At 72.9% G+C, this 110,941-nt stretch carries 107 protein-coding genes, 1 pseudogene and 1 riboswitch (1 of these 109 cut by a window edge); of the genes and pseudogenes, 52 read left to right on the top strand and 56 right to left on the bottom strand.

All coding sequences use genetic code 11. The features are described from left to right. Window positions 1-1,346, top strand: partial view of a hypothetical protein gene (locus tag ACIDOF_RS03475; RefSeq protein WP_409004131.1) — the 3' portion only. It extends 109 nt beyond the left edge of the window; the window shows 1,346 of its 1,455 coding nt (coding positions 110-1,455); the start codon falls outside the window, past its left edge; its stop codon occupies window positions 1,344-1,346. 149 nt (window positions 1,347-1,495) lie between these two features. On the opposite strand, the gene ACIDOF_RS03470 is transcribed toward ACIDOF_RS03475, so the two are convergent. Further along, window positions 1,496-2,263 carry an SDR family NAD(P)-dependent oxidoreductase gene (locus tag ACIDOF_RS03470; protein WP_409004130.1) on the bottom strand — a complete coding sequence of 256 codons (768 nt, stop codon included), beginning with the start codon at window positions 2,261-2,263 and terminating at the stop codon, window positions 1,496-1,498. Between the two features lie 132 nt (window positions 2,264-2,395). On the opposite strand from ACIDOF_RS03470, the gene ACIDOF_RS03465 reads away from it, so the two are divergent. Continuing rightward, a complete protein-coding gene (locus ACIDOF_RS03465) occupies window positions 2,396-3,829 on the top strand; it encodes an alkaline phosphatase PhoX (protein WP_409004129.1) in 1,434 nt (477 codons plus the stop codon). 361 nt (window positions 3,830-4,190) lie between these two features. Next, window positions 4,191-5,771, top strand: a complete 1,581-nt coding sequence (locus tag ACIDOF_RS03460) for a TROVE domain-containing protein (protein WP_409004128.1) — start codon at window positions 4,191-4,193, stop codon at window positions 5,769-5,771. Between the two features lie 62 nt (window positions 5,772-5,833). Here ACIDOF_RS03460 and ACIDOF_RS03455 read toward each other — a convergent pair whose 3' ends face one another. Further along, complete coding sequence (locus tag ACIDOF_RS03455; RefSeq protein ID WP_409004127.1) at window positions 5,834-6,790, bottom strand: DUF4073 domain-containing protein; 957 nt, start codon at window positions 6,788-6,790, stop codon at window positions 5,834-5,836. Between the two features lie 219 nt (window positions 6,791-7,009). Here ACIDOF_RS03455 and ACIDOF_RS03450 point away from each other — a divergent pair, with 219 nt between their 5' ends. Further along, window positions 7,010-7,372 carry a cupin domain-containing protein gene (locus ACIDOF_RS03450; protein WP_409004126.1) on the top strand — a complete coding sequence of 121 codons (363 nt, stop codon included), beginning with the start codon at window positions 7,010-7,012 and terminating at the stop codon, window positions 7,370-7,372. Window positions 7,373-7,512: 140 nt separating this feature from the next. Here ACIDOF_RS03450 and ACIDOF_RS03445 read toward each other — a convergent pair whose 3' ends face one another. From ACIDOF_RS03445 to ACIDOF_RS03415, 7 genes are all read right to left on the bottom strand, one after another. After that, entirely contained in the window at window positions 7,513-8,757 is a 1,245-nt protein-coding gene (locus ACIDOF_RS03445) for a TerD family protein (RefSeq protein WP_409004476.1), read from the bottom strand. 77 nt (window positions 8,758-8,834) lie between these two features. Beyond that, window positions 8,835-9,827, bottom strand: coding sequence for a zinc-dependent alcohol dehydrogenase family protein (locus tag ACIDOF_RS03440; protein WP_409004125.1), 993 nt, complete (start codon window positions 9,825-9,827; stop codon window positions 8,835-8,837). After that, complete coding sequence (locus ACIDOF_RS03435) at window positions 9,824-10,657, bottom strand: carbohydrate ABC transporter permease (RefSeq protein WP_409004124.1); 834 nt, start codon at window positions 10,655-10,657, stop codon at window positions 9,824-9,826. The genes ACIDOF_RS03440 and ACIDOF_RS03435 overlap by 4 nt, the downstream gene beginning before the upstream one ends. Next, window positions 10,654-11,592 (bottom strand): carbohydrate ABC transporter permease, encoded by a 939-nt coding sequence (locus ACIDOF_RS03430; protein WP_409004123.1) that lies wholly within the window; start codon window positions 11,590-11,592, stop codon window positions 10,654-10,656. The genes ACIDOF_RS03435 and ACIDOF_RS03430 overlap by 4 nt, the downstream gene beginning before the upstream one ends. Beyond that, window positions 11,589-12,959 (bottom strand): ABC transporter substrate-binding protein, encoded by a 1,371-nt coding sequence (locus ACIDOF_RS03425; RefSeq protein ID WP_409004122.1) that lies wholly within the window; start codon window positions 12,957-12,959, stop codon window positions 11,589-11,591. The genes ACIDOF_RS03430 and ACIDOF_RS03425 overlap by 4 nt, the downstream gene beginning before the upstream one ends. Window positions 12,960-13,054: 95 nt before the next feature. Further along, window positions 13,055-13,819 (bottom strand): DeoR/GlpR family DNA-binding transcription regulator, encoded by a 765-nt coding sequence (locus ACIDOF_RS03420; RefSeq protein WP_409004121.1) that lies wholly within the window; start codon window positions 13,817-13,819, stop codon window positions 13,055-13,057. A gap of 559 nt (window positions 13,820-14,378) precedes the next feature. Beyond that, the gene (locus ACIDOF_RS03415) at window positions 14,379-15,191 is read right to left on the bottom strand and encodes an NAD-dependent epimerase/dehydratase family protein (RefSeq protein ID WP_409004120.1); all 813 of its coding nucleotides are present in this window, start codon (window positions 15,189-15,191) and stop codon (window positions 14,379-14,381) included. Window positions 15,192-15,402: 211 nt separating this feature from the next. Here ACIDOF_RS03415 and ACIDOF_RS03410 point away from each other — a divergent pair, with 211 nt between their 5' ends. From ACIDOF_RS03410 to ACIDOF_RS03400, 3 genes are all read left to right on the top strand, one after another. Beyond that, on the top strand, window positions 15,403-16,356 hold the full coding sequence (locus tag ACIDOF_RS03410) for a 5-dehydro-4-deoxyglucarate dehydratase (RefSeq protein WP_409004119.1): 954 nt from the start codon (window positions 15,403-15,405) through the stop codon (window positions 16,354-16,356). After that, a complete protein-coding gene (locus tag ACIDOF_RS03405) occupies window positions 16,353-17,525 on the top strand; it encodes a hypothetical protein (RefSeq protein WP_409004118.1) in 1,173 nt (390 codons plus the stop codon). Before ACIDOF_RS03410 ends, ACIDOF_RS03405 begins: the two co-directional genes overlap by 4 nt. A 73-nt stretch (window positions 17,526-17,598) precedes the next feature. Then, window positions 17,599-18,183 carry a TIGR03086 family metal-binding protein gene (locus ACIDOF_RS03400; protein WP_409004117.1) on the top strand — a complete coding sequence of 195 codons (585 nt, stop codon included), beginning with the start codon at window positions 17,599-17,601 and terminating at the stop codon, window positions 18,181-18,183. Window positions 18,184-18,451: 268 nt separating this feature from the next. On the opposite strand, the gene ACIDOF_RS03395 is transcribed toward ACIDOF_RS03400, so the two are convergent. The 6 genes from ACIDOF_RS03395 to ACIDOF_RS03370 all read right to left on the bottom strand — a co-directional run bounded on the left by ACIDOF_RS03395 (window position 18,452) and on the right by ACIDOF_RS03370 (window position 24,389). Beyond that, window positions 18,452-19,897, bottom strand: a complete 1,446-nt coding sequence (locus ACIDOF_RS03395; RefSeq protein ID WP_409004116.1) for a peptidoglycan D,D-transpeptidase FtsI family protein — start codon at window positions 19,895-19,897, stop codon at window positions 18,452-18,454. Between the two features lie 142 nt (window positions 19,898-20,039). After that, complete coding sequence (locus ACIDOF_RS03390; RefSeq protein ID WP_409004115.1) at window positions 20,040-20,717, bottom strand: response regulator; 678 nt, start codon at window positions 20,715-20,717, stop codon at window positions 20,040-20,042. Further along, complete coding sequence (locus ACIDOF_RS03385) at window positions 20,714-21,976, bottom strand: sensor histidine kinase (RefSeq protein WP_409004474.1); 1,263 nt, start codon at window positions 21,974-21,976, stop codon at window positions 20,714-20,716. Before ACIDOF_RS03385 ends, ACIDOF_RS03390 begins: the two co-directional genes overlap by 4 nt. 41 nt (window positions 21,977-22,017) lie before the next feature. After that, complete coding sequence (locus tag ACIDOF_RS03380) at window positions 22,018-23,025, bottom strand: hypothetical protein (RefSeq protein WP_409004114.1); 1,008 nt, start codon at window positions 23,023-23,025, stop codon at window positions 22,018-22,020. Between the two features lie 93 nt (window positions 23,026-23,118). Next, complete coding sequence (locus ACIDOF_RS03375) at window positions 23,119-23,616, bottom strand: GNAT family N-acetyltransferase (protein WP_409004113.1); 498 nt, start codon at window positions 23,614-23,616, stop codon at window positions 23,119-23,121. Further along, on the bottom strand, window positions 23,616-24,389 hold the full coding sequence (locus tag ACIDOF_RS03370) for an IclR family transcriptional regulator (RefSeq protein WP_409004112.1): 774 nt from the start codon (window positions 24,387-24,389) through the stop codon (window positions 23,616-23,618). The genes ACIDOF_RS03375 and ACIDOF_RS03370 overlap by 1 nt, the downstream gene beginning before the upstream one ends. Window positions 24,390-24,608: 219 nt before the next feature. On the opposite strand from ACIDOF_RS03370, the gene ACIDOF_RS03365 reads away from it, so the two are divergent. Beyond that, window positions 24,609-26,141, top strand: a complete 1,533-nt coding sequence (locus tag ACIDOF_RS03365) for an aldehyde dehydrogenase (NADP(+)) (protein WP_409004111.1) — start codon at window positions 24,609-24,611, stop codon at window positions 26,139-26,141. 167 nt (window positions 26,142-26,308) lie between these two features. On the opposite strand, the gene ACIDOF_RS03360 is transcribed toward ACIDOF_RS03365, so the two are convergent. Next, window positions 26,309-27,694, bottom strand: coding sequence for an MFS transporter (locus ACIDOF_RS03360; protein ID WP_409004110.1), 1,386 nt, complete (start codon window positions 27,692-27,694; stop codon window positions 26,309-26,311). Window positions 27,695-27,765: 71 nt separating this feature from the next. Here ACIDOF_RS03360 and ACIDOF_RS03355 point away from each other — a divergent pair, with 71 nt between their 5' ends. The 4 genes from ACIDOF_RS03355 to ACIDOF_RS03340 all read left to right on the top strand — a co-directional run bounded on the left by ACIDOF_RS03355 (window position 27,766) and on the right by ACIDOF_RS03340 (window position 31,307). Next, window positions 27,766-28,752: a GlxA family transcriptional regulator gene (locus ACIDOF_RS03355; protein WP_409004109.1), complete on the top strand. Its 987-nt coding sequence runs from the start codon at window positions 27,766-27,768 to the stop codon at window positions 28,750-28,752. Between the two features lie 111 nt (window positions 28,753-28,863). Further along, a complete protein-coding gene (locus ACIDOF_RS03350; protein ID WP_409004473.1) occupies window positions 28,864-29,352 on the top strand; it encodes a GNAT family N-acetyltransferase in 489 nt (162 codons plus the stop codon). A 124-nt stretch (window positions 29,353-29,476) separates the two neighbouring features. Then, window positions 29,477-30,196: a DsbA family oxidoreductase gene (locus ACIDOF_RS03345; protein ID WP_409004108.1), complete on the top strand. Its 720-nt coding sequence runs from the start codon at window positions 29,477-29,479 to the stop codon at window positions 30,194-30,196. 70 nt (window positions 30,197-30,266) lie between these two features. Further along, window positions 30,267-31,307: an aminotransferase class V-fold PLP-dependent enzyme gene (locus ACIDOF_RS03340; RefSeq protein ID WP_409004107.1), complete on the top strand. Its 1,041-nt coding sequence runs from the start codon at window positions 30,267-30,269 to the stop codon at window positions 31,305-31,307. A gap of 86 nt (window positions 31,308-31,393) precedes the next feature. Here ACIDOF_RS03340 and thpD read toward each other — a convergent pair whose 3' ends face one another. The 5 genes from thpD to ACIDOF_RS03315 all read right to left on the bottom strand — a co-directional run bounded on the left by thpD (window position 31,394) and on the right by ACIDOF_RS03315 (window position 36,434). Continuing rightward, window positions 31,394-32,293 carry an ectoine hydroxylase gene (thpD, locus tag ACIDOF_RS03335; RefSeq protein ID WP_409004106.1) on the bottom strand — a complete coding sequence of 300 codons (900 nt, stop codon included), beginning with the start codon at window positions 32,291-32,293 and terminating at the stop codon, window positions 31,394-31,396. Between the two features lie 147 nt (window positions 32,294-32,440). Further along, complete coding sequence (locus ACIDOF_RS03330; protein ID WP_409004105.1) at window positions 32,441-32,845, bottom strand: ectoine synthase; 405 nt, start codon at window positions 32,843-32,845, stop codon at window positions 32,441-32,443. A 53-nt stretch (window positions 32,846-32,898) separates the two neighbouring features. Further along, window positions 32,899-34,167 (bottom strand): diaminobutyrate--2-oxoglutarate transaminase, encoded by a 1,269-nt coding sequence (gene ectB / locus ACIDOF_RS03325; RefSeq protein ID WP_409004104.1) that lies wholly within the window; start codon window positions 34,165-34,167, stop codon window positions 32,899-32,901. 103 nt (window positions 34,168-34,270) lie between these two features. Beyond that, window positions 34,271-34,825 (bottom strand): diaminobutyrate acetyltransferase, encoded by a 555-nt coding sequence (gene ectA, locus ACIDOF_RS03320; protein ID WP_409004103.1) that lies wholly within the window; start codon window positions 34,823-34,825, stop codon window positions 34,271-34,273. A gap of 511 nt (window positions 34,826-35,336) precedes the next feature. Continuing rightward, complete coding sequence (locus ACIDOF_RS03315) at window positions 35,337-36,434, bottom strand: pyridoxal-phosphate-dependent aminotransferase family protein (RefSeq protein WP_409004102.1); 1,098 nt, start codon at window positions 36,432-36,434, stop codon at window positions 35,337-35,339. Between the two features lie 137 nt (window positions 36,435-36,571). Here ACIDOF_RS03315 and ACIDOF_RS03310 point away from each other — a divergent pair, with 137 nt between their 5' ends. Both ACIDOF_RS03310 and ACIDOF_RS03305 read left to right on the top strand, forming a co-directional pair. Further along, on the top strand, window positions 36,572-37,663 hold the full coding sequence (locus ACIDOF_RS03310; protein ID WP_409004101.1) for an amidohydrolase family protein: 1,092 nt from the start codon (window positions 36,572-36,574) through the stop codon (window positions 37,661-37,663). 392 nt (window positions 37,664-38,055) lie between these two features. Next, on the top strand, window positions 38,056-38,973 hold the full coding sequence (locus ACIDOF_RS03305) for an SCO1860 family LAETG-anchored protein (protein ID WP_409004100.1): 918 nt from the start codon (window positions 38,056-38,058) through the stop codon (window positions 38,971-38,973). A gap of 61 nt (window positions 38,974-39,034) precedes the next feature. Here the strand turns inward: ACIDOF_RS03305 and cobC are convergent, their stop codons facing one another. The 3 genes from cobC to ACIDOF_RS03290 are packed head-to-tail and all read right to left on the bottom strand — an operon-like array spanning window position 39,035 to window position 41,806. After that, window positions 39,035-40,129 (bottom strand): Rv2231c family pyridoxal phosphate-dependent protein CobC, encoded by a 1,095-nt coding sequence (gene cobC / locus ACIDOF_RS03300; RefSeq protein ID WP_409004099.1) that lies wholly within the window; start codon window positions 40,127-40,129, stop codon window positions 39,035-39,037. After that, window positions 40,113-40,958 (bottom strand): sirohydrochlorin chelatase, encoded by an 846-nt coding sequence (locus tag ACIDOF_RS03295; RefSeq protein WP_409004471.1) that lies wholly within the window; start codon window positions 40,956-40,958, stop codon window positions 40,113-40,115. The genes cobC and ACIDOF_RS03295 overlap by 17 nt, the downstream gene beginning before the upstream one ends. Before the next feature lie 35 nt (window positions 40,959-40,993). Further along, the gene (locus tag ACIDOF_RS03290; RefSeq protein ID WP_409004098.1) at window positions 40,994-41,806 is read right to left on the bottom strand and encodes a cobalamin biosynthesis protein; all 813 of its coding nucleotides are present in this window, start codon (window positions 41,804-41,806) and stop codon (window positions 40,994-40,996) included. A 126-nt stretch (window positions 41,807-41,932) separates the two neighbouring features. Between ACIDOF_RS03290 and ACIDOF_RS03285 the strand changes: the two genes are divergently transcribed. Next, window positions 41,933-42,652, top strand: coding sequence for a ZIP family metal transporter (locus tag ACIDOF_RS03285; RefSeq protein ID WP_409004097.1), 720 nt, complete (start codon window positions 41,933-41,935; stop codon window positions 42,650-42,652). A gap of 77 nt (window positions 42,653-42,729) precedes the next feature. Here ACIDOF_RS03285 and ACIDOF_RS03280 read toward each other — a convergent pair whose 3' ends face one another. The 8 genes from ACIDOF_RS03280 to ACIDOF_RS03245 form a co-directional block, all read right to left on the bottom strand. Continuing rightward, window positions 42,730-43,422 carry a VOC family protein gene (locus ACIDOF_RS03280; RefSeq protein ID WP_409004096.1) on the bottom strand — a complete coding sequence of 231 codons (693 nt, stop codon included), beginning with the start codon at window positions 43,420-43,422 and terminating at the stop codon, window positions 42,730-42,732. Beyond that, complete coding sequence (locus ACIDOF_RS03275) at window positions 43,419-44,828, bottom strand: cobyrinate a,c-diamide synthase (protein ID WP_409004095.1); 1,410 nt, start codon at window positions 44,826-44,828, stop codon at window positions 43,419-43,421. Before ACIDOF_RS03275 ends, ACIDOF_RS03280 begins: the two co-directional genes overlap by 4 nt. After that, window positions 44,825-45,424 carry a cob(I)yrinic acid a,c-diamide adenosyltransferase gene (cobO, locus tag ACIDOF_RS03270; RefSeq protein ID WP_409004094.1) on the bottom strand — a complete coding sequence of 200 codons (600 nt, stop codon included), beginning with the start codon at window positions 45,422-45,424 and terminating at the stop codon, window positions 44,825-44,827. Before cobO ends, ACIDOF_RS03275 begins: the two co-directional genes overlap by 4 nt. Next, the gene (locus tag ACIDOF_RS03265; protein WP_409004093.1) at window positions 45,424-47,517 is read right to left on the bottom strand and encodes a putative cobaltochelatase; all 2,094 of its coding nucleotides are present in this window, start codon (window positions 47,515-47,517) and stop codon (window positions 45,424-45,426) included. The genes cobO and ACIDOF_RS03265 overlap by 1 nt, the downstream gene beginning before the upstream one ends. Window positions 47,518-47,590: 73 nt before the next feature. Next, window positions 47,591-49,099, bottom strand: coding sequence for a cobyric acid synthase (locus ACIDOF_RS03260; RefSeq protein ID WP_409004092.1), 1,509 nt, complete (start codon window positions 49,097-49,099; stop codon window positions 47,591-47,593). Then, window positions 49,096-50,160, bottom strand: a complete 1,065-nt coding sequence (locus ACIDOF_RS03255) for a cobalamin biosynthesis protein (protein ID WP_409004091.1) — start codon at window positions 50,158-50,160, stop codon at window positions 49,096-49,098. The genes ACIDOF_RS03260 and ACIDOF_RS03255 overlap by 4 nt, the downstream gene beginning before the upstream one ends. Window positions 50,161-50,291: 131 nt before the next feature. After that, a riboswitch (cobalamin riboswitch) is annotated at window positions 50,292-50,411 on the bottom strand. 158 nt (window positions 50,412-50,569) lie between these two features. Further along, window positions 50,570-50,791, bottom strand: coding sequence for a hypothetical protein (locus ACIDOF_RS03250; protein ID WP_409004470.1), 222 nt, complete (start codon window positions 50,789-50,791; stop codon window positions 50,570-50,572). Between the two features lie 37 nt (window positions 50,792-50,828). Continuing rightward, on the bottom strand, window positions 50,829-52,124 hold the full coding sequence (locus tag ACIDOF_RS03245; protein WP_409004090.1) for an anion permease: 1,296 nt from the start codon (window positions 52,122-52,124) through the stop codon (window positions 50,829-50,831). Window positions 52,125-52,462: 338 nt separating this feature from the next. Between ACIDOF_RS03245 and ACIDOF_RS03240 the strand changes: the two genes are divergently transcribed. The 3 genes from ACIDOF_RS03240 to ACIDOF_RS03230 all read left to right on the top strand — a co-directional run bounded on the left by ACIDOF_RS03240 (window position 52,463) and on the right by ACIDOF_RS03230 (window position 55,922). Beyond that, entirely contained in the window at window positions 52,463-53,155 is a 693-nt protein-coding gene (locus ACIDOF_RS03240) for a class II aldolase/adducin family protein (protein WP_409004089.1), read from the top strand. Between the two features lie 77 nt (window positions 53,156-53,232). Continuing rightward, window positions 53,233-54,360, top strand: coding sequence for an alpha/beta hydrolase (locus ACIDOF_RS03235; RefSeq protein ID WP_409004088.1), 1,128 nt, complete (start codon window positions 53,233-53,235; stop codon window positions 54,358-54,360). 173 nt (window positions 54,361-54,533) lie between these two features. Next, window positions 54,534-55,922, top strand: coding sequence for a hypothetical protein (locus ACIDOF_RS03230; protein WP_409004087.1), 1,389 nt, complete (start codon window positions 54,534-54,536; stop codon window positions 55,920-55,922). Window positions 55,923-55,958: 36 nt separating this feature from the next. Here the strand turns inward: ACIDOF_RS03230 and ACIDOF_RS03225 are convergent, their stop codons facing one another. Beyond that, the gene (locus ACIDOF_RS03225) at window positions 55,959-56,849 is read right to left on the bottom strand and encodes a neutral zinc metallopeptidase (protein ID WP_409004086.1); all 891 of its coding nucleotides are present in this window, start codon (window positions 56,847-56,849) and stop codon (window positions 55,959-55,961) included. Between the two features lie 245 nt (window positions 56,850-57,094). Between ACIDOF_RS03225 and ACIDOF_RS03220 the strand changes: the two genes are divergently transcribed. The 4 genes from ACIDOF_RS03220 to ACIDOF_RS03205 all read left to right on the top strand — a co-directional run bounded on the left by ACIDOF_RS03220 (window position 57,095) and on the right by ACIDOF_RS03205 (window position 61,252). Then, window positions 57,095-57,970 carry a hypothetical protein gene (locus tag ACIDOF_RS03220; RefSeq protein ID WP_409004085.1) on the top strand — a complete coding sequence of 292 codons (876 nt, stop codon included), beginning with the start codon at window positions 57,095-57,097 and terminating at the stop codon, window positions 57,968-57,970. Window positions 57,971-58,067: 97 nt separating this feature from the next. After that, a complete protein-coding gene (gene abc-f / locus ACIDOF_RS03215) occupies window positions 58,068-59,666 on the top strand; it encodes a ribosomal protection-like ABC-F family protein (RefSeq protein WP_409004084.1) in 1,599 nt (532 codons plus the stop codon). 406 nt (window positions 59,667-60,072) lie between these two features. After that, entirely contained in the window at window positions 60,073-60,294 is a 222-nt protein-coding gene (locus ACIDOF_RS03210; protein ID WP_055550175.1) for a helix-turn-helix domain-containing protein, read from the top strand. A gap of 145 nt (window positions 60,295-60,439) precedes the next feature. Beyond that, window positions 60,440-61,252 (top strand): enoyl-CoA hydratase/isomerase family protein, encoded by an 813-nt coding sequence (locus tag ACIDOF_RS03205; protein WP_409004083.1) that lies wholly within the window; start codon window positions 60,440-60,442, stop codon window positions 61,250-61,252. Between the two features lie 120 nt (window positions 61,253-61,372). Here ACIDOF_RS03205 and ACIDOF_RS03200 read toward each other — a convergent pair whose 3' ends face one another. Continuing rightward, complete coding sequence (locus tag ACIDOF_RS03200) at window positions 61,373-62,077, bottom strand: nucleopolyhedrovirus P10 family protein (protein ID WP_409004082.1); 705 nt, start codon at window positions 62,075-62,077, stop codon at window positions 61,373-61,375. Between the two features lie 95 nt (window positions 62,078-62,172). Here ACIDOF_RS03200 and ACIDOF_RS03195 point away from each other — a divergent pair, with 95 nt between their 5' ends. The 5 genes from ACIDOF_RS03195 to amaP all read left to right on the top strand — a co-directional run bounded on the left by ACIDOF_RS03195 (window position 62,173) and on the right by amaP (window position 64,520). Then, window positions 62,173-62,643 (top strand): Asp23/Gls24 family envelope stress response protein, encoded by a 471-nt coding sequence (locus ACIDOF_RS03195; protein ID WP_409004081.1) that lies wholly within the window; start codon window positions 62,173-62,175, stop codon window positions 62,641-62,643. A 61-nt stretch (window positions 62,644-62,704) separates the two neighbouring features. After that, entirely contained in the window at window positions 62,705-62,902 is a 198-nt protein-coding gene (locus tag ACIDOF_RS03190; RefSeq protein ID WP_409004080.1) for a hypothetical protein, read from the top strand. Further along, complete coding sequence (locus ACIDOF_RS03185; protein WP_409004079.1) at window positions 62,902-63,264, top strand: hypothetical protein; 363 nt, start codon at window positions 62,902-62,904, stop codon at window positions 63,262-63,264. The genes ACIDOF_RS03190 and ACIDOF_RS03185 overlap by 1 nt, the downstream gene beginning before the upstream one ends. Next, complete coding sequence (locus tag ACIDOF_RS03180; RefSeq protein ID WP_409004078.1) at window positions 63,261-63,938, top strand: DUF6286 domain-containing protein; 678 nt, start codon at window positions 63,261-63,263, stop codon at window positions 63,936-63,938. The genes ACIDOF_RS03185 and ACIDOF_RS03180 overlap by 4 nt, the downstream gene beginning before the upstream one ends. A 3-nt stretch (window positions 63,939-63,941) precedes the next feature. After that, complete coding sequence (gene amaP / locus ACIDOF_RS03175) at window positions 63,942-64,520, top strand: alkaline shock response membrane anchor protein AmaP (protein ID WP_409004077.1); 579 nt, start codon at window positions 63,942-63,944, stop codon at window positions 64,518-64,520. A 93-nt stretch (window positions 64,521-64,613) separates the two neighbouring features. Here the strand turns inward: amaP and ACIDOF_RS03170 are convergent, their stop codons facing one another. The 5 genes from ACIDOF_RS03170 to ACIDOF_RS03150 all read right to left on the bottom strand — a co-directional run bounded on the left by ACIDOF_RS03170 (window position 64,614) and on the right by ACIDOF_RS03150 (window position 68,428). Next, on the bottom strand, window positions 64,614-65,369 hold the full coding sequence (locus ACIDOF_RS03170) for an SDR family oxidoreductase (protein ID WP_409004076.1): 756 nt from the start codon (window positions 65,367-65,369) through the stop codon (window positions 64,614-64,616). 111 nt (window positions 65,370-65,480) lie between these two features. Then, a complete protein-coding gene (locus tag ACIDOF_RS03165) occupies window positions 65,481-66,269 on the bottom strand; it encodes an SURF1 family protein (protein ID WP_409004075.1) in 789 nt (262 codons plus the stop codon). Window positions 66,270-66,345: 76 nt separating this feature from the next. Further along, window positions 66,346-66,579, bottom strand: coding sequence for a hypothetical protein (locus tag ACIDOF_RS03160; protein WP_189821454.1), 234 nt, complete (start codon window positions 66,577-66,579; stop codon window positions 66,346-66,348). 126 nt (window positions 66,580-66,705) lie between these two features. After that, the gene (locus tag ACIDOF_RS03155; protein WP_409004074.1) at window positions 66,706-67,668 is read right to left on the bottom strand and encodes a DEDDh family exonuclease; all 963 of its coding nucleotides are present in this window, start codon (window positions 67,666-67,668) and stop codon (window positions 66,706-66,708) included. A gap of 67 nt (window positions 67,669-67,735) precedes the next feature. After that, window positions 67,736-68,428, bottom strand: coding sequence for a TetR/AcrR family transcriptional regulator (locus ACIDOF_RS03150; protein ID WP_409004073.1), 693 nt, complete (start codon window positions 68,426-68,428; stop codon window positions 67,736-67,738). Between the two features lie 126 nt (window positions 68,429-68,554). On the opposite strand from ACIDOF_RS03150, the gene ACIDOF_RS03145 reads away from it, so the two are divergent. The 6 genes from ACIDOF_RS03145 to ACIDOF_RS03120 all read left to right on the top strand — a co-directional run bounded on the left by ACIDOF_RS03145 (window position 68,555) and on the right by ACIDOF_RS03120 (window position 74,459). Beyond that, window positions 68,555-69,352 (top strand): acetoacetate decarboxylase family protein, encoded by a 798-nt coding sequence (locus tag ACIDOF_RS03145; RefSeq protein WP_409004072.1) that lies wholly within the window; start codon window positions 68,555-68,557, stop codon window positions 69,350-69,352. After that, entirely contained in the window at window positions 69,352-70,236 is an 885-nt protein-coding gene (locus ACIDOF_RS03140) for an SDR family NAD(P)-dependent oxidoreductase (RefSeq protein ID WP_409004071.1), read from the top strand. Before ACIDOF_RS03145 ends, ACIDOF_RS03140 begins: the two co-directional genes overlap by 1 nt. Before the next feature lie 12 nt (window positions 70,237-70,248). Next, the gene (locus ACIDOF_RS03135) at window positions 70,249-71,529 is read left to right on the top strand and encodes an amidohydrolase family protein (protein WP_409004070.1); all 1,281 of its coding nucleotides are present in this window, start codon (window positions 70,249-70,251) and stop codon (window positions 71,527-71,529) included. Then, complete coding sequence (locus tag ACIDOF_RS03130) at window positions 71,529-72,761, top strand: amidohydrolase family protein (protein ID WP_409004069.1); 1,233 nt, start codon at window positions 71,529-71,531, stop codon at window positions 72,759-72,761. Before ACIDOF_RS03135 ends, ACIDOF_RS03130 begins: the two co-directional genes overlap by 1 nt. A gap of 127 nt (window positions 72,762-72,888) precedes the next feature. Beyond that, window positions 72,889-73,770 (top strand): sterol desaturase family protein, encoded by an 882-nt coding sequence (locus tag ACIDOF_RS03125; protein WP_409004068.1) that lies wholly within the window; start codon window positions 72,889-72,891, stop codon window positions 73,768-73,770. Further along, window positions 73,767-74,459: a lysoplasmalogenase family protein gene (locus ACIDOF_RS03120; RefSeq protein ID WP_409004067.1), complete on the top strand. Its 693-nt coding sequence runs from the start codon at window positions 73,767-73,769 to the stop codon at window positions 74,457-74,459. The genes ACIDOF_RS03125 and ACIDOF_RS03120 overlap by 4 nt, the downstream gene beginning before the upstream one ends. 33 nt (window positions 74,460-74,492) lie before the next feature. Here the strand turns inward: ACIDOF_RS03120 and ACIDOF_RS03115 are convergent, their stop codons facing one another. The 3 genes from ACIDOF_RS03115 to ACIDOF_RS03105 all read right to left on the bottom strand — a co-directional run bounded on the left by ACIDOF_RS03115 (window position 74,493) and on the right by ACIDOF_RS03105 (window position 78,951). Further along, on the bottom strand, window positions 74,493-75,524 hold the full coding sequence (locus ACIDOF_RS03115) for a CopD family protein (RefSeq protein ID WP_409004469.1): 1,032 nt from the start codon (window positions 75,522-75,524) through the stop codon (window positions 74,493-74,495). 397 nt (window positions 75,525-75,921) lie between these two features. Then, window positions 75,922-77,340: a CoA transferase gene (locus ACIDOF_RS03110; protein WP_409004066.1), complete on the bottom strand. Its 1,419-nt coding sequence runs from the start codon at window positions 77,338-77,340 to the stop codon at window positions 75,922-75,924. Between the two features lie 81 nt (window positions 77,341-77,421). After that, window positions 77,422-78,951 carry a S8 family peptidase gene (locus ACIDOF_RS03105; protein WP_409004065.1) on the bottom strand — a complete coding sequence of 510 codons (1,530 nt, stop codon included), beginning with the start codon at window positions 78,949-78,951 and terminating at the stop codon, window positions 77,422-77,424. Between the two features lie 329 nt (window positions 78,952-79,280). Here ACIDOF_RS03105 and ACIDOF_RS03100 point away from each other — a divergent pair, with 329 nt between their 5' ends. The 3 genes from ACIDOF_RS03100 to moaA all read left to right on the top strand — a co-directional run bounded on the left by ACIDOF_RS03100 (window position 79,281) and on the right by moaA (window position 82,434). After that, a complete protein-coding gene (locus ACIDOF_RS03100; RefSeq protein WP_409004064.1) occupies window positions 79,281-79,649 on the top strand; it encodes a DUF485 domain-containing protein in 369 nt (122 codons plus the stop codon). Then, window positions 79,646-81,271, top strand: coding sequence for a cation acetate symporter (locus tag ACIDOF_RS03095; RefSeq protein ID WP_409004063.1), 1,626 nt, complete (start codon window positions 79,646-79,648; stop codon window positions 81,269-81,271). The genes ACIDOF_RS03100 and ACIDOF_RS03095 overlap by 4 nt, the downstream gene beginning before the upstream one ends. A gap of 164 nt (window positions 81,272-81,435) precedes the next feature. Beyond that, window positions 81,436-82,434, top strand: a complete 999-nt coding sequence (gene moaA, locus ACIDOF_RS03090; protein WP_409004062.1) for a GTP 3',8-cyclase MoaA — start codon at window positions 81,436-81,438, stop codon at window positions 82,432-82,434. 24 nt (window positions 82,435-82,458) lie between these two features. On the opposite strand, the gene ACIDOF_RS03085 is transcribed toward moaA, so the two are convergent. Continuing rightward, the gene (locus tag ACIDOF_RS03085; protein ID WP_409004061.1) at window positions 82,459-82,722 is read right to left on the bottom strand and encodes a hypothetical protein; all 264 of its coding nucleotides are present in this window, start codon (window positions 82,720-82,722) and stop codon (window positions 82,459-82,461) included. 234 nt (window positions 82,723-82,956) lie between these two features. After that, window positions 82,957-83,400, bottom strand: a complete 444-nt coding sequence (locus ACIDOF_RS03080) for a DUF3099 domain-containing protein (protein ID WP_409004060.1) — start codon at window positions 83,398-83,400, stop codon at window positions 82,957-82,959. 212 nt (window positions 83,401-83,612) lie between these two features. On the opposite strand from ACIDOF_RS03080, the gene ACIDOF_RS03075 reads away from it, so the two are divergent. After that, the gene (locus ACIDOF_RS03075; RefSeq protein ID WP_409004468.1) at window positions 83,613-83,885 is read left to right on the top strand and encodes a GlsB/YeaQ/YmgE family stress response membrane protein; all 273 of its coding nucleotides are present in this window, start codon (window positions 83,613-83,615) and stop codon (window positions 83,883-83,885) included. A gap of 88 nt (window positions 83,886-83,973) precedes the next feature. On the opposite strand, the gene tyrS is transcribed toward ACIDOF_RS03075, so the two are convergent. The 3 genes from tyrS to ACIDOF_RS03060 form a co-directional block, all read right to left on the bottom strand. Continuing rightward, complete coding sequence (tyrS, locus tag ACIDOF_RS03070; RefSeq protein WP_409004059.1) at window positions 83,974-85,242, bottom strand: tyrosine--tRNA ligase; 1,269 nt, start codon at window positions 85,240-85,242, stop codon at window positions 83,974-83,976. Window positions 85,243-85,467: 225 nt separating this feature from the next. Then, window positions 85,468-86,883 carry a metallopeptidase TldD-related protein gene (locus ACIDOF_RS03065; RefSeq protein ID WP_409004058.1) on the bottom strand — a complete coding sequence of 472 codons (1,416 nt, stop codon included), beginning with the start codon at window positions 86,881-86,883 and terminating at the stop codon, window positions 85,468-85,470. Then, window positions 86,880-88,403 carry a TldD/PmbA family protein gene (locus ACIDOF_RS03060; RefSeq protein WP_409004057.1) on the bottom strand — a complete coding sequence of 508 codons (1,524 nt, stop codon included), beginning with the start codon at window positions 88,401-88,403 and terminating at the stop codon, window positions 86,880-86,882. Before ACIDOF_RS03060 ends, ACIDOF_RS03065 begins: the two co-directional genes overlap by 4 nt. 205 nt (window positions 88,404-88,608) lie before the next feature. On the opposite strand from ACIDOF_RS03060, the gene fabG reads away from it, so the two are divergent. The 3 genes from fabG to ACIDOF_RS03045 all read left to right on the top strand — a co-directional run bounded on the left by fabG (window position 88,609) and on the right by ACIDOF_RS03045 (window position 90,731). Then, on the top strand, window positions 88,609-89,313 hold the full coding sequence (gene fabG / locus ACIDOF_RS03055) for a 3-oxoacyl-[acyl-carrier-protein] reductase (RefSeq protein WP_409004056.1): 705 nt from the start codon (window positions 88,609-88,611) through the stop codon (window positions 89,311-89,313). A gap of 5 nt (window positions 89,314-89,318) precedes the next feature. After that, the gene (gene fabI / locus ACIDOF_RS03050; protein ID WP_409004055.1) at window positions 89,319-90,095 is read left to right on the top strand and encodes an enoyl-ACP reductase FabI; all 777 of its coding nucleotides are present in this window, start codon (window positions 89,319-89,321) and stop codon (window positions 90,093-90,095) included. Window positions 90,096-90,353: 258 nt separating this feature from the next. Next, window positions 90,354-90,731 (top strand): hypothetical protein, encoded by a 378-nt coding sequence (locus ACIDOF_RS03045; RefSeq protein WP_409004054.1) that lies wholly within the window; start codon window positions 90,354-90,356, stop codon window positions 90,729-90,731. Window positions 90,732-90,821: 90 nt separating this feature from the next. On the opposite strand, the gene ACIDOF_RS03040 is transcribed toward ACIDOF_RS03045, so the two are convergent. Next, a complete protein-coding gene (locus ACIDOF_RS03040; RefSeq protein WP_409004053.1) occupies window positions 90,822-91,556 on the bottom strand; it encodes a FadR/GntR family transcriptional regulator in 735 nt (244 codons plus the stop codon). Between the two features lie 127 nt (window positions 91,557-91,683). Here ACIDOF_RS03040 and ACIDOF_RS03035 point away from each other — a divergent pair. The 4 genes and pseudogenes from ACIDOF_RS03035 (at window position 91,684) to ACIDOF_RS03020 (ending at window position 94,287) form a co-directional block, all read left to right on the top strand. Continuing rightward, window positions 91,684-93,058: pseudogene (locus tag ACIDOF_RS03035) on the top strand (CynX/NimT family MFS transporter). An 89-nt stretch (window positions 93,059-93,147) separates the two neighbouring features. Continuing rightward, window positions 93,148-93,264 (top strand): SGM_5486 family transporter-associated protein, encoded by a 117-nt coding sequence (locus ACIDOF_RS03030; RefSeq protein ID WP_409004052.1) that lies wholly within the window; start codon window positions 93,148-93,150, stop codon window positions 93,262-93,264. Between the two features lie 168 nt (window positions 93,265-93,432). Next, entirely contained in the window at window positions 93,433-93,645 is a 213-nt protein-coding gene (locus ACIDOF_RS03025; RefSeq protein WP_409004051.1) for a hypothetical protein, read from the top strand. 123 nt (window positions 93,646-93,768) lie between these two features. After that, entirely contained in the window at window positions 93,769-94,287 is a 519-nt protein-coding gene (locus ACIDOF_RS03020; RefSeq protein ID WP_409004050.1) for a SixA phosphatase family protein, read from the top strand. 123 nt (window positions 94,288-94,410) lie between these two features. On the opposite strand, the gene serB is transcribed toward ACIDOF_RS03020, so the two are convergent. Further along, window positions 94,411-95,628 (bottom strand): phosphoserine phosphatase SerB, encoded by a 1,218-nt coding sequence (gene serB / locus ACIDOF_RS03015; RefSeq protein WP_409004049.1) that lies wholly within the window; start codon window positions 95,626-95,628, stop codon window positions 94,411-94,413. A gap of 348 nt (window positions 95,629-95,976) precedes the next feature. Between serB and ACIDOF_RS03010 the strand changes: the two genes are divergently transcribed. After that, window positions 95,977-98,619: an FHA domain-containing protein gene (locus ACIDOF_RS03010; protein ID WP_409004048.1), complete on the top strand. Its 2,643-nt coding sequence runs from the start codon at window positions 95,977-95,979 to the stop codon at window positions 98,617-98,619. 87 nt (window positions 98,620-98,706) lie between these two features. Here ACIDOF_RS03010 and ACIDOF_RS03005 read toward each other — a convergent pair whose 3' ends face one another. The 3 genes from ACIDOF_RS03005 to ACIDOF_RS02995 form a co-directional block, all read right to left on the bottom strand. Next, window positions 98,707-99,387, bottom strand: coding sequence for a transglycosylase SLT domain-containing protein (locus tag ACIDOF_RS03005; RefSeq protein WP_409004047.1), 681 nt, complete (start codon window positions 99,385-99,387; stop codon window positions 98,707-98,709). A 299-nt stretch (window positions 99,388-99,686) separates the two neighbouring features. Then, window positions 99,687-100,841, bottom strand: a complete 1,155-nt coding sequence (locus ACIDOF_RS03000; RefSeq protein ID WP_409004467.1) for an S-adenosylmethionine:tRNA ribosyltransferase-isomerase — start codon at window positions 100,839-100,841, stop codon at window positions 99,687-99,689. Between the two features lie 83 nt (window positions 100,842-100,924). Continuing rightward, window positions 100,925-101,707 carry an SDR family NAD(P)-dependent oxidoreductase gene (locus tag ACIDOF_RS02995; protein WP_409004046.1) on the bottom strand — a complete coding sequence of 261 codons (783 nt, stop codon included), beginning with the start codon at window positions 101,705-101,707 and terminating at the stop codon, window positions 100,925-100,927. 219 nt (window positions 101,708-101,926) lie between these two features. On the opposite strand from ACIDOF_RS02995, the gene ACIDOF_RS02990 reads away from it, so the two are divergent. From ACIDOF_RS02990 to ACIDOF_RS02980, 3 genes are all read left to right on the top strand, one after another. After that, window positions 101,927-103,072: a GAF domain-containing sensor histidine kinase gene (locus ACIDOF_RS02990; protein WP_409004045.1), complete on the top strand. Its 1,146-nt coding sequence runs from the start codon at window positions 101,927-101,929 to the stop codon at window positions 103,070-103,072. Next, window positions 103,065-103,748 carry a response regulator gene (locus tag ACIDOF_RS02985; protein ID WP_409004044.1) on the top strand — a complete coding sequence of 228 codons (684 nt, stop codon included), beginning with the start codon at window positions 103,065-103,067 and terminating at the stop codon, window positions 103,746-103,748. Before ACIDOF_RS02990 ends, ACIDOF_RS02985 begins: the two co-directional genes overlap by 8 nt. 170 nt (window positions 103,749-103,918) lie before the next feature. Continuing rightward, complete coding sequence (locus ACIDOF_RS02980) at window positions 103,919-104,164, top strand: chaplin (protein ID WP_409004043.1); 246 nt, start codon at window positions 103,919-103,921, stop codon at window positions 104,162-104,164. Between the two features lie 239 nt (window positions 104,165-104,403). Here the strand turns inward: ACIDOF_RS02980 and ACIDOF_RS02975 are convergent, their stop codons facing one another. Beyond that, window positions 104,404-105,192, bottom strand: coding sequence for a hypothetical protein (locus tag ACIDOF_RS02975; protein ID WP_409004042.1), 789 nt, complete (start codon window positions 105,190-105,192; stop codon window positions 104,404-104,406). A 121-nt stretch (window positions 105,193-105,313) separates the two neighbouring features. Between ACIDOF_RS02975 and ACIDOF_RS02970 the strand changes: the two genes are divergently transcribed. From ACIDOF_RS02970 to ACIDOF_RS02960, 3 genes are all read left to right on the top strand, one after another. Further along, entirely contained in the window at window positions 105,314-106,111 is a 798-nt protein-coding gene (locus ACIDOF_RS02970) for an ABC transporter ATP-binding protein (RefSeq protein WP_409004041.1), read from the top strand. A gap of 120 nt (window positions 106,112-106,231) precedes the next feature. Beyond that, window positions 106,232-106,660, top strand: coding sequence for an NfeD family protein (locus ACIDOF_RS02965; RefSeq protein WP_409004040.1), 429 nt, complete (start codon window positions 106,232-106,234; stop codon window positions 106,658-106,660). A gap of 163 nt (window positions 106,661-106,823) precedes the next feature. Continuing rightward, window positions 106,824-107,783 carry an SPFH domain-containing protein gene (locus ACIDOF_RS02960; RefSeq protein ID WP_409004039.1) on the top strand — a complete coding sequence of 320 codons (960 nt, stop codon included), beginning with the start codon at window positions 106,824-106,826 and terminating at the stop codon, window positions 107,781-107,783. 93 nt (window positions 107,784-107,876) lie between these two features. On the opposite strand, the gene ACIDOF_RS02955 is transcribed toward ACIDOF_RS02960, so the two are convergent. The 3 genes from ACIDOF_RS02955 to ACIDOF_RS02945 all read right to left on the bottom strand — a co-directional run bounded on the left by ACIDOF_RS02955 (window position 107,877) and on the right by ACIDOF_RS02945 (window position 109,945). Next, window positions 107,877-108,386 carry an HNH endonuclease gene (locus ACIDOF_RS02955; protein WP_409004038.1) on the bottom strand — a complete coding sequence of 170 codons (510 nt, stop codon included), beginning with the start codon at window positions 108,384-108,386 and terminating at the stop codon, window positions 107,877-107,879. A gap of 190 nt (window positions 108,387-108,576) precedes the next feature. Then, window positions 108,577-109,113, bottom strand: coding sequence for a YbhB/YbcL family Raf kinase inhibitor-like protein (locus ACIDOF_RS02950; protein ID WP_409004037.1), 537 nt, complete (start codon window positions 109,111-109,113; stop codon window positions 108,577-108,579). A 49-nt stretch (window positions 109,114-109,162) separates the two neighbouring features. Then, window positions 109,163-109,945, bottom strand: a complete 783-nt coding sequence (locus tag ACIDOF_RS02945; RefSeq protein ID WP_409004036.1) for a sporulation protein — start codon at window positions 109,943-109,945, stop codon at window positions 109,163-109,165. Between the two features lie 168 nt (window positions 109,946-110,113). On the opposite strand from ACIDOF_RS02945, the gene ACIDOF_RS02940 reads away from it, so the two are divergent. After that, window positions 110,114-110,755, top strand: a complete 642-nt coding sequence (locus tag ACIDOF_RS02940) for a DNA-3-methyladenine glycosylase (RefSeq protein ID WP_409004035.1) — start codon at window positions 110,114-110,116, stop codon at window positions 110,753-110,755. Window positions 110,756-110,941: the final 186 nt, after the last annotated feature.

The raw sequence follows: 110,941 nt of genomic DNA, 5'->3' as shown, positions 1-110,941 counted from the left end.
GCTGGGCCGGGCCGGACACCCGGGTCGGGGCGGGCGGCGAACTCGTCGACGAGCAACTCCCGGCCGCCGCCGAGCTCCTCGGGTACGCCGCGGACGACGAGGACGGCCCCGGATACGCGAGCGAGGCGTGGCGCGTGGCCGTCGACACCGGCCTCGTCGAGATCACGGAGGGGGACTCGGAGGACGAGGAGGCCGAAGGGACCGTCACACAGGGCGAGGAGCTCGCGCTGCTCACCTCCGGCTCCCCGCAGGACGTCCTCGGCATCTGGCTCACCGCCCTCGACACCGTCCTCGCCGACGCCGCCGTGCCCGACCTGGACGACCTCGTCGAAGCCCTGGAGGAGGGCGGCGAGATCGACCTCGACAGCCTCGGCTGGGACCCCGAGTCGGAGGCCGAGTTCCTGGAGGGCGTCCTCGGCAACCTCTACCTCCTCACCGTCTCCGAGGAAGCCCCCGCCGACGCCCCCGTGCCGCTGCCCGCACTCGCCGCGTCCATGATCGTCCCGGACGACATGGGCGAACCCACCGACGACGTCCTGGAGCAGGTCTCCGACGCGATGATGCGGCTCGACGACCAGTTCCGGCTCCTCGAACCCGTCGGGCTCGTCGAGTTCACGCCCGTCGACGAGGCGCTGATGGCCGAGGCCGGCGAGGAACCCGCCGAACTCTCCCCCGACGAGGAGGACATCAGCCGCTACGGCATGGTCCGCCTCACCCCGCTCGGCCTGTACGGCGTGCGCGCCCGCATGCTCGACGCCGGGATCGACGCGCCGGCCGTCGGCGACCTCGCGGACAAGGGCGCCGACGTCCTGCTCGCCGCGACCGCCGACTTCCCCGAGGCCGCCGCCCGCGCCGAGACCGAGCTGTGGCTGCGCAGCAACCAACCGCTGCCCGCCGCCCGGGAGTTGCTGGCCGCGGCGCGCGGCGGCGACGAGGACGCGCCGCTGCGCCGCCTCCGCTGCCAGCAGGCCCTCTCCCTCGTCGGCGCGGAGGCCGAGCCGGCACTCCGCGAGGTCCTCGACGACCCGGAGCTGGGCGGGCTCGCCCGGGTCTGGCTCGTCGAGCACGGTGCGACGGACGTGCCGCCGCCGTCCGAGGCGATGGTGTACTGGCTGACCATCGACACGGTCGCCGCGCAGCTCGCCGCGGAGGGCAACTCGGACGAACTCCAGGGCCTCGTCGAGGGATTGGCGGCGCAGCACGCCGGGTTCTTCGACACGGCCTGGCGCGTCGACCACCCGGCGACGGCGGACGTCCTGGAGGCGATGGGGCGGCTGCACCCCGACAAGAAGGTGGCCAAGGAGGCCCGGAAGGCGGCGTTCAAGGCACGGTCCGCCGGCCGCTAGTAGGTCTGGTTTTCCCGGCGCCGGGGCTGAGCTTGTTGTTCGGCTTGCCCGGCGCCGGGGCGTTGTGCCCACCCGTTCCGCCCTTGCGGAACGCCTGCCCACAACGCGGGGAGGGGGCGGGGGTCGGAGGGCTCCTGAGTCTTGAGGTCTCAAGTCCGCAGGTACGACGCCCCGTTGACGTCAAGCACCGTGCCCGAGGCCCACTCCGCCTCCGGGGACGCCAGCCAGCGCACCGCCGCCGCGATCTCCTCCGCGTCCGCGACCCGGCCGAACGGCGACTGGGCGCGAATCGCCGCACCCTCCGCCCCCTCGAGCCGCGCCGCGACCCGTTCCGTCTCGAAGAAGCCCGGCGCCACCGACGCCACCCCGATCCCGTACGGCCCGAGCGACACCGCGAGGGACTGGCCGAGCGCGTGCACCGCCGCCTTCGTCGCCCCGTACGCCGGATGGTCCGGCTCGCCCCGGAACGCTCCGCGCGAGCCGACGTTGACGATCCGTCCGCCCGTGCCCTGCTCGATCATCCGGCGCCCCGCGAGATGGCTCAGGTTGGCCGTGGCCAGCAGGTTCACCGCGGCGTGCTGCTGCCACTGCGCGGCCCACTCCTCGTACGGCGTCTCCGGCAGCGGATGGCGGACGTTGACGGCCGCGTTGTTCACGAGCACGTCGACCCCGCCGAGCCCCGCGAACGCCTCCTCCGCGACCCGCCGCGCGCCCGCCGGGTCCGACACGTCGCCGCCGACCAGCACATGACCCTCGCCCGGCAGCGAGGCCAGCGTCGAACCGGCCTCCGTGCGGCGGGAGTTGTAGTGCACCGCGACCCGGTCGCCGTTCGCCGCGAAGGCGTGGGCGACGGCGCGGCCGAGGCCGCGGGAGGCGCCGGAGACGAGGACGCGGCGGCCGGTGGCGGGCAGGTTCATCGAAGCGGCTCTCCAGAAGTAGTGCGGTGTTCAACCGGCGTTCGTACGGGGCCACGACCCTGAGCCCGCAGCCACCCCACACTCCATCACATCCGTCCGGTACCACCTGGACCACCACTTCAGGAGACGACGATGCCGCTCAGCCGCAGGGAATTCACCAGGCGCACCGCGATCGCGGGCGCAGGAGTCGCCGTCGTCGGCACCGCCGGTGTCCTCGCCACCACCGACGGCGCCCTCGCCACCCAGGACACCGCCGCAGGCGCCGGCGGCAAGGACGACGGCCCCGGCTACGGCCCGCTCGTCGAGGACCCGGACGGAATCCTCGCCCTGCCCGCCGGCTTCACGTACCGCATCATCACCCGCACCGGCGAGACCCGCCTGGAGAGCGGCGAGTCCACGCCGTCCAACCACGACGGCACCGCCGCCTTCGAGGGCCCGCGCGGCAGCACCCTGCTCGTCAACAACCACGAGCTGAAGGGCCCCCGCTCCAAGTGGGAGCACCCGGTGCCGCTCGTCGAGGGCCTCGTGTACGACCCGGCCGCGGCCGGCGGCTGCACCGTCGTCGAGGTCCGTCCCGGCGGCGAGGTCGCCGAGTGGGTCGGCATCGCCGGCACCTCCACCAACTGTGCGGGCGGGCGCACCCGTTGGGGCACCTGGCTGACCTGCGAGGAGAACTCCGACCTCGCCGGCGAGAACGGCATGACCAAGGACCACGGCTACGTCTTCGAGGTCGACCCCCTCGACCGGCGCGCCAACCAGGACCCCAAGCCGCTGAAGTTCTTCGGCCGCTACGACCACGAGGCCGTCGTCGTCGACCCGCGCACCGGCCACGCCTACCTCACCGAGGACGACTCCGACCCCAACGGCCTGTTCTACCGCTGGGTCCCGCCGAAGGGCTTCGAGCACGGCCGCGGCAAGCTCCGCACCCTCGCCGACGACGCGGGTGTGCTGCAGGCGCCCAAGTGCTACGACTCGGGCGGCCGGTTCGTGGACGACCTGTCCCGCGCCACGAAGATCGGCACCGTCTTCGGCGTCGACTGGGTCGACGTCCCCGACCGCGACGCCCGCACCACGCCCGTACGGCAGCAGTTCGCCGTCGACGAGGTGACCCGCGGACGCAAGCTCGAAGGCATGTGGTGGGCGGACGGCGGCGCGTACCTCGTCTCCTCCTTCGCCCGCGACGAGAGCCCCGGCGACCCGCACGACGGGCAGGTCTGGTTCTACGACCCGCGCCGCCGGACCCTCACCCTGAAGGTCCTCCTCGGCGTCAACGCGAACCCCTCCAAGGACGGCGCGCTCGACGGGCCCGACAACATCACGGTGTCTCCGTACGGCGGGCTGATCATCGCCGAGGACGGCGAGGGCGTGCAGCACCTGTTCGGCGCCACCGACAGCGGCCGCACGTACCCGATCGCGCGCAACGACCTCAACATCGGCACCGAAGAGGAGCCGGAGTACAGCGAGTTCGCGGGCGTCGTCTTCTCGCCCGACGGAAAGACGCTCTACGCCAACATCCAGACGCCCGGAATCATGCTCGCCATCGACGGGCCCTGGAAGCGGCAGTAGGGTCCCGCGCAAAAACCCTTGGCGCCCCGACTGTCCCCGCTCCTAAGGTAATTCTTGCTGAACGCACCTCCCGGTGCGAAGGCGGCGGCTACTTCCTTTCACGAAATCATGCCGCAGCCGTCTTGAACTCGGGAGGCCACGGCATCGGTGAGCCCGGTGCGCAGGCAACGGTTACTTCTTTGATCGAACGGTTGCGGGTTCGAGTCCCGTCATCGACTTCGGGTCGGTGTAGCTCAACTGGGTAGAGCATTCGGATAGTCCGTCGCCGATTCAGATCTCGGGCTCCGCCGTGCCGTCCGCCTCCCCGTTTCGGCAGCAGTTTCTCAGGCAGTTCGCACTCGCTGAATTCGGGGGAATTCTCATGGCGCGTTTCAACACCCGCAGCTCCGGCCCGCGCGGCACCTCGCGCGTGACGTCCACCGGCCGCACGCTCCGCACCTACGAGGGCGGCCGCGGCCACGAGCGGGACGCACGCTCCGAACTCTTTCTGCTCTCGCTCGCCAACTTCGTGGCCCAGCAGACCTTCTACGAGGACGGCACCGCCCGCGACGACCGCTTCGCGCAGCTCGTGCGCCGCCTCGCCGTCGAGGACCCGGAGTGGACCGCGGGCCTGCTCGACTGGCTGCGCGGCGAGGGCAACCTGCGCACCGCGTCCCTCGTCGGCGCCGCCGAGTACGTCAAGGCCCGCCTGGACGCGGGCGTGACCGACGGCCCGTCGAACCGGCAGGTCATCGCCTCCGTGCTGCGCCGCCCCGACGAGCCCGGCGAGCTGCTCGGCTACTGGACCGCCACGTACGGCCGGGCCGTCCCGAAGCCCGTCAAGCGCGGCATCGCGGACGCGGTGCGCCGGCTCTACCACGGCAAGTCCCTGCTCAAGTACGACACTTCGAGCAAGGGCTACCGCTTCGGCGACATCCTGAACCTGGTGCACGCCGCCCCCGACCCGGACAAGCCGTGGCAGGGCGACCTGTTCCGGTACGCGCTCGACCGGCGGCACAACCCGGACACGGCCGTGCCGCCGGACTCGGTTCCGGTGCTCGCCGCGCACCGCGCGCTGATGGAACTCCCGGTCGCCGAGCGGCGCGCCGTCGTCACCGCACCCGACGGTCCCGAGCGGCTCGCCGCGGCCGGGATCACCTGGGAGGCGCTGGCCGGCTGGCTGCAGGGGCCGATGGACAAGGCCGCCTGGGAGGCCGTGATCCCGTCCATGGGCGCCATGGCGCTCGTTCGCAACCTGCGGAACTTCGACGAGGCCGGGGTCTCGGACGAGGTGGCGCAGCAGGTCGCGGCGAAGATCTCCGACCCGGCGGAGGTGGCGCGTTCGCGGCAGTTTCCGTTCCGGTACCTGGCCGCGTACCAGCACGCGCCGTCGCTGCGCTGGGCCTACCCGTTGGAGCAGGCGCTCGGGCACTCGCTGGCCAACGTGCCGGAGCTGCCCGGCCGCACGCTGATCCTGGTCGACCGGTCCGGGTCCATGTGGGGCCGTCTGTCGGAGCGTTCGCAGCTCAACCGGGCCGACGCCGCGGCGGTCTTCGGGGCGGCGCTCGCCCTGCGCGCCGAGTCCGCGGAGCTGGTGCAGTTCGGCACGACCAGCTCGTCGGTGACGTGCCGCAAGGGCGAGTCCGTACTGAAGGTCCTGGAGCGCTTCGGCAACCTGGGCGGCACGGACACGACCACGGCGGTACGACGCTTCTACGGCGGCCACGACCGGGTGCTGATCGTCACGGACGAGCAGTACGCGTACAGCGCGCACGGCGATCCGACCGAGCAGGTCCCGGCGGACGTGCCCGTCTACACCTGGAACCTCGCGGGGTACCGCGCGGGCCACGGTGCGTCGGGCAAGCCGAACCGGCACACGTTCGGGGGGCTCTCGGACGCCGCGTTCCGCATGGTTCCGCTTCTTGAGCGGGGCCGGGACGCGGACTGGCCGTGGGCGGTCTGAGCCCCGGCCCGGAACGGGCCCGCCCGCACGGGGGTGGGGCGGGCCCGGACCGTTCGCGCCGGTCAGAGCGTGAGGCTGCGGATCAGCTTGTTGCGCCTGAAGTCCCTTGATTCCACGGTGAGTTCGCCGCTCGCGCCGACGAGCAGCCGGAGGCCCTGCGACTCGGCGCCGGACAGCGCCTCTTCGCCGCCGCTGCCGTCCGGGCCGTACATGGTCTGGATGAAGCCGGTGTTGACGACGGTGAACCCGGCCGGGTCGCCGCCCGCCACGACCTTCTTCGCGGCCCAGTCGTCCCGGTTCAGGTCCCAGTGGGTGTGGCCGGAGAAGAACACGACGTTGGGGTGGCGGCCGAGAATCGTGAGCAGCTCGGTCTCGTCGACGAAGTCCTGGTCGTAGAAGCGCGCCGCGTCCGGGCCCGTGGTGCCGGAGACGGTGCCGGGCAGCACGTGGTGGCTGAAGACCAGGACGTGCGGCTTGTCCGCGTGCGCCGCCAACGCCCCGTCCAGCCAGTCGAGTTGGGCCGCGCCGAGGGTGACGAACGGCGGGCTCGTGCCGTTCTTCGCGGGCGCCGTCGTCCCGATGAACAGCAGCGGCAGGCCCGCGGCCGTGGTCTGCGAGTACACGTCCGGCATGCCCGTGTACTGCAGGAACCGCTTGACCTGGGTGTCGAACGGGTCGGCGTTGTACTGCTCGTGGTTGCCGAGCGCGGCGAGCACCCGGTCCGGGTGGGCGTGCCCGGCGAGCGTCCCGTACAGGTCCTCGTACTGCTGCTGGGTGCCCTGCGCGACCAGGTCCCCGGCGATCACCAGGGCGTCGGAGCGGCCGAGCGCGGCCAGGTTGTCGAGGGCGCGGCCGAGGTCGGCCAGGTCGCCCTGGACGTCGCTGATCACGTCGAGGGTCGCGGCCGCCGTCGGCTTCGGGCGGGCGGACGCCTGGGCGGCGGTGAGGCCGCCGAGCGGAATCGTGGCGAGCGCGAGACCGCCCGCCGTGAGGATGCTTCTCCGGGTGGGGGGAGTCATGGGCGGAAGGTAACTCGCCCTGGGCGACGGGTCGTTGGACGGAACGTCGCGGACTCTTGGACTCGTCGCGAACCCTCGGTCCGCGGTCCGGGGGCGCATCGGATGGCGGCCCCCGGTTGACAGGTGGACGATGGAGGGGAAGGGGGCCGGGCCAGGGCGGCGCGCCTGCGGAGGCGACCGGCTCCGGACGTCCGCACGAGCAGAACGGAGGACGTTCTCATGTTGGAGGTCAAAGCGGTCGAGAAGCCCGACGAACGGCGCGACTTCCCCCGCGGTCACCTCGAAGCCGTCCACCTGTCCGGCCTGGACTTCGCCGTCGCCACCTTCGAGCCCGGCTGGCGCTGGTCCGAGTCGGTCGGCCCGATCGCCGGGACCGACAGCTGCCAGGTCCACCACAACGGCTACATCGTCCAGGGCCGGCTGCGGATCCGGATGGACGACGGCGCCGAGGGCGAGGTCGGCCCGGGCGATGTCTTCGTGTGCCCGCCCGGACACGACGCGTGGGTCGTCGGCGACGAGCAGGTCGTGGCGTACGACTTCGCCGGCGGCATGGCGCAGACGTACGCGAAGCCCGGGGAGTGAGTTCCGGGCCCGGGAGCACCGGACCCGGACACCGGACCCGGACACCGGACCCGGGAGGCCCAGGCCCGGGAGGCCCGGACAAGGCAGGGCGGCCACGCACCACGCGTGGCCGCCCTGTGGGGTGTGGGGTGTCCGGACCGCTACAGCGCCTGCGCCGCGGGCTTCACCATGCCGCGGACCGTGCGGGACTTCACGAAGTCGCCCATGCCGGTCATCTCCCACTCGCCGGAGAACTGCCGGATCAGCTTGGCCATCATCACGCCGGTCTGCGGCTCGGCGCCGGTCAGGTCGAAGCGGACCAGCTCCTCGTCCGTGGCGGCGTCGATGAGGCGGCAGTAGGCCTTCGCGACCTCGTTGAACTTCTGGCCCGAGAACGAGTTCACGGTGAAGACCAGCCCGGTGACCTCCTGCGGCAGCCGCCCGAGGTCGACGGTGATCACCTCGTCGTCCCCGCCGCCCTCGCCGGTCAGGTTGTCGCCGGAGTGCTTGATCGCGCCGTTGAGGATGGCGAGCTTGCCGAAGTAGCAGCTGTCGACGTGGTTGCGGCTCGGGCCGTACGCGATCACCGAGGCGTCCAGGTCGATGTCCTTGCCGCGGAACGCGGGCTCCCAGCCGAGGCCCATCTTGACCTGGGAGAGCAGCGGGCGGCCGCCCTTGACCAGGGACACCGTCTGGTTCTTCTGCAGGCTGACGCGGCCCTTGTCGAGGTTGACCTTGCCGGTGCCCGGCGCGTTCGGGCCGCTGACCGGGGCGGGCGGTGCCGGGGGCGGAGGCGTCTGGGCCATGGCGCGGGCGGGCTCGGGTGCGGGCGGGGCCGGGGGTGCGGCGGGCGCGGGCGGCGGGGTCTGGACGGGCGCGGCGACCGGGGCGGCGGGCGCGGGGGCGGCCGGCTCCTCGTCGACGGAGACGCCGAAGTCGGTGGCGATGCCGGCCAGCCCGTTCGCGTACCCCTGGCCGACCGCGCGGGCCTTCCACGCGCCGTTGCGGAGGTAGATCTCCACGACGACGAGCGCGGTCTCGGGGCCGAGCTGCGGCGGCGTGAACGTGGCGAGGACGGCGCCGCCGTCCGCGTCCCGGACGGTGGCCGTCGGCTCGATGCCCTGGAAGGTCTGGCCCGCGGCGTCCGGGCTCGCGGTGACGACGATCTTCTCGATGCCCGCCGGGACCGCCGCGGTGTCCACGGTGATCGCGTCGGGCGCGGTGCCGCCGCCGGACTGATAGGTCACGCCGGGGCCCGTGGGCTGGTTGTAGAAGATGAAGTCGTCGTCGGAGCGCACCTTGCCGTCGGCGGTGAGCAGCAGGCCCGATACGTCGAGCCGCACGGGCGCGGCGACGTCCACCGTCACGCGGGCGGCGGAGAGAGGGATGTTCGAGCCGGGGGTCATAGCTGTCATGCCTCGGGTAACGAACGACCTCGCTTTACCGTTCCCTTACGTCGGCGGGATTCACCGACAGGAATCAGTCAGTCCGGTACGACCACGGTCTTGCGGCCCGCGCCCGAGGCGAAGTGGTCGAGCGCCTCCGGGTAGCGGGACAGCGGCATCCGGTCGCTGATGAACACCTCCGGGTCGAGCACACCCCCGGCGAACAGCTCGGCGGCCCGCTCGTAGCTGTGCAGCACGGCCATCGAGCCGGTGATGGTGATCTCCTGGTTGTAGATCCGGTACGGGCTGATCGTCGCCGTCGTCGCGTAGTCGGCCACCCCGAACTGCAGGAACGTGCCGGCCTTGGCGACCCGGTCCAGGCCGTCCTGGATGGCGGCGGCGTTGCCGGTCGCGTCGACGACGACGTCCCAGCCCTGCGGCCGGTCGAGCTCGTCGGCGCTCGCGGCGGCGCCGGTCACGCCCAACTGCCGTGCGGTGGCGAGGCGTTCGGGGTTGACGTCGAGCATGTCGACGCTCGCCGCGCCGGTGCGCTTGGCGAGCTCCAGCATCATCAGGCCCATGGTGCCGGAGCCGTAGATCAGGACGTGGGCGCCGAGGCGGGTGCGCAGCACGTCGTAGCCGCGGACCGCGCAGGACAGCGGTTCGATCAGGGCGGCGTCGGCGGTGCGGACGTGCTCGGGCAGCCGGACGCAGTTGGCGACGGGGGCCACCGCGTACTGTGCGGCGCCGCCCGCGGTGCTGACGCCGATGGCGGCCCAGCGTTCGCAGAGGTTGTTGCGGCCGGTACGGCAGTAACGGCACTCGTAGCAGTACAGGGACGGGTCGACGGCCACGCGGTCGCCGACGCGGAGTTCGGTGACCTCGGCGCCCAGGGCGACCACCTCGCCGGCGAACTCGTGGCCCGGCACGATCGGCAGCGAGGGCGCGAACTCGCCCTGGAGGATGTGCAGATCGGTGCCGCACAGGCCGCAGGCGGCGACCTCGACGACGACCTGGCGGGGGCCCGGCGCAGGGTCGGGGACCTCGGCGACGGTGACCTTCCCGGCGGACTCGATGACGGCGGCCTTCATTTCACGGCTCCCAGAGACAGGCCCTGGACGAGTTTGTCCTGGGCGGCGAACCCCGCGGCGAGCACCGGCAGGGAGACGACGAGCGACGCGGCGCACACCTTCGCCAGGAACAGGCCCTGGCTGGTGATGAAGCCGGTCAGGAAGACGGGCGCGGTCTGCGCCACGACACCGGTCAGGACCCGGGCGAACAGCAGCTCGTTCCAGCTGAAGATGAAGCAGATCAGGGCGGTCGCGGCGATCCCGGGCAGGGCGATGGGCGCCACCACGCGTCCCAGGACCGTCGGCAGCCGCGCCCCGTCGACCCGCGCGGCCTCGATCACGGTGACCGGCACCTCCGCGAGGAACGACTGCATCATCCACACGGCGATCGGCAGGTTCATGGAGGTGTAGAGCAGGACGAGCAGCCACACGTTGTCGAGCAGCCCGGCGTCCTTCGCGAACAGGTAGATCGGCAGCAGTCCGGCGACGACCGGCAGCATCTTCGTCGACAGGAAGAAGAACAGGACGTCGGTCCACTTCCGCACCCGCCGGATGGACAGCGCGTACGCGGCCGGGAGCGCGAGCAGCAGCACGAGCAGCGTCGAACCGACCGAGGCCACCGTCGAGTTGATCAGCGCGGGCCACGGGCTCGCCCCGCCGTCCAGGCCGAAGAACTCGCGGTAGCCGTCCAGGGTGAGGGGAGCGGCGAGCGAGGGCGGGTTGGTGGCCGCGTCCTGCTCGGAGTGGAAGGAGGTCAGGGCCATCCAGGCGAGCGGCAGGGCGAAGCCGAGCCCCGCCAGCCAGGCGAGTACGCCGAGGCCCGAACGGCGCATGCGGACGAGGGAGTTCATGCGCGGGACGCCTCCTCGCGGAACAGGGACGACACCACGCGCAGCGCGAACGTCGCGATGACGAGCGAGCCGAGGACGACGAGCACGCCCGCCGCCGACGCGAGCCCGTTCTCGTGGGCCTGGTAGAAGGACTGGTAGACGGTGTACGGCAGGTTGGCGGTGCCGAGGCCGCCGGACGTGATCGTGAAGACCGCGTCGAAGTTCTGCACGATGTAGATCGAGCCGAGCAGGGCGCCGAGTTCGAGGTAGCGGCGCAGGTGCGGCACGGTCATGTGGCGGAAGATCTGCCAGTCGCTCGCGCCGTCGATACGGGCCGCCTCCAGGAGTTCGGGGGAGCGGCTCTGCAGCCCGGCGAGCAGGATCAGCATCATGAACGGCGTCCACTGCCAGACCAGGGCGGCCTCGATCGCGAGCAGCGGGGTGTGCGACACCCAGTCCGGCTGCGGCCCGCCGACGAGGCTCAACAGGCCGTTGAACAGGCCGTATTCGGGGTTGTAGAGCACGTGTTTCCACAGCAGCGCGGCGGCCACTGGCACGAGCAGGAACGGCGCGATCAGCAGCGTGCGGACGAGGCCGCGGCCCCGGAACGGGCGGTCCAGGAGCAGCGCCAGGCCGAGCCCGAGGACCAGGCTGACGAGCACCACGGTGGCGGTCAGCAGGACCGTCGTCAGGACCGAGCGGCGCAGGTCCGGGTCGCCGAGGACCTCGGCGTAGTTGCCGAGCCCGGCGAAGCTGCGGGCCTCGGGGTAGAGGGCGTTCCAGTCGAAGAAGGAGATCACCAGCGTGGCCACGAACGGCAGTTGGGTGATCACGACCATGAAGACCAGGGCGGGCAGCAGCGGCGCCCGCGTGGCCCAGGCGCGCAGCCGGCCCGGTGGGCCCGCGGCGCGGGCGGCGGTCGTGGTGACGGCGGGAGCGGCGGTGGTGGTGGTCATCGGCCCTCGTACTCCTCGGAGATCTCCTCGGCGAGCCGCTGCGACGTCGCCAGGGCACGGTCCACGGACTGGCGGCCCGCGACGGCCGCGCTGATCTCCTGCGAGACCCTGGTGCCGAGATCGGTGAACTCGGGGATCCCGACGAACTGGATGCCGGGTGCGGGCCGCGGCTGCACCCCCGGGTCGCGCGGCCGCGCCTCGGCGATCGCCCGCCGCGTCACGTCCTGGAAGGCCGCGGCCTCCCGCCGGTACTCCGGGATCTCGTACGTGGAGGCCCGCTTGCCCGCCGGCACGTTGGCCCAGCCGAACGTCTCGCCGACGAGCCGCTCGTACTCCTTGCCCGACGCCCAGGAGATGAACTTCCAGGCCTTGTCCGGGTTGGGCGAGGCCTTCTGCAGGCCCCATGCCCAGGTGTAGAGCCAGCCGGACGACTCCGTCCTCTCGACCGGCGCCGGCACGTACCCGATCTTTCCCCTGACCGGGGACTTCGCGGCCTCCAGGGAGCCGGCGGCGGCCGTGGCGTCGTACCACATGGCGGTCTTGGACTGGGTCAGGTTGTTGAGGCACTCCGCGTACCCGGACTGCGCGGCGCCCGACTGGCCGTGCTCGCGCACCAGTCGGACGTAGAAGCGGGTGGCGTCCTTGAACGCCCTGCTGTCGAGGCGGGCCGTCCAGTCCTTGTCGAACCAGGTGCCGCCGAAGGTGTTGACGACGCTGGTGAGCGGCGCGGTCAGCTCGCCCCAGCCGGGCAGGCCGCGCAGGCAGATGCCCTTCATCCGGGGCTCGGCCCGGTCCGCCTTCGCGGCGAGGTCGGCGACCTGCCGCCAGGTGGGCCGCGCGGGCATCCTCAGGCCGTGCTTCTCGAACACGTCCTTCCGGTACATCAGGAAGGACGACTCGCCGTAGAACGGCTCCCCGTACAGCTTGCCGTCGTCGCCGGTGAGGGACTGGCGCATCGGCGGCAGGACGTCGTCCTGGTCGAAGCGGGCGTCCTCGCGGGCGTACGGGCCGAGTTCGCGGAGCCAGCCGTTGCGGGCGTAGATCGGTATCTCGTAGTTGCTGAGCGTCGCGACGTCGTACTGGCCCGCCTGGTTGGCGAAGTCCTGGCTGATCTTGTCGCGGACGTCGTTCTCCGGGAGCACCGTGAAGTTCACCTTGATGCCGGTCCGCTTCGTGAAGTGCGCGGCGGTGAGCTTCTGGAGCTCCATCATCTGCGGGTTGTTGACCATCAGTACGTCGATGGAGTCACCGGAGCCGGTCCCGCCGGCTCCGGTCCAGCAGCCGGAGAGCAGCAGCGCGCCGACGGCGACCGCGGCGAGCGGAGCACGCGCTCTCCTTCTCCGGCTGTGACGGCTCTGGGTGCGCATGAACGCTCCTGGACATAGGGGTGGATATCGGCTCGATGAGGGTGTGCGGAACCGCGCCCGGGCGGGCGTACGGAAGCACGGGGGAGGGGTACGGGTCAGACGCGGAGTACCTGGGGTCCCTGCAGGGCGTAGCGGTGGGCCTCGGCGGCCGGCAGCTGGGTGTCCGTGACGATCGCCTCGAAGTCCCCGATGTGCGCGAACCGGCAGAAGCTCACGGCCCCGAATTTGGTGTGGATCCCGGCGAAGACGTGCCGCCGCGCCGACCGCATGGCCTGCCGCTTCACCTCGCTCACCGCCGGGTCCGGGGTGGTCAGACCGTGCTCGCGGGAGATGCCGTTGGCCCCGATGTACGCGAGGTCCACGACGAAGCCGGAGAGCATCCTCGTCGTCCAGTGGTCCACGGTCGCGAGCGTGCCCGGCCGCACCCGGCCGCCGAGCAGCAGCACCGTCGTGTCGTTCTCCGCCTCGGCCAGGGCGTTCGCGGTGGCGAGGGAGGTGGTGAGGACGGTCAGCGGGCGGTCCGTCGGCAGCGCCTCGGCGATCAGCTGCGGGGTGAAGCCCTCGTCGACGAACACGGTCTCGGCGTCCCCGAGCAGGTCCGCCGCCGCGGCGGCGATGCGGCGCTTCTCGGGTACGTGCATGGTCGTGCGGTACGCGAGGGTCGTCTCGAAGCCCGCGCTCTCCACCGGGTACGCGCCGCCGTGCGTGCGGCGTACCAGGCCGTGGTCCTCCAGGGCGCGCAGGTCGCGGCGGACGGTCTCCTTGGCGACGCCGAGCTCGGTCGCGAGGGCCGTGACGTCGACGCTGCCGGCGCGTCTGGCGGCCCTGACGATCTCCCGCTGGCGCTCCTCGGCACTCACGCGCGGCTCCTCTCCTCGTACGGGTGCTGTGCCCGTTCGGGCCCGTGAGGAATGTTCTACCGGGCGTGGGTGGGGTGGGGCAGGTCTGTTCGGGGGGCGATCGTGCCCGTTTGTGCCCGCTTTGATTCTCCCCACCCCGCCCCTTCCCGAAAGCCTGCGGCGCCGGTCCGTCCGACTGCCCCGCCGTCGTGGCCGAGCGCGCAGTTCCCCGCGCCCCTGACGGGGCACGCCCCTGCCCCTTGGGGCGGCCACCCGACTGCCGCGCCGTCGTGGCCGCTCGCGCAGTTCCCCGCGCCCCTATCGGGGCACGTCACCCGCTGCCCGCCGCGGGGTGGGTGGGGGTGAGGGCGGTTTCCCAACCCCGCCCACCACGACGGCGGGGGAGCCGAAGGCGGGGCCAGGGGCGTAGCCCCTGACAAGGGGCGCGGGGAACTGCGCGACCAGCCACGACGGCGGGAATGCCGAAAGACGACCCCCGGACAGCCCCTCCGGCGGGGGGCGGAGCCCCCTGAGGGGACCGTTTGGGGCTGTGGGATGCCCGGTTCCCGCCCGGCAGGGGTCAGTGCGGCCACATCGGCGGCGCCGTACAGAACGGGCCGCCCAGGTTGGCGTGGGCGGGGTCGGCCTCGTCCAGCTCCCCCTGCTCCGCGACCAACCGCTCCGCGTACCCCTCCGAGTCGTCCCGCGGCTCGTACCCGAGGGCCCGCGCGCTCGAAAGGTCCCACCACAGGCGGGTGTTGGCGGACGAGCCGTACACCACCGTGTGCCCGACGGACGGCGCCGTCAGCGCGGCGTGGAAGAGGCGGGCCCCGTCCGCCGGGCTCAGCCAGATCGACAGCATCCGGACCGACGTCGGCTCGGGGAAGCAGGACCCGATCCGCACGGACACCGTCTCCAGGCCGTGCAGGTCCCAGTACAGCTGCGCGAGGTCCTCGCCGAACGCCTTGGACAGGCCGTAGTACGTGTCGGGGCGGCGCGGCGTGTCCACCGGGATCAGCGGATCGCCGGGCCGTGGGCGCGGGGTGAAGCCGACGGCGTGGTTGGACGAGGCGAACACGATCCGCCGTACGCCCTCCTCGCGGGCCGCCTCGTACAGGTTGTGCGTGCCCTGGATGTTGGCGCGCAGGATCTTCTCGAACGTCGACTCCAGGGAGATGCCCGCCAGGTGGATGATCGCGTCGACGCCCCGGACGGCGGCGCGCAGGGCGTCCCGGTCGGCGAGGTCGGCGGTGATCGCGTCCGGCGCGCCCTCGACCGGCGCCAGGTCGAGGAGCCGCAGCTCGTACCCGTACTGCGGGAGCAGCTCGCGCATCAGCGTGCCGAGGCCGCCGGCTGCGCCGGTGAGCAGGACGGTGCGGGGCGCGTCGGCCATGGGATCTCCTCGTACGTTCAACGGTACGTTCCGCCGTGCATTCACATGTGTGGACCAGCTAAGAACCTCGCGTCCGAGCCGTCAAGACCCCGCTGGAAGTGGACCGTTGACGTCCGTGCGGTGTTCTTGACCATCGGCGGCCTCCCTGCTTAGCGTGAGCGAGTTCAGAAATGTGGACGACAGTCAGGCATGGACCTGCGAGGGAGAGCCCGTGACGTCAGCGCCGCTCGCCGAACGACTCCGCGTCCCCAGCGGGCCGCTGTTCTTCCCCGTCACCGCCTACGGGCCGGACGGCGCCGTCGACCTCGACACCTTCCGTGCGCACGTCCGCGCGGGGATCGACGCGGGCGCCGCCGCCGTCTTCGCCTGCTGCGGCACCGGCGAGTTCCACGCGCTCGCCCCCGAGGAGTTCCGGGACTGCGTGGCCGCCGCCGTCGAGGAGTCCGCGGGCCGCGTCCCCGTCGTCGCCGGCGCGGGCTACGGCACGGCCCTCGCGGTCAGATACGCGCGCCTCGCGGAAGAGGCCGGCGCCGACGGCGTCCTCGCCCTGCCCCCGTACCTCGTCACCGCCGAACAGGCCGGTCTCGTACGGCACTTCACCGAACTCGCCGACGCCACCGCGCTCGACGTCATCGTCTACCAGCGCGACAACGCCGTCTTCACCCCCGGATCCGTCGTCGAACTCGCCGCCCACCCGCGGATCGTCGGCCTCAAGGACGGCCGCGGCGACCTCGGCCTCATGCAGGGCGTCATCAGCGCCGTACGCGCCGCCGGGCACCCCGACTTCCTCTACTTCAACGGCCTGCCCACCGCCGAGTGGACCCAGCTCGCCTACCGCGCGATCGGCGTCACCCTCTACTCGTCGGCCGCGTTCTGCTTCGCCCCCGACGTCGCGCTCGCCTTCCACCGCGCCCTCAACGCCGGCACGAAAGAGGCCGAGGACACCCTCACCGCCCTCCTCGACGGCTTCTACGCACCGCTCGTCGCCCTCCGCGACTCCGGCCGCGGCTACGCCGTCTCCCTCGTCAAGGCGGGCGTACGGCTGAAGGGCCTCGACGTCGGGCCCGTACGCCCGCCGCTCACCGAACCCGGACCGGAAACCGTCCGGGCACTCGCCCAACTCATCGAACAGACACGGCAGTTGACGGACGGGGGCGCCGCGTGAAGGCCTCCGCGTTCCTCTACCCCTGGGACGTCAACGGCGACCCCGACGCCCCCGCCCGCCTCGCCGACCTCGGCGTCCGGCAGGTCACCCTCGCCTCCGCCTACCACTCCACCCGCGCCCTCACCCCCCGCCACCCCCGCCACCGCATCGTCACCGCCGAGCACGCCGCCGTACTGCACCCGCCCGGCCCGCAGTGGCAGGGGCGGCGCCTGCGGCCGTACACCGCGGGTCAGTGGGCGCCCGGCGACGCCTTCGGGGAGGCCGCCGCCGCCCTCGCCGCGGCCGGGCTCGACGTCCACTCCTGGGTCGTCCTCGCCCACAACTCCCGCCTGGGCGCCGACCATCCGGACACCTCCGTCGTCAACGCGTACGGCGACCGCTACCCGTGGGCGCCCTGCATCGCCCAGCCCGAGGTCCGCGCCCACCTCACCACCCTCGCCGCCGACTCCGCCGCCCGCCCCGGCGCCCTCGGCACCGAGCTGGAGTCCTGCGGCTGGTACGGACTCGCCCACCTGCACGCCCACGACAAGACCACCGGAGTCCCCCTCGGCGACGCCGCGCAGTACCTGATGTCCCTCTGCTTCTGCCCCGCCTGCGCCCGCGGGTACGCGGACCAGGGCCTGCCCGCCGACCGCCTCGCGACCGCCGTACGCGCGGCGCTCGCCCCGGTGTGGCGCGGCGAGAGCCCCGACGACGCGACGGCAGAGGACCTCATCGGGCCCGAACTCGCCGCCCCCGCCCTGGAGTTCAGGCTCCGCACGGCCCGCACGCTCCAGCAGGACGCGATCGCGGAGGTACGCGCCGCCGCGCCCGCCGGCTTCCAGGTGCTGCTGCACGCCGACCCGGTGCCGTACCACTGCGGCGCCAACGCGGGCGTGGAACCGGCGCGGGTCCTCGCCGCGGCGGACGGGGTGGTCGTGCCCTGCACCGGCGGCCCGGAACTGCTCGCCCCGTTCGCGGCGGCGGCCCGCCCGGACACGGTGCTCGCGGCCAACCTCACCGTGGTGACCGGCATGGGCGGCAGCCCCGCGACCCTCGTGCGCGACGCGGAACGGGCCGCCGCCGCCGGTGCGACGGAGCTCCGCCTCTACCACGCGGGCCTGGCCTCCGACGCCGACCTGCGGCACGTACGGGACGGGCTGGCGGGGCTCGTCCTCCAGGACCGATGAGTTCCCGCCCCGGCGGCGGTCTGTCTCTACGAGACCACTCCGCACCACTCCGACCGCCCCCAGGGAGCGCACCATGACCGACCCGGCCGTCGACCTCACCCCGCAGGCACGGATCGTCGCCGACCTCGCCGAACGCGTACGCGACGACAGCCTCGGCGACCCGACCCCGTGCCCGGAGTACGCGGTGCGCAACCTGCTCGGCCACCTCACGATGCTCGCCGTCGCCTTCCGCGACGCCGCCCGCAAGGACTTCGGCCCGACCACCGACACCGCCCCCGGCAGCAGCCTCCCCGACATCGGCCCCGACTGGCGGGCCGAACTCCCCAAAGCCTTCGACGAGTTGGCGCAGGCATGGCGCGACCCGGCCGCGTGGGAAGGGGACACCCGGGCCGGCGGGGTGACGCTGCCCGCGGCGGTCATGGCGATGGTGGCGGTGGACGAGCTGGTGGTGCACGGGTGGGATCTGGCCCGGGCCACCGGGCAGGAGTACGCGCCGGACCCGGCGTGCCTTGCGGTGACCTACGACTTCCTGGACCAGTCGCGGGCCCCCGAGGACCGGGGGGAGATCTTCGGGCCGGTGGTGGAGGTGTCGTCCGAGGCCCCGCTCCTCGACCAGGTCATCGGCCTGGCGGGCCGCGAACCGGGCTGGCGCCCGTAGTTCACCCCACCCCGCCCCTTCCCGAAAGCCTGCGGCGCTGTTCGTTCGTCCGCGGCGCCGTCGTGGCCGCTCGCGCAGTTCCCCGCGCCCCTATCGGGGCACGTCTCCCGCCGCTGTGGGTGGGTGGGGATGAGGGCGGGATCCCACCCCCGCCGCTGTGCACACCCACCGGGGGGAAGCCGACGACGAGACCCGGTAGCCCCTCCGGCGATTGAGGAGCGGGGGGCCGGGGGCGGAGCCCCCTGGGGTGAGTAGGGGGGGCGGCCCCCTACTGCAATGCCGCCTGCATCATCGCCTTCGCCACCGGCGCCGCCAACCCGTTCCCGCTGACCTCCGACCGCGCTGCCTCCGAGTCCTCGATCAGCACCGCGACCGCGACCTGCTTGCCGTCCGCGTCCTCCGCGTAGGAGGTGAACCAGGCGTACGGCGTCTTGGAGTTGTTCTCGCCGTGCTGTGCCGTGCCCGTCTTGCCGCCGACGGTCAGGCCGGGGATCTGCGCGTTGGAGCCCGTGCCCTTGTCCACCACGGTCTGCATCGCGGAGGTGAGCTGCGAGGCCGTGCGCTCGCTCACCACTCGGTGCGACGACGCGTCGGACAGGTCCTCCAGGGTGGAGCCGTCGCCGTCCGTCACCTCGGACACCATGTGCGGGCCGACCAGCTCGCCGCCGTTCGCGAGGGCCGCCGACACCATCGCCATCTGCAGCGGCGTCGCCGTCACGTCGAACTGGCCGATGCCGGACAGCGCGGTCTGCGCCTTGTCCATCTCCTCCGGATACACGCTCTCCGAGGCCCGCACCGGCACGTCCTGCTCGGCGTCGTTGAAGCCGAACTTCTCCGCCTGCGCCCGCACCTCGTCCGCCCCCAGGTCGGCCGCCAGCTTCGCGAAGACGTTGTTGCAGGAGTACTGCAGGGCCGTCCGCAGCGTGGCGTTCTCGCAGGGCGCCGCCGCGTTCTCGTTCCGCAGGACGGTGCTCGTGCCGGGCAGCGTGTACGGGTCGGGGCTGTCGGTGCGCTCGTCGACCGAGTCGTACAGCCCGTTCTCCAGCGCGGCCGCGGCCACCACCAGCTTGAACGTGGAGCCGGGCGGCAGCGGCTGCCGCAGCGCCCGGTTCACCATCGGCTTCTCCTCGTCCCCGGTGAACGCCCGCCACGCCTCGCCGTCCGTGGACCCGCTGATCTTCGACGGGTCGTACGACGGCGTGGACACCATGCCGAGGATCTCGCCGCTGCCCGGGTCGATCGCGACGGCCGCGCCCTTGGTGTCGCCGAGCGCCTCGTAGGCCGCCTTCTGCACGGCCGGGTCGATGGTCGTGACGACGTCGCCGGGGTCGGCGTGCTTCCGCGTCACCGCGTCGACCGGGTTCTTCAGGCGGTTGTCGGTGCCGTCGAGGACGTCCTGGTAGATGCCCTCCAACTGCGTCGCCCCGTACACCTGCGAGCTGTAGCCGGTGACGGCCGAGTACAGCTCGCCGTCGGTGTACGTGCGTTTGTACGCCAGGTCGCTGCCCTTCGTCCTCTCCGAACCGGTGACCGGGTCGCCGGCCACCACGATGTCGCCCAGCGGGTACGCGTACTTCTCGATCGTGTCCCGCCGGTTGTGCTGGTTGTCTGCGAGCGCTTCGCCGTCGTAGAACTGCACCCACGTCGCCCTCAGGAGCAGGGCGAGCACGAGCAGCAGCGAAAAGACCGAAGCGCGCCTGATCGTCTTGTTCATCCCACAGGGGTGACGAGCCGGACGGCCGTCGGTGTTCCGGCCCGCGGGGTTTCTCAGGAACTCTTCATCCGGAAGGCGGCGAGCGGCGAGCGGCGAGTGGCGCCCGGCGAGTGGCCTCGACGGACGGCCCCGGCACGTGGCGTCACGTCCCGCCGGCCACGCCCGCCTCGTACGCGGCGATCACCGCCTGCGTCCGGTCCCGCGCGCCCGTCTTCGCGAGGACCGCCGCCACATGCGTCTTGACCGTCGCCGGGCCGACCGCCATCCGGGCGGCGATCTCCGCGTTGCTCAGCCCGGTCGCCATCAGCCGCAGCACCTGGCTCTCCCGTTCGGTGAGCCGCCCCACCCACGCCGGGGGCGCCGTCCGCACCGGCGCGTGGGCCGTGGCCAGGGACCGTACGGCCGCCGGGAACAGCAGCGAGTCCGTCGTGGCGACCAGGCGCACCGCCTGCACCAACTGCTCCGGCTCGGCGCGCTTCAGGAGGAACCCGGCGGCGCCGGCGCGCAGCGCGTCGTACACGTACGCGTCGTTCTCGAACGTCGTCACCACCACGATCCGCGGCGGCTCGGCGAGCGTGGCGAGGATCTGCTCGGTCGCGCGGATGCCGTCGACGTCCGGCATGCGCACGTCCATCAGGACCACGTCGGGCCGTCGCGCCCGCACCACCGACACCGCCTCCGCACCGCTCGCGGCCTCCCCGACCACCTCGATGCCGGGCTCCGCCTCCAGGATCACGCGCAGCGCGGTGCGCACCATCCGCTCGTCGTCGGCGAGCACGACGCGCAGCGCCGCCCGCCCCTCGTCCGCCGTCGCCGTCATGGGCGCGCCTCCACGGGCAGTCGTACGTCCAGGGTCCAGCGGCCGTCCGCGGCGCCCGCGCGGGCCGTGCCGCCGAGCAGCCGCGCCCGCTCCGCGACCCCGCGCAGGCCACGCCCGCCGCCGGAGCGGGACGCGGCGTCGGCCGGTACGGGGTTCGTCAACGTCAGCCTCAACTCGCCGTCGGCCAGCTCGACCTGGAGGGCCACGGGCGCGCCGACCGCGTGCCGCAGGGCGTTGCTGAGGCCCTCCTGCACGATCCGGTAGGCCTCGCGGGACACCAGCGCGGGCAGCGCGTCCAGGTCGGCGTCGACGTCCGCGGTCACCGCCGGGCCCGCCGCCCGCGTGCGGGACAGCAGGCCGTCCAGGTCGTCCGCGAGGGTCGGCGCGGCGGCCGCCGCCGGGTCGGCCGGGTCGTCGCCGGTGCGCAACAGGCCGAGGACCGCGTCGAGTTCGCCGACCGTGCGCCGCGTCGTGTCCTCGATGGCCGCCAGCGCCTCCCGTACGAAGTCCGGGTCGGTGTCGAGGACCCGGCGGGCCGCGCCGGCCTGCAGCGTGACGGCGCTCAGGGCGTGGCCCACCGAGTCGTGCAGCTCGCGCGCGAGCCGGTTGCGCACGGCCAGGTCGGCGGCGCGGGCCTCGGCCGCCGCGAGCCGGTCGGCGGGCGTCGGCCCGAGCAGCGGCGGCGCGCACCGGGCCAGCAGCGCCCCCGCCCCGGCGGCGCAGCCGGCGAGCGCGAGCAGCAGCGCCGCGCCGACGACCGGGGCGAGCGCCGCCCCCCAGGAGTCCACGAGGAGTTCGGGCAGGCCGAGGCGGGTGTCGCGCAGGCCGGGGAAGAGCGGAAGGACGATCAGGACCACCGCGAACGGCGGCGTCGCCAGCATCGCCCCGCTGAGCACCGCGCCCACGCCGAGGTGCAGCGCGTACCAGGCGCACGCGCGTCCCCGCGCCGCCCACGAGCGCCCCGGCCCTTGCGCGAGCCGCCCGCCCGGCACCCCGCACAGCGCCCGGACGAGGCCGACGGCGAGCGGCCGGGCGAGCGGGAAGGCGGCGGCGGTGAGCGCGGCGAGCGGCAGGGCCACCGCGAAGCAGGACAGCAGGAAGACGACCGAGCCGAAGAGCAGCGGCTCACCCGGGAAGAGCGGGCCCACGGCCACCGCCGCCACCAGCATGTACGGCATCAACAGGGCGCCGCCGAGCACCAGATGGACCCAGCGAAGGCACGCCCGCCGCCCGCACAGCGCGCTCACCGCGCCCCGCACGCTCATCCCGCGCCCCCGCCCCCGCCCCGCGCCCCGCACGCTCATTCCGCGCGCCGGACGGTCGCCGCGCGCTCCGCGCAGAAGTACGCGCCGACGGTGACCACGAGCATCCCGACGATCATCTGGACAGCGTAGGACAGGTGCAGCAGCGCCGAGGGGCGCGAGGACAGGTCGTCCACGCCGGTCAGCGCGGCCACGCTCATCCAGCCGCCCCAGCACGCGAGCGCCCCGGACCCCACCCACGCCAGGGCCAGCGGCACCGCCACCGGCAGCGTCCCGCCGCGCCGGAACGCGAGCAGCAGCACACCCGCGGCGGCCGACGCGGCGAAGCCGGCGTGCATCCACTCCAGGGCGTAGAAGTCGCTGGTCCGCTCGGCGGCCCTGGCCGCGTTCAGCCCCGCCGTCCCGCCCGCGCCCCACAGCGCGTGCAGGACGAAGGGCACCAGCGCGAGCAGCGCGGCGGCGGTCGCGGCGGCCCGCTGCGCGGGCGCGGTCGGCGAGCCCGCGGGCAGGTCCCGTACCCGGCCCGCCCACAGCACGCCCCAGCGGCGGCGCGCGTACGCGACGGACAGCACGCCGAGCGCGAGGGCCTGCACGATGAACCCGCCGTAGACGACGCCGAAGACCCACGGGTCGAGGAACGGCGTCGTGTGCTCGCCGGAGGTGGCGCTGCTGCCGCCGAAGGCGCGGACCAGGAGCTGCAGCGGGAACCCGGCGACGATCGGCGCGAGCAGCCCCGTCGCCACCCACAGCGGCAGCACGAGCAGCCAGGCCTGCACCCGCCGCCCCCACGCCTGCGTGAGGAGCAGGGCGAGCACGACGACGGCTGCGTCCATCAGCACGGTCACGCCGTTCGCGACGGCCATCGTCGCGCGGTGGTCGAGCAGCGAACTCCCGTCGGGGATCCCCACTCTGCCGCCCGCGATCCAGACGACCTTGAGCGTCACGTACGGCAGGCAGGCGAGGATCGCGACGGCGCGCGCGGCCTTGAGGAGGCCGCTGGTGCGGGGCGGTGTCGGCGCGGGTGCGGGCATCGTGTGTGAGGTCATGCCTCCACGCTCCCGGCGCGGGCGGCGCCGCACGTCCTGCCCGGGGGCGAACCCGCTCCGCCGCGCGGGGGAGAAGGCCGTACGAAAGGAGTCTCAGTCCAGGCGCAGCACGTACTCGGGGATCTCCGCGCCGCGCGCGTGCGCGTACCCGCTTTCCCGGGCCGTCACCGTGAAGCCGCACTTCTCCAGGACCCGCACCGAGCCCGCGTTGTCGGCGGCGGCCCGCGCGTACAGCGGGCGCTCCGGCACCTCGGCGAGCAGCGCGCGCAGCGCGGCCGTCGCGATGCCGCGGCCCCAGTAGGCGCGGTCGATCCAGTACGTCACCTCGCGCTCGCCCGGCTCTCCGTACACCGCGGCGCTGCCGGTCACGTCACCGTCGACGAGGACGGTGCGGACCACGTCGGCGGAGGCGCGGATGCGGTTCCAGTGCGCCTCGAACTGGTCCCAGTCCGCGGTCCGCGGCGAGGTGAACGCGGCGACGCGGGCGGACTCCGGGTCGTTCATCTGCCGGAAGAACACGGGCAGATCGCTGTCGTGGACGGGCCGCAGCGCGACCTCGTACGCGGGCGCTGTCGAGCGGGATGCGCGCATCAGAGCCTCCGGGTGGCGAGCGTGAGCCGGTCGCGGGCGTCGAACAGGGCGTCCTTGATCATCTGCTCGTGTCCGGGCGTCAGCCGCGCGACCGGCACCGAGCAGCTGATGGCGTCCCGCGCGGGCGTGCGGTACGGGATCGCGACGCCGAAGCAGCGCAGGCCCAGGGTGTTCTCCTCGCGGTCCACGGCGAAGCCCTGCTCGCGGATCTGGTGCAGCTCCTCGATCAGCTGCTCGCGGTCCGTGATCGTGTTCTCGGTGAGCGGTGCGAGCGTCTCCGGAAGGAGCTTGCGCACCTGCTCGTCGGTGTGCGTGGCGAGCAGCGCCTTGCCGAGCGACGTGGAGTGCGCGGGGAGGCGGCGGCCGACGCGGGTGAACGGCCGCAGGTAGTGCTGGGACTGGCGGGTGGCCAGGTAGACGACGTTGACGCCGTCGAGCCGGGCCAGGTGGATCGTCTCCGTGGTGTCGTCCGACAGCCGGTCGAGGGTGGGCCGGGCCGCGGCCACGACCTCGTCACCGTCGATGTACGACGTGCCGACGAGCAGGGCCCGCACCCCGATCCCGTACCGCGTGCCCGTCGCGTCCGTCTCGACCCAGCCGAGCTCGACGAGCGTGCGCAGCAGCATGTACAGGCTGGACTTGGGATAGCCCACGGCCTCCTGGACCGCGGCGAGGGAGTGCATTCCGGGCCGGCCTGCGAAATACTCGAGCAACTCCACCGTCCGCACCGCGGACTTGACCTGCGCCCCACCGACGGCCTCGGCACCCGACATCGCCCTTGACCCCTTCGTTCGCCTGCACATAGCCTCCGACTCCACCATTCACCCCCGGAGACGTCGTTCACCATAACGAACGCCCTGGTGAGTGGGGCCACGTCGGCGGAAAATCCCGCAGCACCTGCGGAAACCCCGCAGCCCATCGCGTGGCGGCACCAGAGCACCATCAGTCACATCTGGATCAGTCACATCTGGTCACACCAGGAGGAACCGGCCGTGGCAGCACCGTCCCCCGCCCCAGTCTGGAGTGTCGATCCCCGCACGGGGAAGCCGCGCGAGCAGGTCGCCGTCGAGGCCACCGAGCAGGAGGTCGACCAGGCGGTGCGCGCCGCCCACGCCGTACGGGGCGCCCTCGCCGGGCGTGAGGTCCGCGCCGCGTTCCTGCGCGCCGCCGCCGACCTCCTCGACGAGCGGGCCGACCACGTCATCGAGGCCGCCGACGCGGAGACCGCCCTCGGCCCCGGCCGGCTCACCGGTGAACTCGCCCGCACCGCCTACCAGTTGAGGTCCTTCGCGGACGTCGTGGACGAGGGCGCCTACCTCGACGTGCACATCAGCCACGCCGACGCCGCCCAGACCCCGCCCTGGCCCGACCTGCGCCGCTACAAGGTCCCGCTCGGCGTCGTCGCCGTGTACGCGGCCTCCAACTTCCCGCTGGCCTTCTCCGTGCCCGGCGGCGACACCGCGAGCGCCCTCGCCGCCGGCTGCCCCGTCGTCGTCAAGGCCCACCCGGACCACCCGGCCACCTCCGAGCTGTGCGCCGACGCCCTGCGCCGCGCCGCCGAGCGGGTCGGACTCCCGGGCGACGTCGTCCAGTTGGTGCACGGCTTCGACGCGGGCGTGGAACTCGTACGGCACCCGCTGGTCGCCGCCGCCGGGTTCACGGGGTCGGTACGCGGCGGCCGCGCCCTCTTCGACGCCGCCGCCGCACGCCCGCACCCGATCCCCTTCCACGGCGAACTCGGCTCGCTCAACCCGGTCGTGATCACCGAGGACGCCGCGGCCGAACGGGCCGAGGAGATCGGCGCCGGACTCGCCGGGTCCATGACGCTCGGCGTCGGCCAGTTCTGCACCAAGCCCGGACTCGTCCTCGCGCCCGCGGGCGAGGCGGGCGACCGGCTCCTGAAGACCCTCACGCACGAGGTCAGCGAGGTCGAGGCGGGCGTCCTCCTCGACCACCGGATGCGATCCGCGTACGTCGACGGGGTGCGCGAGCGGGCCCAACTCCCGGACGTGGACGCCCCGGTGACGCCCGGCGCGGGCGGCGAGCACACCGTCGGCGCGGGCTGCCTCACCGTGCCCGCGGCCCGCCTCGCCGCCGAGGGCGCGCACGACCTGCTCCTGGAGGAGTGCTTCGGCCCCGTCACCGTCGTCGCGCGGTACGCGGACGCGGACGAGGTCACCGCCGTCCTCTCCCGACTTCCCGGCAACCTGACGGCGACGGTGCACCTGTCGGCGGCGGAGAAGGCGGGGGAGAGCGGGCGGGGTGCGGAACTCCTCGCCGAGCTCACGCCGCTCGCCGGGCGCGTCCTCGTCGACGGCTGGCCCACGGGAGTCGCCGTCGCGCCCGCCCAGCACCACGGCGGGCCGTACCCGGCGACGACGTCCACGTCCACGTCGGTGGGCGCCACGGCGATCGAACGCTGGCTCCGCCCCGTCACGTACCAGAACACTCCGGAGCCGCTCCTCCCGCCGGAACTCCGCGAGTCGAACCCACTGAACCTGCCGCGCCGAGTGGCGGGCCCCTAGGGGGCTCCGCCCCCTGGACCCCCGCTCCTCAATCGCCGGAGGGGCTCCCGGGGGTTCGTCGTCGGCTTCCCCGCCGTGGTGGGCACAGCAGGGCGGGACGTGCCCCGATAGGGGCGCGGGGAACTGCGCGACCAGCCACGACGGCGGGTCAGACGGACGACGGGGGCTCAGGGGCGGCGAGGCAGGCGGGTCGTCAACACCGCCGTCGCCAGCAGCACCCCCGCCCCCACAAGAAAACTCACCCGCATCCCCGGCACGAACGCCACCCCGTCCACCAGCGCCCCGAACAGCGCGATGCCGAGGCCGCCGGAGACCTGGCGGGCCGCGTTGAGGACGCCCGCCGCCACTCCCGCCCGCTCCGCCGGAACCGCCTCCATCACGGCCGATGTGAGCGGCGGGATGGTCAGCGCCACCCCCACGCCCACCGGGACGAGCAGCAGCACCAGCAGCGTGGCGGGCGTCGAGGCGTCGACGTACAGCAGAAGCAGCAGGCCCGGTACGGCGATCGCCTGGCCGGTGAGCATCGGCAGGCGTGGCCCGTACCGCGAGGCGAGGCGGCCCGCGACGACGTTGGTCGCGACGATCACCGCGGTCATCGGCAGGAACACCAACCCAGCCTGGAGCGCCGACCGCCCCTGCACCTGTTGCAGGAACAGGCTGAAGACGAAGATCAGGCCGTAGAACGCGATGCTGCACGCGATGCCCGCCGCCACCGCGACCGCCACCGTCCGCTCGCGGAACAGGCCGAGCGGCACCACGGGATGCGGCTGCCGGGCCTCGATCCGCAGGAACAGCGCACCGGCGACGACGGCCACCGCACCCGCCACGGCCCCCGCCGCACCGCCCTCGATCACCGCGAACGTGAGCGCCGTCAGGGCCACGACCGCCGCCGCCTGCCCCGGCACGTCCAGCGGCGCGGGCCGGCGTTCGGCGCGCGGGGCGCGGGCGAGCAGGGCGAGCGTGACCGCCCCGAGCGGCAGGTTGACGAAGAAGATCCCGCGCCAGTCCCAGGCCGTGGTGAGGGCGCCGCCCGCCACCGGCCCGAGCGCCAGCGCGACCGAACCGCCCGCCGCCCACAGAGACACGGCCCGCGCCCGCCGCGCCGCGTCCGGGTACGCCTGCCGTACGAGGGACAGCGACGCGGGCAGGATCACGGCCGCGGCGACGCCCTGCACCACCCGGGCCGCGATCAGCCAGCCGAGCCCGGGCGCGAGCCCGCAGGCCACGGAGGAGGCGGTGAACAGGGCGATGCCGATGCCGTACGCGCGCGCCGCACCAGCCCGGTCCGCGAACGCGCCGGTGGACAGCATGAGCGCGGCGAAGGCGAGGACGTACGCGTCGACGACCCACTGCAGCCCGGCCATCCCGCCGCCGAGCGCCTCGCCCATCGCCGGCAGGGCGACGTTCACGACGGACGCGTCCAGGGTGATCAGCGCGAAGCCGAGGAGCGAGGCGAGCAGGGTCAGCAGCGGGGAGACGGGTGGCCGAGCGGGCCTCAACTGCCGCTCGTCCGGGCCTTGTCGGGGTTTCTGCGCGGGTTCGGTGACGTCCATGCCCCACAGCGTGTCGATCTTCGCGGCCGTAGAGTAGTGGCCGGAATGCCATACGTCCGGAGGTTCTGGCCATGACCACGCCGCCCCGTCAGGAGTGCGCGCCGCACCGGGTCGCCGTGATCGCGCCCTCGCCGGTGTCGATGTTCAACCTCGCCATCCCGGAGCTGCTCTTCGAGAAGGTGCGGGTCGACGGCCGCCCGGGCTACGACCTCGTGCTGTGCACGGCCGACCCGGGCGAGGTCCTCACCACCGGCGGGTACGCGCTGCGCATCGACCGCGGCCTGGACGCCGCGGCGGACGCCGACACGCTGGTGATCGCGGGCACCGGCGACCGGTACGCCCCCGACCCCCGCACCGTGGCCGCCGTCCTGGAGGCGGAGGCCGCGGGCAAGCGGATCGCGTCGATCTGCAGCGGGGCGTTCGTGCTCGCCGAGGCCGGGCTTCTGGAGGGCCGCGCGGCGACCACGTACCACGGCCTGGCCGAGGAGCTGCGCCGCCGCTACCCGTCGGTGGACGTGCAGGGCGACGTGCTGTACGTGCAGGACGGGCAGGTCATGACGGCCTCCGGGTACGCGGCGGGCATCGACCTGTGCCTGCACATGATCCGTACCGACTACGGGGCGGCGGTGGCGAACACGGTGGCCCGGCTCGCCCTGGTCGCGCCGGTGCGGCCGGGCGGCCAGACCCAGTTCACGCAGACCCCGCTGCCGCCGGAGCGCGGCACCGCCGTCAAGGACACCCGCGGCTGGGCGATGCGGAACCTGGACCGGACGCTGACCCTCGCCGATCTCGCGCGGCACGCGGGCGTCTCGGTGCGCACCCTGACGCGCCGGTTCCACGCCGAGACGGGCGTGAGCCCGCTGCAGTGGCTGCTGCATCAACGCATCGAGCGCGCCAAGGAGTTGCTGGAGACGACGACACTGCCGATGGACCAGGTGGCGCGCGCGTGCGGCCTCGGCACGGCGGACTCCCTGCGCCGGCACGTCCAGCACCGCACGGGCCTCACCCCGTCCGCGTACCGGGCGACGTTCAGCCGACTACCGGTACCGACGGCCTGAGGTTCGGGGGGGCGCGGCCCCGAAGCTCCGCAGGACCTTCGGGAAGGGGCGGGGAGGGGAAGAAAAAGCCGTTTTCGGCGCCGCCCACCCCTCTGCGACACTGCCCCCATGCTGACCATCAGAGACGCCGAAGAGCGGGACTGGGACCGGATCTGGCCGTTCTGGCAGCAGATCGTGGGCGCGGGCGAGACGTACTCCTGGGACCGGGACACCCCGAAGGACCAGGCGCGGGCCCTCTGGATGCCGCCCGGCGGGCGCGTCTTCGTCGCGGTCGACGAGGCCGACCCGGACACCGTCCTCGGCTCCGCCTCCGTCAAGCGGAACTACGGCGGCCCCGCCGCGCACGTCGCCAACGCCGGGTTCATGGTCGACCCCGCGCACACCGGCCGCGGCATCGGCCGCCGCCTCGCCGAGCACGTGCTCACGGAGGCCGCGAAGGACGGGTACGAGGCGATGGTCTTCAACGCCGTCGTCGAGACCAACCCGGCGCTCGTCCTGTGGCGCTCCCTCGGCTTCACCGTCGTCGGCACGATCCCGGAGGCCTTCGAGCACCCCACGCGGGGGCGGGTCGCGCTGCACGTCATGCACCGCAAGCTCTGACGAAGGGGCCGCGGGAGGGGCGGGCACGGCGGCGGGGAATGCGCCGGCCGGGGCGTACGTTGACCGGTTTGCGGAGGCTGCCTCCGTGCCCGCCCCACCCCCGTAGCGAGAAGAGAAACAACTGATGCGCGTCGAGATCTGGAGCGACATCGCCTGCCCCTGGTGCTACATCGGCAAGGCCCGCTTCGAGCAGGGCCTCGCGGCGTTCGCGCACCGCGACGACGTCGAGGTCGTGCACCGCTCCTTCGAGCTCGACCCGAACCGGGCCAAGGGCGACACCGCCCCGGTGCTCGACATGCTGGCGCGGAAATACGGGCGCACCCTGGACGAGGCCCGCGCCATGGAGCAGCACGTCGCCGAGAACGCGCACGCCGAAGGCCTCGGCTACCGCACCGAGGGCCGCGACCACGGCAACACCTTCGACATCCACCGCCTCCTCCACCTCGCCAAGGCCCGCGGCCGCCAGGACGAGCTGCTCACCCTCGCCTACCGCGCCAACTTCGCCGAGGAGCGCTCCGTCTACGACCCGGAGGTGCTGCTGGCCCTCGCCGTCGAGGCCGGTCTCGACGAGGCCGAGGCGAAGGCGGTGCTCGCCGACGAGTCCGCGTACGCCGACGCCGTGCGGGCCGACGAGCGCGAGGCCGCCGAACTGGGCGCCACCGGCGTGCCGTTCTTCGTCCTCGACCGGCGCTACGGCGTCTCCGGCGGCCAGCCCGCCGAGGTGTTCACACAGGCGCTGGAGCAGGCCTGGGGCGACCGCGCCCCGCTGACCGTCGTCGACTCCGGCGCGGCGGCCTGCGGCCCGGACGGCTGCGAGGTTCCGCAGGTCAGCCGCGACGTATAAGCGCTGCTTGGGCGCACCCCACAGGAACGCGCAATGGACGACAGTTCGGGCCGCACCGCAGAGTAGGGGCATGGAGAGCCTCTCGGGTGCGGCCTTCGCACCGCAGACGACGTATCTGAACACCGCGAGCAGCGGTCTGCTCCCCGCCGACGGCGTCCGCGCCGTGCAGGACGCGGTGGCGGCGATCGCGGCCGGGCGCGCGGGGGACATGTTCGCCGACGTGGAGGCCGCGCGCGCCGCGTTCGCCCGGATCGTCGGCGTGCCCGCGAGCCGGGTGGCCGCGGGCGACTCCGTGGCCGTCTACGCGGGTCTGATCGCCGAGTCCCTGCCGGTGCGCGCCGAAGTCCTCGTCGCCGAGGGCGACTTCAGCTCGCTGGTCACCCCGTTCCACGTCCGCGCCGACCTCATGATCCGCACCGTCCCGCTCGAAGAGCTCGCCGAAGCCGTCCGCCCGAGCACCGAGCTCGTCGCGGTCAGCCTCGCCCAGTCCGCCGACGGCCGTGTCGCCGACCTCGACGCGATCCGCAAGGCCGCCCGCGCGCACGGCGCCCGTACGTTCGTCGACGTGTCGCAGGCCGCGGGCTGGCTGCCGTACGACGCGGCCGAGGACGACTTCGCCGTGGCCGTCGCCTTCAAGTGGCTGCTCTGCCCGCGCGGCGTCACCTTCCTCGTCGTGCCCGAGGACCTCGGCTCGCTCACCCCGTACTTCGGGGGCTGGGTCGCGGGCGAGAAGCCCTGGGACAGCTGCTACGGCCCGGTCCACGAATTCGCCCTCTCCGCCCGCCGGTTCGACGTCAGCCCGAGCCTCCTGTCGTACGTCGGCGCCCGGCACGGCCTCGCCCTCATCGAGGAGCTCGGGGTGGACGCGGTGCACGCGCACGACACGGCGCTCGCCGACCGGTTCCGCGCAGGGCTCGACCGGCTCGGGCACACGCCGGTGCACGCGCCCGGCTCGGCGATCGTGTCCGTGCCCGGACTGGGCTCCCGGCAGCCGGAGTTGAGCCGCGCGGGCGTCGAGGTCTCGGACCGTGCGGGCAACCTGCGGGCGGCGTTCCACCTGTACAACTCGGCGGCCGACGTGGACCGGCTGCTCGACGTGCTGTCCGGCTGAACTCCCGTACCCCACAAGGCGGTTGGCCCGGCTCCCTCGAGGGGGAACCGGGCCGACCGTCACATCACGGGGTCACCGCGAGGGCCTCACCGTACCGGGGTGAAGTCCCGGGCGCCGATGTACTCCGGGCGCCTGATGGGTGCCGCGAAGGGTTCCTGCGCCGTGTTCTCCACGCTGTTGAAGACGAAGAACACGTTGCTCCGCGGGAAGGGAGTGATGTTGTCCCCGCTGCCGTGCATGGTGTTGCAGTCGAAGAGCACGGCCGAGCCGGCGCTGCCGACCCACTGGGCGATCCCGAACTCGTCCGAGAGCTTCGTCAGCGCCTCGTCGGAGGGGATGCCCGCGTCCTGCATCTGCAGGGAACGCTTGTAGTTGTCCTTCGGAGTGGCGCCCGCACACCCGAGGAAGGTGCGGTGCGAACCCGGCATCAGAAGCAGACTGCCGTTGTACGCGTAGTTCTCGGTCAGGGCGATGGACACGGACACGGTCCGCATGTTCGCGAGCCCGTCCTCCGCGTGCCACGTCTCGAAGTCCGAGTGCCAGTAGAAGCCCGAGGCGCCGAAACCGGGCTTCACGTTGATGCGCGACTGGTGGATGTAGACGTCCGAACCCAGGATCTGCCGGGCCCGTCCGACGACGCGCGGGTCCGCCGCCAGCTTGGCGAAGACCTCACTGATCTTGTGCACCTCGAAGATGGAACGGATCTCGCCCGAGCTCTTCTCCACGATGGAGCGCTCGTCGGCACGCATGGCGGGGTCCTGGGTCAGACGGTTCAACTCCGCCTGGTAGACGCCCACTTCGTCCCCGGAGACCAGCTCGTCGACCTGGAAGAATCCGTCCCGGTCGAACGCCGACAGCTCCGCGGCCGCGAACGGCCCCTCCGTACCCGGCGCGGACCACACGACGGGGTCCTGGCGCGCGGTGAGCACCTCGGCGGTGCCTCGGGTCGGGTACAGGTCTGCGGTGCGTTCGGGTGCGGTGGTCATGGTGTTGCCTGCCTCTCCTCTCGTACGGCCCTGTTCGGGATGTACCCGGCCGCCGCATCCGGCCCCCGAGGCAGGATGCGGCGGTCGGGAGTCAAGGGGGGCTTCACGCCCCCGGCATCGGGCCCCTGCGGAGCCCGGTGACGGGGTTCAGCCCTCGTCCGGCTCCGTGAGCAGCGGGTACACGCCGTTCTCGTCGTGGTCCTCGCGCCCGGTGACCGGCGGGTTGAACACACAGATGCAGTGGAAGTCCTCCTTGATACGCATCGTGTGCTTCTCGTGCCCGTTCAGCAAGTACATGGTGCCCGGAGTGATGACGTACTTCTCGCCGGTCGTGTCGTCGGTCAGCTCCGCCTCACCCTTGGTGCACACCACGGCCTCGATGTGGTTGGCGTACCACATCGACGTCTCGGTGCCGGCGTAGAGGATGGTCTCGTGCAGCGAGAAGCCGACGCGCTCCTTGGCGAGCACGATGCGCTTGCTCTCCCACGTGCCCGACTTCGACTTGACGTGCCGGTCGGTGCCTTCAAGGTCCTTGAACGAACGGACGATCACGGTGAGTTGCTCTCTCTTTCTGGTCTTGCGGTGCGGGGGCCGGTCGTGCGTCGTTACGCGGTCTCGCGTACGGCGCGGGCCAGGGTGCGCAGGCCCTCGTCCAGCTCGTCCGGCGTGATGGTGAGGGCGGGCAGCAGCTTGACGACCTCGCTCTCCGGGCCGGAGGTCTCGATCAGGAGGCCCAGCTCGAAGGCGCGGCGCGCGACCTTGCCGGCGCGGTCCTTGTCGTGGAACTCCAGGCCCCACACCAGACCGCGGCCGCGGTACTCCTTGGTGGCCTCGGGGTGCTCGGCGCGGATCGCCTTCAGGGCCTGCTCGACCTGCTCGCCGCGGGCGAGGGTCTGCTTCTCCATCTGGCCGTCCGCCCAGTAGGCGTCGAGCGCGGCGGCGGCGGTGACGAACGCCGGGTTGTTGCCGCGGAAGGTGCCGTTGTGCTCGCCCGGCTCCCACACGTCCAGCTCGGGCTTGAACAGGGTGAGCGCGAACGGCAGGCCGTAGCCGGAGATGGACTTCGAGACGGTGACGATGTCCGGCACGATGCCCGCCTCCTCGAAGGAGAAGAACCCGCCGGTGCGGCCGCAGCCCATCTGGATGTCGTCGACGATGAGCAGCATGTCCCAGCGCTTGCACACGTCGGCGAGCTGCCGCAGCCACTCGGCGCGGGCCACGTTGATGCCGCCCTCGCCCTGGACCGTCTCGACGATCACGGCGGCGGGCTGGTTGAGGCCGGAGCCGGAGTCCTCAAGGAGACGCTCGAACCAGATGAAGTCCGGGGTCTTGCCGTCGAGGTAGTTGTCGAACGGCATCGGGGTGCCGTGCACCAGCGGGATGCCGGCGCCGGCGCGCTTGAAGGCGTTGCCGGTCACGGCGAGCGAGCCGAGCGACATGCCGTGGAAGGCGTTGGTGAAGGACACGATCGACTCGCGCCCCTTGACCTTGCGGGCCAGCTTCAGCGCGGCCTCGACGGCGTTGGTGCCCGTCGGGCCCGGGAACATGACCTTGTACGGCAGGTCGCGCGGGCGCAGGATCGTGTTCTGGAACGACTCCAGGAAGGCACGCTTGGCCGTCGTCGACATGTCGAGGCCGTGCGTGACGCCGTCCCGCTCGATGTAGTCGATGAGGGCGCGTTTCAGCACCGGGTTGTTGTGCCCGTAGTTGAGCGAGCCGGCTCCGGCGAAGAAGTCGAGGTACTCGTGGCCGTCCTCGTCGTACATGCGGCTGCCCTGCGCGCGGTCGAAGACCGTCGGCCAACCGCGGCAGTAGCTGCGCACCTCCGACTCCAGGGTCTCGAAGACGCTCAGGTCCGGCTGGGTGATGGTCACAGCGAATCTCCTCCTGGGAGATATAGGCGTGGGGGGTCCGATTCGGGGGTCGGTCTGACTGGCGGGTGGAGGGACGTGCCCGCGGGGCGGGCGGCGTCTTGGGTCAGTGGGGCAGCGGGCCGATGCGGTACAGGACCTCGGGGTCGTGGCCGCCGTCGCCGTCGGGGAACTGTTCGGCGCTGAACAGCACTTCCCGGTCGAGCTCGGCGCCGTGCCGCTGTGCGTACGACGTGAACAGGCGCTCCGACGCGGTGTTGCCGGGCGTGATGGTGGTCTCCAGGGAGCGCAGGCCGTGCTCCTTCGCGACGCGCTCGGTCAGGCCGTCCAGCATCGCGGCGGCCAGTCCTCGGCCGCGCTGCGAGGCGTCCACGGCGACCTGCCACACCAGGAGGGTGTGCGGCCGCTCGGGCCTGATGTACCCGGTGATGAACCCGACCGCTTCCCCGTGCGCGTCCCGCGCGATCACCGAGGTGCCGGCGAAGTCACGGCACCACAGCAGATAGCTGTACGAGGAGTTCAGGTCGAGGGTCTTCGAGTCACGGGCGATGCGCCAGAGTGCGGCTCCGTCCGTCACCTCCGGGGTGTCGAGCCGCAAGTCCCCCGGCATTTCGCGAAAGGCGGTACGGGCACTTGCAAGGTCTGCTTGTGCGGCTGTCATGCATATTGAATTTACCGACCGAAAATTGAAATTGCATCGCGAGGAGGGGTTACCTGAACGCGCTCGATGTGTTATCACGCGGGCGTGCGCGCTCGCGCAAACAGCCCGCAGGATGCCAGGGAATGTCCGGAAATTCCGGGGCGTATCGCTCTCTGTGTGGCGTCAGTCACACGTCCGAAACCCTCACGAGATCTGCCCGAATTACGTCGTTTGACGTTCGCGAAATCTTTGCGTTTAGGACCGGGGAAAGCGGGCAGAAGAATACGGGAAGCTGCGCTCGAAAAGTAGCTCCCCGTATTCATGAAAACTCAATTAATTTATGGCCCCGGAAGATTTCTGAGCCGGCGGCCCATTTGTGCGTGCGCGAAAATCCGCTGTCCGCGACCGGGCGGATGCGCAATGTGCGAACCGGTGCGCAATACGCAATGTGCAGCCCCTGCGCACTGCGCGGCCGGGCGGTCGTGCGCCGCGGCCGGACGCGCCGGCCGCGGAACAGTCCGCATCCGAGAAATTACTCCCAGGCGGCCGTGACCGCACGCCGAGCGGCCTCCAGGTCCACCGCCTGCCCGGCCTCGCCCAGCGCCGCCCCGAGCGCCGCGAGGCTCGCGTGCACCACGCCACGGGTCGCGTCCGGACCGTAGTGGTTGACCCGGATCATCTCCTTGGCGAGCGCGCCGCCGCCCGCCGCGAGCGGCAGCGCCGGATCCGCCGCCAGCGCCCGCGCCACCAGCTCGGACGCGTCCACGCCCGCCGGGGCGCGCAGCGTCGTCGCGACCGGCGCCGCGTCCCGCGCCTCGTACACGTACGGCTCGAGGACGCCGAGCGCCACCGCGCCCGCCCGCGTCGCCGCCGCGGCCGTGGCGTGCCGGGCCATCACCGCGTCCAGGCCCTCCGACTCGATCCGCTCCACGCACGCCTCCAGGGCCAGCATCTCCAGCTGCGCCGGGGCGTGCAGGAGCGCCTTGCGGCCGCCGTCGATCCAGCGCGCCTTCCAGTCCAGGAGCGAGAGGTACGAGGCACGCGGCGCCTGCGGGTTCTCCGCGAACCGCCGCCAGGCCCGCTCGCTCACCGACACCGCCGAGACACCGGCCGGGCCGCCCATCGCCTTCTGCGCGCCGATGATGCACATGTCCACGCCCCAGGCGTCCGGCAGCACCGGCTCCGCGCCGATCGACGCCACCGCGTCCAGGTAGAACAGCGCGCCGTGCTCCCGTACGACCTCGCCGATCTCGGCGACCGGGTTGGTGTTGCCCGTCGCCGCCTCCGCGTGCACGAGCGAGACGAAGTCGATCTCCGGGTGCTCGGCGAGGGCCTCGCGCACCTGGTCCGCGGTGACCGCCGTGTGGAACGGCACCGCCAGGTCGACGACCGTGGCGCCGCAGTCCCGCAGCCAGTCGCCGAAGGTCTGGCCGTACGGCCCCGTGACCACGTTCAGGGCCGTGGAGCCCGGTCGGGCGCCGGAGCGGATGCAGGCCTCCAGGGGCAGCAGCGCCTCGCCCTGCATGATCACGACGTCCTGCTCGGTCCGCAGGAGCCGCGCCACCCGCTGCTCGATCGCGGCGAAGTGCGCGGGGGTCAGCGGAGCCAGGTCGAGGAAGGGGTGCGTCACGGTGGTGCTCTCTTCTTGACGGTCTTGAAGGTCTTGAACGGTCTTGAGGTGTCCGAGCGGCGGGGTCCGGAGGGAGCTTGACGTGTTCTCGTCCGGGCGCTCGTCCGAGCGTACCGAGTGCGTTCTAGGCTGCGGACATGAGTGATTCTGGGGTGCTGAGGGTTCGGGGGCGGGTGCTCGTCGGGCCGGAGGACGTACGGGACGAGCTGTGGATCGTCGGCGGGCGGGTCAGCTTCACGCGGCCGCCGGGCGCCGACGACGTGACGACCGTCGAGGGCTGGGCCCTGCCGGGGCTCGTCGACGCGCACTGCCACGTGGGGCTCGACGCGCACGGGCCGGTCGACGCGGAGACCGCCGAGCGGCAGGCGCTCACCGACCGGGACGCGGGCACCCTCCTCATCCGGGACGCGGGCTCGCCCTCCGACACCCGCTGGATCGACGACCGCGAGGACCTGCCGAAGATCATCCGCGCGGGCCGGCACATCGCCCGTACGAAGCGCTACATCCGCAACTACGCCCACGAGATCGAGCCGGACGAACTGGTCGCGTACGTCGGCCAGGAGGCGAAGCGGGGCGACGGCTGGGTCAAGCTCGTCGGCGACTGGCTGGACCGCTCCACCGGCGATCTCGGGTCCTGCTGGCCGCGCGCCGAGGTCGAGGCCGCGATCGCCGAGGCGCACCGGCTCGGCGCCCGCGTCACCGCGCACTGCTTCGCCGAGGACTCGCTGCGCGACCTCGTCGAGGCCGGCATCGACTGCATCGAGCACGCCACGGGCCTCACCGAGGACACCATCCCGCTGTTCGCCGAGCGCGGCGTCGCCATCGTCCCGACCCTCGTGAACATCGCGACGTTCCCGAAGCTCGCGGAGGGCGGCGAGGGCAAGTTCCCCATCTGGGCCGACCACATGCGCCGCCTGTACGACCGCCGCTACGACACCGTGCGCTCCGCCTACGACGCCGGCATCCCCGTCTTCGTCGGCACCGACGCGGGCGGCGGCCTCGCGCACGGCCTCGCCGCCGCCGAGGTCGTCGAGCTCACCAAGGCCGGCATCCCGCCGCTCGCCGCGCTTTCCGCCACCACGTGGGGCGCCCGCGACTGGCTCGGCCGCCCCGGCCTCACCGAGGGCGCCCCCGCCGACCTCGTCGTGTACGGCGAGGACCCGCGGGCCGACGTACGCGCGCTCGCGGCGCCGCGGCGGGTCGTGGTGAACGGCAACGTGGTGGGCTGAGCGGGGCTTGCCCGCGAGGCAGGGGGCGCAGGGGCGCGCGGGGCGTCGGGTTGACGCACCCGTGCCCCCGCGCACCCACGACTCGTTGCCCACTTCTCACCACCCCCGCGGGACCGCCCCGTACGACAACTCCCAGGTCCGGCAAGGGGCGTGACGGGGGAGGCGGAAGGGAACGCGCGTGCCGGGGGATTCGAAAACGAGGGCGGAAACCCCACTTTGGAGTGAAGTGACCCCGTGTGGCTGCCAGTTCACTCCGTGTGCGTAACGATGCCGGGGTCCCGGTCGCCGGCACCGCGCACCTGTCCCCGTGCGCAGGCGCCCGCGGCCGCCTGTCCCTGAGCGTGCGCCTCCCTGAGCGTGCGCGCTCACTTCCTCGTGGGGGTTCCACCACCGTGAACAGCAACACCTTCCGCACGCCCGCGCCGCGTGCCCGGCGGTTCGCCGCCGTCGCGGCCGCGACGGCGCTGGCCGCAGGTCCCGCGGCCCTCGCCGGAGCCGTGCCCGCCCACGCCACGGGCGGCGACGGCAAGTCCAGTGCGGTCGTCCTGCGCGCGGGGCTCGACGTCTCGCTGCTCAACAAGTCCGTGCACGTGCCGGTCCGGACCTCCCTCAACGAGGTGACGGCGCCCGCGTCCGCGGAGAAGACCGCGCTCACCGTCGAGGTCGAAGGCATCGACCAGGGGCGGCCGTTCAGCATGGTGCGCGCCGAGGCGGCCTCCGCGAAGGCCACCGCCGACGCCGACCGGGCGGAGGCGCGCACCCACCTCACCCGCGCCGAGGTGCACCTGCCGGGCCTGCCCGCGCTGCCCCTGATCGAGCTGGAGAACGTCACGTCGAAGGCGGTCTGCGTGGCGGGCGAGCAGCCGGTCGCGGAGGCCGACGTGGTGGGCTCGGTGACCGTGCTCGGCAAGAAGGTCACGCTGTCCACGACCGGCCCGACCCGCGTCGACGTGCCCGGCGTCGGCGAGGTCCGCCTCGACCTGGCGAAGACGCACACCACGTCCCGTACGGCCGCGGCCTCCGCGCTCGAACTGAACGTGTCCGTCAACCCGTTGAAGCTGAACGTCGCCGAGGTCGACGGCACGGTCACGCTCGCGGGCGCCACCTGCGAGGCCCCGACGCCGGCGGCCCCGCCCAAGGAACAGCCGAAGGAACAGCCGAAGGAGGACCCCCGCCCGCAGACCGCCGAACGGCCGCAGCACCTCGCGGAGACCGGCGGCGACTCCACGACGCCGTACGTGGCGGCCGGTGCGGCGGCTCTCCTCGCGGCGGGCGGAGGTGTGCTCTACGTGACCCGCAGGCGCGCCTGACGGACGCCAGGGGGGTGGGCCTGTGCGGCGCCGCACGGGCCCACCCCCCGACGCCGTTCCCTCACCGCCCCGCGAGCACCAGCGCCCGGTCCAACGCCTGCAGGAGGCGGCCCGTGGTCGTGCGGTCGCGTACGGCGAGGCGGAGCCAGGTGTCGTCCAGGCCGGGGAACGTGTCGCCGCGGCGGACCGCGAAGCCCAGGTCGCGCAGGCGGGCGCGGACCGCCGCCGCCCGCGCGACCTGGATCAGGACGAACGGGCCCTCGGCCCCCGGCACCGCCGTGACCTCCTCGAACTCGGCGAGCCCGGCGAGGAGATGGGCCCGGTCGGCGGCGATCGTACGGGCCGCCGCGTCGGCCTCCGCAAGGGCGCGCGGCGTCATGCAGGCCTCGGCGGCGGCGAGCGCGGGCGTCGACACCGGCCACAGCGGCTGGGCCCGTTCAAGGGCGGCGATCGTCTCCGGCGCGGCCAGCACGTACCCGATCCGCAGGCCCGCCAGCCCCCACGTCTTGGTGAGGCTGCGCAGCACCACCAGGCCCGGCACGTCCGTACGCCCCGCCAGGGCCTCGCGCTCGTCCGGCACCGCGTCCATGAACGCCTCGTCCACCACCAACGTCCGCCCCGGGCGGGCCAGTTCGGCGAGCAGGGCCGCGGGGTGCAGCACCGACGTCGGGTTGGTGGGGTTGCCGACCACCACCAGGTCCGCGTCCTCCGGCACCAGCGCCGGGTCCAGGCGGAAGCCGTCCTCGGCGCGCAGCAGCACCCGCCGCACCTCGTGCCCCGCGTCCCGCAGCGCCGCCTCCGGCTCCGTGAACTGCGGGTGCACGACCACCGGCCGCTCCGCCCGCAGCGCCCGCGCGAGCAGCACGAACGCCTCGGCCGCACCCGCCGTGAGCAGCACCCGCTCCGGGGCGAGCCCGTGCCGCCGGGCCACCGCGGCCCGCGCGTCCCGGCCGTCCGGGTACGCGGCGAGCGACCCCAGCGACCCGGCGATGTGCTCGCGCAGCCACGAAGGCGGCGTGTTCGTACGGACGTTGACCGCGAGGTCGGTCAGCTCGGCCCCGTCGTCCCTGACCTCCGCGTCGCCGTGATGGCGCAGGTCGTGGGAAGGGGCGGAGGGAGAGCCGGGCGCGGCGTCCTGGTCAGTGGGTCTGTACATGTCCGTCCTGATGGGGGAGAGGGAGTTCGCCGCCGGAGCCGTGGGCCCGGTGTGCGGTGACCGCGGTGTCCGCGGCGCCGGGAGCGGTGTCCCCGGCGACGGTCTCGTGGTGGCGCCGCACCAGCAGGTCGAGCAGCGCCGGGTCCGGGCCGATCACGTCCGCGACCCGCACCTCCGCCTCCGGGTGCGCCTCCGCCCAGCCCTCGGCCTGCGCCCGCACCCGTCCCGGCAGGGGCCCGTCGAGCAGGACGTACGGCAGGACGACGATCCGCCGCGCCCCGAGCCGTACGCACCGGTCGAGGCCGCTCGGCACGTCCGGCGCGGCCGGCGACACGAACGCCGGCTCCACGCCCGCGAAGCCGCGCCCCTCCCACAGCAGCCGCGCCACCCGGTGCACCTCGGCGTTGGCCTCCGGGTCCGTGGCGCCGGGGCCGACAAGCAGCACCGTGACCCCGGCCCGGTCGCCCGGCGTCCGCGCCCCGCCGCCGAGCGCCTCCTCGACCCGCCGCTCCAGCAGGTCGAGCAGCACGGGGTGCCCGCCGAGGGGAAGCCCGTACGCGTACGACACCTCCGGGCGCCGCTGCCGCGCGCGGGCCAGGGCGGCGGCGAGGGCACGCTCGGCGTGCGGCGCGGGGGAGAGCGCGAGGGGCACGGCGGTGGGGCGGGCGGCGCCGGCGTCCGCGAGCCGGGCGACCGCCGCGTCCAGCGAGTCCGCCGCCGACGCCTCCAAGTGGCCGCCCGCCACCGGCAGTTCGGGACTGTGCCGACCGAGCGCCCCGACGAGCTCATGCAGCGCCTCGGCGCCGACATCCTCCGCAACGAGCAACATCGGCCGCACACCGTCGGTCTCGGCCACAGATCTGATCACACGAACTCCTCGGGGGACGGGGCGGTACGGGTTCGAGGCGTGGGGGGTGAGATTCGGGGGCCCGGCTTGCGTGGGCTGGGGGCGGGAGGCGTGTGGGGGCGCGGGGCGCGGGGGCGCACTTCGGGGACGCAGCCGTTCGCGCCCCTGCCTCGCTCGGTCCGCCGCTCGGGGGCGGGGTGCCCGGGGGCCCGGTGCTCGGCACGCGTCCCGGCCAGGTGCGGGCGAGGTTCCTGAGCCGTGTCGTGCGGCTTGCAGGCCGGGGCCTCGAGTGGGTGGTTGCGTGCTTCGGAGGCGGTGGACTTCGGGATCGCGGCCTCGTCGTCCCGCAGCTCGGACGCGTGGTGCTCGGACGGCCGATGCTCGGACGGCTGGTGCTCGGGGGTGCGGGACAGGGCGCAGGTGGCTCCGGGTGGGCCGTGCTGCGGGCGGGACGTGCGTTTGGGGACCAGCAGGCGGCCGCCGCGGGCGAGGGCCGCCGCCTCGGCGACGGACGGGGTGCCGACGGCGGTCAGGGCGGCGCCGCTCGGGTTCGGGACCTCGACCCGCGCCAACTCGGCGGCGCCGTACGTCAGCAGGGGCACGCCGAGGGCCCGCGCCGCCGCGACGATCCCCGGCTCGTCCCGCTTCGCGTCCACGGTCGCCAGCGCGCCCAGCTCCTCCTCGGCCGCGCCCGCCTCCGCCAGGACGTCCCGTACGAGCGCGAGCACCTCCGCGCCGGACACGCCGCGCCGGGCGCCGACGCCGGCGGTGAGGGGCGCGCCCCTGCCCGTACCCGCCGCGCGGCGCGGGGTCGTCGGGGAGGTGGGCATCGGGTGGGGCCTTTCGGTTCGAACAGCGGGGGCGACGGGGGCGGACACGGGTGGGGCAGGTGTGACCAGGGCGTATCAGGTGTGTCGGAGGCGGACGGCACCGGGTCCATCGGCTAGCAAGAGCCCATGGCGGTGATCGTCGCGCTCGGCGCGTTCCTCATGACGCTGGTCGGCGGCTGGACGGCGCAGCGCGTCACCGACCGCAGGCACCTCGTGCTCGGCCTCGCGGGCGGCCTGATGCTCGGCGTCGTCGGCCTGGAGCTGCTGCCGGAGGCCCTGGAGGCCGCCGACCGGGAGATTCACGGCGTACCGCAGGCGCTGCTGCTGTTCGTCGGCGGCTTCCTCGTGGCGCACGTCGTGGAGCGCCTCCTCGCCGTACGGCAGGCCGCGCACGGCTCCGACGAACGCGTCCCGCAGGTCGGCCTGACCGCGGCGGCGGCGATGGTCGTGCACAGCCTGATGGACGGCGTCGCGCTCGGCGCGGCCTTCCAGGCGGGCGGCGCGATGGGCGTGACCGTCGCGCTCGCCGTCATCACCCACGACTTCGCGGACGGCTTCAACACGTACACGCTCACCAGCCTGTACGGGAACGCCCGGCGCAAGGCGCTCGCCATGCTGTTCGCCGCGGCGGCGGCGCCGGTCGTCGGGGCGGCGTCGACGATGTTCGTCACGCTGCCCGAGGAACTGCTCGGCAGCTATCTCGGCTTCTTCGGCGGCGCGCTGCTCTACATCGCGTCCGCCGAGATCCTCCCCGAGGCCCACCACGACCACCCGGCCGTGCCGACCCTCTGCTGCACGGTGGCGGGCGTCGGCTTCATCTGGCTGGTGGTCGGCGCGGCCGAGTGAACGCGCCCGGTTCGTCCTGCCTGTCCGGTCCTCCCGGCTCGCCCGGCCCTCGCGGCCGAGGGAACGCGCGCCCTGCCTCATGACCGTACGACCCCGGCCGCGAGGACGACGGGGCCGTGCCGTCCCTCGACCACGGCACGGAGGTACGGCTCCGGCGCGGCCGCGACCCGCGGCGCGACGGCGCCCGCACCGAGCGCGTCCAGGCCGGCGCGCACCGCCCCCGGGTCCGGGTGCCCGGCCTCGAACACCAGCAGGGGCAGCTGCGGAAGGGCGCGCCGGGTGGGGTGGACGGCGGTGCCCCAGTCGAGCAGGAACGGCAGCAGTCCGCCGAGCCCGTGCGGCTGCGGGAACGTCAACTGCCAGGCCAGGGAGCCCCCGTCGGGGGTGCGCCGGGACATCCCGACCGGCTCGCCCGGGTCGTACCCGCGATCCCGCGCGCACGCGACCGCCGCCGCGATGCCGTCGACCCGCGCCGCCCAGTGCACGAGCCGGGGACCGTCGAGCGTGTCGATGCCGAACCAGCGCGGGCCCTCCGGATCGGGCTGCTCCGGGTCCGGCCCGACGATCTCCAGGTACGCCCCGCCGCCCAGGCCGCTGCCGCCGCCCGGCTCGGAACTCCCCAGCCCGTACAGGAAGTTCCGCGTGCCGTGGCCGACGTGGCGGCCGCCCTCGGCCGGCGCCACCCCGGTCGCCGCCGCGACCTCGGCGACGGTGCTGCCGAGGTCGGGCGTGGCGAGGACCAGGTGGTCCAACTCCGGGGCGGGGCTCATGCGTTGCAGCCTGCCACGAATCTGCGGGCCACGTCCGGGGTGGCCGCCCAGTGGGTGTGCAGATAGCTGGCGTGCACCCCGCCCTGCACGAACCCCTCCACGCGGCGCTGCGGCAGCCGCATGCCCCACGCCGGGGTCGGGCCCGCGCCCGGCTCGATCACCGTGCGGTGGAACTCGTGCCCGCGCAGCCGCGTGCCGGCCGCCGCGAGCGCGCTGTCGGACACGGCGACGGCCTCCCGGTAGCCGAGCGTCAGGCGTTCCGACATCCGCGCGTCGGCGTCGAGCACCCCGCACATCGGCTTCCCGTCCAGGGACCCGGCGAGGTACAGCAGGCCCGCGCACTCGGCGGCGACCGGCGCCCCGCTCCGGGCCAGTTCGGCGATCGCCTTGCGCAGCGGCTCGTTGGCGGACAGCTCCGGCGCGTACACCTCGGGGAAGCCGCCGCCGATCACCACGGCCGCGGTGTTCTCGGGGAGGTGCTCGTCGTGCAGCGGGTCGAAGGGAACCACCTCGGCGCCGGCCGCGCGGAGCAGTTCCGTGTGCTCGGCGTAGGAGAAGGTGAAGGCCGCGCCGCCTGCGACGGCCACCACCGGATGCGACGTCGACGGGCGCGGACCGCCTGCGGCAGGCGCGCCGGAGCGGAGCCCCTGCTCGACAAGGCCCGGCGCCCCCGAGGCAGCCGGTTCCCATGCCTCCGTGTTCAGCGGCGGGGCCGTGCGGGCCAGGGCCAGCAGGCCCTCCAGGTCGCAGCCCTCGCGGACCATGGCTGCCGACGCCCGGACCGAGTCCAGGGCCGCCGTGCTGCGCTCGGCCACCGGGACGAGGCCCAAGTGCCGGGAGGGCGTGGCCACTTGAGGGGTGCGGCGCAGGGCCCCGTACACCGGGACGCCGACCTCCTCCATGGCCTCGCGGAGCAGTTGCTCGTGGCGGTCCGAGCCGACCTTGTTGAGGATGACGCCAGCGAGCCGCACCTCGGGGTCGAAGGACGCGAAGCCGTGCACGAGCGCCGCCACCGAACGCGACTGCGAGGACGCGTCGACGACGAGGACGACCGGCGCCCCGAGCAGCTTGGCGACGTGCGCGGTCGAGGCGAGTTCGCCCTCGCCGGACGCGCCGTCGAACAGGCCCATCACGCCTTCCACCACGGCGAGTTCGCACCCGGCCGCCCCGTGTGCGAACAGCGGGGCGACGAGCTCGGGCCCGCACATGTACGCGTCGAGGTTGCGGCCCGGTCGGCCCGTCGCGAGCGCGTGGTAGCCGGGGTCGATGTAGTCGGGGCCCACCTTGTGCGGCGACACCGCGAGCCCGCGCTCGGCGAACGCGGCCATCAGGCCGGTAGCCACGGTCGTCTTGCCGGTCCCGGAGGCCGGCGCGGCGACCACCAGGCGGGGTACGTCGAACGTCACCACTCGATGCCCCGCTGGCCCTTCTGGCCCGTGTCCATCGGGTGCTTCACCTTCGACATGTCGGTGACGAGATCCGCGAACTCGACCAGCTTCTCGGGGGCGTTGCGGCCCGTGATCACCACATGCTGCTGGCCCGGGCGGTCGCGCAGCGTCTCGATGACGTCGTCCACGTCGATCCAGCCCCAGTGCAGCGGGTAGGCGAACTCGTCGAGCACGTACAGCCGGTACGTCTCGGCCGCCAGGTCCCGCTTGACCTGCTCCCAGCCCTCACGGGCCTTCTCCTCGTTGTCGGCCTGGTCGTCACGCTGCACCCACGACCAGCCCTCGCCCATCTTGTGCCAGGCCACGGTGCCGCCCTCGCCGGTCGCGCCGAGCGTCTTGAGCGCGTTCTCCTCGCCGACCTTCCACTTCGCCGACTTGACGAACTGGAACACCCCGATCGGCCAGCCCTGGTTCCAGGCGCGCAGCGCGAGCCCGAAGGCGGCCGTCGACTTGCCCTTGCCGACGCCGGTGTGCACGAACACCAGCGGGCGGTTGCGGCGCTGACGTGTCGTCAGACCGTCGTTCGGTACGACGCTCGGCTGTCCCTGCGGCATTAGGCGGCCCTCCGGATGCTGTTGCTGGTGTGTTGCGTTCCCTGGACGTCCTTCACGAGCCCGGCGATCGAGTCCGCCCGCAGCTCGTCCAACGTGACGGCGGTGCCGCCGAGTCGACCGGCGAGCTGCCCGGCGAGGCCGAGCCGTACGAGGCCCGTCTCGCAGTCCACGACGACGCTCGCCGTGCCCTCCGCGGCGTGCAGCCCGGCCGCACGCTCCGCGAGCCGCACGGGCTCCGGGCCGCCCGTGGCCCGGCCGTCGGTCACGACGACCATGAGCGGCCGCCGCGCCGGGTCCCGCAGCCGCTCCACGCGCAGCACCTCGTGCGCCTTCAGCAGCCCGGCCGCCAGCGGGGTGCGCCCCCCGGTCGGCAGCGACTCCAGGCGGGCCGCCGCCGCGTCCACGGACGACGTCGGCGGCAGCGCCACCTCGGCGTCCTTGCCGCGGAACGTCACGAGCCCGACCTTGTCGCGCCGCTGGTACGCGTCGAGGAGCAGCGAGAGCACGGCGCCCTTCACGGCGCTCATCCGCTGCCGCGCCGCCATCGACCCGGACGCGTCGACCACGAACAGCACGAGGTTGCCCTCGCGCCCTTCCCGCGTCGCCTGCCGCAGGTCGTCCCGGCGTACGACGAGTCCGGGCCCGGAGCGGCCGCGCGCGTGCTGGTGCGGCGCCGCGGCCTGCACGGTCGCCGCCAGGTGCAGCTTGCCGAGCGCGCCCTGCGGCCGCCGCGAACCCGTCGTACGGCCGTGCTCGGTGCGGGCCCGCGAGCGCCGTCCGGCCGCGCCCGCACCCGTGCCGGGCACGGTCAGGAGCTTGGCGCGAAACGGCTCGGCGGCGCCGACCGGGGCCTGTTCGGGGGCAGTCGAGGGGGCGGCGGGCTGCTTCGGCTCCTCGGGCGCGGACGGCTCGGGCTGCGGGGCCTCCTGCGGGTCCCGGCCCTGAGCCTCCCCGCCCTGCGGCGGCACCCCGGGCCCGTCGTCGCCCTGCGGGGGCTGACCGCCGCCGCCATCGGGGCCGCCGTCGGGGTCGGGCCCGTCCGGCTCGGGCTCGGGGTCCGGGTCGTCGTCCTGGTCCGCGGCGTCCCCGAACTCCTCCAGGGTCTGGTCGAGTTTGTCCTCGTCGAGCCCGGGGGCGTCGAACGGGTTGCGGCGCCTGCGGTGCGGCAGGGCGAGCAGCGCGGCCTGCCGCACGTCGTCGGCGGTCACGTCCTCGCGTCCGGCCCAGGCCGCGAGCGCCGTCGCCGTACGGGCCATCACGATGTCCGCGCGCATCCCGTCGACCTCGAACGCCGCGCAGGTCGCCGCGATCTGCCGGAGCGCCGCGTCCCCGAGCCGCACGTTCGGCAGCAGCGCACGCGCCGCGACGATCCGCTCCCGCAGCTCGGCCTCGTCGTCGGCGAACCGCGCCGCGAACGCCGCCGGGTCGTCGTCGTACGCGAGCCTGCGCCGCACCACCTCGACCCGCTGGTCGGGCTCGCGGGACGCGGCCACCTCGACGGTCAGGCCGAACCGGTCCAGCAACTGCGGCCGCAGCTCGCCCTCTTCGGGGTTCATGGTGCCGACGAGCAGGAACCGCGCCGCATGCCGTACGGACACGCCCTCGCGCTCCACGTACGAGGCGCCCATCGCGGCGGCGTCGAGCAGCAGGTCGACCAGGTGGTCGTGGAGGAGGTTGACCTCGTCGACGTAGAGGATCCCGCGGTGCGCGTCGGCGAGCAGGCCCGGCTCGAAGGCCTTCACGCCCTCGGAGAGCGCCCGCTCGATGTCGAGGGCGCCGACGAGCCGGTCCTCGGAGGCGCCGACGGGCAGCTCGACCATCCGCGCGGGCCGCCCGTCCGCGGCCACCGCACCGTGCGGCCCGTCCGGGCAGTCCGGGTCGGGCGCCGCCGGGTCGCAGGAGAACCGGCAGCCGGACACGACGGAGACCTCGGGCAGCAGTGCCGAAAGGGCGCGCACCGCCGTGGACTTGGCGGTGCCCTTCTCCCCGCGCACGAGCACACCGCCGACGGCCGGTGAGACGGCGTTGAGCAGCAACGCGAGCCGCAGGTCGTCCTGGCCCACGAGGGCGGTGAAGGGGTAGGGGGTGTTCAAGGGGTGGCCTCCAGGGACACGACTACTCGTCCGGTGCAGGGGGTTCGGGGCGCAGCCCCGGGCGGGCACGGCTTCACGACGGTGCTCCCGGCGGAACGAAGGGGAGCGACGGGGGCGCGCCGCCCTCGATCAACTTCAACAGCGCGTCCGTGTCGGCATGCTCCTCGATGAGATCTCCCAGCCGGTCCAACTGCTCCTCGCGCAGCGAGCCGAAAGACGTGTCCGGGGCGGGCACGAAACGGCGCCCCGCCGTCCGCGCGACCTCCCGCAGGAACGCCCGCCGGAACCCGTCGGACTCCAGGGAGCCGTGCCAGTGGGTGCCCCACACGGCGCCGACGCGGCACCCGTCGAGGAACGGCTCGCCGCCTTCGACGGTGGCGACGCCGTGATGGATCTCGTACCCCTCGACCCGCTCGCCGAGGGCCGAGCCCACGGGCCGGGCCAGGGTCTTCTCGCGCGCGAACCGCACCCGTACGGGCAGCAGTCCGAGCCCGTCGACGGCCCCGGCGCGGGACTCGACGTCGTCCTCGATGTGCGCGCCGAGCGCCTGGAAGCCGCCGCAGATGCCGAGCACGGGGCGGCCCTCGGCGGCGCGGCGGGCCAGGGCGTCGGCGAGGCCGCGCTCCCGCAGCCACGCAAGTGCCTTGACGGTGCCGCGCGTTCCGGGCACGACGACCAGGTCCGCGTCGGCGAGCTCCTCGGCCCGGTCCACGAACCGCACGACGACTCCGGGCTCGGCGGCGAGCGCGTCCACGTCGGTGAAGTTGGACATCAGCGGCACCGCGCACACCGCGACCCGCAGCACGTCCGCGCCGACCGGCGGCGCGACGACGGACTCCCGCACGGCGCCGCGCAGCGACACCCGCAGGCCGTCCTCCTCGTCGATGCCGAGCCCGTGCGCGTACGGCAGAACTCCGTACGTACGCCGGCCGGTGAGCTTCTCCAGCATGTCGAGGCCGGGTTCGAGCAGCGTCACGTCGCCGCGGAACTTGTTCACCAGGTACCCGGCGACCAGCGCCTGATCGGCCTCGCTGAGCAGCGCCGTCGTACCGAAGAACGACGCGAAGACCCCGCCCCGGTCGATGTCGCCGACCACGACGACGGGGAATCCGGCGGCGCGCGCGATGCCCATGTTCACGATGTCGGTGCGCCGCAGATTGATCTCGGCGGGACTGCCCGCGCCTTCGCAGATCACCGCGTCGTACGTGCTGCGCAGTTCGGCGAGGCAGTCGGTGACGGTGCCGAGCAGCTGCTCCTGCCGCCCGCCGTGGTAGCCCCGCGCGCTCATCTCGCCGACCGGCTTGCCCATCAGGACGACCTGGCTGCTGCGGTCCCCGCCGGGCTTGAGCAGCACGGGGTTCATCAGCGCGCTCGGCTCGACCCGGGCGGCCTGCGCCTGCATGGCCTGCGCCCGCCCGATCTCGGCGCCCTCGCGTGTGACGAACGAGTTCAGCGACATGTTCTGCGCCTTGAACGGCGCGACGGACACACCCCTACGCGCCAGCCACCGGCAAATCCCGGCGGTGACGACGCTCTTACCCGCGTCCGAGGTCGTCCCGGCAACGAGAAGTCCACCACTCATGAGGTCCAGTCCCTCTTCCTCCACCGCTGTGGGCAGGCGTTCCGCAGGGCGATGGGGGTCCCCCCTGCTCGAGCGGAGCCGAGAGCTCGGGGGAGGGTGGGCACAGCCCCACGTGCCGGGCGCCCTGAAGTCAACGCCCAGACGGACCGCGCAAGAGCACAAGCACCGAGTGCAAGCCAACTCACCCGCCGAGAAAGCCGAACCGCCCGTTCGACATCGGCCACGTCGACGGCCCGCCCCGAGGCGTTGAGGACCGGCCGATGCTCGACCCGCCCCCCGTACGACAACGTCCCCCCGAGCCGCACCCCCAACGCCCCGGCGAACGACGCCTCGACGGGCCCGGCGTTCGGGCTGGGATGCTTCCCGGCGTCCTCCCGCCAGGCCCGCACGGCGGCGCGCGGCGAGCCCCCCGTCAGCACCGCCAGTCCAGCGGTCAGCCGAGCCCCGGCCCACCCCGCGACGTCGTCGAGCCGCGCGGAGGCCCACCCGTACCGCCGGTACCGGGGCGACTTGTGGCCGACCATCGCGTCGAGCGTGTTCACGGCCCGGAACCCGACGAGCCCGGGCACTCCGCCGACGGCGCCCCAGACGAGCGCGCCCACGACCGCGTCGGACGTGTTCTCGGCGACGGACTCGACGACGGCACGCGCGATCCCGTCCGCGTCGAGTGCCTGCGGGTCGCGGCCGCAGAGGTGGGGGAGGCGGGCGCGGGCGGCCTCGATGTCGCCCGCGGCGAGCGCGTCGCCGACGGCGCGGGCCTCCCGGCCGAGCGAGGTCCCGCCGACGACGGCCCAGGTGGCGGCCGCGGTCAGGGCGACGGACGCGGCGGGGGAGCGGCGTACGGCGGCGGCGGACAGGGCGGCGGCGCCCACGGCGCCACCGACGCAGACGGCGGTGTGCAGGGCGCCCCACCCGCGGTGGTCCCGCCACAGCACCCGCTCGACGGCGCCCGCGGCACGGCCGAACGCGGCGACCGGATGGCCCCGGCGGGGATCGCCGAGCAGCAGGTCGCCGAGCAGGCCGGCGGCGGCGCCGTACGCGAAGACGCGATCGGCACGCACCTCAGATCGCCGTCACGCCTCGACGGAACAGGACACTCGTACAGGTCGTACGGGTCGTACGGGACGGGCCGGAGGCGTCCGGACGGCAGCCGCTCATGGGGTTGTTGTCCTCACTCAGGGTCCGCGCCCTGGTTCGACGTGAACGGCGGCGGGAGTTCCTGGCTCCCGGGGTCTGCACCCCGGTGACAGTGGCGGGACCGCGCCGGATTCGCACCGGCTTCCTCTCCTGACCGCCGTAATGGCTCGGGGAAGTCCACCACGCCCGACAACGCCCGTCAACTCCGCTTTGACCTGCGACGGAAGAGTGTGCGCAGGCCCACAGACGGAGGCCGGACGGTGCCACACGAAACCGCCCCGCCGCGGCCCTCGGAAGGACCGTGACGGGGCGGTTCGCCCTATGCGTGCAGCGTCAGCTGACGATCAGGAAGATCCCGTACGCCACCGCGGCCGCGCAGAGCGCGAAGCAGGCGTACGCGCCCGTGCGGGCGAGCGGCGCGGAGCCGCCCTGTGCGGTGGCCGCCTCCTGCTTGGAGAGGCCGACGATGCCGAGGGTGAACAGCCCCACGAGGGCGACCGTCGCCACGAGGCTGACGCCGAAGACGGAGCCGAGCGCCGCCCAGTCGATGTCGATCATGAGTGTTCCTTAGCTCGCTGGTCCGGTCGCCGGATCAGACGGTCGCACCGGCGGGCCGCGCGGAGTCCGCGGCGGCACCGGCCTGGGCCGGTATGGAGGGCTCCGCGTCCTCCGCCTCCTCGGCGGCGGTGGTGCCGGCCGGGGGCGGGGTGACGGCGGCGATGGCGGTGGTCACGACGCCCGCGGGCTCCGTGTCGTCCGCCGGGACGGAGCGGTCGCCGGAGGTGACGTCGTCCGCGTTGACGTTGTGGTGGTCGACGACCTGGCGGCGGGAGACGAGCCAGATCCCGGCGCAGGAGCCGACGAGGAAGACGGTGACGGCGGCGATGCCCCAGGCGCCCTGGCGGGCCACGAACTCCGCGGCGGCGGCGACGAGTCCGGCGGCCGGCAGGGTCAGGCCCCACGCGACGAACATCCGGGTCGCGGTCGACCAGCGCACGACGCCGCCCTTGCGGCCGAGGCCCGAGCCCATGACGGCGCCGGAGCAGGAGTGCGTGGTGGAGAGCGAGAAGCCCAGGTTGGACGAGGAGAGGATGACCGCGGCGGCCGAGGTCTGGGCGGCGAAGCCCTGCTGCGGCTGGAGGTCGGTGAGGCCCTTGCCCATGGTGCGGATGATGCGCCAGCCGCCGAGGTAGGTGCCGAGGGCGATCGCGAGACCGGCGGAGACGATGACCCAGACCGGCGGGTTCGAGCCGGGGGCGAGGGCGCCGCCGGCGACCAGGGCGAGGGTGATGATGCCCATCGTCTTCTGCGCGTCGTTGGTGCCGTGCGCGAGGGAGACCAGACCGGCGGAGGCGATCTGCCCCGCCTTGTAGCCCTTGGCGCTCGACTGCTCGCCGACGTTCTTGCCGAGCTTGTACGTCAGCCGGGCCGCGAGGAAGGCGGCGATACCGGCGACCAGCGGCGCGGCGACCGCAGGGATGAGCACCTTGGTGACGACGACGCCGCCGTTGACCCCGCTGATGCCGATGGACGCGACGGTCGCACCGATCAGACCGCCCATCAGCGCGTGCGAGGAGCTGGACGGGAGGCCGACCAGCCAGGTGAGCAGGTTCCAGAGGATGGCGCCGACGAGCGCCGCGAAGATCACTTCAGGCTGGATGCCGTCTTCTCTGACCAGTCCGCTGGAGATGGTCTTGGCGACCTCGACCGAGAGGAACGCTCCGACGAGGTTCAGCACGGCGGACATGGCCACCGCAGCCTTGGGCTTCATAGCGCCGGTCGAGATGGTCGTGGCCATCGCGTTGGCGGTGTCGTGGAAACCGTTCGTGAAATCGAACACGAGAGCTGTCACGATCACAATCGCGAGCAGCAGCGTGATGTGTTCCATTTACCCAGGCAATCGTTCGACGTCATTGGCTCGTGGAACGTAGGCAACCTGAGTGAACGGAAAGTGAACTGGGGCGGGCCTCGCGGTGTCCCGGGTGGGCTGCTTGTGGGCACACATCCGGCGGCATGGATTCCCCTTGCTCCTCCGGCTGTTCGACCGACCCGCCCCCAGGCCCGGAATTGCAGCCTCCACCAGCCTCGCGCACCCCCGCCCGGACCGCTTCCCGGGCGATCGCAGGACCCCCGCCGAAACCCCTCCGCGCCGCCGGAAGAGATCCTGATCACGCACCCCGTACGGACCCTGCGCAGGCCCCCTCCGAGCCTGGCAGGATCGCCTCCATGACGGAGCGCACGGACCCCATGACGCACAGCACGGAAACGGCGGACGGCGCCGGGCAGTTGGCGGCCGCCTGGGCCGCGCTCGTGGCCACCGCCCGCCGCACCGCCGACACCGGCCTCGTCGTCGGCACCTCCGGCAACGTCTCCGTACGCGTCGGCGAGCTGATCCTGATCACGCCGAGCGGCGTCCCGTACGACCGGCTCGGCGCGGACGACACCGTCGCCGTGGACCTCGACGGCCGCCAGGTCGCCGGCACGCTCAGGCCGACCAGCGAACTCCCGCTGCACCTCGCCGTGTACCGCTCCACGACCGCCCGCGCCGTCGTCCACACGCACGCCCTGCACGCCACCGCCGTCTCCACGCTCGTCGACGAGCTGCCGCCCGTCCACTACATGACGGCCGAGCTCGGCGGCCCGGTCCGCGTCGCCCCGTACGCGTTGTACGGCACCGAGGAGCTCGCCGCGCACATGCTGGACGCGCTCCGCGACCGCACCGCCTGCCTGCTCCGCAACCACGGCGCCGTCACCTACGGCGCCACCCTCGACCAGGCCTACGACCGCACCGCCCAGCTGGAGTGGATGAGCCGCCTCTGGCTCACCGCCCGCTCCGTCCCCGGCCTCACCCCGAGCCTCCTCGGCCCCGCCGACCTCGCGGCGGCCCGGCAGCAGCTGAAGGGGTACGGGCAGGGCTGACCGCTCGGGCGCGGCGCCGCCCGCGAGCGGCCGACGCCGAGTGGCCCCGGCCCCGGTCCCCGTCGACACTGGAGCGCATGCGCCCCGTATCGGCCGCCGCCGCGGCCCTCACCGCCGCCATCGGTGCCGGCGCGGCCGCCGTCGCGGCCGGGCGGTACGCCAGCGACGCCGCGCTCAAGGCGCGCCCGGGCCGTCCCCTGCCCGGCGACCCCCGGCTCACCGTGCACGAGGCCGACGGCGACCGGATCACCCTCACCCGCTCCCTCGCCGCCCTGCGCCCCGGCACGTACGGACTCGACGGCGACGGCTGCCACGCGATCGTCGGCCCCGTCCTCGAAGGGCAGGCCGAGGCCGCCGACGCCGTCGTGCGCCGCCTCGTCCGCGTCACCCACGGGCGGCTCGAACCCGGCGCCAAGGTGCGGCTCACCCCGCAGGTGCACATCGGCAACCCGCGCGACGCCCTCGGCCTGGAGCACGCCGACGTCGACGTGCCCGGCGAGCTCGGCGGGCTGCCCGCCTGGTTCGTGCCCGGCGGCCGCGACACCTGGGTGATCACCGTGCACGGGCTCGGCACCACCCGCGAGCACCCGATGGTCGTCATGGACCTGCTGCACCGGCTGCGCCTGCCCGTCCTCGACCTCGCCTACCGGGGCGACGTCGGCGCCCCGCGCCAGCCCGACGGCCTCGCCCACCTCGGCGACAGCGAGTGGCGCGACCTAGACGCCGCCATCCGCTACGCCGTGCGCTACGGCGCCGAACGCGTCGTCCTGCACGGCTGGTCGACCGGCGCCACCATGGCCCTGCGCGCCGCCGCCCACTCCGCGCTCCGCGACCGGATCACCGGCCTCGTCCTCGACTCCCCGGTCCTCGACTGGGAGCTCACCCTGCGCGCCCTCGCCAAGGCCCGCCGCACCCCGCCCCCGCTCCTCCCGCTCGCCGTCCGCGCCGCCCAGGGGCGCACCGGCCTCAGCGGCGACCGCATCACCGAGGCCGCCGACGCCGCCGCCCTGCGCATCCCCACCCTCCTCGTGCACGGCCCCGACGACACCCTCGCCCCCTGGCGCCGCTCCCGCGAACTCGCCGCCCGGCGCCCGGACTTGGTCACCCTCTACACCGTCCCCGACGCCCCGCACGCCGCGATGTGGAACGCCGACCCGAAGGGGTACGAGGAGACGCTGCGGCGCTTCCTCACGCCGCTGATGTAGCCGCTGACGTAGCCGAGGTGGCAGGGGCTGTGGCTTTTGAGCCGGTACGGGTGGTTGTGGGGTGCTTCCCGCCCTCGGAGCGAGCCCGGCCATAGCGGGCACAACCGCCGCCAACGGACGCCAACTCGGGGTCCCGTTTGGGCTTTCGAGCCCCGAGCGGGAAGACTGCCCCCGTGACGTCCCGTACCCCGCGCGACTCCAGGCTCAGACTCGTCGGCCCCCGCACGCTCGCCACCGCCCCACGGGCCGTGGCCGAGCGGCGCACACGGCGCGCCGCGCCGCGCCCACCCGAGGGCACACCGGCCCCCGCCGAGCTCGCCCGGATGGCGCGCGCCGAGCTCGCGGGCGCCGCCCGGATCGCCCGCTGGGCCGACAGCGCGCCCGGCCGCGACTCCGGCCTGCGCCCCGGCTGTGCGGGCACCCTCAGCGACTCCGCCGCCGAACGGGCCGCCGCCGACCTCGACCTGACGCCCCGCCAGGCCCGCGCCGACTGGGACGCGGCCCGCCTCGCCGGACTCGTCGAGGTGCACGGCGGCGACGCCCGCCCCGGCTGGCGGCTGCGCGCCTGGGACCGCGACGACTCCGCCGTACTGCGCGGCTGGGTCGCCCTCTTCGACGCCTGGTCCCTGGTGCGGCCCGCGCCGGACGAGCACGAGGCGGCCGCCGTCGCAGAGGTCGTCGAGGCCATGCCGCAGGTCCTCTCGCTGCTGCAGCTCTCCGCCGGGCCGGTGCCCGTGCCGCAGCTGCTCGACCTCCTGGAGCAGCGCGTCACCGAACTCCGCGACGAGCGCTGCGAGATCCCCTTCGGACCGCAGCCCGAACCCGTGCCCACCGGCGACACCCCGCTGCCCCCGCTGCTCGACTGGGCCCTGAGCGGCCTCGCGCTCGTCGGCGCCCTCACCCTCGACGACGGGCACGCGACCCTTACGCCGCTGGGGAGTTGGGCGGTCTGGGTCAAGCTGGAGCAGATCATCGTCGCCGCGCAGAGCCCGGCCGGGAACATCGAGCACGCCGCCGAGGAGATGCTCCGCGGCTGCGCCCGCCTGCGCCCGAACGCGGCCCGCGCCGAGTACCGCGCCTGGCTCGCCGCCCGCCCCGTCGGCAGCGCCGTCACCGAACTCCTCGACGCCGCCCGCGGCGACGACGCCCTGCTGCGCGGCCTGGCCTTCGAGGCCCTGCGCGTCGTCGGCCCGCCCGCCGAGGCCGACGTACGGGCTGCCGCCGCCGAACCGTCCCTGCGTCCCTACGCGTTGATGTGGCTCGCCGAGCAGGAGGGCGCCGACCCGGAGGACGTGCACACCGCGCTCACCCGCGAGGAGTCGACCTGGCTCTGGGTGGACACGGCCGCCGCCGTCGCCGACCACGGCGAGTCCGAACTCCTCGTGCGCCACCTGGAGTCGGCTGTGCAGCCCACGGTCCCGGCGCTCCTCCAGGAGGTACGCGCCGTCGGCCACCCCCGCACCGTCCAGGTCCTGGTCGCCCTGGCCGCGGCCCACCCGGACCCGGCCCTGTCGAAGGCGGTCCGCCGGGCGGCGTTCCAGGTCCACACCGGCGGGGCGTAGCCCCTCGGCGGGCGCACGCCACGAGGCCCGGCGGCCTCAGCGGAACGTGTTGCAGCGGGCCATGTCGCCCGAGCGGAAGCCCTCGTAGAACCACTGCTGCCGCTGCTCGGCCGAGCCATGCGTCCAGGACTCGGGGGTGACGCGGCCCTGGAACTTCTCCTGGATGCGGTCGTCGCCCACCGCCGCCGCCGCGTCCAGGCCGTCCCGGATGTCCGCGTCCGTCAGCTGCGTGATCAACGGCCGCCCCGTCCGCGGGTCCGCGGTCCGCGTCGCCTGCCGCGCCCACACCCCCGCGTAGCAGTCCGCCTGCAGCTCGACCCTTACCGCGTTGCTGTTCGCGCCCGTACGCCCGTCCTGCGCGCGCCGCAGCGTGCCCATCAGGTTCTGCACGTGGTGCCCGTACTCGTGCGCCACCACGTACGCCTGCGCGAACGGGCCGCCGCCGGCGCCGAACTTGTCGCGCAGCTCCTGGAAGAAGCCGAGGTCGAGATAGACCTTGCGGTCGCCGGGGCAGTAGAACGGCCCGACGGCCGACGTCGCGCCGCCGCAGGCCGTCCCCACCCGCCCGCTGAACAGCACGGTCGGCGCACCGGAGTAGCGGGCCTGGCGGCGCTGGAACTCCTGGTCCCAGAAGTCCTGCACGCTGTTGACCACCGCCACCGTCCGGCAGTCCTCCTCCCGGTCGGCGTCCGCCCCGGTCCGGCACGACTGCTGCACCTGCGACGCGCTCGACGCCGACACCGACGGCTCCTCGTCGCCCGTGGTGAGCCCCAGGTTGTCCGGGCCCACCCCGAAGAACAGGCCGAGCAGCAGCGCGATCACCCCGGCGAGGCCGCCGCCGATCGTCGCCCGGCCACCGGGGATCCGGCTGCCGCGCACGTCCTGGACCTCCGACGTGTCGAGCCGCGCATCGTCGTCGAACTGCATCCGGGCACCACCCTCTGCTCCTCGCCGGGGGCGCCGCAGCCCGCCGCCTGCGCCGAGTATCTGGCAGTTCATCCCGCTCTGCCCCTCGGCCGGTGCGCGGGGCCGAACGAGGGACGGCGCCCCGTACGCCCGCCGTGTCGGCGCGACCGCCCCCGCCCGCCCCGGATCCCGCCGCTACGCTCTGCGCCTGATCCGCGGGCGAGCGGCGCGGACGCAGCACCGAGCCGGGACAGAACGGGGGAGCCGTGACCACTGCGGCGCCGGAGACGACCACCCGAACGGCCGGACCCCGCCCCGACGCCCCGCCGCCCCGGCGGCCCCGCCGACCCCTCCCGGCACTCGCCACCGCGGCCGCCGCCCTTCTCACCGCCCTCGCCCTGCTCGCCGCCGCCCACCACCTGCGCCCCGCCCCGTACGGCGACCGCCTCACCGTCCACCCCGGCCCGGCGGGCGGCGAACCCGCGCTGCGGAAGAAGGGCCGAGCCGTCGTCGCGTACGACAGGACCACCGGCCGGCCCCGCTGGACGCACACCCGCGACGGCCGAACGCCCCTCGCCGTGCTGCCCGCGCCCGGCCACGCCTTCACGCTCTGGGACGACGGACTGGTCACCGACACGGAACGCCGCGCCGGAACCGCCGTGCGCTGGCACCGCGCCCTCCCCGCGGTCGCCGACTGGCTGCGCACACCGGGCGCGCGCGCCGGGGCGGGAGTCCTCCGGGTGCTGGACGCCCCGGCGACGGGACCCGGACACGGGCACGGCCTCGAACCCGAACCCGGCTCCGCACGCGCACCCGGCATGCTCGCCGTGATCACCCCGCAGCGCATCACCGCGTACCGCACCGCCGACGGCGACCTGCGCTGGGTGCTGCCCGCCCGCTCCGGCTGCGCCTTCCGACCGCACCGGGCCCTCCGCCACGGCGCCGCCCTGCTCGTCGCCCAGCCCTGCACCGACCCGGAAAGACCCTGGTCCGAGCAGGTCGTGGCAGTCGACGGGCTCGGCCGCGTCGTCCCCGACCGCAAGCCGCTCGGCAACGCGCTGCCCGGCGGCGCGGGGCGCGTGCCGGGCACCGGGAGGGCCACGGAAAAGGCGCCGGAAAAAGTGGTTGCACACCCCCGTTAGAATTGCCGTATGGCCATTCTCCTTGCGCATTAGACGGCGTAGACCGCGCGCCCGAGCCCCGTCCGCCGTCCCTTCCTTCCCCGCCTGGAGTCTGTCCGTGATCACCGCCACCGGCATCGAGCTGCGCGCCGGCGCCCGAGTCCTGATCGAGAACGCTTCCTTCCGCATCGCCAAGGGCGACCGCATCGGCCTGGTCGGCCGCAACGGCGCCGGCAAGACCACGCTCACCAAGTGCCTGGCCGGCGAGGGCCAGCCCGCGGGCGGCACCATCAGCCGCTCCGGCGAGGTCGGCTACCTCCCGCAGGACCCGCGCACCGGCGACCTCGACGTGCTGGCCCGCGACCGCGTCCTCTCCGCCCGCGGCCTCGACACCCTCATCCGCAAGATGCGGGAGAACGAGGAGCGCATCGCGAACGGCAAGGGCAACACCCGCGAGAAGGCCCTCAAGCAGTACGAGCGCCAGGAGACCGAGTTCCTCACCAAGGGCGGGTACGCCGCCGAGGCCGAGGCCGCCACCATCGCCGCCGCGCTCGGCCTGCCCGACCGCGTGCTCGGCCAGCCGCTGCACACCCTCTCCGGCGGTCAGCGCCGCCGCGTCGAGCTCGCCCGCATCCTCTTCTCGGACGCCGACACCCTGCTGCTCGACGAGCCGACCAACCACCTCGACGCCGACTCCATCGCCTGGCTGCGGGACTACCTCAAGACGTACCGCGGCGGCTTCATCGTCATCTCCCACGACGTCGACCTGGTCGAGACGGTCGTCAACAAGGTCTTCTACCTGGACGCCAACCGCTCCCAGATCGACGTCTACAACATGGGCTGGAAGCTCTACCAGCAGCAGCGCGAGGCCGACGAGAAGCGCCGCAAGCGCGAGCGGCAGAACGCCGAGAAGAAGGCCGCCGCCCTCAACTCGCAGGCCGACAAGATGCGCGCCAAGGCCACCAAGACCGTCGCCGCGCAGAACATGGCCCGCCGCGCCGAGCGGCTGCTCTCCGGCCTCGAAGAGGTGCGCCAGGCCGACAAGGTCGCCAAGCTCCGCTTCCCCGAGCCCGCGCCCTGCGGCAAGACCCCGCTGACCGCCGAGGGCCTGTCGAAGTCGTACGGATCCCTGGAGATCTTCACCGACGTCGACCTGGCCATCGACAAGGGCTCCCGCGTCGTCATCCTCGGCCTCAACGGCGCCGGCAAGACCACGCTCCTGCGGCTCCTCGGCGGCGTCGAGAAGCCCGACACCGGCCAGGTCATCGAGGGTCACGGCCTCAAGCTCGGCTACTACGCGCAGGAGCACGAGACGCTCGACCCGGACCGCACCGTCCTGGAGAACATGCGCTCGGCCGCCCCCGACCTGGACCTCGTCGACGTCCGCAAGACGCTCGGCTCGTTCCTCTTCTCCGGGGACGACGTGGACAAGCCGGCCGGTGTCCTCTCCGGCGGCGAGAAGACCCGCCTCGCGCTCGCCACGCTCGTGGTCTCCTCCGCGAACGTGCTGCTCCTCGACGAGCCCACCAACAACCTCGACCCCGCCAGCCGCGAGGAGATCCTCGGCGCGCTGCGCACGTACAAGGGCGCGGTCGTCCTGGTCACGCACGACGAGGGCGCAGTCGAGGCACTCCAGCCGGAGCGCATCATCCTGCTCCCGGACGGCGTCGAGGACCTGTGGGGCGCGGACTACGCGGACCTGGTCGCGCTCGCCTGACCCGGGCCCGGGCGCCTGGGCCCGGACCCGGGCGCCGGACCGACCGGACCCGGGCGCAGGTCGGGCCGGGCAGACGTGATCGTCCCGGCCTGATCAACTCCGTATGGATCATTCGCCGGACGCGTGATCCTTCATCTGTGTGAGACCGCCTCGTACCGAGGTGTGTCGTACACGGATTTCGCCGCCTCCCGTGCCGCCCGCCGTCGCACGCCGCTGACCTGGCGCTTCACCGGTGCACCCGTTCGGCGGTACGGTCGCGCGCCCGGCGGAGGGCTTGATTCCGCCGGTGGCGTCCACCGCGTACGCCATGAACCTCGTCACACGGACCTTGCCGAATGGGTGGCCAGGACGCCCGGGAGGGGTGATCATGAGAAGTCCAGAGCGCACTTCCCATGAGGAGGCACGGGTGGCCGAGACTCTGAAGAAGGGCAGCCGGGTGACCGGCGCCGCGCGCGACAAGCTCGCGGCAGACCTGAAGAAGAAGTACGACGGCGGTGCGAGCATCCGGGCACTCGCCGAAGAGACGGGCCGTTCCTATGGCTTCGTGCACCGGATGCTCAGCGAATCCGGCGTGACGCTGCGGGGACGCGGCGGCGCGACGCGCGGCAAGAAGGCCGCCGCGGGCTGAGAAGCCGCCGCCCGGCCGGGAAGCCGCCGAGCCGAGTATCGGGCGGTCCACCGACTTCGATGGTGGCCACCCGGTCGATCCAGTGATCGGCCGGGTGGTTACTGTGCAGTCACTTAATGCCGACTGCTGCCCATCGGAGGCACCCATGGCTTCGCCCGAACCCCAGCACGCGCACGCGACCGAGGTCTTCGTCAAGGACGGTGTCCGACTCGCCGTCGACGGCGACACCGCCACGGTCACCCTCGTCAACCCGGCCAAGCGCAACGCCCAGAGCCCCGCGCTGTGGCGGGCGTTGACGGAGGCCGGCCGTGCGCTGCCCGGCAACGTGCGGGTGGTGGTGCTCTCCGGCGAGGGCAAGTCGTTCTCCGCCGGGCTCGACCGGCAGGCGTTCACGCCCGAGGGCTTCGACGGCGAGCCGTCGTTCCTCGACATGGCGCGCGGCGACGACGCTCAACTCGACGCGACCATCGCCGAGTACCAGGACGCGTTCACCTGGTGGCGGCGCAGCGACCTCATCACCGTCGCCGCCGTGCAGGGGCATGCGATCGGCGCGGGCTTCCAGCTCGCCCTCGCCTGCGACCTGCGGATCGTCGCGGACGACGTGCAGTTCGCGATGCGGGAGACCAGCCTCGGCCTCGTGCCCGACCTCACGGGCACGCACCCGCTGGTGTCCCTCGTCGGGTACGCGCGTGCGCTGGAGATCTGCGCCACCGGACGCTTCGTGCACGCCGACGAGGCCGAGCGCATCGGCCTCGCCAACCTCGTCGTGCCCGGCGCCGAACTCGCCGCAGCGGCACAGGACTTGGCGGCGGCCCTGCTGGCCGCTCCGCGGGACGCGGTCATCGAGACCAAGGCGTTGCTGCAGGGTGCGCTGCACCGCTCGTACGAGGACCAGCGCGTCGCCGAGCGGGCTGCGCAGGGGCGGCGGCTGCGGGATCTGGCTGGGCTGGGGGAGTAGGGGGCTGCCCCCTGGGGTGTTCGTTCGGCGTTCCCGCCGTCGTGGTTGCTCGCGCAGCTCCCCGCGCCCCTATCGGGGCACAGCCCACGACGGCGGGGCAGCCGAAGTCGAAAGGCGCGCCTAGTCGGCGCCCGTCACGACCACCGCGACCGTCGGCCGTTCCTCCGGCGGAGCCGCTGCTCGGGCCGCCGTCCGGGCTGCCTGGGTCGTGTCCAGGGTGCGGTGGTCGGGCGACACCGTGAGTTCCAGCCTGACGTGGGGTGCGGGGAGGCGGGCCTCCCGGAGCGCTCGTACGGCCGTCACCCCCGGCACCGCTCGTACCGCCGCCGTGATCGGGTCCTCCGTGGGCGGGAGTTCAGCAGGCGGGGCGGGCTCCGGGGCAGGCCGGGAAGGCGGGGCGTCGAGGAGTTCCGTGATGCGGACGTCGACCTCCGCCACCACCAGGCCGATCCGCCCCGCAGCCGCCGTCGACAGCGCCGCCCGCACCCGCGCCGCCGTCGACGGCAGCGGCTCGTCGGCCGTCACCGCCAGCTCGACCTCGATCCGCAGCGGCCCCGGCGGCAGCGCGCTCGGCGGGGCCGGGACCACCGGATCGGCCGCCTCGTCCGGCGCGGCGAGCGCGAGCCGCAGCCCGTCCACCCGTACGCCCGCGATGCCCGCCGCGGCCGGGCGGAGGAGCTGGGCGGCCGCGCGTTCCGCGATCCACGCGCCGTCCGCCGGGCCGCCGAGCGGCAGCAGCCGCCCGAGCCGTAGCTGCTCGCGCACCGCGCGCGCCTGCGCGGCGGCCAGGTGTGCCTTGTCGTCCGTCGACCGGTCAGCCGTCATTGCACCAGCCTGCCGCATCCCCTGGCGCGGAGTCGGCCAACCGCACTTAATGTGGGCAAAAGGAGCGCAACACCCCCTTCGATTGGGACCGAGCGATGACCGACACCGAAGAGCGAGGCAGGCCGGGGGCCGTACGGGCGACGGAGAGCGGAGCCCAGTCCAGACGAGGCGGAGGTGACCCGGGCAGCCGCGGACGGACCACCATCGCCGACGGCGTCGTCGAGAAGATCGCCGGGCTCGCCGCCCGCGAAGTGCCCGGCGTGCACGCCATGGGCACCGGAATCTCCCGTACCTTCGGCGCCGTCCGGGACAAGGTGCCCGGCGGCGCCAAGGCCGTCACCCGCGGCGTGAAGGCCGAGGTCGGCGAGGTGCAGACGGCGCTTGACCTGGACATCGTCGTCGAGTACGGCGTGGCCATCGCCGATGTGGCCCGCGGCGTACGGGAGAACGTGATCGCCGCCGTCGAGCGGATGACGGGCCTCGAGGTCGTGGAGGTCAACATCGCCGTCGGCGACGTGAAGCTGCCCGACGAGGAAGAGGACGAGCAGGAGACCCGGATCCAATGAACACCCGGACTCCGATGAGCGCCGAGACCGACGGCCCGGTGCGGGCTACGAGGAGTGTGCGATGAGCTTGGCGTTGGTCGGCCTGCTGGCCGGCATGGGACTCGGCTTCGCCGCGTACTTCGGCGGCTTCGGCGCCTTTCTGCTGGTGGCCGCCCTCGGGGCCGTCGGCTTCCTCGTGGGCCGGTTCGCCGACGGTGACCTGGAGCCCGGCGACCTGTTCCGCGGCCGGGGCGAGGCGCGCGGCGAGCGGCGGCGCTGATGACGGTCGCGGCGATCGAGCCGGGCGAGCGCGGGGCGACCCGGATCGCCGACCGGGTCGTCGCGAAGATCGCCGCCCGCGCCGCCCGCGAGGCGCTGCGCGGCGGCGTACCGGAGGACGGCGCCGCGCCCAGCGCGACCGTCACCGTGCACCGCGGCGGCGGACGGAGCAGCGCCCGCATCCGGATCAGCCTCGAACTCGACCACCCCTGCGACATCGGCGGCCAGTGCGGCGCCGTGCGTCGTCAAGTCACCAGGCGGGTAGAGGAGTTGGCGGGAATGCACGTGCCCGAGGTGAGCGTCCAGGTGGAGCGGTTGCACTCGGCGCGCGCCCGGGCCGCGGCGCAGGGGAGGACACGGTGAGCGAGCCCGACGACGAACCGGCCGACGGCACCCGGCGGCTGCCCACCCTGGAGAAGCAGGGCCCCGGCGGGCTCGACCAGTCCGCCTCCGCCGCCGCGTACACCCCGGTCCTCACCCCGCCCGAGGGCGGCGAGCACCGGCGGAGGTGGTCTGCGCGCAGGCTGCCCGCCGTCCTGGTCGGCCTGCTCGGGCTCGGCGCGGCCGGGCTGCTGCTGTACGACGTGGCCGCGGTGCGCGCCGACCGGCCCGCCATGCGCTGGCGGCGTGTGCTCGGCGAGCAGCTCGCGGAGCGGCCCCTCGACGACGTGTGGGTGCTGGCCGGGGCGGGCGTGGCGGCGTTGCTCGGCCTGTGGCTGCTGGTGCTCGCCCTCACGCCCGGCCACCGTTCGACGCTCGCGATGAACAGCGGCCACGAGGACGTCCGCGCCTGGCTCGACGCGGAGGCCGCCGCGCTCGTGCTGCGCGACCGCGCCATGGAGGTGCCCGGCGTCCGCTCGGTGCGGGTCCGGGTGCGGCGCGCGAAGGTCGACGTACGGGCGGTCGCGCACTTCCGTGAACTCGACGACGTACGGGCCGACTTGGACACCGCGCTCGGCGACGGCATCGCCGCGCTCGGACTGTCCCGCGCGCCGAGCCTGAAGGTGCGCGTCGAGCGGCCGGGAAAGCGGGGCTGAACCATGCTGCGGACCGTCAACCGCGTCCTGCTCGCCCTGACGGGCCTGGTCCTGCTGCTGCTCGGCGGCACGGTCCTGGCCACGGGGCTGGGGGCGCCGATGCCGTCCTGGTGGGTGTACGACGGGCGGGACGACGTGCTGCTCAGCGACGCGGACCGGACCAGGTGGCGGGACGAGGCGTGGTTCTGGCCGGTCGTGATCGCGGTGCTCGCCGTGCTCGTGCTGCTCGCGCTGTGGTGGCTGGTCGCGCAGACGCGGCGCGGGCGGCTCGCGGAGGTGCTCGTCGACAGCGGGGACGGGGAGGGCGCGCTGCTGCGCGGTCGCGCCCTCGAGGACGTCCTCGCCCGGGAGACGGAGGTGCTCGACGGGGTGGAGCAGGTCCGCGTACGCCTCACCGGCCGCCGCACGACCCCGCAGGCCCGGGTGCGGATGCTGCTCACGCCGTACGCGGAGCCGGCGGCGGCGCTGCATCTGCTGACGGCGGACTCCCTGCACGGCGCCCGTACGTCGGCCGGCCTCGACCACCTCCCGGCGGAGGTCCGCATGCGGGCGGTCAAACACCGGGCGCGGCGGGTCAGTTGAGGCGTGCCCCGAAGGGGCGCGGGGCTGTGACATCAGCGGCTTCGCCGCGGGGCGCGACCAGCCCCGACGGCGCGGCAGACGAACGAGCGGGGTTCAGAACCCCCGCAGCGCACCCCCGTCCACCGGAACCATCACGCCCGTGACGTACGACGCCGCCGGGGAGAGGAGGAACGCGGCGGTGCGGCCGAACTCCTCGGGGGTGCCGTAGCGGCCGAGGGGGATCTTCGACTCGTTCGCGGCGCGGGCCGCCTCCGGGTCGGGGGCGAGGCCGTCGAGCTGCTTCATCCGGTCCGTGGCGATCCGCCCCGGCAGGACGCCGACGATGCGGATGCCGCGCGGGCCGACCTCGTCCGCGAGGGACTTGGCGAAGCCGGCGAGGCCGGGGCGCAGGCCGTTGGAGATGGTCAGGCCGGCGATCGGCTCGTACACCGAACCGGAGAGCACGAACCCGATCACGCCGCCCTCGGAGAGCTCCGCCGCGGCCGTGCGGGCGAGGCGGACCGCGCCGAGGAACACCGACTCGAAGGCCGACTGCCACTGCTCGTCGGTGTTGCTCGCGGCGCTGCCGGGGGCGGGGCCGCCGACGCTGACGAGCACGCCGTCGAAGCGCCCGAACCGCTCGCGGGCGGTGGCGATCAGGCGGGCGGCGGCGGCCGGGTCGGCGTTGTCCGCGGCGACGCCCACCGCGTTCTCGCCGAGCGCCGCCGCGGCCTCGGCGACCGACTTCTCCTCCCGGCCGGTGACGACGACCTTCGCGCCGTCGGCGACCAGGGCCTGCGCGGTGGCGTGGCCGAGGCCGCGGGTGGCGCCGGTGACTACGTAGACACGGTCCTTCAGTCCAAGATCCATGGCCCTATCCTGCCGGGTGCCCGGGGGCGGGGGCGAGGCCGGTCCACGAAGCGGTCACACGGGGGCGTCGGACGGGAGCCGTCGCGGGAAACGGTCACGCGGCGGGAGCGGTCACGCGGGCGCGGGCACGTCCTCGGCCGCCGCGTCCCGCTCCGCGCTCTCCCGGTCCCGGCGTTCGCGGCGGACCATGACCCACCAGCCGACGGGGACGCCCGCGGCGAACAGCCACCACTGGACCGCGTACGCCATGTGCGGCCCGATCGAGTCGTGGTCGGGGGAGCCGATCAGCTCGGGGGAGCCGTTCTTCGGCTCGGGCGTGGCCAGTTCGACGTACCCGCCGAGGACCTGCGCGCCCAGCGCCTTCGCCTGCTCCTTGCTGTCGATCAGCATGGTCTGGCGTGGCGGCAGGCCCTTCAGGTCCTTGATGCCGCTGCCGCTCGTCGTCTCGTCGGCCATCAGCCGGCCGACGACGGTGACCTCACCGGCGGGCGGCGCGGGCACCTTCGGGAACGTCTTCTCGTCGGCGGCCGCGGGCACCCAGCCCCGGTTGACGAGCAGCACCTTGCCGTCGCGCAGTTCGAGCGGCGTCAGTACGTGGAAGCCGACCTTGTCGTCGGCGTTGGTGCGGCGGCGGACGACGACCTCGTGCTCGGTGTCGAAGGTGCCGGTGGCGCTGACCTGCCGCCAGTAGTCCTTGCGCGGGACGGTGTGGCCCGGGGACGTGAGGTCCTCGACGGGCGTGGGGTCGGCCGCCAGGTTGCCGGCGATCAGCGCGTTCTGCGCGACGCGGTGCTCGTGCCGGTGCAGCTGCCAGAAGCCCAGCTCGACCATCACGGGGATGAGGACGAGGGCGAGGAGGGTGGTCAGAACCCACTGCCGGGACAACAGGAAGCGGTACACGACGTCGACGGTACCCCGCACGTGACGGCCCCCGACGGGTGGGGTCCCGTCGGGGGCCGGAGCACCTGCTCGCTGTTCACACCTTGTCGACGATGCCCACCTTCCCCTCGGCGCGGGAGCAGTGCGCCCCGCAGTACCAGTGCCCCTCGACCTCGACGCCCTGGCCGATGATCCGGCACCGGCAGTGCTCGCAGATCGGCGCCATGCGGTGGATGGCGCAGGAGAAGCAGTCGAAGACGTGCACCGCGCCCTGCGCGTGCACCTCGAAGGACATGCCGTAGTCGTTTCCGCAGACCTCGCAACGTGCCATGCGCCACAGGGTGGGACGCGGGTCCGCGCGGGCGCGTCAGGCGTGCGGGGCGGGGCGCCGACAATCACTCGGTCGCGGCCCCGCCGCTCACCCGTCTGACGGTCCGTGGGCTCGGGCCGCGGCGGTTCAGGCGGGCTCGACGTCCCGCAGCAGCTGCCCGAAGGCGGCCTCGTCGAGCACCGGCGTCCCGTACGACTTGGCCTTGACGACCTTCGACGTGCCCGCGTCCGGGTCGTTGGTGACGAGGAGGCTGGTGAGGCGGGACACGCTCGTCGCGACGTGCAGCCCGGCCTCGACGGCGCGGTCCTCCAGGAGTTCGCGCTCGACCGACGTGTCGCCGGAGAACGCCACCCGCATGCCCTGCTTGAGTGGTTTGCCCTCTTCGTACCGCCCCGGGTTCGGGTACGGGCACGCCGGGCGCTTGCGGTTGGGGCGCCAGCCGCCCGGTCGGTACGAACTCTGGCGGCCGATGTGCGGCGTGGCGGGGGAGTCCTGCCACTCGGTCAGGGGGCGGCACTCCAGGAGCGGGAGCCGCACTCCGTCCCCCGCGGCCGCGTGCAGGCTCGGCCGGAACGCCTCGGCGAGCACCCGCGCGTCGTCCAGGGCGTGGTGGGCGCGCTGCTGCACGACGCCGAAGTGCGCGGCGAGCGACTCCAGCTTGTGGTTGGGCAGCGGCAGGCGCAGCTCCTTGGCGAGCGCGATCGTGCACAGGCGCTGGCGGACCGGGGCGGTGAGGCGCGCCCGCGCGTACTCCCGGGCGATCATCGACCAGTCGAAGACGGCGTTGTGCGCGACGAGGACGCGGCCTTCGAGGCGGGCGGAGAACTCCTCGGCGATCTGAGGGAAGAGCGGGGCGCCTTCGAGGACGTCACTCGTCAGGCCGTGGATCCAGACGGGGCCCGGGTCGCGCTCCGGGTTGACCAGCGTGTACCAGTGGTCCTCGACGTCGCCGTGGGCGTCGAGCTGGTAGACGGCAGCCGACACTATCCGGTCGTCCCTGGCGAGGCCGGTGGTCTCCACGTCGACGACCGCGTACCCCGACGGGTACGCGGCCGGCCATGGCGCTGCTGTCGTGCGGTCTTCGAGCATGGTCCCTGAGGATACGGCCCGGCACTGACAGCGCGGACACGCGGTCCGCCGCCCGCGAGCGCCTCCGTCAACTCCCGCCGGACGTAAGGGAGTCCACGTCGGGGCCGGTCTCCGGAGCGCCCGGCGCGCTTGCGAGGAGGCCGTCGACCAGCGCCCGGACCGAGGCCGCGAACAGCCTCTCCGGCTGCGGGCCGCGGGCCAGGGCGCGGGCGAGCGCCGGGTCGTGCTCGGCCGCCGGCACGTCCCACAGCTCCTGCTCGCCGGGCCGCTGCACGGGCGCGCGGGCGCGGTTCCGCTCGACCAGGACGAAGCCGACGGTGTGGAAGAGGACCGCGCGCACCGCCTCCGCGGCCGGGGCACCGCGCAGGCCCGCCGCGTGCACCTCGTGCACCAGGGCGCGGGCGGCGGGCTGGAACATCCGCTCGGTGAGGCCGCGTTCGTGCACCATCGCGATCAGGTGCGGGTGGTCGAGCAGCCGCCGGCGCAGCGCGCGGGCCACGGAGACCAGGCGCGCGGACGGGGTGCGGCCGCGCGGGGTGAGCGCGCCGAGCTCCGCGACGGTCCGCTCGACGAGGGCGTCGAGGAGGGACTCGCGATTGCCGACGTGCCAGTAGATGGACGTGACCGCCGTGCCGAGCTCGGCGGCCAGCTTGCGCATCGTGAGGGCGCCGGGCCCCTGCTGCCTGACCAGCGCGGCGGCCGCCGCGAGCACCTGCTCGCGGGTCAGCGACGGCCGCACGGGACCTGATCTGCCTGACACCTGACCCCCAACTCCGTTGCCCGCACGCCTCTTTACCCTTCATCGCGCACGGTGTAACTGTGTTACAGACCCCCGGGAGAGTACGTCGAGGCAGGCACCCGCACGACTGCGAAGGGCGGTACGGCAATGGCACGGATCCGGTACGGCGCGCGCTCCGAGGCGGAGATCCGGGCGGCGCGCGAGGCGAGCGCGAGACTCCCCGACATCTGGTCCACGGGAGTCGTCGCCCTGTGGGAGACCGACCCGGACGCGGTCGCCGCGGTCCTCCCGCCGCCGCTGAAACCCACCGGCCGGCCCCTGGTGCGGGCCACCGTCAGCAAGGTCGACCTGCCGGGCTATCCGCTCGGCGCGGGCTCGGTCGCGGTCGCCGCGGAGCACGGCGGCGTCTCCGGCTGGTACCCGCTGGTGATGCCGATGACCCACGAACGGGCCCTGACCGGCGGCCGTGAGGTGTTCGGCGAGCCGAAGAAGCTGGGCGAGGTGACGGTCGAGCGCGACGGACTCGTCGTACGGGCGGCGCTCGCGCGGCACGGGATCGCGTTCGTGGAGGTGCGCGGCGCGGTCGGCGAGGAGCTGCCGCCGCCGGAGCCGGCCCGGCGGACCGACTTCTACTTCAAGTTCCTTCCCGCGGTGGACGGTTCGGGCCTGGAGGACGACGCGGCGCTCGTGCACTGCGTACGCGAGGAGAGGGTGCGGCGGCTGCACCGGGTCACCGGGGACGTGGTGCTGCGGGAGTCGATGTACGACCCGGTGGCGGACCTCCCGGTGCTGTCCCTGGTCGAGCTGACCCTCGGCGAGAAGACCACCGACCAGCGCGGCCGGGTCGCCGAACGGGTCCCCGCCGAGGCCCTGTTGCCGTACATCCACCAGCGGTACGACGACCCGCGGCAGATCAGCGACGGGCCGCCGGAGGGGAGCGTCTGATGGAGCTGCAGCCCGGACAGGTCGCCGTCGTCACCGGCGCCGCGAGCGGTATCGGCCTGGCGCTGGCCCGCAGGTTCGCCGCCGACGGCCTGAAGGTGGTCCTCGCCGACGTGGAGACGGCGGCCCTGGACAAGGCCGCCGCCGAACTGCGCGCCACCGGCGCCGACGTGCACGCGCGCGTGGTGGACGTTTCCGAACGTGACTCGGTAACGGAACTCGCGGACGCGGCGTACGACACCTACGGCGCCGTGCACGTGCTGTGCAACAACGCCGGGGTCGGGTCGGGCGCCGAGGGCCGGATGTGGGAGCACGAGCCGAACGACTGGAAGTGGGCGTTCGCCGTCAACGTGTGGGGCGTGTTCCACGGCGTCCAGGCCTTTCTGCCGCGGATGCTGGCCGGCGGCGAACCGGGCCATGTCGTCAACACCTCGTCGGGGGACGGCGGGATCGCCCCGCTGCCGACCGCGTCCGTGTACGCCGTCACCAAGGCCGCCGTCGTCACGCTCACCGAGTCGCTGTACGCGCACCTGAAGGCCGAGCACGCGCGCGTGGGGGCGTCCGTGCTCTTCCCCGGACCGCACATGCTGCGCACCGGCCTGTGGGAGTCCCACCGCAACCGGCCCGAGCGGTACGCGAAGCAGCGCCCGCGCCGCACCCCGTACCGCAGCCTCGACCAGTGGGAGGCGGCGATGCGGGCGGCCGGGCAGGAGGTGCGGTTCACGCCCGTGGAGGAGGTCGCGGACTTCGTCGCGGACGGCATCAGAGAGGGCCGGTTCTGGCTGCTCCCTCGGAGCGAGCACAGCGACCGGCAGATCCGGGCCCGCTCGCAGTCCATGCTCGACCGGGCGGAGCCCGCGTACCTCGAACGCTTCATCCTGGACTGAAGGGGAGTGCCGATGAACGCCCAGGACCCGTATCTGATCGTCTCCTCCGACTGCCACGCCGGGCTGCCCACCGAGGAGTACCGGCCGTATCTCGACTCCCGCTTCCACCGCGACTTCGACGACTTCCTGGCCGGGCGGGAGCGCCGCCGGGAGGAGATGACGCGGCTCGGCGTGCGCAACGAGGCCTTCGCCGACCGGTGGTTCGCCGACAACGAGCAGGGCCTGAAGGGCGGTTGGGACCCGGAGCAGCGCATCAAGGAGCTCGACGGCGACGGCGTGGCCGCCGAGGTCGTCTTCCCCGACGCGGACGCCGTCGACAGCCGGACCGCGGCACCGTTCGGCGTCGGCCTCGGCCTCTCCGGCGACCAGGACCCCGAGCTCGGCATGGCCGGGGCGCAGGCGCACAACCGGTGGCTCGCCGAGTTCGTGTCCACGCACCCCGAACGGCACTGCGGCGTCGCCCTGTTGCCGGTCACCGGCGAGGTGGACCGGGTCGTGGCCGAGGTGCACCGGGCCAAGGAGTCCGGGCTCGGCGCGCTGATGATCCCGTCGATGTGGGTCGACAAGGCGCCCTACCACGACCGGCGTTACGACCCGGTGTGGGCGGCCGCCGCCGAGACCGGCATGCCGCTGGTCACGCACTCCGGCGCCGCGCCCCGGCACGAGTACGGCGACCACCTCGGCATCTACGTCAGCGAGGTCACCTGGTGGCCCGCGCGGCCGCTGTGGTTCCTGCTCTGGTCCGGCGTCTTCGAACGGCACCCGGGCCTCAAGTTCGGGGTGGCGGAGTCGGGTTGCTGGTGGCTGCCGAACCTGCTGTGGTTCATGGACCGGCTCTACCTCGGCGCGCACGGCGGCAAGAAGCTCTCCCCGTTCGCCGAGCTGAAACGGCCGCCGCACGAGTACCTGGACCGGCAGGTGTTCGTCTGCGCCACCAACACCAAGCGCCGCGAGCTCGCGCAGCGGTACGAGATCGGCGTCGACAACATCCTCTGGGGCTCCGACTTCCCGCACCCCGAGGGCACCTGGCCCGACACGCGCGCGTGGCTGCGGAAGACGTTCCACGACATCCCGGTCGCCGAGACCCGCCGCATGCTGGGCCTGGCCGCCGCCGAGGTCTTCGGCTTCGACACCGGGAAACTCGCCCCCATAGCGGCCCGCATCGGCCCGACCCCCGCCGACCTCGGCCAGGACCCGGACCAGGGCGCCGTCGAGGCCTCCTGGGCGCGCTCCCGCGAGGTCGGCCGGCACTGGCTCACCGACCACGACTTCCCGGCCCTGGGGGTGAACTGATGCGGCCCGACGACCGCTACACCGTCATCTCCGCCGACTGCCACGCGGGCGCCGATCTCCTCGACTACAAGCCGTACTTGGACTCCGCCCACCACGACGCCTTCGACGCCTGGGCGGCCACGTACGTCAATCCGTACGCGGACCTGCTCGCCGACACCGCCGACCGGAACTGGAACTCCGAGCGGCGGATCGCCGAGCTGGAGGCGGACGGGATCGTCGCGGAGGTCGTGTTCCCCAACACCATCCCGCCGTTCTTCCCGTCCGCGTCCCTGATGGCCCCGGCGCCCGGCCGCGCCGAGTTCGAGCAGCGCTGGGCGGGGCTGCGCGCCCACAACCGGTGGCTGGCCGACTTCTGCGCGGCCGCGCCGGGCCGCCGGGCGGGCGTCTTCCAGATCCTCCTGAACGACGTGGACCAGGCGGTGCGCGAGATCCGCCGCTGCCACGCCGCGGGCCTGACCGGCGGCCTGCTGCTCCCCGGCACGCCGCCCGGCTCGGGCCTGCCGGAGCTGCACTCGGCGACGTACGACCCGATCTGGGCGGTCTGCGCGGAGCTGGGCGTGCCGGTCAACCACCATGCGGGCTCGGCCTCGCCGCCGCTCGGCGACGAACCGGCCGCGCGGGCCGTGTTCATGGTGGAGACGACGTGGTTCTCCCACCGCGCGCTGTGGCACCTGATCTTCGGCGGCGCGTTCCGCCGCCACCCCGGCCTGCGGCTCGTCCTCACCGAGCAGGGCTCCGGCTGGATCCCCGGCGTGCTCGACATGCTGGACTACTACCACGGGCGGCTCGCCGCGGCCTCCGCGCGGGCGGGCACGGCCGAGGCCAAGTTCGGTGCCGGGCTTGCGAGTTCGATGGGCGCCGGGCCGTCGCAGGTGTGGGCGGAGAACTGCTACGTCGGGGCCAGCTTCATGCGCCCGCACGAGGTGCCGCTGCGCGCGCGGATCGGCCTCGACAAGATCATGTGGGGCAGCGACTACCCGCACGACGAGGGCACGTACCCGTACACCCGCGAGGGCCTCAGGGCCGCCTACGCCGGGCTGCCGCCCGCAGAGGTCGCGGCGATGGTCGGCGGCAACGCGGCCCGCGTCTATGGCTTCGACCTCGACCGCCTGGACGCGCTCGCCGCGAAGGTCGGCCCGACGGTCGCGGAGCTGGCCGAGCCGCTCGACAGCCCGCCCCCGGACGCCACTTCACCGGTCTTCGCCCGCGGGGGGTCGGTACGGGTGTGGTGACGGGCCGAGCACGGCCGCGGCGCAGGGGATGTGTGGAAGGGCGACAGCGAACAACGCCTTACCGGAAGTAATACTTGTCGGTAACCGCCTCTAGTCGGGGCGCCCCGACCGCCCTTACGGTGCACGCATGTCCCCGAACCTGCCCGATGTCGTGCTCTGGTCCATACCGGCGTTCGTGCTGCTCACGGTCGTCGAGATCGTCAGCTACCGCCTGCATCCCGACGAGGAGGCCGCCGGCTACGAGACCAAGGACGCGGCCACCAGCATCGGCATGGGGCTCGGCAGCCTCGTCTTCGACTTCCTGTGGAAGATCCCCATCGTCGCCGTCTACACCGCGGTGTACGAACTCACGCCGCTGAAGGTGCCCGTGCTGTGGTGGACGGTGCTCCTGATGCTGCTCGCGCAGGACTTCTTCTACTACTGGTCGCACCGGGGCCACCACGTCATCCGCATCCTGTGGGCCTGCCACGTGGTGCACCACTCCAGCCGCAAGTTCAACCTGTCGACCGCGCTGCGCCAGCCCTGGACGACGCTCACCGTGTGGCCGTTCTACCTGCCGATGATCGCGCTCGGCGTGCACCCGGCGGCGCTCGCCTTCTGCTCGTCCGTGAACCTCGTCTACCAGTTCTGGATCCACACCGAGCGCATCGGAAAGCTGCCCCGCCCCATCGAGTTCGTCTTCAACACGCCCTCCCACCACCGCGTCCACCACGCCTCCCAGGGCAGCTACCTGGACCGCAACTTCGGCGGCATCCTCATCGTCTGGGACCGCCTCTTCGGCTCGTTCGTGCCCGAGACCGACCGCCCCGTCTTCGGCCTCACCAAGAACATCGACACGTACAACCCGCTCAAGGTCGCCACCCACGAGTACGTCTCCATCGCCAAGGACCTGAAGGCGGCGGCGAGTTGGCGCGAGCGGGCCGGGCGGGTGTTCCGCGGGCCCGGCTGGGCGCCCGCGCCGCAGGGCGAGGCGCAGCGGCAGAAGCCGGTGGCGGAGGGCGCCGCGTGACCCGCGAACGGCTGCTGCTCGCCGCCTTCGGGCTCGCCCTCGCCGGGGACCTCGGCTCGCTGCTCGCCGGCTTTACCCCGGGCCACGTGGTGTGCAAGCCGCTGCTGATGCCGCTGCTCGCCGCGTACGCGGTGTGCGTCTGGCGCGCCGCTTCCGGGCCGGACGCGGGCCGGGTGCCGCCGCTGCTCGTCGCCGCGCTGCTCTTCGGCCTCGGCGGCGACGCGCTGCTGCTCCTGGACGCCGAGCCCGCCTTCCTCGGCGGCATGGCCTCCTTCGCCGCCGGCCACGTCTGCTACCTGCTGCTGTTCCAGCGGTACGGGACCGCACGGCCGTACGCCTTGGTGCTCGGCCTCGGCTACGGGGCGGCGCTGGCCGGCACGGTCGCGCTGCTGTGGGCCGACCTGCCGGCGGAGCTGCGGATTCCGGTCGCCGGGTACAGCCTGCTGCTCACCGCGATGGCGTTCCGGGCCGGCCGGCTGGGGCTCGCGGCGGGCCTCGGCGGGGCGCTGTTCCTGCTGTCCGACACCCTGATCGCCACCGGGATCGCCGAGTGGCCGCAATTGCCCCGGCCGGACTTCTGGATCATGCTCACGTACGCGGCGGCCCAGTTCCTGCTGACCCGGGGCGTGCTCGCCGCCCGGCCCGCGCCGGAGGCCGAGCGGGAGCCGGAGGCCCGTACGGCCGCCTGACGCACGGGAGTTCAGGGGGGTGGACGGTTCGGCTCAGCCCCAGAGAGGGCGCTCCCACCACACCGGTGCGGGCACGGCCGTCAGCAGCGCCGAGACCGCCACGACCACCGCGAGCACCAGGACCTCGGCCCGCGCGGGCGCGATCGCCGCGTACGGGTCGGGGGAGCGGCGCAGCCGGACGCGGGCGGCCACGGCCAGCGCGGCGACGGCGACGACCAGCAGCAGCTTGGCGATCAGGACCCGGCCGTAGGCGGTCGTGAACACCGACTCCAGGGGCAGCTTGCGGAGCGTCGAGCAGATCCCGGTCGCCGTGACCCCGGCGAACAGAACCGCCGCCACGCGCGCGTACAGCCCGAGCAGCGCGGCCCCCGCCGTGGGCCGCGCACGCCAGGCCCGCATCGTGCGCAGCACCTGCAGCAGCCCGCCCGCCCAGAGCGCGGCGCAGGTCAGGTGGACCAGGGTGAGGGCGCTGCCGAGCAGCGGGTCGTCCTCCCGGCCGAGATCCGGGTGCGCGCGCAGCGCCTCCGCGACGATCGCCGCGGCGAGCGGCACGGTCGCGGTGCCGGGACGCCGCGACTGGGCGCAGAACCCGGCCGCGACGAAGGCGTTGACCTCGAGCAGCGCGAGCCGCCCGTCCGTCGTGTCGTACAGGCTCCCGGGGTGCAGTTCGGCGAGCGACGTGGGTACGAGGTTGCCGTTCGCCACGATCAGCGCGAGGCCGACGGCGGACGCGGCGCCGACGAAGGCCGCGACCAGCGCCCAGCTGCGCGCCGTGCGCTCCGGCGCGTCCGGAACGCGCCGCGCCAGCCACGCGGCCGCCGACTCCCCGACGAGCACGCACAGCGCGCCGAACATCGTGATCCGCAGCAACGTGACGACGCCGACGCCGGGCGGTCGCGCCTCGCCGGTGCCGTCGAGGGCGAGCGGGGGGCCGAGCAGGGGGACGAGGGCGGCGGCGCCGACGAGCACGAGTACGGCGAGGGCGCGCCGTGCCCGCGCCCGGTCGGCCCGGGCCTGCGCGTCCGGGCCGGGGCTGTCCTGCGCGGCTACGGCTGATCTGGACATGCTCACGGGGTGATCGTCACCGGTGCCGGGGGGTTGGGCAAGCGCGCGGGTCCGGTGGGGGTCCTGTGCCCCCTGAGCCCCCTGTGCCCCTCTGTCCCCCTTCGGGTGCTGCGGGGTTGGGGCGAGGCGTGCAGGTTCCCCACCCCGCCCCTTCCCGAAAGCCTTCGGCGCTGTTCGTTCGGCTGCGGCTTTCGTCGTGGCTGGTCGCGCAGTTCCCCGCGCCCCTGTCGGGGCACGTGGTTCTACCCCCATCCCGCTGTGGGCAGGCGTTCCGCAGGGCGGAACGGGTGGGCACAGCCCCACCACGGCGGGGAAGTCGCACGACGGCCCCGAGGAGCCCCTCCGGCGTTTGAGGAGCAGGGGTCCGGGGGCGGAGCCACCGTGGACGGTGGCCCTCTCAGATCTCCCAGCGCGCCTCCGAAGAGCCCCAAACGCCCGGCGGGCGGGTCCAGTTGGTGGGGGCGCCTTCGTACGTGATCGGGGGAAGCGCGTGGCGGAGGAGGCCGAGAGGGCCGGGCGTTTCCGTCAGGTGGGCCTCGGGGGTGTACGGGAGGAGCGTCCCGCTCGGCGCCGGGGCGGGTGGGAGGTGCAGGAGCCAGTGGGCCGTGCGGGCCAGGGAGAGGCGGACGAGGCGGGCCTCGGGCGTCGGCTCGGCGAGGGCGCGGAGCACGGCCGCCGCCAGCAGATAGCCCGTACCGTGGTCGAGAGCCTGCGCGGGAAGCGCCCCCGGCGGATCCGACGGAGCGAGGCGTTCCGCGTCCGCGACGCCCGTCGCCACCTGGACCAGGCTGTCGAACCCGCGCCGCCCCGCCCACGGCCCGCCCGCGCCCCACGCCGACAGCTGCGCCACGACCAGGCCGGGACGGCGTTCCGCCAGCGCCTGCGGTGCGAGGCCGAGCCGGTCGAGGGCGCCGGGACGGTACCCGGTGACCACCACGTCCGCCTCGGCCAGCAGCTCGTCGAACGTCGTACGGTCCGTCGGCCGCGCCAGGTCGAGCAGCGTCGAACGCTTGCCGAAGCCCGTGTCGGCGTGCTGGTCCGGCAGTTCGGGCAGACCGGGCGCGTCGACCCGCAGCACGTCCGCGCCGAGCAGGCCGAGCGTGCGGGTCGCGACCGGGCCCGCGATGACCCGGGTCAGATCGAGCACCCGAAAACCGCCACCACGCGCGCGTGCCGCCGTCCCGCCGCCGAAACCCGCACCACGCGCGCGTGCCGCCCCCGCCCGCCCCCCGAGGGCCTCCCGGTGCACCAACGGCTCGGCCGCCACCGCGGCGCCCTGCGCATGAGCGGCCCACTGGTCGCGCGTACGCAGCGCCACGGCCAGGCCGCCCGCCGCGTACACGCGCTCCTCCACCTCGTCCGCCCGCAGTCCCGCGAGCGCCCGCTCGACCTGCTCGACCGCATCGGCGTGCAGCCCGAGCGCGTCCAGCAACGCGGCCTTGTGGTGCGGGTAGTTGGCGTGCGTACGCACCCAGCCGTCCGCCGTGCGCCAGAACCGGGACAGCGGCGCGAACGTGTCCGGGGCGCGGCCGGCCACCCGCAGGTGCCGCTCGCTGACGAACGCCGTCGCCACCGCCCCGTCGTCCACCCGCACGCGCGGCACCGCCCCGCCCCCGGCCGCGTACTCGGCCGCCGCGAGGGAGCACACCGCGACGCACGCCCGCGCCGCGTCGAGCACCGGAAGCCGGGACGGCAACACCCCGGCACGCCGTACGTACGAGACCGACGACAGCAGGGACGGCCGCCCGCCGAGCGCGGACCAGGCCTCGGCGACAGCGGCGGGATGCGGACCGTGAGCGGAGGACTCGCAGGACATGGCCCCATCACAGCACACAACGCACGGAAACGGGCCGCCCGTTGACCGGACGGCCCGTACCCCGCGTGCGTGCGGAAGCCGCTACTTGCGGACCGCGTCCAGCGCGTCCACGATGCCGAAGCCGTAGAAGCCGTTCACCTTCTCGCCGCCCTCGCACTGGGCGTCGACGTCGCCGTCACCGTCCGGGTCGTACGGCTCGGTCGGGCAACCCGGGTTGTCCGCCTGCACCTTGAGGAGGCGCTGCAGCTCGACCGGGCCCGCGTCCGGGTGGGTGGACTTCAGGAGCGCGGCCACACCGGCGGCGTGCGGCGACGCCATCGACGTGCCCTGCAGCCAGCCGTACTTGCCCTCCGGCATGGTCGACAGGATGCGGCCGTTCTTCTCCGGGGTGTCCGGGATCTGGTACTTGTCACCGCCCGGCGCGGCAACGTCGACCACGCCCTCGCCGTACGTGGAGTAGTACGACTTGAGGTCCTTCACGCCCGTCGCGGAGACCGTCACGACGCCCGGCAGCTGCGTCGGGACGTCGAAGCACTCGCTCGGGTCGATGGTCCGCTCCACCGGCGTCGAGTCGTCCGGCGACGAGTCGTCCACGATGGCGTCCGAGGCCAGGTCGTGGTTGGAGTTGCCGGCCGAGGCGAGGTGCAGCGTGCCCTTGCGCTGGGCGTACAGCTGGGCCCGGTTGACCGCGTCGACGATGGCCTTCTGGTCCGGGTCGTCCATGCAGTTGTACAGCCACGGGTCCACGTAGTAGCTGTTGTTGGTGATCTCGATGCCCTTGTCGGCCGCGAACACGAAGGCGCAGACGACGCTCTCCGGGTAGAACAGGCCGTTGTCCGGGTCGCTCACCTTGATGCCCGCGACCTTCACGCCGGGCGCGACACCGGCGACGCCGATGCCGTTGCGCGCGGCCGCGATCTCACCGGCCACGTGAGTGCCGTGGTAGTCCTCGGCGGTGTACGGACGCCAGGCGCCCTCCGACGTGTCCGCCTTGCCGCCGACGCAGTTCGCGGACTGCGAGGCCGAGAAGTTGGGGGCGAGGTCCGGGTGGGTGTCGTCCACGCCGGTGTCGATGACGCCGACCGTCACCTTGTCGCTGCCCGGGTTGATCTCGGCCGCCTTGTCGGCGCCGATCGCCCGCAGGTCCCACTGGTCCGCTTCCATCGGCTCGGCGTCCGAGGCCGCCGCCTTGGTGCTGGTCGCGGGCGCCTCCACGTACTGCGGAGCGCCTTCCTCCGTCGTGCCGGCGGCCGACAGCGGAGCCGTACGCGTCGCGCCCGCGGACTGCACGCCGCGGGCCTTGCGTATCTGCTTGCCGAAGTCCGGGTTCGCCGAGTGCACGACGATGACGCCTATGCGGTCGTACGTGACGACGACGGTGCCGTCGGCCGCGGCTATCGCCTTCTTCACCGAGGCGATCGTGTCCTTGTCGGCCTTGGTGTTCACCACATAGGCCAACTTCGGGGCGTCCGCGGCCACTTGGGTCTGCTCGCCCTGGGACGCCGTCGCCGAGGCGGAGCCCGGGAGCAGCCCGAGCGTCGCCGTCGAGAGTGCGACGGCCAGACCGACCGGCGCGAGGAGGCGACGGCGTCTGGAGCGCAGATGAGTCATGGGGTCTCCACTTCATCCGTAAACAAAAAGCCCGAACACCAGCCGTGCCCGGGCGTCACTTGGCGCGAAGCCAAGGCCTGAACCTAGCGCCGCGAGTCCGTGACCGGCAACGACTTGCCGCAGAAAGATGGGGAGTTGGAGAGCAACAGGCGCGCCGCCGTGCGGTTGCGGTTGGGTGACGCAAGCATCTACCCCCTGTTGGATCACGTGTCGATGGGCCTAGCATCGCCATCCGGCCCGAGTGATCCTGCTCACTTGTTCCACCCCGACAGTGATCACCGCGAGGTCGCATGCCCGACGTCAACGCACCCGTGTCGCTAGGAGAATCCGTGGCCACCGATGCACCACCGCCGTCGAAGGGCGGTTCAGAGAACAGTCCGGCGACGCCCACGACGGAGGCGTTCGTCGAGGTGCAGAAGGGTGCGGAGTTCGGCGAACTGCGCCGTTCCCACCGTTCCTTCGCCTTCCCGCTGACGATCGCGTTCATCGCCTGGTACCTGCTGTACGTGCTGCTCTCGAACTACGCGGGCGGCTTCATGGGCACCAAGGTCTTCGGCAACATCAACGTCGCCCTCGTCTTCGGGATCCTGCAGTTCGTCAGCACGTTCGCGATCGCCTGGCTGTACTCGCGGCACGCCGCGGCCAAGCTCGACCCCAAGGCCGAGGCGATCAAGTCCCGTATGGAGGCCGGAGCATGAGCCAGCACGTCGTTCTCGCGGCGTCGTCCGAGGTGAGCGAGCACCAGCCGCTCATCATCACGCTGTTCGGCCTCTTCGTCGTCGCGACCCTCGTCATCACCGTCTGGGCCGGAAAGCAGACCAAGGACGCCGCCGACTTCTACGCGGGCGGCCGCCAGTTCACCGGCTTCCAGAACGGCCTCGCCATCTCCGGCGACTACATGTCCGCCGCCTCGTTCCTCGGCATCGCGGGCGCCATCGCCCTGTTCGGGTACGACGGCTTCCTCTACTCCATCGGCTTCCTCGTCGCCTGGCTCGTCGCGCTGCTCCTGGTCGCCGAACCACTGCGCAACTCGGGCCGGTTCACGATGGGCGACGTGCTCGCGTACCGGATGCGGCAGCGTCCCGTCCGCACCGCCGCGGGCGCCTCCACCATCGTCGTCTCGATCTTCTACCTGCTCGCGCAGATGGCCGGTGCCGGCGTCCTCGTCGCCCTGCTGCTCGGCATCACCACCGACGCGGGCAAGATCGGCATCGTCGCCCTCGTCGGCGTCCTGATGATCGTGTACGTCACCATCGGCGGCATGAAGGGCACCACCTGGGTGCAGATGGTCAAGGCCGTGCTGCTCATCGGCGGCACCGTCCTGATCACCTTCCTGATCCTGCTGAAGTTCGGCTTCAACGTCTCCGACCTGCTGGGCTCGGCCGCCGAGAACAGCGGCAAGGGCGCGGCGTTCCTGGAGCCCGGCCTCAAGTACGGCCTCACGCCGACCTCGAAGCTGGACTTCATCTCCCTCGGCATCGCCCTGGTCCTCGGCACCGCCGGTCTGCCACACATCCTGATCCGCTTCTACACCGTGCCCACCGCGAAGGCCGCCCGTAAGTCCGTGAACTGGGCGATCGGCATCATCGGCGCCTTCTACCTGATGACGATCGTCCTCGGCTTCGGCGCCGCGGCCCTGCTCTCGCCGGAGGAGATCACCTCCTCCAACAAGGCGGGCAACACGGCCGCACCGCTCGCAGCCCTGGAGATCGGCGGCGGCGGCGACTCGGCGGGCGGCGCGATCCTGCTCGCCGTGATCTCGGCCGTCGCGTTCGCCACCATCCTCGCGGTGGTCGCCGGACTGACCCTGGCGTCCTCGTCGTCGTTCGCGCACGACATCTACGCCAACGTCATCCGCAAGGGCCAGGCCACGGAGAAGGAGGAGGTCCGCGCGGCCCGCTGGGCGACGGTCTTCATCGGCATCGTCTCCATCGCCCTCGGCGCCCTGGCCCGCGACCTCAACGTCGCCGGCCTCGTCGCCCTCGCCTTCGCGGTCGCCGCCTCGGCCAACCTGCCGACGATCCTCTACAGCCTGTTCTGGAAGCGCTTCACCACCCAGGGCGCGCTCTGGTCGATCTACGGCGGCCTCGCCTCGTCCGTGCTGCTCGTGCTGTTCTCGCCGGTGGTCTCGGGCAAGGAGACCTCCATGTTCCCGAAGGTCGACTTCCACTGGTTCCCGCTGGAGAACCCGGGCCTGATCTCCATCCCGCTGGGCTTCCTGCTCGGCTGGCTCGGCACGATCCTCTCCAAGGAGGAGCCGGACGAGGGCAAGTACGCGGAGCTCGAGGTCCGCTCCCTCACCGGCACCGGCGCCCACTGAGCCCGTACCGCCCACCGGGCCCGTAGCGGCGGCCCGATGCACGGCCACGTCGTAGATCCCTACGACGTGGCCGTGTCGCGTCTCGTGGGATCGGGCCCCGTGTTCTTGTCGGCCCCGTCACGTAGGCTCGGGGACTACCGGAACCGGAACGGGAGGGGGCCGACGTGCTCATCGACACCTTCGGCAGAGTGGCCACCGACCTGCGGGTCTCACTGACCGACCGGTGCAATCTGAGGTGTACGTACTGCATGCCCGAAGAGGGCCTGCAGTGGCTGGCCAAGCCGGACCTGCTGACCGACGACGAGATCGTCCGCCTCATCCGCATCGCCGTCACCCAGCTCGGCATCACCGAGGTCCGCTTCACCGGCGGCGAGCCCCTGCTCCGCCCCGGCCTCGTCGGCATCGTCGAGCGCTGCGCCGCCCTTCAGCCGCGCCCCAAGATGTCCCTGACCACCAACGGCATCGGCCTCAAGCGCACGGCCACGGCCCTCAAGGCCGCCGGCCTGGACCGCGTCAACGTCTCCCTGGACACGCTCAGGCCGGACGTCTTCAAGACCCTGACCCGCCGCGACCGCCACCGGGACGTCCTGGAGGGCATGGCCGCCGCCCGCGACGCCGGCCTCACCCCGGTCAAGGTCAACTCGGTCCTGATGCCGGGCCTCAACGACGACGAGGCCCCGGACCTGCTGGCCTGGGCCGTGGAGAACGACTACGAGCTCCGCTTCATCGAGCAGATGCCCCTCGACGCCCAGCACGGCTGGAAGCGCGACGGCATGATCACCGCGGGCGACATCCTGGAGTCGCTGCGAACGCGCTTCACGCTCACCGAAGAGGGCCAGGAGGAGCGCGGCTCCGCCCCCGCCGAGCGCTGGATCGTCGACGGCGGCCCGCACACGGTCGGCGTGATCGCCTCCGTGACCCGCCCCTTCTGCGCCGCCTGCGACCGCACCCGCCTCACCGCCGACGGCCAGGTCCGCACCTGCCTCTTCGCCACCGAGGAGACCGACCTGCGCGCCGCCCTCCGCACGGACGGCGAGGACGGCTCGGACGAGACGATCGCCCGGATCTGGAAGCAGGCCATGTGGGGCAAGAAGGCCGGCTCCGGCCTGGACGACCCGTCGTTCCTGCAGCCGGCCCGCCCGATGTCCGCGATCGGCGGCTGAGCGCCCGGCCTCCCGCCCCCGGTCCTATTCGGCTCCGGCCGCTTCCTCCCAGTCCTCCAGGCGTACGACGTCCTTGAGGAATCCGCGTACGCCGAGGAACTGGGAGAGGTGCTCGCGGTGCTCCTCGCAGGCGAGCCAGGTCTTGCGGCGCTCGGGCGTGTGCAGCTTCGGGTTGTTCCACGCGAGCACCCACACCGCGTCGGCGCGACAGCCCTTTGCGGAGCACTGCGGGGTGGCGGGGGACTCGGAAGGCGTGCCGGGAAGGCCGGGGAGACCGGGAAGATTCACGCCCCAACCCTAAACAACGGGGAAAAGGCGACGCCGAGCAGCCACGGGGGGAGCTGCCCGGCGTCGGTCTGTCGCTCCGACGGGGGATGCGGAGCGCGTAGGAAGTATGTCATGGGGGACCCGGTGCGGTGCACCGGAACAACATGATTGATCTGAGCTTTATTTGAGCTTTGCCGCGCGGTCTCGACGCACGCCGTCACTCACGTCCCACCCGTTGCTCGGCCGTCGCTCGGCTCAGCCTTGCTCGCGGGCGCGTTCCCGCGCGGCGCCGCCGTTCTCCGCCTCCGAGCGGGCCGCGTCCGCCGCGTCTGCCGGGCCCGGCTGCCGCTGCTCGTCGGCGGGCGAGCCGGTGTGCGTGGTGGTGCGCGCGTCGGTGTGCGAGGGGGCGTCGAGCATGGGGCGGGACGGGGTGGGCACGAACGTGGACGGCAGCGAAGGAGCGTTCTCCCGACCGGCGTTGGCGATGACCACCGCGATGTAGGGGAGCAGCAGGCCGAGCACGAGCGCGACGATCGCGACGTGCCGCTCGACGTTCCACAGCACCGCCGCGAGGATCACCGACAGCGTGCGCACGGACATCGAGATCACATAGCGGCGCTGCCGGCCGCGGACGTCGTCGGCGAGGCCCTGCCTGGCCCCGGTGATCCGGAACACCTCGACGTTGTTGTGTTTCCGCATGACGTCCACCACCCCGCCCGTTGTACCGGCTCGTCCCGGTCCGAACACCCTCCACGTTACGCCCGCCCCCTCCGGCCGACGAGACCGGGGCCCGCCACCGACCAGCGGGAACGGTCCCGGAACGGGCCCCGCGACGATCTCCGAAATGCGCGGTATGCCGCTTGCCCCGAGACTGGTCCCAACTGCTCACCGAGCCGTACGAGGAGGCAACCATGGGCTGGTTGTGGGCGATCATTGTGGGATTCGTGCTGGGGCTTCTCGCCAAGGCCATTCTTCCCGGCAAGCAGCACATGCCGCTGTGGCTGGCGACCGTGCTCGGCATCATCGGCGGCGTCGTCGGCAACTCCCTGGCGGCGGCGTTCGGCATCGCCGAGACACGGGGCATCGACTGGGGCCGGCACGCCCTGCAGGTCGCGGCCGCGGTGGTCCTGGTCTTCCTCGGCGAGATGGCCTACAAGTCGGTGCGCGGCAAACAGGTCACCTGATCTCCCGTACGCGAAAGGGGCCGGTCCGCACGGGACCGGCCCCTTCGTCGTGCGCCGCCGGGCTCAGGCGCCGGCGAAGCCTGACTGCTCAGGCGCCGACGAACTCGACCGCCGCGAGGTTCTTCTTGCCGCGGCGCAGCACCAGCCAGCGGCCGTGCAGCAGCTGCTCGCGCTCGACGACCGCGTCCTCGGCGGCGACCTTCACGTTGTTCACGTACGCACCGCCCTCCTTGACCGTGCGGCGCGCGGCGGACTTGCTGGCGACCAGGCCGACCTCGGCGAACAGGTCGACGACCGGGCCGAGTTCGGTCACCTTGGCGTGCGGCAGCTCGGAGAGCGCGGCGCTGAGCGTGGCCTCGTCGAGGTCGCCGAGCTCGCCCTGGCCGAAGAGCGCCTTGGACGCGGCGATCACGGCGGCGCACTGGTCCGCGCCGTGCACCAGCGTGGTCAGCTCCTCCGCGAGCGCGCGCTGCGCGGTGCGTGCCTGCGGCCGCTCCTGCGTGACCTGCTCCAGCTCCTCCAGCTCGGTCCGCGACTTGAAGCTGAGGATGCGCATGTACGTCGAGATGTCGCGGTCGTCGACGTTCAGCCAGAACTGGTAGAAGGCGTACGGCGTGGTCATCTCGGGGTCGAGCCAGACCGCGCCGCCCTCCGTCTTGCCGAACTTGGTGCCGTCGGCCTTCGTCATCAGCGGCGTGGCCAGGGCGTGCGCCTGGGCGCCCGGCTCCAGGCGGTGGATCAGGTCGAGGCCCGCCGTCAGGTTGCCCCACTGGTCGGAGCCGCCGGACTGGAGCACGCAGCCGTAGCGGCGGTACAGCTCCAGGAAGTCCATGCCCTGGAGGAGCTGGTAGCTGAACTCGGTGTAGCTGATGCCCTGGTCGGACTCCAGGCGGCGGGCCACCGAGTCCTTCGTCAGCATCTTGTTGACCCGGAAGTGCTTGCCGATGTCCCGCAGGAACTCGATGGCGGACATGCCGCCCGTCCAGTCCAGGTTGTTGACCATCGTGGCCGCGTTCTCGCCCTCGAAGTCCAGGAAGGGCTGGATCTGCGAGCGCACCCGCTCGACCCACAGCGCGACCGTCTCCGGGGAGTTCAGCGTGCGCTCCGCCGTCGGCTTCGGGTCGCCGATCTGGCCCGTGGCGCCGCCGACCAGGGCGAGCGGGCGGTGCCCGGCCTGCTGCAGCCGGCGCATGGTGAGGACCTGCACGAGGTGGCCGACGTGCAGGCTCGGCGCGGTCGGGTCGAAGCCGCAATAGAAGGTGATCGGGCCGTCCGCGAGCGCCTTGCGCAGTGCGTCCTCGTCAGTGGACTGCGCGAAAAGTCCGCGCCACTGAAGCTCGTCGACGATGTCCGTCACGATCCCGTGTCTCCTCGAAACGAAAGGTCGGCCGCAGAGTGGGCCGCTGGACCCAGTCTATGGGGGCCGTACGACCGCCCCGAACCGGATTCTGCCCGTGGCAGAGGAAGACAGGGGGAGCGGGGAGGGCGCACTCCGCGACGAGCACGCCCTCCCCGTCGGCCCGACTGCCCTCGGCCCGACCGCCCTCGGCCCGACCGCCCACCGCCCGACGGCCCGCGCGGCTCACACGCCCTTGCTGACCGAGCTCATGTTGAAGTCCGGCACCCGCAGCGCCGGCATCGCGGCCCGCGTGAACCAGTCGCCCCACTCGCGCGGCAGCGTCTTCTCCGTACGCCCCGCCTCCGAGACGCGGCCGAGGACGCCGACCGGGGACTCGTTGAAGCGGAAGTTGTTGACCTCGCCGACGACCTCGCCGTTCTCCACCAGGTACACGCCGTCGCGGGTGAGGCCGGTCAGGAGAAGCGTGGCCGGGTCGACCTCGCGGATGTACCAGAGGCAGGTCAGGAGCAGTCCGCGTTCGGTGGCCGCGACCATCTCGTCCAGGGACTTCTCGCCGCCGCCCTCCAGGATCAGGTTGTCGACGCCGGGCGCGAGCGGCAGGCCGGTGAGGCCCGCGCTGTGCCGGGTGCTCAGCAGATGCGTCAGCTCGCCGTCGCGCAGCCAGTCCGTGGGGCCGAGCGGCAGCCCGTTGTCGAACACCGACGCGTCGTCGCCGGAGGCGTGCGCGAGCACGAACGGGGCGGATTCCAGGCCGGGTTCGGCCGGGTCGCTGCGCAGCGTCAGCGGCAGCTCGGACAGTTTCTCGCCGATCCGGGTGCCACCGCCCGGCGTGGAGAAGACGGTCCGCCCCTCGGCGGCGTCCCGCGCGCCCGACGACCAGTACTGGTAGATCAGCAGGTCCGCCACGGCGCTCGGCGGCAGCAGCGTCTCGTACCGCCCCGCGGGCAGCTCGACGCGGCGTTCCGCCCAGCCGAGGCGGGTGGCGAGCTCGGCGTCCAGGGCCGCCGGGTCGACGTCCTTGAAGTCGCGGGTCGAGCGGCCCGCCCAGGCCGAGCGGGTGCGGTCGGGGGACTTGGCGTTCAGCTCCAGCGTGCCGTTCGGCTGGTCGTGCCGCAGCCGCAGCCCCGTCGACGTGCCGAGATAGCTGGACGTCAGCTCGTGGTTGGCGAAGCCGTACAGCTCGCGTCCGCCCGCACGCGCGCGTGCGAAGGCCTCGCCGAGGGCGGGCGCGAAGTCGGCGAACACCTCGGAGGTGGTTTCGGCGGGCGGCTCCGTGAAGTCGGCGGAGGCGGCGCCCCCGGAGACCAGCGGCTGCGCGTCCTCGGCGGGCCCGGCCGAGCGCGCCGCCTGCTCCGCGGCCCGCACGATCTCCTCCAGCTCGCCCGCGGTGACCGCGCTGCGCGAGACGACCCCGGACGCGGTGCCCTCCTTGCCGTCGACCGTGGCGATCACGGTGAGGGTGCGGCCGCGGGTCACGCCGTTCGTGGTCAGCGCGTTGCCCGCCCAGCGGAGGTTGGCCGTCGACTCCTCGTCGGCGATCACCACACAGCCGTCGGCCCGGGAGAGTTCGAGGGCGCGCTCGACGATCTCGTGCGGCTTGTTCGAGTGCGTACGGGAGTGGTTCGTACGGGAGCTCACTGGCCCGCCTCCTGCGTCGTGTTGAGGATGTTGACGCCCTGGAAGAGGGCCGAAGGGCAGCCGTGGGAGACCGCGGCGACCTGGCCCGGCTGGGCCTTGCCGCAGTTGAAGGCGCCGCCGAGCACATACGTCTCGGGGCCGCCGACCGCGGCCATCGACCCCCAGAAGTCGGTGGTTGTCGCCTGGTACGCGACGTCGCGGAGCTGGCCCGCGAGGCGACCGTTCTCGATCTTGAAGAAGCGCTGGCCGGTGAACTGGAAGTTGTACCGCTGCATGTCGATGGACCACGAGCGGTCGCCGATGACGTAGATCCCGCGGTCGACCCCGGCGATCAGCTCGTCCGTGGACGGCCCCTCGGGCGCCGGCTGCAGCGACACGTTCGCCATCCGCTGCACGGGCACATGCGCGGGGGAGTCCGCGTACGCGCAGCCGTTGGACCGCTCGAAGCCGGTGAGCTTCGCGATCCGCCGGTCCAGCTGGTACCCGACGAGCGTGCCCTCCTTGACCAGGTCCCAGGACTGCCCGGCCACGCCCTCGTCGTCGTACCCGATCGTCGCGAGCCCGTGCTCGGCGGTGCGGTCGCCCGTGACGTTCATGATCTCGGAGCCGTACTTGAGCTTGCCGAGCTGGTCGAACGTCGCGAACGAGGTGCCCGCGTACGCCGCCTCGTAGCCGAGCGCGCGGTCCAACTCCGTTGCGTGGCCGATCGATTCGTGGATCGTCAGCCACAGGTTGGACGGGTCCACCACCAGGTCGTACGACCCCGGCTCGACGCTCGGCGCGCGCATCTTCTCGGCGAGGAAGCCCGGGATCTGCGCCAGCTCCGCGTCCCAGTCCCACACGTCGCCCGTCAGGTACTCCCAGCCGCGTCCGACCGGCGGGGCGATCGTGCGCATCGAGTCGAACTCGCCGCTCCGCTCGTCCACGGCGACCGCGGTGAACTCCGGGTGCAGCCGGACCCGCTGCTGGGTGGTGACGGTGCCGGCCGTGTCCGCGTAGAACTTGTTCTCCTGCACCGTGAGCAGCGAGGCGTCCACATGCGCCACCCCGTCCGCCGCGAGCAGCCGCGCACTCCAGTCGGCGAGCAGCCCGGACTTCTCCTCGGCCGCTACGTCGAAGGGGTTGATCTCGTACGCCGAGATCCACGTCTTGTCGGCGTGCACCGGCTCGTCGGCCAGCTCCACGCGCTCGTCGGAGCCCGCGGCGGCGATCACCCGCGCGGAGAGCTTCGCCATCGCCACGGCCTGGGACGCGACCTTCGCCGCCGCGTCCATCGTCAGGTCCACGCCGGAGGCGAAACCCCAGCTGCCGCCGTGCACGACCCGCACCGCGTACCCGAGGTCCGTGGTGTCCGACGAGCCGGACGGTCTGGCGTCGCGCAGCCGCCAGGCGGCGCTGCGCACCCGTTCGAGCCGGAAGTCCGCGTGCTCGGCGCCCAGGGCGCGGGCGCGGGCGAGCGCCGCGTCGGCGAGCGCCCGCAGCGGCAGCGCCGTGAACGCTGCATCGATGGAACGGTCCACGAATGTCTCCTGTCGGCTGCTGTCGGGTGTCCGGTCAGCGGCCGGACGTGTCCGATCATGGCGCGGCGGCCCGTACGGTCGCCAGGTCGTTCTGTAGAGACCCGACAGTCAGTGATCCGAGGGGCTGTCGGGGCTCGATTCTCCGTATCGCGGAAGCTACCGATAGTTTGCTGGGGTACCAGACTGCTAGGGAAAGGGTGATCCGTTGAGCCGCTCGGTTCTCGTCACCGGAGGCAACCGGGGCATCGGCCTCGCCATCGCCCGCGCTTTCGCCGACGCCGGCGACAAGGTCGCGATCACATACCGCTCGGGTGAGCCGCCGGAGGGCTTCCTGGCCGTCCGGTGCGACATCACCGACGCCGAGCAGGTGGAGCAGGCCTACAAGGAGATCGAGGAGAAGCACGGTCCCGTCGAGGTCCTCGTCGCCAACGCCGGCGTGACCAAGGACCAGCTCCTCATGCGCATGTCCGAGGAGGACTTCACGTCTGTCCTCGACACCAACCTCACCGGCACCTTCCGTGTCGTCAAGCGGGCCAACCGCGGCATGCTGCGCGCCAAGAAGGGCCGCGTCGTGCTGATCTCCTCGGTGGTCGGCCTGCTCGGCTCGGCCGGCCAGGCCAACTACGCGGCGTCCAAGGCCGGTCTCGTCGGCATGGCGCGCTCCCTGGCCCGTGAGCTCGGCTCGCGCAACATCACCTTCAACGTCGTCGCGCCCGGCTTCGTCGACACCGACATGACGAAGGCGCTCACCGACGACCAGCGGCAGAACATCGTCGGCCAGGTGCCGCTCGGCCGTTACGCGCAGCCCGAGGAGATCGCCGCGACGGTGCGGTTCCTCGCCTCGGACGACGCTTCGTACATCACTGGAGCCGTCATCCCCGTTGACGGCGGATTGGGCATGGGGCACTGACACCGATGACTAACACTGGCGGAATCCTCGAGGGCAAGCGCATCCTCATCACCGGTGTGCTGATGGAGTCCTCCATCGCCTTCCACGCCGCGAGGCTGGCCCAGGAGCAGGGCGCGGAGATCATCCTCACCGCCTGGCCCCGGCCGACGCTGACCGAGCGCATCGCGAAGAAGCTCCCGAAGCCGACGACGGTCATCGAGCTCGACGTCACCAACGACGAGCACATGGCCGGTCTCGCCGACAAGGTCCGCGCCGAGCTGGGCGGCCTCGACGGCATCGTGCACTCCATCGGCTTCGCCCCGCAGGACGCCCTGGGCGGCAACTTCCTCGACACCCCCTTCGAGTCGGTGTCGACGGCCATGCACGTCTCGGCGTACTCGCTGAAGTCGCTGACCATGGCCCTGAAGCCGCTGATGACCGACGGCGGCTCGGTGGTCGGCCTGACCTTCGACGCGCAGTTCGCCTGGCCGCAGTACGACTGGATGGGCCCGGCCAAGGCCGCCCTGGAAGCGACCAACCGCTACATGGCGCGCTACCTCGGCCCCGAGAACATCCGCTGCAACCTGGTCTCGGCGGGCCCGCTCGGCTCGATGGCCGCGAAGTCCATCCCGGGCTTCTCCGACCTGGCCTCGGTCTGGGACACCCGCTCCCCGCTGAACTGGGAGCTCACCGACCCGGAGCCGACCGGCAAGGCCATCGTCGCCCTGCTCTCGGACTGGTTCCCGAAGACCACCGGCGAGATCGTCCACGTCGACGGCGGCCTGCACGCCATCGGCGCCTGATCCCTCCCGCACTCCTTCCGTACGACCGGTTCGTTCGCCGGTTCGTACGAGGACGACGCCCCGCCCCCCGCCCCGTGCGGGAGGCGGGGCGTCGCCCGTTCGGCCCCGCCGGCCGGGCGCCGACGGCCCGAAGTGCGCACTCTGGAAGTCGAGTTCGCGGACCGCGACCCGGCCGGGACTCGTGACCGCTCTCCCCCTTGTGGTGCAGCCACGGCAGCCCGAGTGACTTGTCGTAGTACGGCCGAGGAGGTCCTTCCGGTGCGCAGACCCCGCCCCTTCCCCTCGGCGCTCGCAGGTCTCGCCCTTCTGGTCTCCCTGCCGGTGGCGCTCCCGACGGAGGCGGTCTCGCAGCCCGCGTCACGACCCGCTTCAGCTTCGGCTTCCGGCCCGTCGGCGCAGCCGCAGCGGCCGTTCGGCGCCAAGTGCCGTACGCAGCGGTCCGGCTCGCAGGTGGTCGCGTACTGCCACAACCCGTACCCCGAGGCCGACCGGGTCGCCCTGCACATCGAGTGCCGCCGCTGGTGGGACATCGACACCGACACCGCGCGTGTGACGGCCGGACCGGCGATGACGGTGCGGCTCGCGGGGCGGTGCTGGAAGGAGATCGACGCGGTGTGGGTCAGCCATGTGCGCTGACCGGCGCCGCCCCGCCGCGGACCCGCCGCGCTGCGGACGCGGGCCGCTGCGGACTCGACCCGCTGCGGACCCGGGCCGTGAAAACCGGCTCTACGCGCGCGTGCTGCCGGTTGCCTTCCTGTCCCCGTTCCCGTCCTGGTCCGGATCGCCGCTGAACTTGTCCGTGCGGCACAGGAACGGGTAGCCCGCGGCCTCGGCGGCGGCCGTCTCGGCGTCGCCCGCGCGGATCGCGTCGACGAGCCGTACGTGGTCCATGTTGTTCTCGGGGGTCAGCTGCTCGCCCACGTCGTCCCGCAGCCAGGCGCGCAGCACCTCACCGAGGTCCGCGTACAGCTCGGTCAGGACCTCGTTGTGCCCGGCCGAGACGACGGCCAGGTGGAACGTCGCGTCCGCCTCGATGAACGCGTCCCGGTCCCGCTCCTGCCAGGCCTGCTCGCGGCGCTCCAGGAGGGCGTCCAGCTGCTTGAGCTCGCGTTCCGTGCGGCGCTCGGCAGCGAGCTTCGCGGCGGTCGACTCGAGCGTGGAGCGCAGCTCGGCGATGTGCTTCGGGTCGGCGTCGGCGAACCTGCGGTGCATCACTCCGGCCAGCTCACTGGTGGCGGCCACATAGGTGCCGGAGCCCTGCCGGATGTCGAGCAGACCGTTGTGCGCGAGCGCCCGTACGGCCTCGCGGACCGTGTTGCGGGCGACGCCGAGCTGCTCGACCAGCTCGGGCTCGGTGGGGATCCGGCTGCCCACCGGCCACTCGCCCGACGTGATCTGGTTCCGCAGCTCGGTGATGACCTGGTCGGCCAGTGCGGAGCGCCGGGGTGACGTCAGGGGCATGGTGCTTCCTTCGGAAGGCGGGCGGGCAGCGCCGGGAGCTCGGCGGGCGTCGCCGGGATCTTAAGGGGCGCGGCGTCCCGGACCCGGAACCGGGAGGGGGTGCAGCGAGCATTCATCCCATCATTCTATGATGGCTCTCATGCCACGTGAGGAAACCCAGACGACGACCCAGGCCCCACCGCGTACGGCGGACCCGCGCACCGCGACCGAACCGCCCGCCACGCGCGCGTGGACCCTGCGGCTGGTCGCCGTCGGCCTGGTCCTCGCGGCGCTCAACCTGCGCCCCGCGATCACCAGCCTCGGCGCCCTCCTCGAAGAGGTGCGGGACGGCCTCGGCATGAGCGGCAGCGTCGCCGGCGTGCTGACCTCCGTGCCGCCGCTGTGCTTCGCCGTGTTCGGCGTGATGGCTCCGAAGCTCGCCCGCCGCTTCGGCCCGGCCGCCGTGGTCTGCGCCGGTATGGCCGCGATCGCGCTCGGCCTCGCCGTCCGCCCCTTCGCGGGCGGCACGCCCGGCTTCCTCGCCGCCAGCGCCCTCGCCCTGATGGGCATCGCGGTCAGCAACATCCTGATGCCGGTCATCGTGAAGCGCTGGTTCCCGGACCGGGTCGCCACCATGACCGGCCTGTACTCGATGGCCCTCTCCCTCGGCACGTCCCTCGCGGCCGCCGCCACCGTCCCGCTGACCAGCGCGCTCGGCGGCGAGTGGCAGACCGGGCTCGGTCTCTGGGCCGTGGTCGCCGCCGCTGCCGTCCTGCCCTGGCTGCCGCGTACGGGAACGGGGCGCGGCCAAGCCGGCGGGGGAGTCCGCCGGGGCCCAGGCCGAGGCCGCTGCCGCCGCGGAGCAGGGCAAGACGGCCCCGGCGCTGCCCATCACCCGCAGCCGTACCGCCTGGGCGCTCGCCGTCTACTTCGGGCTCCAGGCCACCGGCGCGTACATCACGATGGGCTGGATGCCGCAGATCTTCCGGGACGCGGGCGTTCCGGCCTCCACCGCGGGCGTGCTGCTCGCCGTGACCATGGCGATGGGCGTTCCGCTCGCCTTCGTGATCCCGCGCGTGGCCGGGCGGCTGCGCAACCAGGGCCCGATCGCGGTCGCCCTCGGCGCCTGCGGACTCGTCGGGTACGCGGGCCTGTTCCTCGCCCCGGCCGCCGGCGCGTGGGCGTGGGCGCTGCTGCTCGGCGTCTCCAACTGCTCGTTCCCGCTGGCGCTCACCATGGTCGGCATGCGTGCGGGCACGGGTGCGGGCGTCGCGAAACTGTCGGCGTTCGCGCAGAGCACCGGCTACCTGCTGTCCATCCCGGGACCGCTGCTCGTCGGCGTGCTCTACCAGCACAGCGGCGGCTGGGGCCTGCCGATCGGACTCATGGCGGGCCTGATGGTCCCGCAGATCGCCGTCGGCATCCTCGCGGGCCGCAACCGCACGGTCGAGGCGGAGCTGGCCGAGCGGGCGGGTGCGGGGGGTTCCGCGGGTTCCGAGGGTTCCGCGGCGAAGAGCGCCTGATCGTCTGCGTGCCCGAGCCGTGCCCGGTGCGGCGCAGCTCACCGCCCCCGCCGTGAGCAGACCGGGCAAAGGGTGCGAGACTTGGCGGCATGCCCGTCCTGGAACCGAACCCGCAGAACGGCCAGAAGAAGTTGCTCATCGTGCTCGGCGCGATGCTGGCCATCACCGTCGTCATCGGCGTCGTCGCCTCCATCGCCTCACCCTGAGCGCGGTGCCGCGGGCGGCGCCCTGGGGTGGTCCCGCGTCCCCTAGGGGACGGGTATCAGGGGTAAGTGGGTGGATCACCTGATGGGCCGGGCCTGTCCGAGTCCGTAGGTTCATGGGTGTGCCGCGAAGGAGCGGCGCACAGCACCCGAACCGCGGAGGCGAGCACCATGTCGGCCCGTACGCACACCCGAGTCACCCCGCGGCGACGTGGCCGGAGCGCGTCCGCGCTGCCGTGGTGGGCGCTCGTGCTCCCCGCCCTCGCGTTCGCCGTCCTGTTCTGCCTCGCGCTCGACCCCGCCGACGCCCACGCCGCGACCGACGGCGCGGGCCCGGGCTTCCTGCACGTACTGGCACAGCTGAGACAGGCGCTGCCGTTCTGACCGGAGGGTCCGAACCGAGGCGACCGGCGATGTTCCGCTCCCCTTCAGCCCCCGGTCACCCGTGCGTGCGGAGCATGTCAACTACCTGCGCCCGACGGCGCGTTTCGTGCGAAGCTGGGACGCATGAGCGTCGATACACCCCGCAGGATTGTCCTCCTCCGGCATGCGAAGGCCGACTGGCCCCAGGTGTCCGACCACGAGCGGCCGCTCGCCGATCGCGGCCGCACGGACGCCCCGGTGGTCGGCCGCAGGCTGGCCGAGTCCGGCATCGACTTCGACCTGGCCGTCTGCTCGACCGCCACCCGGACTCGCGAGACCTGGAAGCTCGCCGTCCAGGAGCTGCCGCGCCGCCCGAAGACCGTCTACGAAGAGCGCGTGTACGAAGCCTCGCCCGGTGAGCTCATCGCCGTGCTGAACGAAGTGCAGGACGACTACTCCGACATCATCCTGATCGGCCACAACCCCGGAGTGCAGGGCCTCGCCGAGGTGCTCGCCGGCTCGTCCGAGGGCGACGCCCTGGCGCGCATGTCCCGGCGCGGCTTCCCGACCTCCGCGATGGCCACGCTGTCGTACTCCGGATCCTGGAAGGGCCTGGAGCCCGGCGTGGCGACGCTGATCGACTACTGGACGCCGCACGAGTAACTCCCGCCCGCACACGGCCCGTTCAGGCCGAAGCAGGCACAGGGGAAGCGAAGGAAGGAAGGGCCCGGCACGCACCCCGTGCCGGGCCCTTCCGCCGTGCTCCCACCCGCAGCAGGAGCGAGGTCAGTCCTCCGCGTGCGTGTCCGCCAGCTCGACCTCTTCGCGGGGCACGCCGAGCAGATACAGGACGGTGTCCAGGAACGGCACGTTCACCGCCGTGTGCGCCGCCTCGCGCACCACCGGCTTCGCGTTGAAGGCGACGCCGAGGCCCGCCGCGTTCAGCATGTCCAGGTCGTTCGCGCCGTCGCCGATCGCCACCGTCTGCTCCAGCGGGACGCCGGCCTCCGCAGCGAACCGGCGCAGCAGCCGCGCCTTGCCCGCGCGGTCCACGATCTCCCCGGTGACCCTGCCGGTCAGCTTGCCGTCGACGATCTCCAGCGTGTTGGCCTGCGCGAAGTCGAGCCCGAGCCGCTCCTTCAGATCGTCCGTGACCTGCGTGAACCCGCCCGAGACGACGCCCACTTGGAAGCCGAGGCGCTTCAGCGTACGGATCAGGGTGCGGGCGCCGGGCGTCAGCCTGACCTCCGTACGCACCTTGTCCACCACCGACGCGTCGAGCCCTTCGAGCAGCGCCACGCGCGCGTGCAGCGACTGCTCGAAGTCCAGCTCGCCGCGCATCGCCGCCGCCGTCACCTCGGCGACCTTGTCCTCACAGCCCGCGTGCGCCGCGAACAGCTCGATGACCTCGTCCTGGATGAGCGTCGAGTCGACGTCCATCACGACCAGGCGCTGCGCCCTGCGGTGCAGGCCCGCCGAGACCACCGCGACGTCCACGCCCTGCTTGGCGGCCTCTATGGCGAGGGCCGTCCGCAGCGGTTCGGTCTCCGTGCCGGACACCGCGAACTCCACCGCCGTGACCGGGTACTTCGCGAGCCGGAAGATGCGGTCGATGTTGCCGCCGGTGTCCGTGATCGTGGCCGCTATGGCCGCCGTCGACTCCGCGGTCAGCGGGTGCCCGAGCACCGTCACATGCGAACGGCCCTCGCCGCGCGGCCGGTTGTCGCCGATGCCGGAGATGATCTCGGCCTGCATCTTCAGGGAGTCGGCCCAGCTGTGCACCGTGGACCGCAGCTCGCCCTCCATCCCGGGAGCCGGAGCGGTGACCAGCGCGCACAGCACGATCCGGCCACGCGTGACGACCTGCTCCAGGTCGATCACGTCTACGGAGAAGGCGGCGAGGGTGTCGAAGAGCCCGGCGGTGATGCCCGGCCGGTCCTTGCCGAAGATCTTGACGAGGAGGGTGGGGACGTCGGCGGTGTGGGGTGGCTGCGATGCGCTCATGGTGCTCCCACGGTATCCGGCACCGGGTGCCACGTGCCCGGCCGTCCCGGCTTACGGACAACGCCGCGGGCCCCGACGGCCTGCGCGGGCGCCCGTGACACGGGAGGTTTTCCGAGCCGTACGCGTATGTCCTGATCCCTCACGATCCATACGTACTGGTGGCTGATTCTCGCTGTATGGCAGGGTTTGCGGACCTCAACGGCCGGGCGCCGCAAGGGGCGTGGGCGGCTATCCACAGGCCCGACTTTCGGTCAGCGGGCCGAGCCTGGAATAGTTCCCCACGATGTTCGACATCCCTAGACTCCCCAAGACGGGGGCTAGCTCGGGGGACTACGTAGTGGGGCTGGAGTGCCGGAACTCGTACTGGAATTGAATGGACAGACCTGGACGCTTGATGTGTCCAGGTCGTACGCCGTCGGACGCGATCCGGGCGGCGACGTGGTGATCGACGACGCCCGGGTCTCCTGGCGGCACGCCACCATCAGCTGGGGTGGCCGGAACTGGGTCATCGAGGACCACGGCAGCACCAACGGCACGTTCGTGCAGGGGCACCGGATCCAGCACCTCGAGATCGGCCCCGGCACCGCCGTCCACCTCGGCAACGCGACCGACGGACCGTGCCTGAACCTCACGGCCGCCTCCGCTCCGGCCGCCCAGCAGGCCGTTCCCGCGCAGCAGCAGCCCCAGCACGGGTACCCGGCCCAGGCGCCGCCCGGCCCGGCGTTCGACCACGGCGGCCCCGGCTGGCAGCAGGCCCCGCAGGCGCAGGCCCCGCAGGCGCAGGCCCCGCAGGCGCAGGCCCCGCAGGCCCAGCAGCAGGCCTGGCCGCAGCAGCCCGGCGCCGGGCAGGCGCAGGTGCCGCCGCAGCAGGGCCCCGGTCAGCAGGCCCCCGGCCAGCAGTTCGCGCAGCAGCCCCCCGCCGGCGCGGGCGCACCCTCGGCGCACGGCGGCGACCGCAGCCCCACCTCGTTCCACCAGGTGGCGCTCGGCCACGTCATGCGCATCGGCCGCGCCCTGGAGAACGAGCTGGTCGTCTCCGACCTGCAGGTCTCCCGCCACCACGCCGAGTTCCACGCGACGCCCGACGGCCGCTTCGAGATCCGCGACCTCGGCTCGCACAACGGCACGTACGTCAACGGCCAGCCGCTGCCGAAGTCCGGCTCCGCGCAGATCGGGCCGAACGACATCGTCGGCGTCGGCCACTCCACGTTCCGCCTGGTCGACGGGCGCCTGGAGGAGTTCGTCGACACCGGCGAGGTCTCCTTCTCGGCCCGCCACCTCACGGTCACCGTCGACGGCGGCAAGCAGATCCTCAAGGACGTCTCCTTCGGCGTACCGGAGAAGTCCCTGATCGCCGTCATCGGCCCCTCCGGCTCCGGAAAGTCGACGCTCCTCAAGGCGCTCACCGGCTACCGCCCCGCCAACCAGGGCGAGGTCCTCTACGACAACCGGAACCTCTACAAGCAGTTCGCCGAGCTGCGGCAGCGCATCGGACTCGTTCCGCAGGACGACATCCTGCACAAGGAGCTGTCCGTCAAGAAGGCCCTCAAGTACGCCGCCAAGCTCCGCTTCCCCGCGGACACCAGCGAGCAGGAGCGCGAGCAGCGCATCGACGAGGTCCTGCGCGAGCTGAAGCTCGACATCCACAAGGACAAGAAGGTCACGTCCCTGTCGGGCGGTCAGCGCAAGCGCGTCTCGGTCGCCCTCGAGCTGCTCACCAAGCCGTCCCTGATCTTCCTGGACGAGCCCACGTCGGGCCTCGACCCGGGCATGGACCGGGACGTCATGCAGCTGCTCCGCGGCCTCGCCGACGACGGCCGCACGGTCCTCGTCGTCACCCACTCCGTGGCCGAGCTGGCGATCTGCGACAAGCTCCTGGTGATGGCGCCCGGCGGCTCGGTGGCGTACTTCGGCCCGCCGGACGAGGCGCTGAACTTCTTCGGCTACAGCACGTGGGCCGACGTCTTCTCCGCGTTCGAGAACTACCGCGACTACGACTGGGCGGGCCGCTGGAAGGGCTCGCAGCACTACCAGATGTACGCCGCGGACATCGACGCCGCCGCCCCGCAGCAGCCCCAGCAGCAGTACATGCAGCAGCCGCAGGCGATGATGCGCCCGCCGAAACCGCAGGGCTGGGGCTCACAGCTCTTCACCCTGATCCGGCGGTACGTCTCCGTCATCGCGTCCGACAAGGGCTTCCTGGCGCTGACGGTGATCCTGCCGGCCGTGCTCGGCGCGGTCAGCCTCCTGATCGACCCGGACAAGGGCCTTCTCGTCAACGAGAAGGTGAACCCGGTGACAGGCATGCACGTCCCGAACGGCACGGCCACCACGGTCCTGCTGATCCTCGCGGTCGGCGCGTGCTTCGCGGGCGCCGCCAACTCGGTCCGCGAGCTGATCAAGGAACGCGTCATCTACGAACGGGAGCGCGCCACCGGCCTGTCCCGCTCGGCGTACCTGATGTCGAAGGTCATCGTGCTCGGCACCATCACCGTGCTGCAGGGCCTGATGGTCGGCGCGATCGGCTTCGCCAGCCGTGAGCTGCCCGAGGAGGGCCTGATCCTCGGCGGCTCCGTGCTCCTGGAGCTGTCGCTGCCGATCATGGCGCTCGGCTTCACCGCGATGATGTTCGGCCTGGTCATCTCCTCGCTGGTGAAGACCGCCGAGAAGACCATGCCGCTGCTCGTGATGTTCGCGATCGTCCAGGTCGTCTTCACCGGCTGCCTGTTCATCCTGCACGGCACGGTCGGCGTCAACCAGTTCTCGTACCTGATGCCGTCCCGCTGGGCCGTCGCCGCCGCCGGCGCGACCCTGGACTTCAACAACATCAACCCGAACACCGACGACCCGTCCAGCACGGACCCCCTCTGGGACCACGAGGTCGCCTCCTGGCTCCTCGACATGGGCGCGCTGATCGCGCTCGGCGTCCTCTGCGGCTTCCTCGTGGCCCGCTTCCTGCGCCGCCACGAGCCGGAGGTCATGCGCAAGTAGCACTTCGCGTACGCAGCCCGTACGCACGCCGAAGGGCGGCACCCCGTGGGGGTGCCGCCCTTTGCGCTATCGGTGGTCCGCAGCTGCTCAGTAGGCGCTGTTGACGTTGTCCATCGAGCCGTAACGGTCGGCGGCGTAGTTGGCCGCGGCGACGATGTTGGCGACGGGGTCGTACTGGTCGTGCTTGGTGCCCTTGACGTGGTACGCGTCGAAGGTGGGCTTGATGACCTGGAGCAGGCCCTTGGAGGGGACGCCGTTCTGGGCGTTGATGTCCCAGTTGTTGATGGCGCGCGGGTTGCCGGAAGACTCACGCATGATGTTGCGGTGCAGGCCTTCGTAGGTGCCCGGGATCCCTTCCTTCTTCATGATGGCGAGGGACTCCTTGATCCAGCCGTCCAGGTTGTTGGCGTAGACCGGCTTGCGAGCGGCGTCGCGGGCGGCGCGGGCCTTGGCCTCACGCTCCTGCTTGGCCTTCTCGTCGGCCTTGGCCTTGGCCTCGGCGGCGGCCTTCTGCTGCGCGGCGGTCTCGGCGGCCTTGGCGATGCCCGCGTAGGCGGTCTGCTGCTTGGCGACGCCTTCCTGGATCGTCTTGGTGTTCGCGTGGAAGGCGACCGGGGCGGCGGCGGGGACCTCGGCGGCCTGGGCGCTCTGGTCGTTGCCCGGCACGAACGAGAACGCGAGGGCAGCGGCGCCGAGCGTGGCGACACCGGCGATCGTGATCTTCTGGCGCTTGGTCAGGGAAAGGCCAAGGGTGTTCTGCTGGGACATGCGAAAGGACCTCTTCGAAATAGCGGAGATCGCTCGCTTTTCCGACGCCGGTGACAGGGACTCCGGCAAAAACGCCGTGGTTCGTAAGCCCACGGCGCCGAGCGACGAGAGCAATTCTTAGCGGCCGCAAAATTTCGAAGCAAAGGTGTGACGTACGATCCCGCTTAGTGGATCAGGGTCCTCCGACATGCCTGTCGTGCCCGTTTCTTCCCGGATGTGAGGCGTCCAATCGGACAACTAGGGCGCTTCGTACGTGACGTGCGCCCTATGCGCGGCCTCACATCGGCCCTGTAACAGTCTCACCCGTCGTTGCCGTAGCAATTCATACGGTGACTGTTCTCGTTCTTGAGTAGCAGATGACTGTCCCCGAACTCGTGCCACAGGTAGAGACGATCTACGGCTTCCGTATAACCGCTGGCCACAGCGTCTTTTCCGGCGATCGCCGCCAGCATCGAGAGATGGGAGGCCGTCGGCTCGTGCAGGCCGGTGAGCACCCCGTCGACCACCCGCACCCCGCGCTCCGGCGTGACCACGAGATCCGTCCACCCGGCCGCCGCCCGCACCACGCCCGCCGCGTCCGCCGCCGACTCGACGGCCCGCACCGCCGTCGTACCGACCGCGACGACCCGGCCGCCCCCGGCCCGCGCCGCGTTGATCAGCCGCGCCGAGGCCGCCGGCACGGCGAAGCGCTCCGGGTACGGCGGCTCGTGCGCCTCCGCCGACGCGACCCCGGTGTGCAGCGTGACCGGCGCGAACTGCACGCCCCGGCTCACCGCCTCCGCCACCAGCCGGTCCGTGAACGGCCGCCCCGCACTCGGCATCTCCGCCGACCCCGCCCCGCCGGGCGACGGCAGCGCGAACACCGTCTGGTACGCGGACAGCGGCTGATCCCGCTCCGTGTAGGCGTAACGGATGGGCCGCCCGTGCGCCCGCAACAGCTCCGGCACAGGCCCAAACGCCCACCCCGGATCGGGCACAGGCCCGGGCGTCCGCCTCCGGTCCGGCGCAGGCGCGTGCACCCGCGCCCACCAGAGCCGCGCACTCCGCCCGCTCAGCGGCTCCTCCAGTACGAGGGACCAGCCGCCGGGGAGCACCACCCGCGCCCCACTTGGTCCGCCCGCACGCGCGCGCGTGGTGCCCGATCCGTCGGGGTCGCGCAGCTCGACGGCCCAGCGCCCGTCGTCGCCCCGCGTCGAGAAATGCACCACTACGCGCGCGTGCCGGTCGTTCTCCGTGCCGTCCGCGGTGAGCGTTCCGTCCACGGCGGCCGGCAGCGTCGGCGAGGTGTTGACGACGAGCAGGTCCCCGGCCCGCAGCAGCTTCGGCAGATCGACGAACGCGTGGTGCGACACGGCCCGCCCGTACGAGACGAGCAGCCGCACCCCGTCCCGCCCCGCGCCCGGCCGCCGCTGCTCCACCGGCACCCGCGCGGACAGCTCCTCCGGCACCCGCAGCCCTTCGACGACCGGAGCGAGCCCGCCGCCCGTACCCGGCACGCCCGGTACGCCCCGCACCTCCTGCCCGTCCCGCACGTCCCTCACAGCTCCGCCCCCTGTTCCGCGCCCAGCTCCGAAGCCACGTACCGCCCGCTCGCCGGCCGCTCGTCGAGGAGCCGCAGGAACGCCGGGACCACCGACTCGGGCAGCGGCCGCCCGGAGTCGTCGTCGGACGGCACCGCCGCCCGGTAGAGCTCCGTCCGCATGTCGCCCGGATCGACGGCCCACACCCGCAGCCCCGGCTCCTCGACCGCGAGCACCGCGGACAGATGGTCGAGCGCCGCCTTGGAAGCGCCGTACCCGCCCCACGTCTCGTACGCCTCGACCGCCGCGTCCGAGCTCACCGCGAGCACCGCGCCCGCCGACTCCCGCAGCAGCGGCAGCGCCTCCCGGACCAGCCCCAGCGCCGCCACCACATTCGTCTCCAGCGCCTGCCGCAGCCCGTCGAGCGGCAACTCCTCCAGGCGTACGAGCGGTTCGGCGCCCAGCGCGCTCGCGTTGTGCACCAGCAGGTCGAGCCCGCCGAGGTCCCGCGCCGCCGCCACCAGCGCGGAGCGGTGCGCGGCGTCCGTCACGTCCCCGGAAACCGCCCGCACGCGCGCGTGCCGCTTCTTCGCGTGCCCGCTCTCCGGGCGCTCCTGCTCCGGGCGCTCCTGCTCCGGGAGCTCCTGCTCCGCGGGCCCCTTTTCCAGCTCACGCGCGGTGTCCGCCAGCGGCCCCGCGGACCGCGCGTCGAGGACGAGGTCCCAGCCGCGGGCCGCCAACGCCGTGGCCAGCGCACGCCCCAACCCCTTCGAAGCCCCTGTCACGATCGCTACCGGCATCTCGCCCATCCCCTCGGATCCGGCCGCCCCGGCCGGGCGGCTCCGGAATCTCAACCTAGGAATCCGCCCGCCCCCGGGCCTGAGCCGCCGGACCGCTCTGCGCCGGGGCCTTCGGACTAGGCCCCGGGCCCAAGGGGCCTTCGGCCTAGGCCTCGGGTCGCAGGTCCGCGCCGTCGCGCGGCCGATCCGCCTGTCAGAGCCCGCCGGTACGGTGAGGCCATGACCGACGGTCCCCGATCAGGCCTGCTCGCGGTGAGCTCCGCGCTCCTCGCCATGAGCAGGCACCTCGAAGTGCGCGACGTCCTCAAGACGATCGTCGTCTCCGCCCGCGAACTCCTGAACGCGGAGTACGCGGCGCTCGGCGTGCCCGACGACCACGGCGGCTTCGCCCAGTTCGTCGTCGACGGCGTCAGCGAGGAGCAGTGGAAGGCCATCGGTCCGCTGCCGCGCCAGCACGGCATCCTCGCCTCGATGCTGCACGGCGCCCACGCGGAGCGCCTGGCCGACGTCCGCGACGACCCCCGCTTCGAGGGCTGGCCGACCGCCCACCCCGAGATGTCCGACTTCCTGGGCCTGCCCATCCGGGACGGCGACGAAGTCCTGGGCGCCCTCTTCCTCGCCAACAAGAAGTGCCCCAAACCGCAGGGCAGTTGCGGATTCACGGAGGAGGACGAGCAACTCCTCGGCATCTTCGCCCAGCACGCCGCGCTCGCCCTGACCAACGCCCGCCTCTACGAACGCAGCCGCGAGCTGACCATCGCCGAGGAGCGCTCCCGCCTAGCCCACGAACTGCACGACGCCGTGAGCCAGAAGCTGTTCTCGCTGCGCCTCACCGCACAGGCCGCCGCCGCCCTCGTCGACCGCGACCCCGGCCGCGCCAAGGGCGAACTGCAGCAGGTGGCCGCGCTCGCCGCGGAGGCGGCCGACGAACTGCGCGCCGCGGTCGTGGAGTTGCGCCCCGCGGCCCTCGACGAGGACGGCCTCGTCGCCACGCTGCGTACGCAGATCCAGGTCCTGGACCGCGCCCACTCCGCGCACGTCACCTTCGACTGCGCCGGAGTGCGCGCCCTGCCCGCCGCACAGGAGGAGGCGATGCTGCGCGTCGCCCAGGAGGCGCTGCACAATGCACTGCGCCACTCCGGCGCCGCGCGTGTGACGGTCGTCCTCGAAAAGCGCGGCCAGGGCGCCGAGTTGAGCATCACCGACGACGGCAGCGGATTCGACACCCGCGCGGTGCGGCACGCGGGACGCCACCTCGGCCTGGTCTCCATGAAGCACCGGGCGAGCGGTGTGGGCGGCCGCCTGACCGTGGAATCGGCGCCCGGCAAGGGCACCACGATCACTATGGAGGTCCCCGGTGGCTGAAGAACAACGCTCCGAGGCGCGCGCGTCGGCGTCGGGCGGCCGCACCATCAGAGTGCTCCTGGTCGACGACCACCAGGTGGTCCGCCGCGGCCTGCGCACGTTCCTGGAGGTCCAGGACGACATCGAGGTGGTCGGCGAGGCCTCCGACGGCGCCGAGGGCGTGGCCCGTACGGAAGAGCTGCGTCCGGACGTCGTCCTGATGGACGTGAAGATGCCCGGCATGGACGGCGTCGAGGCGCTGCGCAAACTCCGTGAACTGGCCAACCCCGCCAAGGTGTTGATCGTCACCAGCTTCACCGAGCAGCGCACGGTCGTCCCGGCCCTCCGCGCGGGAGCCGCCGGTTACGTCTACAAGGACGTGGACCCCGACGCCCTAGCCGGAGCCATCCGTTCCGTGCACGCGGGCCATGTCCTGCTGCAGCCCGAGGTGGCCGGCGCCCTGCTCTCCCAGGACGAGTCGGGCGGCGCGCAGGGCAGAGGCGGCACGCTCACCGAACGCGAGCGGGAGGTCCTCGCCCTGATCGCCGACGGCCGCTCCAACCGCGAGATCGCCCGCGCCCTCGTGCTGTCCGAGAAGACCGTCAAGACGCACGTCTCCAACATCCTGATGAAGCTCGACCTCGCGGACCGCACCCAGGCTGCCCTCTGGGCGGTACGGCACGGGGTGAACGGCTGAGCGACCGGCCAGACGGCGCGTCAACTCCCGTCCAGGAGCGTCGCGTTCCGGTCCGAGATTCATACCGTCGGGTGTTTGTCGCCCGAACGGCGCAACCTCGCGCGGGCTCGGACGTTCACCAGTGCGTGCTGCGGCGGCTGGCCGCAGCTTCCGCAGGAAAGGTCCCAGAAGTGAAGAACCTCAAGAAGGCCGCTGCCGTGACGATGATGGCCGGCGGCCTGCTCGCCGTCTCCACCGGCATGGCCTCCGCCACCACCGGCGCGGACGCCTCGGGCGCGGCCGTGAACTCCCCGGGCGTCGGCTCCGGCAACGTGGTCCAGGTCCCGGTCCACGTCCCGGTGAACGTCTCGGGCAACACCGTGAACGTCATCGGCCTGCTCAACCCGGCCTTCGGGAACGTCGCCGTCAACAACTGACGTACGCCCCAGGGCAGTTGCCGTCTCACGGCCCTCCAGGCACGCCCGCCTGGAGGGCCGTAGGCATGCGTACGCCCGTACGCGATCTCGTGCGGCCCCGACTGCGGCAACCGGCCGGCGCACCGACCGACGGGACGCATCCGTCGGCACGCGCGTCCGACCGGACGCCCGCGCGAGCGCACGCCCGCCCGACCGCACACCCGTGCGCCCCTCCCTCGACTCCGCGCGCCCGCAAGGGCTCAACGCACCCCGCGCTCCCGCTCCTCCACGAACGCGTTGTACGCCGCCACCTGCGCGCGCCGCGCGGTCCGCTCCACCGGGCGCAGCGCCTCGTGCCGCGCCGCCATCTCCGAGGCGCTCACCGCCCCGCCGTGCCCGTTCTCGTACGCCACCGAGATCAGCAGCGCCACCCGCTGGGCCAGCTCCAACACCCGTACCGCACGCGGCGGATAGCCCGGGGCCAGGACCTCGCGGCCGCGTTCGGCGCGCGCCCGGTACGCGTCGACCGCCGCCTCGGCGACCGGGCCCGAGCCGGCGACGTCCAGGCGCGACAGGATCTGCGTCGCCTCCCGCAGCGCCTCCGCCAGCTCCCGCTCCGCCTCGCCGAGCGACGGCACGTCGGCCGGCGGCGCCTCGCGCACCGGCAGGCAGTGCCACACCACCTCGACGTGCACGTCACCTTCGGGCCCCGCCTTGTACACCTCGGGGACGAGCCCCAGCGCGACCCCGTGGCAGACGACCGCCTCCTCCGCCTCCAGGGCGCGCGCGTTGAACTCCGGCGGGCCGCTGAGCCCGAGCGGATGCCCCGGCGCGGGCAGCGCCACCCGCAGCCCCGTTGCCCCGAGCGCGCGCAGCCGGCCGAGCGCGAGGGTCAGGCCGACCGGCGCGGACTCGCCCGGCAGCCCCTCCACCCGGTGCACCGCGTCCTCCCCGACGACGGCGAGCACCGCCTCGTCCGGCGAGACAAGTCCCGCAATAAGGGCATTTCCCCAAGAGGCCAGCAGGCCCGAGCGTGGTTCCGTGAGCATGGACACCAGCCTAAGGACCCCACTGGCGACGGGAGTGTCCGACCGGTGGCGTAGGTTTTATGCCGGGGGCTGCGTCCACAGACGCAAGCGAGACGAGACTGCAATGGGAGACAACGCGCTCATGAGCGATGTTCTGGAGCTGGTGGACGTATCCGTGGTCCGCGAGGGCCGGGCCCTGGTGGACCAGGTCTCCTGGTCCGTCAAGGAAGGCGAGCGCTGGGTCATCCTCGGCCCCAACGGCGCGGGCAAGACAACGCTGTTGAACGTCGCGTCCAGCTACCTCTTCCCGACGACGGGCACCGCCACCGTCCTCGGCGAGACCCTCGGCAAGCCCGGCACGGACGTGTTCGAGCTCCGCCCGCGCATCGGCGTCGCCGGCATCGCGCTCGCCGACAAGCTCCCGAAGCGCCAGACCGTCCTGCAGACCGTCCTCACCGCGGCGTACGGCATGACCGCCACCTGGAACGAGGACTACGAGGAAGTGGACGAGCAGCGCGCCCGCGCCTTCCTCGACCGCCTCGGCATGACGGACTACGTCGACCGGAACTTCGGCACCCTCTCCGAGGGCGAGCGCAAGCGCACCCTCATCGCCCGCGCCCTCATGGCCGACCCCGAGCTCCTCCTGCTCGACGAGCCCGCCGCGGGCCTCGACCTCGGCGGCCGCGAGGACCTCGTTCGCCGCCTCGGCCGCCTCGCCCGCGACCCGATCGCCCCCTCGATGCTGATGGTCACGCACCACGTCGAGGAGATCGCCCCCGGCTTCACCCACGTCCTGATGATCCGCCAGGGCAAGGTCCTCGCCGCCGGCCCCATCGAGCTCGAGCTCACCTCCCGCAACCTCTCCCGCTGCTTCGGCCTGCCCCTGGTCGTCGAGCAGAACGGCGACCGCTGGACGGCCCAGGGCCTCCCGCTCAGCTGACCCGGAGCGCGGCGGCACGGCGGCACGGCACGGCACTGCTTCGGCCGTGCCGTTTCGTACGCGGGCGAGGGGCCGAAGGCACCCTGTCCCCGAGCCCACCTCCGCGCCTACGATGACCACGTGGACATCGACGCATGGGTGTGGTGGCTGATCGCGGCGGTCGGCCTCGGTATTCCTCTCGTTCTGACGGCCATGCCGGAGTTCGGGATGTTCGCGGTGGGCGCCGTCGCCGGCGCCGTGACGGCCGCCCTCGGCGGCGGCATCGTCCTGCAGGTGGTGGTCTTCGTCGTCGTGTCGGTCGCCCTCATCGCGGTCGTACGCCCCATCGCCGCCCGGCACCGCTCGCAGCAGCCCCAAGTCGCCTCCGGAGTCGAGGCGTTGAAGGGCAGGCAGGCCGAGGTCCTGGAGCGGGTCGACGCCCGCGGCGGCCGCATCAAACTCGCCGGCGAGGTCTGGTCGGCCCGCGCCCTCGACTCCACGCAGTCCTTCGAGGCCGGGCAGCAGGTCGACGTCGTCGAGATCGACGGAGCGACGGCGATCGTGATGTGACGGGGCCGACGGGCCGTCAACCGACGGCGACGCGGCGGACATCGGCGCCGTTGATTGGCGCGAACTGAGCGAACGTCCCCCGCGCACCGCAGCGGTCTGACAGACTCGACCACCAAGATCTTTCCGATTGTCACGCCGGCAAGAAGGGCTCGGGGGAACACCGATGGAACCGATCATCATCGTCCTCGTCATCCTGGTGGTGCTCGTCTTCATCGCCCTGATCAAGACGATCCAGGTGATTCCGCAGGCGAGCGCCGCCATCGTCGAACGCTTCGGGCGCTACACCCGCACGCTCAACGCGGGACTCAACATTGTCGTCCCGTTCATCGACTCGGTCCGCAACCGCATCGACCTCCGCGAACAGGTCGTCCCGTTCCCGCCGCAGCCGGTGATCACCCAGGACAACCTGGTCGTCAACATCGACACGGTCATCTACTACCAGGTGACCGACGCCCGCGCCGCGACGTACGAAGTGGCCAGCTACATCCAGGCGATCGAGCAGCTCACCGTCACCACCCTGCGCAACATCATCGGCGGCATGGACCTCGAGCGGACCCTCACCTCCCGCGAGGAGATCAACGCCGCGCTCCGCGGAGTCCTCGACGAGGCCACCGGCAAGTGGGGCATCCGCGTCAACCGCGTCGAGCTCAAGGCGATCGAGCCGCCGACCTCCATCCAGGACTCGATGGAGAAGCAGATGCGCGCCGACCGCGACAAGCGCGCCGCGATCCTCACCGCGGAGGGCATCCGCCAGTCCGCGATCCTCACCGCGGAGGGCGAGAAGCAGTCCGCGATCCTCAAGGCCGAAGGTGAGGCCAAGGCCGCCGCCCTGCGCGCGGAGGGCGAGGCCCAGGCCGTCCGCACGGTCTTCGAGGCGATCCACGCCGGCGACCCGGACCAGAAGCTGCTCTCGTACCAGTACCTCCAGATGCTCCCGAAGATCGCCGAAGGCGACGCCAACAAGCTCTGGATCGTCCCCAGCGAGATCGGCGACGCCCTCAAGGGCCTCTCCGGCGCCATGGGCAACTTCGGTGCCATGGGCGGCGGTTCGAGCACCCCGACCGTCCCCGCCCCGGCCAAGTCCCTCAGCCCCGAGCGCCGCGAACAGCCCCCGCTCGACTGACAGTTGTACGTACGAGGGCCCGCCTCCCGATGAAGGAGGCGGGCCTTCCGCATACACGGACCACGCTCGCAGTACGCGGATCACGTACGACGCTCACGCCGCGGCGGGCTCCGGCAGCCACTCCGGCAGCCCGGCCCGGCCCTCCGCGCCGAGCGCGAGCAGCATCGCGTCCGTGGGCGTCGGGACGTACGGCTCGAAGAGCAGCGGCATCCCGGCCTCCTCCGGCGTGCGATTCGCCTTGCGGTGGTTGTCCGGCGCGCACGAGGCGACCGTGTTCAGCCACGTGTCGCCGCCGCCCTGCGACTTCGGCACGACATGGTCCACCGTCGTCGCCCGACGTCCGCAGTACGCGCACTTGTGCCGGTCCCGGACCAGCACACCCCGCCTCGACCACGGGGCCTGTCTTCGGAACGGCACCCGTACGAACCTCAGCAGCCGGATCACCCGGGGCACCGGAAGGTCCACCGCGGCGGCACGCATCCGCAGCTCGGGGTGGGAGGCTTCGACGACGGCCTTGTCCTGCAGCACCAGCACGACGGCACGGTTCAGCGACACCGTCGACAGCGGCTCGAAGCTCGCGTTCAGCACCAGCGTGTCCCGCATTTTTCGCCCACCCTCCCGTGTTGCACCTGCCCACCCCACGGCGGACTTGGATCAACTCTGGCCGGGTGCGCCGCATGGGACAACGGAATAAAAAATGCCCGCCCCTGATCACTTCCATGACCAAGGACGGGCAAACAGCCGGTGAACGATCGACTTTCGGCCGGAAATCGCCGTAAGGCGACCTCCGCGCTCAGCCTTCGGCAGGCGCCTCGTACTCACCGATGAGCTGCGCGCGGGCCAGCGTGTGGAACCGCAGATTGAAACCGACGACGGCCGGCGAGGCGTCCGCGTCCGGCCCCAACTTCTCCTGGTCCACCGCGTACACGGTGAACACATAACGGTGCGAACCGTCCCCGGGCGGGGGAGCGGCGCCGCCGAACTCCTTCGACCCGTAGTCGTTGCGCGCGTGCACGGCGCCCTCGGGAAGACCCTCGAACTTGCCGCTGCCCGCACCGGCGGGAAGCTCCGTGACCGTGACCGGAAGGTCGAACAGCACCCAGTGCCAGAACCCGCTCCCCGTGGGCGCGTCCGGGTCGAAACACGTCACGGCGAAGCTCTTGGTCCCCTCCGGGAAGCCCTCCCACCGCAGTTGCGGCGAGACATTGCCACCCGACAGCACCTGGCCGTCCCCGAGCGCCTCACCCGCCGCCACGTCATCGCTCACCACGGTGAACGACGGCACCTGCGGCAGGAAGTCATGGGGAAGCGGCGGCCTCTTGTCAGTCACGTCAAACCTCCGGTCCAGCGGTAGAGCCTGCTGCGCAAAAGCCTAGGCCCTAGGCCCAGTTGCGCTTGCTTCCGACCTCCGACAGCCACTGATTGAGGTACGCCGCCCAGTCGGTCCCCTGGAAGTCCGCAAGACCCACCTTGAACGCGCGGTACGAGTCACTGCCCGAGGTGAACAGCCCCGGCTTCTTGTCCATCTCCAGGACGACGTCCATCTCGCGGTCGTCGGCGACGAAGCTCAACTCGACCTGGTTGATGCCCCGGTACTGCTGCGGCGGCAGGAATTCGATCTCCTGGTAGAAGGGCAGCTTCTGCCGCGTACCGCGAATGTGCCCCTTCTCCATGTCCGCGCTCTTGAAGCGGAACCCGAGCCGGATGAAGGCGTCGAGAATGGCCTGCTGCGCCGGCAGCGGGTGCACGTTGACCGGGTCGAGGTCGCCGGAGTCCACCGCACGCGCGATCGCCAGCTCGGTGGTCACACCGATGTTCATGCCGCGCAGCGCCGTGCCGTCGATCATCGTGACCGGCGTCTCCCACGGAATGTCGAGCCCGAACGGCACCGAGTACACCTGGTTCGCCTGCAGCTGGAACGCGCCGCCGAGCTGCTGCCGAGTGAACTCGATGTCCTGCTTGGTCTCCTGGTCACCGCCCTCGACCTCGACCCGCGCCTGCAGGCCGACCGAAAGACCCTCGATCTCCTGCTCCACGGACCCGCCCTGGATCCGCACCTCACCCTGCACGACACCACCGGGCACCACATTGACCTCGGTGAGCACCGTCTCCACGGAAGCCCCACCAGCACCCAGGCTCGCCAGCAGCTTCTTGAACGCCATGACTTCTCCCCGCACTCTCGTCCCAGCGGACGTGAACTCTGTTCTCCACGGTCCTACGACCCCTACAAACGCAATCCAGCCGTGGCCGGTTCCGCCCCCTCACCCTGACAAGGGCCGCCTCCCCTGACCACCCGCGCGTGCACATCCCTTGCACTACGCTCGTACGGCATGATCGCGGCCCCTGACCGTACGCCCCTGCCCAGGAACTTCTTCGACCGACCCGTCCTCGAAGTCGCCCCCGACCTGCTCGGCCGCACCCTGGTCCGCAGCACCCCGGACGGCCCGATCCACCTGCGTCTCACCGAGGTGGAGGCCTACGACGGCCACAAGGACCCGGGCTCCCACGCCTACCGCGGCCGCACCGCCCGCAACGCGGTGATGTTCGGCCCGCCCGGACATGCGTACGTCTACTTCACCTACGGAATGTGGCACTGCATGAATCTGGTGTGCGGCCCGGACGGCCTCGCCAGTGCGGTGCTGCTGCGCGCCGGCGAGATCACCGAGGGCGCGGAGCTCACCAGGCACCGGCGCCATTCGGCCCGCAACGACAAGGAACTCGCCAAAGGCCCCGCCCGTCTGGCCACGGCCCTGGACATCGACCGCGCCCTCGACGGCACGGACGTCTGCGCCGGCCCGCTCTCGCCGCTGACAGTCCTCGGCGGGACGCCGGTCTCCTCCGGCCAGGTGCGCAACGGTCCGCGTACGGGAGTCTCGGGTGAGGGAGGCGTTCACCCCTGGCGCTTCTGGATCGCCGACGACCCGACGGTGAGCCCGTACCGCGCCCACAAGCCCCGACGCCGGAGGACTTGACGGCGGCCCGGCAGGTCCGTAATGTAGCCCGAGCCTCTTGAACCGGGTACTGCCTTCGACAGCAGCCGGAAGAGGCCAACCCACTCTCTCTATGCAACTTCCCTCAACGGGGTCAATTTCGGCATGCCCGGAATTGAATTCGCGGCCCGATTTTGAACGGCCGAGGGAAATCCACTAGAGTTCGAG

Origin of the sequence: Streptomyces sp. Da 82-17 (assembly GCF_046098215.1) — a bacterium.
Lineage (GTDB): Bacteria > Actinomycetota > Actinomycetes > Streptomycetales > Streptomycetaceae > Streptomyces.
The sequence above is the reverse complement of the archived record's forward strand: the minus strand, read 5'-3'. Positions and strand labels throughout refer to the sequence as shown.

What these genes read in the sequence shown, in the direction of transcription:
- ACIDOF_RS03430 (WP_409004123.1), bottom strand. Translation starts at nt 11,592, where the DNA reads ATGACCACCACCACCGCCGCTCCCGCCGTCACCACGACCGCCGCCCGC.
- ACIDOF_RS03340 (WP_409004107.1), top strand. Translation starts at nt 30,267, where the DNA reads ATGGAGAGCCTCTCGGGTGCGGCCTTCGCACCGCAGACGACGTATCTG.
- ACIDOF_RS03140 (WP_409004071.1), top strand. Translation starts at nt 69,352, where the DNA reads ATGGAGCTGCAGCCCGGACAGGTCGCCGTCGTCACCGGCGCCGCGAGC.
- ACIDOF_RS03170 (WP_409004076.1), bottom strand. Translation starts at nt 65,369, where the DNA reads ATGGATCTTGGACTGAAGGACCGTGTCTACGTAGTCACCGGCGCCACC.
- ACIDOF_RS03460 (WP_409004128.1), top strand. Translation starts at nt 4,191, where the DNA reads ATGGCGCGTTTCAACACCCGCAGCTCCGGCCCGCGCGGCACCTCGCGC.
- ACIDOF_RS03260 (WP_409004092.1), bottom strand. Translation starts at nt 49,099, where the DNA reads ATGAGTGGTGGACTTCTCGTTGCCGGGACGACCTCGGACGCGGGTAAG.
- ACIDOF_RS03240 (WP_409004089.1), top strand. Translation starts at nt 52,463, where the DNA reads ATGACGGAGCGCACGGACCCCATGACGCACAGCACGGAAACGGCGGAC.
- ACIDOF_RS02940 (WP_409004035.1), top strand. Translation starts at nt 110,114, where the DNA reads ATGATCGCGGCCCCTGACCGTACGCCCCTGCCCAGGAACTTCTTCGAC.
- ACIDOF_RS03160 (WP_189821454.1), bottom strand. Translation starts at nt 66,579, where the DNA reads ATGGCACGTTGCGAGGTCTGCGGAAACGACTACGGCATGTCCTTCGAG.
- ACIDOF_RS03125 (WP_409004068.1), top strand. Translation starts at nt 72,889, where the DNA reads ATGTCCCCGAACCTGCCCGATGTCGTGCTCTGGTCCATACCGGCGTTC.
- ACIDOF_RS03345 (WP_409004108.1), top strand. Translation starts at nt 29,477, where the DNA reads ATGCGCGTCGAGATCTGGAGCGACATCGCCTGCCCCTGGTGCTACATC.
- ACIDOF_RS03135 (WP_409004070.1), top strand. Translation starts at nt 70,249, where the DNA reads ATGAACGCCCAGGACCCGTATCTGATCGTCTCCTCCGACTGCCACGCC.
- ACIDOF_RS03025 (WP_409004051.1), top strand. Translation starts at nt 93,433, where the DNA reads ATGTCGGCCCGTACGCACACCCGAGTCACCCCGCGGCGACGTGGCCGG.
- cobO (WP_409004094.1), bottom strand. Translation starts at nt 45,424, where the DNA reads ATGCCGCAGGGACAGCCGAGCGTCGTACCGAACGACGGTCTGACGACA.
- serB (WP_409004049.1), bottom strand. Translation starts at nt 95,628, where the DNA reads ATGAGCGCATCGCAGCCACCCCACACCGCCGACGTCCCCACCCTCCTC.
- ACIDOF_RS03200 (WP_409004082.1), bottom strand. Translation starts at nt 62,077, where the DNA reads ATGACGGCTGACCGGTCGACGGACGACAAGGCACACCTGGCCGCCGCG.
- ACIDOF_RS03380 (WP_409004114.1), bottom strand. Translation starts at nt 23,025, where the DNA reads ATGACCTCACACACGATGCCCGCACCCGCGCCGACACCGCCCCGCACC.
- amaP (WP_409004077.1), top strand. Translation starts at nt 63,942, where the DNA reads ATGCTGCGGACCGTCAACCGCGTCCTGCTCGCCCTGACGGGCCTGGTC.
- ACIDOF_RS03425 (WP_409004122.1), bottom strand. Translation starts at nt 12,959, where the DNA reads ATGCGCACCCAGAGCCGTCACAGCCGGAGAAGGAGAGCGCGTGCTCCG.
- ACIDOF_RS03080 (WP_409004060.1), bottom strand. Translation starts at nt 83,400, where the DNA reads ATGCGGAAACACAACAACGTCGAGGTGTTCCGGATCACCGGGGCCAGG.
- ACIDOF_RS03295 (WP_409004471.1), bottom strand. Translation starts at nt 40,958, where the DNA reads ATGTTGCTCGTTGCGGAGGATGTCGGCGCCGAGGCGCTGCATGAGCTC.
- ACIDOF_RS03465 (WP_409004129.1), top strand. Translation starts at nt 2,396, where the DNA reads ATGCCGCTCAGCCGCAGGGAATTCACCAGGCGCACCGCGATCGCGGGC.
- ACIDOF_RS03145 (WP_409004072.1), top strand. Translation starts at nt 68,555, where the DNA reads ATGGCACGGATCCGGTACGGCGCGCGCTCCGAGGCGGAGATCCGGGCG.
- ACIDOF_RS03470 (WP_409004130.1), bottom strand. Translation starts at nt 2,263, where the DNA reads ATGAACCTGCCCGCCACCGGCCGCCGCGTCCTCGTCTCCGGCGCCTCC.
- ACIDOF_RS03195 (WP_409004081.1), top strand. Translation starts at nt 62,173, where the DNA reads ATGACCGACACCGAAGAGCGAGGCAGGCCGGGGGCCGTACGGGCGACG.
- fabI (WP_409004055.1), top strand. Translation starts at nt 89,319, where the DNA reads ATGACTAACACTGGCGGAATCCTCGAGGGCAAGCGCATCCTCATCACC.
- ACIDOF_RS03455 (WP_409004127.1), bottom strand. Translation starts at nt 6,790, where the DNA reads ATGACTCCCCCCACCCGGAGAAGCATCCTCACGGCGGGCGGTCTCGCG.
- ACIDOF_RS03375 (WP_409004113.1), bottom strand. Translation starts at nt 23,616, where the DNA reads ATGCGCGCATCCCGCTCGACAGCGCCCGCGTACGAGGTCGCGCTGCGG.
- ACIDOF_RS02945 (WP_409004036.1), bottom strand. Translation starts at nt 109,945, where the DNA reads ATGGCGTTCAAGAAGCTGCTGGCGAGCCTGGGTGCTGGTGGGGCTTCC.
- cobC (WP_409004099.1), bottom strand. Translation starts at nt 40,129, where the DNA reads ATGTACAGACCCACTGACCAGGACGCCGCGCCCGGCTCTCCCTCCGCC.
- ectA (WP_409004103.1), bottom strand. Translation starts at nt 34,825, where the DNA reads ATGACAGCCGCACAAGCAGACCTTGCAAGTGCCCGTACCGCCTTTCGC.
- ACIDOF_RS03020 (WP_409004050.1), top strand. Translation starts at nt 93,769, where the DNA reads ATGAGCGTCGATACACCCCGCAGGATTGTCCTCCTCCGGCATGCGAAG.
- ACIDOF_RS03075 (WP_409004468.1), top strand. Translation starts at nt 83,613, where the DNA reads ATGGGCTGGTTGTGGGCGATCATTGTGGGATTCGTGCTGGGGCTTCTC.
- ACIDOF_RS03415 (WP_409004120.1), bottom strand. Translation starts at nt 15,191, where the DNA reads ATGGCCGACGCGCCCCGCACCGTCCTGCTCACCGGCGCAGCCGGCGGC.
- ACIDOF_RS03235 (WP_409004088.1), top strand. Translation starts at nt 53,233, where the DNA reads ATGCGCCCCGTATCGGCCGCCGCCGCGGCCCTCACCGCCGCCATCGGT.
- ACIDOF_RS02955 (WP_409004038.1), bottom strand. Translation starts at nt 108,386, where the DNA reads ATGCGGGACACGCTGGTGCTGAACGCGAGCTTCGAGCCGCTGTCGACG.
- ACIDOF_RS03360 (WP_409004110.1), bottom strand. Translation starts at nt 27,694, where the DNA reads ATGGACGTCACCGAACCCGCGCAGAAACCCCGACAAGGCCCGGACGAG.
- ACIDOF_RS03280 (WP_409004096.1), bottom strand. Translation starts at nt 43,422, where the DNA reads ATGAGCCCCGCCCCGGAGTTGGACCACCTGGTCCTCGCCACGCCCGAC.
- ACIDOF_RS03190 (WP_409004080.1), top strand. Translation starts at nt 62,705, where the DNA reads ATGAGCTTGGCGTTGGTCGGCCTGCTGGCCGGCATGGGACTCGGCTTC.
- ACIDOF_RS03185 (WP_409004079.1), top strand. Translation starts at nt 62,902, where the DNA reads ATGACGGTCGCGGCGATCGAGCCGGGCGAGCGCGGGGCGACCCGGATC.
- ACIDOF_RS03040 (WP_409004053.1), bottom strand. Translation starts at nt 91,556, where the DNA reads ATGCCCCTGACGTCACCCCGGCGCTCCGCACTGGCCGACCAGGTCATC.
- ACIDOF_RS03115 (WP_409004469.1), bottom strand. Translation starts at nt 75,524, where the DNA reads ATGTCCAGATCAGCCGTAGCCGCGCAGGACAGCCCCGGCCCGGACGCG.
- ACIDOF_RS03110 (WP_409004066.1), bottom strand. Translation starts at nt 77,340, where the DNA reads ATGTCCTGCGAGTCCTCCGCTCACGGTCCGCATCCCGCCGCTGTCGCC.
- ACIDOF_RS03005 (WP_409004047.1), bottom strand. Translation starts at nt 99,387, where the DNA reads ATGTCCCAGCAGAACACCCTTGGCCTTTCCCTGACCAAGCGCCAGAAG.
- ACIDOF_RS02990 (WP_409004045.1), top strand. Translation starts at nt 101,927, where the DNA reads ATGACCGACGGTCCCCGATCAGGCCTGCTCGCGGTGAGCTCCGCGCTC.
- ACIDOF_RS03130 (WP_409004069.1), top strand. Translation starts at nt 71,529, where the DNA reads ATGCGGCCCGACGACCGCTACACCGTCATCTCCGCCGACTGCCACGCG.
- ACIDOF_RS03400 (WP_409004117.1), top strand. Translation starts at nt 17,599, where the DNA reads ATGACCGACCCGGCCGTCGACCTCACCCCGCAGGCACGGATCGTCGCC.
- ACIDOF_RS02995 (WP_409004046.1), bottom strand. Translation starts at nt 101,707, where the DNA reads ATGCCGGTAGCGATCGTGACAGGGGCTTCGAAGGGGTTGGGGCGTGCG.
- ACIDOF_RS03450 (WP_409004126.1), top strand. Translation starts at nt 7,010, where the DNA reads ATGTTGGAGGTCAAAGCGGTCGAGAAGCCCGACGAACGGCGCGACTTC.
- ACIDOF_RS03310 (WP_409004101.1), top strand. Translation starts at nt 36,572, where the DNA reads ATGAGTGATTCTGGGGTGCTGAGGGTTCGGGGGCGGGTGCTCGTCGGG.
- ACIDOF_RS03285 (WP_409004097.1), top strand. Translation starts at nt 41,933, where the DNA reads ATGGCGGTGATCGTCGCGCTCGGCGCGTTCCTCATGACGCTGGTCGGC.
- ACIDOF_RS03445 (WP_409004476.1), bottom strand. Translation starts at nt 8,757, where the DNA reads ATGACCCCCGGCTCGAACATCCCTCTCTCCGCCGCCCGCGTGACGGTG.
- ACIDOF_RS03355 (WP_409004109.1), top strand. Translation starts at nt 27,766, where the DNA reads ATGACCACGCCGCCCCGTCAGGAGTGCGCGCCGCACCGGGTCGCCGTG.
- ACIDOF_RS03245 (WP_409004090.1), bottom strand. Translation starts at nt 52,124, where the DNA reads ATGGAACACATCACGCTGCTGCTCGCGATTGTGATCGTGACAGCTCTC.
- thpD (WP_409004106.1), bottom strand. Translation starts at nt 32,293, where the DNA reads ATGACCACCGCACCCGAACGCACCGCAGACCTGTACCCGACCCGAGGC.
- ACIDOF_RS03395 (WP_409004116.1), bottom strand. Translation starts at nt 19,897, where the DNA reads ATGAACAAGACGATCAGGCGCGCTTCGGTCTTTTCGCTGCTGCTCGTG.
- ACIDOF_RS03205 (WP_409004083.1), top strand. Translation starts at nt 60,440, where the DNA reads ATGGCTTCGCCCGAACCCCAGCACGCGCACGCGACCGAGGTCTTCGTC.
- ACIDOF_RS03030 (WP_409004052.1), top strand. Translation starts at nt 93,148, where the DNA reads ATGCCCGTCCTGGAACCGAACCCGCAGAACGGCCAGAAGAAGTTGCTC.
- ACIDOF_RS03155 (WP_409004074.1), bottom strand. Translation starts at nt 67,668, where the DNA reads ATGCTCGAAGACCGCACGACAGCAGCGCCATGGCCGGCCGCGTACCCG.
- ACIDOF_RS02975 (WP_409004042.1), bottom strand. Translation starts at nt 105,192, where the DNA reads ATGCTCACGGAACCACGCTCGGGCCTGCTGGCCTCTTGGGGAAATGCC.
- ACIDOF_RS02960 (WP_409004039.1), top strand. Translation starts at nt 106,824, where the DNA reads ATGGAACCGATCATCATCGTCCTCGTCATCCTGGTGGTGCTCGTCTTC.
- ACIDOF_RS03390 (WP_409004115.1), bottom strand. Translation starts at nt 20,717, where the DNA reads ATGACGGCGACGGCGGACGAGGGGCGGGCGGCGCTGCGCGTCGTGCTC.
- ACIDOF_RS03370 (WP_409004112.1), bottom strand. Translation starts at nt 24,389, where the DNA reads ATGTCGGGTGCCGAGGCCGTCGGTGGGGCGCAGGTCAAGTCCGCGGTG.
- ACIDOF_RS02970 (WP_409004041.1), top strand. Translation starts at nt 105,314, where the DNA reads ATGAGCGATGTTCTGGAGCTGGTGGACGTATCCGTGGTCCGCGAGGGC.
- ACIDOF_RS03435 (WP_409004124.1), bottom strand. Translation starts at nt 10,657, where the DNA reads ATGAACTCCCTCGTCCGCATGCGCCGTTCGGGCCTCGGCGTACTCGCC.
- ACIDOF_RS03290 (WP_409004098.1), bottom strand. Translation starts at nt 41,806, where the DNA reads ATGCCCACCTCCCCGACGACCCCGCGCCGCGCGGCGGGTACGGGCAGG.
- ACIDOF_RS03105 (WP_409004065.1), bottom strand. Translation starts at nt 78,951, where the DNA reads ATGACTCATCTGCGCTCCAGACGCCGTCGCCTCCTCGCGCCGGTCGGT.
- ACIDOF_RS03225 (WP_409004086.1), bottom strand. Translation starts at nt 56,849, where the DNA reads ATGCAGTTCGACGACGATGCGCGGCTCGACACGTCGGAGGTCCAGGAC.
- ACIDOF_RS03095 (WP_409004063.1), top strand. Translation starts at nt 79,646, where the DNA reads ATGAGCCAGCACGTCGTTCTCGCGGCGTCGTCCGAGGTGAGCGAGCAC.
- ACIDOF_RS03440 (WP_409004125.1), bottom strand. Translation starts at nt 9,827, where the DNA reads ATGAAGGCCGCCGTCATCGAGTCCGCCGGGAAGGTCACCGTCGCCGAG.